Genomic DNA, 115,343 nt, shown 5'->3' on the forward strand with positions numbered 1-115,343 from the left:
GGGCGGGCAGCCCGTCCAGGCCCTGGCCGGCGCGCACCCGCTCACCGCCATAGGTGAGGACGTCCAGCGCGTGGACGTTGTCGGCGGTGGTGCCCCAGGCCACCGAGTGGGAGCCGCAGGAGTTGTTGCCGATCATGCCGCCGAGGGTGCAGCGGCTGTGGGTGGAGGGGTCGGGGCCGAAGGTCAGTCCGTGGGCGGCGGCGGCTCCGCGCAGATCGTCGAGGATCACCCCGGGCTGGACGACGGCGGTCCGCGCCTCCGGATCGAGCGCGCGGATGCCCCGCATATGGCGGGTGAAGTCCAGGACGACGCCGAGCCCGGTCGCCTGTCCGGCGATCGACGTGCCGGCGCCACGGGCCACCACCGGCACTCCCCGCTCCCGGCAGACGGCCAGCACCGCCGCCACGTCCTCCGCGTCCCGGGGCGCGACCACCCCGGCCGGTACGCGCCGGTAGTTCGACGCGTCCATGGTCATCAGTGCCCGGCTCGCCGTGTCGAACGAGACCTCCCCGTTGACGGCTCGCCGCAAAGCACGCTCCAGTTCGCCCGCCTCGTGATCAGCCATGCCCCCCATGGTCCATGCCGAGGGCCCCGAAGAGAATGTCCGATGGCGATCAGATGCGGGTTCCGACGCATGCGTCAGCGGGGCGTCAACAGCGGGTGGACCATGACGTCAACAGGATGTGGACAGGTCGTCTCATCCGCTGGACGGCAGGCGGGAGCGAGGCGCCCGACGGACTAGGCTGCGCTCGTGGCTGAGATCCGGATTCCCGCTGACATCAAGCCCGCCGACGGTCGCTTCGGCTCGGGCCCCTCCAAGGTGCGCACCGAGGCGGTCAGCGCCCTGGCCGCCACCGGCACCTCACTCCTGGGCACCTCCCACCGCCAGCCCCCGGTCAAGAACCTGGTCGGCACGGTGCGCGACGGGGTGCGCGAGCTGTTCCGGCTCCCCGAGGGGTACGAGGTCGTCCTCGGCAACGGCGGCTCCACCGCGTTCTGGGACATCGCGACCCACGGTCTGATCGACTCGCGGTCCCAGCACCTGTCCTTCGGCGAGTTCTCCTCGAAGTTCGCCAAGGCCGCGAAGCTGGCGCCGTGGCTGGGCGAGCCCACCGTGATCTCCTCCGACCCCGGCACCCACCCGGAGGCCGAGGCCGAGGCCGGGGTGGATGTCTACGCCCTCACCCACAACGAGACCTCGACCGGTGTGGCCATGCCGATCCGGCGGGTGGCCGGAGCCGACGAGGGCTCGCTGGTGCTGGTCGACGCGACCTCGGGCGCGGGTGGTCTCCCGGTCGACATCGCCGAGACCGACGTCTACTACTTCGCCCCGCAGAAGTCCTTCGCCGCCGACGGCGGGCTGTGGATCGCGATCTTCTCGCCCGCCGCGCTGGAGCGCGCCGCCCGGATCCACGGGTCCGGCCGCCATGTGCCGGAGTTCTTCTCGCTGCCGACCGCGATCGACAACTCGCTGAAGAACCAGACGTACAACACCCCCGCACTGGCCACGCTCTTCCTGCTCAACGACCAGCTGGCGTGGATGAACGGCCAGGGCGGCCTGGACTGGGCGGTGCGGCGCACCGCGACCTCCTCACGCGCGCTGTACGGCTGGGCCGAGGAGTCCAAGTTCGCCACCCCGTTCGTGACCGACCCGGCCAAGCGCTCGCAGGTCGTCGGCACGATCGACTTCAACGAGGACATCGACGCCGGAGCGGTCGCCAAGGCGCTGCGGGCCAACGGCATCGTGGACACCGAGCCGTACCGCAAGCTGGGCCGCAACCAGCTGCGGGTGGCGATGTTCCCGGCGGTGGACCCGGCCGATGTCGAGGCGCTGACCGCCTGTGTGGACTACGTCATCGAGCAGCTCTGAGCCAGAGCGGGAAGGGGCCCGTGACCGCTGCGGCGGTCACGGGCCCCTTTTCGCGTGACGCGCCCCTCAGCGGCGGCGGCGGAACAGCCTGCGCGCGCCGAGGAACAGCACCAGCGCCCCGCCGAAGGTCAGCGCGGCCTTCATCAGCGTCCGGTTCCTGTCGTCCTCGTCCCGCTCGCCATGGCTGCCGCCCTTGGCCCCGCCGTTCCTCTCCTGCTCCTTGGCGGTCGCGTCGGGCAGCAGCTCCCCGTCCAGGGCCTCGGCGCTCACCCGGGAGTACTGGCCCTCGGTGCCGTACATCAGGGTGCCGCCGTCGGTGCTGAAGGTGACGGACTCGCCCTGCCGCTGGAGCGGCAGCCCGGGCTCCTCCTCCAGCTCCTTGGGCTTGCCGTTCCGCCAGCGGTACTCGGCGGCCGAGAAGTAACCGCGCAGCACCAGCCTGCTGCCGTCGGGCGCGAAGGCCCCGTCGGTGACCTCCATGTCGATGGGCGCGATCCGGCGGAAGACGTTCACCCCGGAGGGCGAGAGGGTGTCCGGTCCCTCGTAGAGACCGCCGTCCTCGTCGCTCTTGCTGGCGATGTAGACCTTGCCGGTCTTCGGATGGACCATCATCGCCTCGGCGTTGCGCGGTCCGCCCTGGTATTTGACGGTGAACTGGGTGGCCTTGACGGTCATGTTCCGCAGCTTCTCGGGCTCGGGGAAGCGGTAGATCCACACATGGGACCACTGGCCGCCGAGGTTGTCGCCGATATCGCCGACGTAGACACTGCCGTCCGGGCCGACCGAGATCGCCTCGACATCCCGGGGCTTGCCGACCCCGCGCATCGCGACCCTCGCGACCGTCTTCCCCGTCCTGCTGTCGACCGCGTAGACATACGGCCCGTCCGAGCTGTCGTTGTGGGTCCAGTAGACGCCGGGGTGGGCGCGGCTCGCGGCGAGCCCGCTGGACTCGGCGATCCGGGGGTCCTTGATCTGGAACGACGACGGGGACGAGTCATCCGCCGCGGCGGGGGCGGCGGTGGGCAGGGCCAGCAGCACGGCGGCACCGAGGACGAACGGAAGCGGACGCATGGGCTCAAGCCTGCCATCCCGCCGGAGTGCGCAGGGCACGGATCCGGCACGGCGGACGGGGACGCGGCCCGCACCGGTCGGCGGCGGGGAACCCGGCGCTTAACGCCGCCCGTTCCGGGAAGACAACGGACGTCCAATTCTCGTGGAAATCCAAAGGCATTCCTGAACCGCAGATAATTTGATCTGATCCGGGGATCATTTCGCAGAAAATTTATCGGTCATTGACGGCATAGCGGGCGGTGGCATTGCATTCAAGAATGCGCCCGCTCTACGGTCTCTGCTCATGAGCGATTACAGCCAGTCCTCCTATGCGCAAACCGCGCAGCCCGGCTATCCGGGCACTCCGCAGCACGGCGGCGGCGCCCAGGCCGCACCGTCGAAGAAGTTCGCGATCCTCGGGATCGTGGGTTCCCTCATCGCCCTGGTCGGCTCACTGGTGAACTGGATCGTCTCCGGCAAGGACACGGCGGACGGCGGTGTCAAGGGGATGGACGGCGACGGCGTCATCACGCTGATCATCGCCCTGGTCGCGACCGTGCTCTTCCTCATCACCCTGGCCCGCCGGAAGGGCCCGCTCTACCTCGGCGGCGGGCTGCTGGGCGTGGCCGCCGCGATCGTCGCCGGCATCAACATGGCCGACCCGGCGCGGCTGCTCGCCCAGAAGATGGAGGACGAGGGCGCGCCCGCCGACGCGGCCGAGAAGGCCGCCGGGCAGATGGTGGACCAGCTGGACATCACCGCCGGTCCGGGAATCTACATGGTTCTGATCGGCGGTCTGCTGGCCCTCGCCATGGGCGTCCTCGGATTCATGAAGTCCCGTAACAGCAACTGATTCACATTTCTCTCACACTTCCGTCGCGCCAGTGGGATCCGACGGAAACCGCAGGCCCGCATTTTGACCGCACGGGGGGTCAAAACGCGGGCCCTTCGGATTTTCCGTACCAGAATTCGCGGCGCTTTCCGCGGAGTCCTTCGGTACCGCGGGCACGTCCCCCCGCTCCCCGGCACTGCCCCCTTGATTGGAGCGCACTCCAAGGGCTTGGCTGAGTCCATGAAGTACACGCAGCTCGGACGCACAGGTCTCAAGGTCAGCCGACTGGTGCTCGGCACCATGAACTTCGGCCCGCAGACCGACGAGGCGAACAGCCACGCGATCATGGATGCCGCGCATGACGCGGGGATCAACTTCTTCGACACCGCCAACGTCTACGGCTGGGGTGAGAACAAGGGCCGCACCGAGGAGATCATCGGCAGCTGGTTCGCCCAGGGCGGCGGCCGGCGCGAGAAGACCGTCCTCGCCACCAAGGGCTACGCGCATATGGGCACCGGCGACGTCTGGCCCAACGAGGACAAGCTCTCGGCCGTCAACATCCGCCGGGCCGTGGACGCCAGCCTCAAGCGGCTGCGCACCGACCATATCGACCTGTACCAGTTCCACCACGTCGACCGCTCCACCCCGTGGGACGAGATCTGGCAGGCGATGGACGTCCTGGTCCAGCAGGGCAAGATCCTTTACGTGGGCTCCTCCAACCACGCGGGCTGGCATATCGCCAAGGCCAACGAGACGGCCCGGCGCCGCGGTTCCCTCGGTCTGGTCAGCGAGCAGTGCCTGTACAACCTGGCCGAGCGCCGCGCCGAGATGGAGGTCATCCCGGCCGCGCGGGACTACGGCCTCGGGGTGATCCCCTGGTCGCCGCTGCACGGCGGGCTGCTCGGCGGCGCGATCCGCAAGGAGCGGGAGGGCGGCGGCGGCCGGACCGCCTCCGGGCGCAGCGCCGACGCGCTGAGCAACACCGCGGTACGCGATCAGGTGCAGGCGTACGAGGACCTGCTGGACAAGCACGGTCTGGAGCCCGGTGAGGCGGCGCTGGCCTGGCTGCTCGCCCGGCCCGGGGTGACCGGCCCGATCGTCGGCCCGCGCACCGCCGAGCAGTTGGCGTCGGCGGTCCGGGCGACCGAGCTGACGCTGAGCGAGGAGCTGTTGCGCTCGCTGGACGAGATCTTCCCCGGTCCCGGCCCCTCCCCCGAGGCGTTCGCCTGGTAGCCGCCCCGGCGGGCGGATGCGCGGCCGCGCGCGGTGGGGTCAGCCCCCGAGCGCGGCCGCCACGGCTACGACAAGGAGCACCAGCACCAGCGCACCGCTCATGATCATGTTTCTGGTCTTCGGGTCCACCCCCTGAGACTAGCCGGGCCGCTCAGCGGCCCAGCGGCCAGGCCGCCACCACCTCGTAGCGGGGCTGCCGACCGGCGACCCCGGGGGTCGGCGGATGGCTGCGGACCAGGCTCAGTTCCCGTACCGGCCACACCCGGCCCGTGAAGTCGGCCAGCCCGGCGACATAGGGCGCGAGGCTGGTGTCGCCGCGGTTGCGGGCGATCGTCAGATGCGGGTGGTACGGCCGGTGCCGGTCCATCGGCACCCCGGCCCGCCGGGCCCCGGCCTCGGCCGAGTCGGCGAGCCCCTTCAGGGCCGCGCCGTCACCGTCCACCCCGACCCACACCACCCGGTCCGAGAACCGGCCGCCGCCCGCGAGCCGCAGCCGATGGGGTTCATGGCGGTGGGCGGCGCGGGCCAGCCGGGTGTGCAGCTCGGGCAGCACACCCTCGTCCACCTCGCCGAAGAAGGCGAGGGTGAAGTGCCAGCCCGCCCGCTCGGTCCAGCGCAGCGCGTCGGCACCCGGCAGCGCGTGCAGCGTGTCCACCCGGTCGGCCAGCTCGGCGACGGCCTCCTCGGGCGGCAGCACGGCGGCGAAGAGTCTCACCCGCCCAGTCTCCCGCAGCCACCCCCGACCCGATGCCGGTTCGCGCCCCCGGCGCCACCCCGGCGGCGTAGCCGCACCCGGCACCCACGGAAGCGGCCCGTCGCGCACCCCACTCGCCGTCGCGGGCGGAAGGGTCCCGTCCGGCACGGACAGGAACGGTTCGCCGGGCGCATGGCGGCGCCGGGATGCCCGCCGAGTGCCCACGTCGACCAGGACCACGGAGGCGCCTCCGCCTTCGCCGGCCGAACCGGCCGCCGCGGCGGCCGGTCGTCGCACACGCCCCTCGTCGTCGCGCGGGCCGCATGGCCCCTCGCTACGCCGCGGGGGCCAGGCGTTCGCCTTCGGTTCGGGGGACGAAGACCACACGGGGGTGGCCCCGGCGCAGATCCAGCTTCATGCGCAGGTTTCCGGCCCGGACCAGGATCAGGCCCACCACGGCCGCCGCCGCGGCCGAGACCAGGCCGCCCGCGGCGAAGCCCACCCGGGCGCCGAAGGCGTCGGTCAGCCAGCCGACCAGCGGGCCGCCGAAGGGGGTGCCGCCGACGAAGACCATCATGAACAGGCTCATCACCCGCCCCCGCATCGCGGGATCCGTCGCCAGCTGGACGCTGGAGTTCGCCGTGACGTTGAAGGTCAGGCTGAAGATGCCGATCGGCACCATGAGCGCGGCGAAGAGCCAGAAGACCGGGGTCACCGCCGCGGCCACCTCCAGCACACCGAACAGCAGCGCCGCCATGATCAGCAGCCGCCGCCGGGCCACCACCCGGCGGGCCGCCAGCAGCGCACCGGTGACCGAGCCGATCGCGATCAGCGTGTTGAGGAGACCGTAGGTGCCGGGACCGGCGTGGAAGACATCGTCGGCGAAGGCGCTCAGCCAGATCGGGAAGTTGAAGCCGAAGGTGCCGATGAAGCCGACGAGCACGATCGGCCAGATCAGATCGGGCCGTCCGGCCACATAGCGCAGCCCCTCGCGCAGCTGGCCCTTGCCGCGCGGGGCGCGCTCGACGGTGTGCAGCTCACCGGTGCGCATCATCAGCAGACCGATCAGCGGGGCGCCGAAGGACAGACCGTTGATCAGGAACGCCCAGCCGCTGCCCACGGCGGTGATCAGCACACCGGCGATGGCCGGGCCGACCAGCCGGGCGGACTGGAAGTTCGCGGAGTTGAGGCTGACCGCGTTGCGCAGGTCGTGCGGGCCGACCATCTCGTTGACGAAGACCTGCCGGGTCGGGTTGTCGACCACGGTGACCATGCCGAGCAGGAACGCGATCAGATAGACGTGCCAGACCTGCACATGGCCGCTCAGGGTGAGCACCGCGAGGGCAAGACCGCACAGCCCCAGCGCGGTCTGGGTGAACAGCAGCAGCCGACGGCGCGGGTAGCGGTCCGCGATCACTCCGCCGTACAGACCGAAGAGCAGCATCGGCAGGAACTGGAGCGCGGTGGTGATACCGACCGCGGTGGAGGAGCCGGTGAGGCTCAGCACCAGCCAGTCCTGGGCGATCCGGGACATCCAGGTACCGGTGTTGGATATGACGGCGCCGGTGGCGAAGAGGCGGTAGTTGCGGATGCGCAGCGAACGGAAGGTGCCGCCCTTGGCGCGCCCTGCCGCGGCCGCGCCGGTGGTACGTGAGTCGGAGTGGGGTTGCGGTGCGGGTGCGGAGTCTGCTCCGGGTCCCGTACTCAAGTGGCGTCGCCTCCTGATGGCTCGGGTTCTTACAAGTGCGCGAGCTTCTCCAGCACGGGCGCGGCGGCGCGCAGCGCGTCCCACTCCTCTTCGGACAGCTTTCCGACCAGCTCGGCCAGCCAGGCATTGCGCTTGCGCCGGCTCTCCTCGAGCATGGCCTCCGCCCGCTCGGTCTGCGAGACGACCTTCTGCCGCCGGTCCTCCGGATGCGGCTCCAGCCTGACCAGTCCCTTGGCCTCCAGCAGCGCCACGATGCGGGTCATCGACGGTGGCTGGACATGCTCCTTGCGGGCCAGCTCACCGGGGGTGGCGCTACCGCACTGGGCGAGGGTGCCCAGGACCGACATCTCGGTGGGACTGAGCGACTCGTCCACCCGCTGGTGCTTGAGCCGCCGGGACAGACGCATCACTCCGGAGCGCAGCGCGTTCACGGCGGTCGCGTCGTCTGGCGGTGTCTCCGCCGAGGTCTGGAGACGGGACGGATCCGGCATGGTCTTTAGCATAACTCATTACCTCCCCTAAGGAAACCCGCGGAACCTCTCCCCTATCGTGTCACCCAAAAGAGTGAGACGACTCCGAAAAGTGACGCACGGGAGCCCGCGGGGCGGCGACTCTTGGCCGCATGGGATCGAAGGTGCTCAGCCTGCGGATGGACGGTGAGCTGCTGGACCGGATCCGGCAGCACGCCGCGAAACGCGGAATGAGCGTCCAGGACTACGTCATCCGGACGCTCATTCGCGAGGACTTCGACGAGCGTTTCAAGACGTCCGTCGACGAGACGGAGCGCTTCTACGGCCAGGTCGGCTGACCCGGCCGGGCCCCGGCGGAAGCCGGGGCACGCACTCCGGACGGGGTGGATCAGGTCACCCCGAGCGCCTGCTCGATCGGGTGGAGCAGGAAGTAGACGAGGAAGCACAGCCCCACCACGCCCAGCAGCCACGGGATCTCCCGGGTGCGGCGGGTGGCGAACCGCAGCAGCAGGAAGGCCAGCACACCGATGCCGATCCCATTGGTGATGCTGTAGGTGAACGGCATCGAGATCATGGTCAGGAATGCCGGGATCGCGATGGTGAAGTCGCTCCAGTCGATCTCCTTGACGTTCGCCGCCATGATCAGGAAGCCGACGACCACCAGCGCGGGCGTCGCCGCCTGCGACGGCACCACCTGGGCCAGCGGGGTGAAGACCAGCGCGAGCAGGAAGAGCCCGCCGGTCACGATATTGGCGAGCCCGGTCCGCGCACCCTCCCCGACCCCCGCCGTGGACTCCACGAAACAGGTGTTGGCCGACGCCGAGCCGAAGCCGCCGCCCGCGACCGCGATACCGTCCACCATCAGGATCCGGCCCATGCCCGGCAGCTGACCGCGCTCATCGGTGAGCTCGGCCTCCTCGCCGACGCCGATGATCGTGCCCATCGCGTCGAAGAAGCCGGACAGCAGCACGGTGAAGACGAAGAGACAGCCGGTGAGGATCCCGACCTCATGGAAGCCGCCGAACAGGCTGACATCACCGATCAGCCCGAAGTCCGGGGTGCCCACCACCTTCTCCGGGACGTTGGGGACGGTCAGCCCCCATGCCGCGTCGGGGATGTCGACCAGCGCGTTGGCCGCGACCGCGGCCACGGTCATCGTCACGATGCCGATCAGGATCGCCCCGCGCGTCTTGCGGACGACCAGCACGAAGGTGAGCGCCAGCCCCACCACGAAGATCAGCACCGGCCAGCCCTGGAGCTTGCCCTCGATCCCGAGCCCCATCGGCACGGTGGTGTGGGCCGCGTCCGGGTTGCGGGTCACAAAACCCGCGTCGACCAGGCCGATCAGGGCGATGAACAGCCCGATACCGATCGCGATGGCCCGCCGCAGTCCACCGGGGATCGCGTCCATCACCCGCTGTCGCAGCCCGGAGGCCACCAGGATCATCAGCACCAGGCCCGCCAGGACCACCATGCCCATCGCGTCCGGCCAGCTCATCTTGGGGGCGAGCTGGAGCGAGACCACCGCGTTGATACCGAGGCCCGCGGCGAGCGCGATGGGGACATTGCCGATGACCCCCATGAGCAGCGTGGTCAGCCCCGCCATCAGCGCGGTGGCGGTGACCAGTTGGCCATGGTCGAGGTGCTGATGGAACTTGTCCTCACCGGCCTGGAGGATGATCGGGTTCAGCACGACGATGTACGCCATCGCGAAGAACGTGGCCAGACCGCCGCGGAGCTCCCGGGAGAGCGACGAGCCGCGTTCGCTGATCTTGAAGAACGTGTCGATGCCCTTGGTGGGCGGAGCCGGGGTCTGCCGCTTGGCGTCGGCCGGCGCGGGGGCCGAGGGAGACATAAGGACCTCAGTGGTGCGTGAACATCAACAGTGGGTCCTTTGGATGATCGAACAAGAGATGCCGACTCAGACCCGGAACGGTTCAGTATGAATATATAAATGGCCGAACGCCAAACGTCTGCCCTGAGCTGCCCGGATACCGCGGTCCCGGTGCCGGACCGGCCCGGTGGCCACCCCCGGACCGGCGCCGCGCCCGGCCCGTAAGCTGTGCTCATGACGAAGTGGACCCCCAAGCACGAGGCGCCGCCGCCCCTGGAGGGCAACGTCGTGGCGACCATCACCGGCGGCACGCTCGTGTGGTTCGTCCTCTTCCTCGTCCAGCTCCCCTTCTACGGCTGGTACGCCGACCACGGCCATCTGTGGTGGCTGTGGACCTGCCTGGCCGGTGCCGGCCTCGGGCTGATCGGCATCTGGTACGTCCGGGCCCGTGAGGCCGCGATCCGCCGCTCCGGGGACGGTCTGACGAGCGGCTCCGGGAACGGCTGACAAGCGGGCCGTCGCGCGCTCCAGGACAGGTGAGCGGCCCGCCGCGCACGTACCGTCGAAGGCATGCCGGACCGGGCTGCCCCGGGACTGACCGCCGCCGAGGTCGCTGAGCGCGTCGCACGCGGTGAGGTCAACGACGTCCCGGTGCGCTCCTCGCGCTCGGTCACCGAGATCGTCCGCGCCAATGTCTTCACCCGCTTCAACGCGATCATCGGCGTACTGTTCCTGATCATCCTGGTGGTCGGTCCGATCCAGGACGGACTCTTCGGCTTTGTGATCGTGGCCAACACCCTCATCGGGATCGTCCAGGAGCTACGGGCCAAGAAGACCCTCGACTCGCTCGCCGTCATCGGCGAGGCCCGGCCCACCGTCCGCCGGGACGGCACCGCCACCGAGATCCCCACCGGCCGGATCGTCCTCGGTGACCTCATCGAACTGGGCCCCGGCGACAAGTGCGTCGTGGACGGTGACGTCACCGAGGCCGAGGGGCTGGAGATCGACGAGTCACTGCTCACCGGCGAGGCCGACTCGGTGCTCAAACGGCCCGGCGACACCGTGATGTCCGGCAGCTTCGTGGTCGCGGGCGGCGGCGCCTACACCGCCGCCCGGGTCGGCCGCGAGGCGTACGCCGCCCAGCTCGCCGAGGAGGCGTCCCGCTTCACCCTCGTCGCCTCCGAATTGCGCAGCGGTATCAGCCAGATCCTGAAGTATGTGACCTGGATGATGATCCCGGCCGCGATCGGCCTGGTGATCAGCCAGTTCGTGGTGAAGGGGAACGACTGGCGGGAAGCGGTGCGGCGGATGGTCGCCGGGATCGTGCCCATGGTCCCGGAGGGGCTGGTGCTGCTCACCTCCGTCGCCTTCGCGATCGGGGTGATCCGGCTGGGCCGTCGGCAGTGCCTGGTGCAGGAGCTGCCCGCGATCGAGGGGCTGGCCCGGGTGGACGTGGTCTGCCTGGACAAGACCGGCACCCTCACCGAAGGCGGCATGGACGTCCGCGAGCTGCGGCTGCTCAACGGGCACGACGGCGGACACGAGGGGTACGAGGCGTACGTGGGGCAGGTGCTGGGCGCCCTCGGCGCCACCGACCCCCGCCCCAACGCCAGCCTCCAGGCGATCATCGACGCCTATCCGCGCCCGGACGGAGGCGACGGGGCCGAGGGCGACGGCTGGCGCTCCCGGGACGTGCTGCCGTTCTCCTCGGCCCGCAAGTACAGCGGCGCCACCCTCGACGCCCCCGGCGGCGACCGCGCCACCTGGCTGCTCGGGGCGCCCGAGGTGCTGCTGGCCGAGGGCGATCCGGCCCTGGGCCAGGTGGACGAGTTGAACGCGGGCGGGCTGCGGGTGCTGCTGCTGGCCCGTACCGAAGCTCCCGCGGAGAACGCCACCGACACCTCGGAAGGCCACCCGGACGGCCGCTCGGACGGCCCGTTGGACGGCCCCCGGGCGGTGACCGCGGTCGCCCTTGTCGTCCTGGAGCAGCGGCTGCGGCCGGACGCCGCCGACACCCTGCGCTACTTCGCCGACCAGAAAGTCGCCGCGAAGGTGATCTCCGGTGACAACGCCGTCTCGGTCGGCGCGGTCGCGGCCAAGCTGGGCCTGCCCGGCGCCGCGCAGGCCCTCGACGCACGGCGGCTGCCCGCCGAGCGGACCGGGATGGCCACGGCCCTGGAGGACGGCACGGTCTTCGGACGGGTCAGCCCGCGCCAGAAGCGGGACATGGTGGGCGCGCTCCAGACTCGCGGCCACAACGTGGCCATGACCGGCGACGGCGTCAACGACGTACTGGCGCTGAAGGACGCGGATATCGGCGTCTCGATGGGCTCGGGCAGCGAGGCGACCCGCGCGGTCGCCCAGATCGTGCTGCTCGACAACAGCTTCGCCACTCTGCCGTCGGTGGTCGCGGAGGGCCGCCGGGTGATCGGCAACATCGAGCGGGTGGCCCGGCTCTTCCTGGTCAAGACCGTCTACTCGGTGCTGCTCGCGGTGCTGGTGGTGTGCGTCCGGGTGGAGTACCCGTTCCTGCCCCGCCATCTGACGCTGCTGTCCACGCTCACCATCGGCATCCCCGCGTTCTTCCTGGCGCTGGCGCCCAACAAGGAGCGTGCCCGGCCGCGCTTCGTGCGCAGGGTGATGCGGTACGCGATCCCCGCCGGGGTGATCGCGGGGGCCGCCACCTTCACCGCGTATCTGCTGGCCCGTCACCACTACACGGGCCGGGGCGCGCTCCAGGCCGAGACCAGCGCGGCCACCCTGACGCTGTTCCTCATCGCGCTGTGGGTGCTGGCCATCGTGGCCCGGCCGTACACCTGGTGGCGGATCGGGCTGGTGCTGGCGATGGCACTGGGCTTCCTGATCGTGCTGGCCACCCCGTGGCTCCAGCACTTCTTCGCACTGCGCCTGGTGGGGACGGCGATGCCGTGGGCGGCGGTGGGCATCGCCGCCGTGGCCTCGGCGGTGCTGGAGTGGGTATGGCGCCGGATCGCCGCGGGCGGCGGCGATCCGGCGTCCTGAAGCAGCGCGGCCCGACTACTGGACGTCCACGAAGTCGGCGGTGGACTTGACCGGCGGAGTGGTGCCGTTGCCCGCGAAGTTCCAGCGGAAGTAGCCGTCCTCGGCGGCGGTGACGGTCGTCTTGAGCGCACCGCCGCCGCCCGACTTCACCGTCTTCACCGCGGTGTAGCCGGTGCCGCTCTTCTTGCGGAACTCCAGCGTCACGGGCTGGACGGTGTAGCCCGCGTAGGCGGCCGTCTCCCAGTTGGCGCGGGTGAGCGCGCCGGTGACGGTGATCGTCCGGCCCTTGCGCACCGGCTCGGGCGCGGCGTTGACGGTCAGCTTCGAGGCGCGCCGCACGGTGAAGGACGCGGCCTTCTCCGTGGTGACGTAGTCGTCGTCGTTGGCGTCGACCCACACATTGGCGTACCAGGTGCCCGCGGGGGCGTTGTCGATGAAGTCGACCCGCGGGTCCACGGTGAAGGACGCCGTACAGGTGGAGGTGTGGGCGTCGGTGGCCGAGGCGACGCACTTCACCGGTCCGGTCGGGCTCAGATAGCCGTAGGACGGGCCGTCCAGGTAGATCTCCGCGCTCTTGATCCCGGAGTCGTCCGAGGCGGTGACGGCGACCTGGAAGGTCTTGGCCTTCGTGGTCCCCACCACGAGGTCCCCGCCGCTCACCGTCACCTCGCCGAGCGCCGTATCACCGGAGCCGTCCGCCTGCGCGGCGGGCGCGACCAGGGCACCGATCCCCGCGGCGGCGGTCGCGAGCACGACGAAGGCCATGCGCTTACGCATTGATTCCCCCACAAAATACCGAGGGCTCCGCCCGCGAATGCCGCGGTCGGAGCCGGAACGGGCACAACTGTACGATCTTCACGGGCCGTTCACAATGTTGGGGAACTTCCACGATGTGGCCCCCTCTTCGCAACCCGCCCACGGCGGCCCTCAACTCGCCAGTAATGTGGGGGATATGACGGGGCACCGCTTTCGCGCAGACGAGATCGACACCAGCAAGCCGCATTCGGCGCGCATGTACGACTACTTCCTGGGCGGCAAGACCCACTACGCGGTCGACACCCAGGCCGCCGAGCAGGTCCAGGCCGTCTGGCCGGACGTCAAGCCGTGGACCCGCGCCAACCGGTCCTTCATGCACCGCGCCACCCGCTGGCTCGCCGCCGAAGCCGGTATCCGGCAGTTCCTGGACATCGGCACCGGCATCCCGACCGAGCCCAATCTCCACCAGGTGGCCCAGGGCGTGGCGGCGGAGTCCCGGGTCGTCTACGCGGACAACGACCCCATCGTGCTGGCCTACGCCCAAGCCCTGCTGCTCTCCACGCCCGAGGGCCGCACCGCGTATCTGCACGCCGACCTCACCGCGCCCGAGGCGATCCTCACCTCGGCGGAGCTGCACTCCACGCTCGACCTGACCCGGCCGGTCGCCCTGTCGCTCAACGCGGTGCTGCACTTCATCGCCGATGAACAGCAGCCGTACGACATCGTGCGGCGACTGGTCGAACCGCTGGCTCCGGGCAGCTACCTCGTACTGTCACACGGCGCGCTCGACGCCCGCCCCGGGGTCTCGGCCGCGGTCACCAACCTCTACCGCAGCAGCGGCATCCATGTGCAGGGCCGCACCCATGAGGAGATCGTGCCGTTCTTCGACGGCCTCGAACTGGTCGAACCGGGTGTGGTGATGCCGCACCGCTGGAAGCCGGAGAGCGAGCGGGCCAGGGCCGAGGCGGAGGCCCTGGACCTCTGGATCTACGCGGGCGTGGCCCGCAAACCCTGAGCCCCGCCCGCCGCACGGTCCCTCGGGCGGACTAGTCGAACCAGCGGGCGCGGGCCAGTTCTTCGGTGCGGGTCAGATCCTCGAGCAGGGCCGCGACCTCGAAGCGGCGGGACCAGTGGCCCGCGGCCCAGGCCAGTCCGGCCGCGACGCCCTCGACCGTCGAGGCGTGCAACGTGCCGTCCACGTAACGCCAGTCGAGCTCGACCCCGCCGTCGCCCTCGCCCTCGCCCTCACTCCCGACGAGCAGTTCCTCGTGCTCCACGTAGGACAGCGGGGCGTCCGGGAGGAGTTCACGGACCGCCTCCGGGACCTCGTGCGGATCGCCCTGGGAGACCACCGGTGCCGGATACGCCTCGGTCAGCCGCCGCACCTGGAGCAGCTCCGCCAGCTCCGCCGCCCGCGCGGGGCCCACCGGCAGCAGCGCCCGGTCGTCCGCCTCGGCCAGCGGCATCAGGTCCGGCGCGTCCGCGACCAGGGCCGCGCCCGCGTCCACCACCCGGGGCCGTCCGTCCACCACGGCCCGCAGCTCGTCCGGCAGCGTCACCTGCTCGGGGTCCAGGTCGGCCAGCTGTCCGTAGAGGGCGCGGAGCTGGGCCGGGGTCACCTCGCGCTCGGGGTCGGCCAGCCGGGCCAGCAGCTCGGCCGCGCCGCCCGGCTCGTCCAGCAGCGCCGCCACCGAGGTCCGCACCCCGAGTGCCCGCAGCACCTGCTCGTCCTCGAACCCGGCCGCGTCCACCGCCTCGTAGAGCCCGGCCAGCAGCGGATCGCCGCCCGCCGCGCGGAGTCCGGCGGGGCGGCGGCCGTCCAGCACCGGATGGCCGCGCAGCCACCACGCGGTGTACGAACGCACCGTCTCCGTGGTGCCGTCCGGCAGCAGCACCCGCACCGGCGCGGTCAGCGCGTCACGCAGCGGCGGCTGGGCGAGCATCGCCAGCGCGCGCGGCCACGCGTCGTCGTCCACCAGATCCAGGTCCCGTACGGCCACGATCTCGGTGGCCACCGGCGGTACCGGGGTCTCCGGCAGCCGGTCGAGCGCGTCCTCGCACCACACGTCGACCGCGTCCAGCACACCCACGTCGTCCGGTTCGGTGAAGTCGCCCTCGCGCGGCTCCAGCTCATCGGGGTCCAGCACCACATCGGTGGCCCGGACCAGGGTGAAGCCCGCCAGCACCCCGACGGCCGCCAGCGGCTGTTCGCCCCAGCGCTCGGCCAGCTCCGCGTCGCACGCGGCGAGCTCGCCCTCCCGCATCACCCGCTCGAAGGCGCTTCCGGGCAGGACCAGTTCACCGGCGGGCGCCAGCTCGCCGTCCTCGTCCGGCAGCGCCAGCGCGGCCAGCCACGGTTCGTCGCCGGGGGCCAGCCGGGCCTGCTGGACCAGGCCGAGGACGGTGTCGGCCAGGGTGTCGGCGTCCAGCGCCGCGCCCAGCCCGTCACCGTCCTCCGCGAACGGGTCGTAGTCGTCCTCCGCCTCCAGCGAATGCGCCACGGCGGCCCGCACCTGGGGGGTGGTCAGCACCGCGCGCGGGGTGGCCGGGGTCGCGCCCAGCTTCTCCAGCAGCGGATGCGCGGCTTCCGGATGGGCGACCTTCAGGCCCAGCCGGGCCAGTGTGCGATGGGTCTCGCTCGCACCGCCCCCGGTCTCGGCGCCCCCCGTCTCGACGCCTTCGGCCGCGCCGACTTCGGTCTCTCCCGGCAGCGGGAGCAGCACCTGCCGGGGCCCGATCGTCGTCCGGCCGTCGGCCAGCGGCACCGGCAGCCCGCTGAGCCGGTCCGGGTCGGTTCCGGCCAGCGCGTCGTACAGCCGCCGCCACCACGCCGGGTCGCGCTCCACCCCCGCCAGCCGGTCGATCACCTCGCCCAGCGGCACCCGCGCCACCCCGAGCGCCCGCAGCTCCGACCGCCGCTCGAGCCCGGCGGGCAGCAGTGTCGGGAACAGCTCGGCCAGCACCTCCACGGTCTCCGCGCCCGCGCCCTCCACGATCTCGGCGTCGCGGGGGCGCAGCGCGTACGGCTCGCCCGCCAGCGCACCGGGCGCGAGCACGTCGTCGTCCCAGCCGCCGAGGTCGGGAACGGCCCGTTCCGGCCCCCCGGTGGCGGCCCCCACCGCGGGTCCGCCCTCCGCCGCGTCCGGGCCGAGCGCGTCCGGCGAGCCCAGCCAGCCCGCCACCGGCTCACGGCCGCCCTCGCCCGCCACCGGTGCCGCCGCACTGGGCAGGAACGGCACCCTCGGCAGCCGCTCCAGCACCCGCTGGCGCAGCTCACCGTCCAGCTCGCCCTTGCCCAGCTGGCCCGGGACCAGGCCGATGGTGCCGACCCCCACCGGATGCCAGTCGCGCAGCAGCACCGCGTACGCCTCGGCCGCGCGGTCCAGCAGGAAGTCCGTGAGCGGACCGGGCGCGGTGTGACGGCGGGTGGGCTCCAGCGGGAAGGAGGCGATCAGCAGCGCGGGCAGCCCCTGCGGCTCGTCCGTGGGCGTCGGCGCGTGGACGACCGGGGCCGTACCGGGCCGCACCGGCGCGCCCTCGGCGTCCACCGGCACCGCCCAGGTCACCGACCACACCGGACGCAGCCGCTCCTCCACCGGACGGTCGGCGAGCAGCGCCGCTTCCAGCCGCCCGCCCGCGCTCTCGGTGCGCCAGCGCGTCGTACCGCGCGCCCCGCTGTCCTCGACGACCGTGTACGGACCCTCGGCGCGGCGCCGCAGCGTCCGTACGCCCTCGGGTGTCTCGACCACGACCTCCGCGAGGCCGGGCAGGGTCAGCAGCAGCGCGTCGTCGACCCCGGCGAGCAGCCGCTCGGCCACGTCCAGGGCGGCGCCGTCGCGCAGCGGCAGCACCACGACGGTGTCGTAGCCCTCCGGCGCGATGCCCTCGGCGGGCAGCGGCAGCCGCAGCAGCGGGACGTGGCCGTCCCGGCGGCGCAGCTCGTCCGCCAGGCCGGGCGCGGCCTCGGCGGTGCGCAGGGCCAGCTCCCGCGACTCGGCCAGCGACCAGCGGATCCCGCCGCTCCGGCCGACCACCGCGGGCTCGTCGCTCACCGCGAGCACCGCCGCGAACCCGACGCCGAACCGGCCCACGGCGCTCTCCGGCTCATCCCGCTTGGCGGAGGCGCGCAGCGTGGACAGCGACTCGGCCCCGGCGGCGTCCAGCGGGGCGCCGGTGTTGGCGGCGGCCAGTACGGCCGGTTCACCGTCGGTGGCCGGGTGCAGGGTGAGCCGCAACCGCCCGGGGACCCCGGCGCGGGCGGCCGCGTCCGCCGCGTTCTGGGCCAGCTCGACGACCAGCCGGTCGCGGTGGCCGCCGAGCGCGAGGTCCTCCTCGGCGTTGGCGTCCTCCCGGAAGCGGGCGGGCGAGGCGGCCCAGGCGTCCAGCACGCCGCGCCGCAGCCGCGCGGTCCCGAACGGGTCCGCGTCCTCGGTCGCGCCTCGCACCATCGCCGTGCTGCTCACGTCTCGCCTCCGGAGTTCTGGTCCTGCGGTACGGGTGCCCACTGCCGGGTTCCCCACGAGACGCGATTCTGCACCGCCCTCGCCGGACCCCCCGCGCGCCGCCCCTACGAGGGCGTCCCTCTCCGAACGCCCCTGGTGAAGAGGGACCCTAGCGGACCCCTCCCGCGATCCGGTCCCCCACCGACCCGCCACCGCCGACGAACCGACGAGAGCCGGTCGCTCACCCCGCGAACGGACCGCCGTGACGTCCGCCGCTCCGCCACCCCGGCCACCGTCGCCGCCAACCGACCGGCCCGGCGGGCCCGCGACGGCAGGCGGCGAAGCCGCGGGAGCTGACCCTGCGCACCGCCGAGACCGCGCCCGACCTCGCGGACGAACCGCGCCGCCGCGACGGCCACGTCCCGCCGACTGCGACTGCCGCCGCCCGCCGAGGGCATCGCCCCGGAGTGCCGCCGCGCGACGGCGCCGCCCTGGACGTGGCCGAGCGACCGCCCAGGAACGGGCCCCGGGCCCGGCGGTGCGGGCGCGAGGCAGCGGCCGACAGGACGCCGACGATGCGCACCAGCCCGCGCCGAAAGGCGCCACCACAGCACCCCGGGCGTCTCGGCCCGGCCCGACGCCCGGGCGCGTCACCCCGGCCCGGGGCCGCGTCGGCGGAACGGCGGGGCGCGGGCCGGGATCGCCGCCCGCGGAGGGCGGAGGGCTAGGAGTGGCCCAGTTCCTCCGCCGGGGCGTCCGGCTCGACCGAGCCGCCCGTGCGGTCGGGGTGGAGGGCGAGGGGTTCGACGACCGTCTCGTCGAGCACGGGCTCGGCCGGACGCGGCGGCTTCGGCATCACGGCCGCCTCCGAATGGGCACCGCAGCCGTACGACAGGGAGACCACACGGCCGTCCGCCGGGCTGAACTCATTGGCGCAGACACCGAACGCCTGCCGCAGCGAGCCCGCGACCGGCATCAGGAAGCCGCAGGTCGCGCAGGTGCCGGGCGCCGCCTGCGCCATGGGGGTCTTGGCGCCGAACGCGTCGTCCCAGCGGTCGGCGGCACCGTGCAGCCCGTAGCGGGAGAGCACCCGGGCGCGGCGCATGCCCAGTTCCTCGGCGAGGGCCGCGATGGAGCCGGTCGCGGGCGGCAGCCCCTGGGCGGCGGGCGCCCCGGGCGCCACATCGGCCTCCTCCATCGCGGCGAGCTGCTGCATCTCCTCGGAGACCACGGAGTTGGGCGGCGGGGCGTCCTCGCCCGTGAACCCCGGCTCCAGCCTCAGGTCCTCGGCCTCGGTGGGGAGCAGATCCCCCGGCCCCATGTCACCGGGGCGCAGCCGCTCGCTCCACGGCACCCATTCGGGCGCCAGCAGCGCGTCCGGGCCGGGCACCAGCACCGTCTCGTCCAGGGTGACGACCTTCGCCCGCGAGGCGCGGGTGACGGTGACCGCCCAGCGCCAGCCGCGGTAGCCGGGCTCGCGGCATTCGAAGAGGTGGGTGACGACGCGGTCTCCCTCCGCGACCGCGTCCACATGCTCACCGACCGTCCCGGGCGCGGCCGCTTCCTCGGCCGCCTCGCGGGCGAGTTCGACCGCCTCGGCGCACAGGCGGTCAGGGGTACGGCTTCGCATCGCAGCACTCACAGGATCGATTCTCTCTTCCACGCCGTCGCAGCCGTCTGACGAGTGCGCCAGCCGACGGCCGGACGGCGGGACTGCGGACGGAGCGGACCAGGGGACCGCGTCGACGTCCGCGCCCGATCCGGCCGCGGGCGCACCTTGTACGTTCCATTCTGCGGGATGGCAACTCGGTACATGGCCAGGAACGACCGTCGGTGGCGCGCTACGCACGCTACCTTGTCCGGCCGGGCCGCCCCCACCCCCGTCCCTCCCCGATCCTCCGTCATCCGCCCCATCCGAACCGCGTTTGCGCAGGACAGAGGCGGGTTACCGGGGAGTGGGGACGTCATGGGACCCAACCGAACCGATCCGGAAAGCCGCCGAAGGTCTCACGTACCGGCCGTGTTGGCTGCACCATGGTCAGGTGGCAGGCATGCGGTTCCACGGTGACGGTCCGATCCAACGGTCGGGCCGTTGGGTCGCTCGCGCACTGCATCTGCCCTTCACCGCGACCGGCCGCGGCATCCGCCGGGCCACCCATGCGCACGGCGCCGGGGAGTCCGGGCTCGGCAAGTTGATCGAGCTGCACGCGGTGAATTCGGCGGGCGACATGATGATCACCGTCGCACTCGCCTCCACGATCTTCTTCTCGGTCCCGACCGATGAGGCGCGCGGCCGGGTGGCGCTGTATCTGGCCATCACCCTGGCCCCGTTCGCCCTGCTGGCCCCCGTCATCGGTCCACTGCTGGACCGCGTTCCGCACGGCCGCCGGGCGGCGATGGCGGGCGCGATGCTCACCCGGGCGCTGCTGGCGCTGACGATGGCGGGCGCGGTGGTGGGTGGCGGTCTGGAGCTGTATCCGGCGGCGCTGGGCGTGCTGGTGGCGTCCAAGGCGTACGGCGTGGTGCGGTCCGCGATCGTGCCACGGCTGCTGCCCCCACGGTTCTCGCTGGTCAAGGCCAACTCCCGGGTGACGCTCGCCGGACTGCTCGCGACGGGCGTCGCGGCGCCGCTGGGGGCCGGGCTGCACCAGCTCGGGCCGAGCTGGCCGCTCTACGGGGCCTTCGTGATCTTCATGGCGGGCGCGTTCCTTTCCTTCACGCTGCCGCACAAGGTGGACTCGTCCCTGGGCGAGGCGCGGGCGCGGCTCACCTCCGGCGAGCACCAGCTGCATCTGCCCACGGCGGTGCACCGGCCCCGCCCCCGGCCACGGCCGACGGCGGCCTCGGGCACGCGGTCGGGCGCCCGGTCCGGCGGCCGGTCCGGCGGGAAGCCGGGCGGCGGGCCCGGCGGAGGGTTCAGTGGACGGTTCGGCGACGCGTTCCGCGGGCTCTTCACCCGACGCTCCGCCGATCGGCTCGGCGGCCGGGAGCGACGGCCCGGCCTGCGCACCGTCGGCCCGTCCGTCCTGCACGCCCTCCAGGCGTGCGCCGCGCTGAAGGCGCTCTCCGGCTTCCTCACCCTCTTCCTCGCCTTCCTGCTGCGCGATCAGCCGGTGGGCGGGCTCAGCCCCGAACTGTCCCTGGGGCTGGTCGCCGTCGCCGCGGGCGGCGGCAACGCCCTGGGCACGGCGATCGGCGCCTGGCTGCGGGCCCGCGGTCCGGAGCGGATCATCGCGGTGGTGCTGACCTCGGCCCTCGGGGTGATCGTCGTATCGGCCGCGCTGTACGGCGCGGTGACGGTCGCCGCCGTCGCCGCCGCCGCGGGCATCTCCCAGGCGCTGGGCAAGCTCTCGCTGGACGCGCTCATCCAGCGCGACGTACCGGAGGAGGTCCGCACCTCCGCGTTCTCCCGCTCGGAGACCACGCTCCAGATCGCCTGGGTGGTCGGCGGAGCCATCGGTATCGCCCTGCCGCTCAACGGGGTGCTGGGGATGGCGGTCGCCGCGGGGTTGGTGGCCCTGGGCGTCGCCGCGAGCGTACGGGGGCTGCTGACCGCCGGCCGGCGCGGCGCACCGCGCCCCCGGGTGGCCTGACGGGCCCTGCCGGGCGGCGCGCTCGTACGGGCGCGTACGGCGCGCGTACGGGGCTCTCGCAGCCCTTCACGGGCTCTCGCGGAGGCGGAAACGGCGGGCGCGACGGAAGGCACAACGGCGGCCGGAGACGGTGGCACAACACAGCGGGACGAACCCGCGCGCGGCATGATCGGAACGGACCGATAGCCTGCCCGCATGACCGCTGCGCTGTTTTCCAGGGGCAAGGGCCGCCGCGCCGCCACCGCCGCCTGTGCCGTGTCCCTCGGGCTCATCGCCCTGTCCGCCTGCGACAAACCGACTCCGCTCGCGACGGTGACGGTCGGCTCGACCACCGTGACGGCGGAGGCCGTCGACGGCTGCTACAGCGAGGGCAAGCAGCTCAGCAAGGAGAAGTTCAAGGAGTGCCTGGGCGCCGCGCCGGAGAAGACGATCAAGGTGACCACCGGCGAGAAGGTGCGCGTCGGTGTCGACCCGAAGGTCGCCGAGTCCAGCTGGGGCCTGATCGCCGACAGCCCGGTCATGAAGCAGCCGAGCACGGAGACCTACCGCAGCTTCGACAGCGAGACCCTGCTGTCGCAGACGAACCCGCAGAACGGGCAGTCCATTCCGCTGGACAAGGTCACCCTGACCGTCGCCGAACTGGACAAGGACAGCCAGAGCGTCAAGGGCATCTGGCGCTTCAAGCTCGAGCGGGACTCCTGACGGACGAGCGGCGCCGATGCGTGCGCTGATCGTCACGGCCGTCGCCGCGGAACGGGATGCCGTGGTGCGGGGTCTCGGCCGGTCCATGTCCGGGGCCGACGCACCGGGCGGGCCCGCGGAGCCCGCCGTACGCGCCGAGGACACCGCGCCGGGGGCACCCGTGCCCGCCGAAGTCGCCCTGCCCGGCGGCGTGCTGCACCGTCTGGAGTGGTCCGGCGCACCGGACCTCACCGTCGACGTACTGGCCGCCGGGGTCGGCCCGGCGGCCGCCGCGGCGGGCACCGCCACCGCCCTGACCGCCGCCGCGCTCGCGGGTGCCCGTTACGACCTGGCCGTATCGGCCGGCATCGGCGGCGGCTTCACCGGCGTCAACCCCGCTGGCACCAACCCCGCCGGTACCGAGGGCGCCCCCCGCGCACCCCTCGGCTCGGTCGTGGTCGCGGAGGCGATCGTCGCCGCCGACCTCGGCGCCGAGACCCCCGACGGCTTCGCCCCCGTCACCGATCTCGGCTTCGGAACCGTCGAGCATCTGCCGCCCGCCGACCTCGTCACCGCCGCCGCCGAGGCCACGCACGCGGTCCGCGGCACCGTGCTCACCGTGTCGACCGTGACCGGCGGCGCCGCACGCGCCGCGGAGCTGCTGCGGCGTCATCCGCGGGCCGCCGCCGAGGCGATGGAGGGATTCGGGGTGGCCGAGGCGGCCGCCGCGCAGTCCGTTCCCGTGCTGGAAGTACGGGCGGTCTCCAACGCCGTCGGCCCACGCGACCGGGCCGCCTGGCGGATCGGCGAGGCGCTGGAGGCCCTGGCGGACGCCTCCGGACACCTCGTACCCGTCCTCAGAACCTGGACCCGGGCCCCGGCCCGGACCTCGACCGGGAAGGAACCGGGCAGTGACTGAGCCCCTGAAGATCGCGTACTCCCCGTGCCCGAACGACACCTTCGTCTTCGACGCCTGGGCACACGGCCGCGTTCCCGGGGCCCCGCCGCTGGACGTCACCTTCGCCGATATCGACATCACCAACGGGATGGCCGAGCGCGGGGAGTTCGACGTACTGAAGGTGTCGTACGCCGTCCTGCCGTGGGTGCTGGAGCAGTACGCGCTGCTGCCGTGCGGCGGGGCGCTGGGCCGTGGCTGCGGTCCGCTGGTGCTGACCCGGGAGCCGGGCCGGACGGCCGACCTGGCGGGCAGGACGGTCGCGGTGCCGAGCGAGCGCTCGACGGCGTATCTGCTGTTCCGGCTGTGGGCCGCGGCCGAAGTGCCGGACGGTGTGGGGCAGATCCAGGTGCTGCCGTTCCACGAGATCATGCCCGCGGTGCGGGACGGCAAGGTGGACGCCGGACTTGTCATCCACGAAGCCCGGTTCACCTATCAGAATTACGGTCTGCACCGCCTCGCCGACATGGGCGAGCACTGGGAGTTGACCACCGGGCTGCCGATTCCGCTCGGCGCGATCATCGCCAAGCGCTCGCTGGGCGCGGAGCGGTTGGCCGCGCTCGCGGACGCCGCCCGCACCTCGGTGCGGATGGCCTGGGACGACCCGGAGGCGTCCCGACCGTACGTGCTGGAGCACGCCCAGGAGATGGACCCGGCCGTCGCCGACCAGCACATCGGGCTGTATGTGAACGAGTTCACCGCCGAGCTGGGCGAGGACGGCTATGCCGCGGTGCGGGGGCTGCTGACCCGTGCGGCGGCCGAGGGGCTGGTACCGCCCCTCGGCCCCGACGCGCTGAAATTCGTCTGAAGACTGACGTCTGACAACTGACGGCTGGCAGTAACTCTCTGCCCGGCAACTCTTTGTCTGGATCTCGTCGCTGAGCGTGTCCGATTCGCTACGGCTTCGGGCGGCCCGTCAGACGTCGAGCTGATCGGCCACCGCGCGCAGCATGCCCGCGATCTTGTGGCCGTGCGCCTTCTCGGGGTAGCGGCCGCGCTCCAACTGCTGCGTCACGTTCTCCAGCAGAGTGGTCAGGTCCTGCACGATGGACGCCAACTCATCCGGCTTGCGCCGCTGGGCCGCCGCCACCGACGGGGTCGGGTCGAGGATCGTCACCGAAAGTGCCTGATCACCGCGGTTTCCCGCCACCACGCCGAATTCCACACGCTGCCCCGGCTTCAGGGCGTCCACGCCGTCCGGAAGCACTGACGAGTGCACGAAGACGTCACCGCCGTCATCGCGGGAGAGAAAGCCAAAGCCCTTCTCACTGTTGAACCACTTGACCTTGCCGGTAGGCACGTCTGTCCTCGTCCTCGTCGCTCGTCGGAAAACACGGAAAAACAGCTCTGGATAGCACTAGAGCGGGTCGCAAGACCCGCCACCACCAAGGCTAATGGTCCCGAGCCTGGTGACAAGACGTACCCGGGTGGTTCCGGGTGGTTGGTATGGGCGCTCAGGCACCGATCTACCCTGGTGCGGTGAGCAATGAAACCCCGCACCGTGGAACCCCGTCCGGCCGCCCCGGAGACGGCCCCGGCGACCGGCTGGTACGCATCGGCGTGATCGTCTTCGCCGTCGGCGCGATCGCCACCCTCGCCACCGTCGCACCCATGCTCCTGGGCGCGGACCCGCTGCCGACGGCCGCGTATCTGATCTCCATGCTGATGGGCGTCGGCTTCGCGCTCGCCGCGGCCGGAGTGCTGCGGTCGATCACGGCGCAGCGGCGGGAGGCCACCCGGACAATGGACGGCCGCGAGGCGTGACGGCGGGGGCGTACGCCGGGGTCAGCCCCCGGCCGCCCGCCCGTCGAGGTGGCCCTCCAGCCACGCCGGGAACGCCGTCAGGTCCGTGAGCACCACATCGGCCCCGGCCTCGCGCAGCTCCGCCGCATCGCACGGCCCGGTGGGCACCGCCACCGACAGCGCGTCCGCGAGGCGCGCGCCCCGTACGTCGCCGATGTGGTCGCCGACGTAGACCGTCGCCCCGTACTCGCGCAGCGCCTCCGCCTTGGCCTCGGCCCACAGCCAGCCGACGACCGCGTCCGGCGCGATGCCCAGATGGCTCAGGTGCAGCTTGGCGTTGGGCTCGTGTTTGGCGGTGACCACGACGCTGCGGCCCCCGGCCCGCCGCACCGCCTCGATCGCCTCACGGGCACCGGGCATGGCGGGCGTGGGCGCGACCGCGTACGCCGGGTAGAGCTCGCGGTAGAGATCGCAGATCTCCGCTATCCGCTCATCGGGGAACCAATGTGCGATCTCCTGCTCGAGCGGCGGCCCCAGCCGGGTGATGGCCAGCTCGGCGTCGACGAAGGTGCCGGTGCGGGCGGACAGCTCCTCGTACGCCGCCTTGATACCGGGCCGGGAGTCGATGAGCGTCATATCGAGGTCGAAGCCGACCGTCACCGTATGCGAAGCCATGCCTTTTATTGTGCCGTTCGCACGGCAGGCCGTTTCCGCCAGGTTGACGCCGTACCGTGACGCGGTGCGTTGACGCCGTACCGCGGTGCGTTGACGTCGTACGGCGGGGACGCGCTCAGCCCCGGCGGCGCGCCCGCCACACCAGGAAGAGCACCGTGGCGACGGCCGCGGTCCGGACGACCACCGGCCAGGTGTCCGCGAGCGCGTCCTTCAACCCGTCCTTCGGGATCGGCTCGCCCCACTTGCCGTTGCTGCGCCCCCACAGCCAGACCATCCCCCCGGTCGCGACCAGCCCCGGCATGACCAGCACGGCCCACTTCGCCTCGGCCCGGGAGTGCCTGCCGGTGGTGTACGCCAGCACCCAGCCGAAGCCCAGCAGCAGGACGTTGCCCAGCACGGCGCCCGCGATGAGCAGTGCGATCGAGAGCAGCAGCAGCGGGCCGAGCCCCGCCAGCCAGCCGCCCGCCGCCCCGGCCCCCTCCTCCTCCGCGGCCTTGCCCGGTCCGAACAGGGCGCGGCGCAGCATCCCGCGGCGCGGCGCCGCTCCCTCCTCCGCTTCGGCTTCCGCTTCCTCCTCCGCCGCCTCCCGTTCGGCGGCGTCCTTCTCGAACCGCTCCCGCCGTTCCCGTCGCTCCTGTTCGGCCGAGGTGCCACCGAGCAGTTCGGGGATCTCGATGCCGCCGACGAACCCCTCCACGGCGCCGTACTGCGCGTCATGCTGGTCGGGCTGGCCGAACGGGCCCGGCTCCACATGCCACCAGTCGGGGTTGGACTCGCGCGGGCCGAGCTCGTCCTCGCCCGCGAGGTGCGGCGGTGACGCGGCGGCCGAGCGCGGGCGCGGGACGGCGGGCCCGTCGGGGGTGACCGGGGTGTGCTTGATCAGGGAGGTGCCGTCGCCCGTCCCGCCGTCCGGCCCGGCGCCGTTCCCCTTGCGCGGTGTGGGCACCTTGCCGCCGGACAGCCCGGTGCGCTCGGCGAGTCCGGCCAGTTTGTCGCGGGCCGCCCGGGCCGCGCCCGCCGCTCCGCGCGGCGGCTCGGTGGCGCCGGCGCCCGACACGCCCGGGCCGGAGACATCCGGTGCGGATGTTCCGGAGGAGGCGCCGCCCGGCGCTCCGGTCGATGTCCCGGCGGCCGTCCCGGGGTCGGGCGCCCGGCCACCCGCGGCGGCGACCACCTCGGCGGGCGAGCCCAGCTTGGCGAGGATCCGCTTCACTCCGGCCGCGCTGTCCGTACCGCCGGTGGCCCGCCGGTGGTCGATATCGGCGCGGAGCCCGGAGACCAGCCGCATCCGGTCGCCCGACGGCAACCCCTGCTGCTGGGCCAGGTCCCCGACGCGGCTCAGATAGTCGTAGACGAGCTTTTCGCTCTCGATCCCCACCAAGACCCCTGAGAATGCGCACGGTCGGCGTACCAAGACGGCTTCGACCGTACCGTGTGGGAGCGGTTTCCCGCCGCATCACCGGCGTCCGCCGCCCCCGGGTACTGTGGATCGAATGACCAGCTCGCGGAATCGGGAGGCGCCCGTGGCGGCAGAGACCGGCCCGGCGGACGGGGTGCGCGGCGCGCCGCGCACCCTCGCCGAGGAGCTGCGCACCCGCCCCGACGGCGCCCTCACCGTCCTGCTGCGCGCCCGGCCCGATCTGCTGTCCCCCGTCCCGAACGACCTCACCCAGCTCGCCACCCGGGCCGGGACCCGCGCCTCGGTCGTACGGGCGGTGGAGCGTCTGGACCGGTTCGCGCTCCAGACCGCCGAGGCGCTGGCGGTGGCGCCGGACCCGTGTCCGTACGAGACGCTGCGCGATCTGATGACGGGCACGGCGGAGGAGCCGGGGGGCGAGCCGGGCCCGTCGGCCGAGGCACCCCTGCCCGCCGAGTCGCGCGCGCACATCGCCGACGCACTGCCGCGCGCCGTGGCCACCCTGCGCGACCAGGCCCTGGTCTGGGGCGGAGACGACCGGCTGCGGCTGGTCCGCACCGCCCGTGAGCTGCTGTCCCCCTCCCCCGGCACCCCGTCCCCGACCGGTCTCGGCCCCACCGTCCACGAGGCCGCGTCCGGGATGTCGCCCGGCCGTCTCCAGGAGCTGCTGGCCGCGGCCGGACTGCCGCCCACCCACGACCCGGTGACGGCCGTGGCCGCCCTGGCCGAGCTGTTCGGCGACCGGGCGCGGATGGCCCTGCTGCTGGCCGGGGCGCCCGAGGGGGCCCATGCCGTACTGGCCAAGCTGGTCTGGGGACCGGCGTACGGCGAGGTGTCCGTGGCCTCGCCGACCCCGCCCGTCGCCTGGCTGCTGGAGCGCGGACTGCTGCTGCCGTCCGGACCACGCAATGTGGTGCTGCCCCGCGAGGTGGCCCTCCGTCTGCGGGCCGGCCGGGCGCACCGCGCCCCCGAACCGCTGCCCCCGCCGCTGACGCCCGCCGCCGAACACCGTCCACAGGCTGTGGACAGCACCGCCGCGGGGCAGGCGTTCACCGCGCTGGCCACCGTCGAGGAGCTGATGGGGCAGTGGGAGAGCGCCCCGCCGCAGGTGCTGCGCGCGGGCGGGCTGAGCGTGCGCGACCTCAAGCGGACGGCCGCCGCGCTCGATGTGACCGAGCGGATCGCCGCCTTCTGGATCGAGCTGGCCTACGCGGCCGGGCTGCTGGCCTCCGACGGCGAGACCGACGAGCGCTACGCCCCCACCCCCGGCTACGACGACTGGCTGCGGCTGGCCCCCGAGGAGCGGTGGGCCGGGCTCGTCTCCGCCTGGCTCGCCGCGACGCGTACGGCGGGTCTGGTCGGCGCCCGTGACGCCAAGGGCCGTACGCTCGCCGCGCTCGGCCCGGAGCTGGACCGTTCCCCGGCTCCGGAGGTGCGCCGCCGTCTGCTCACACTGCTCGCGACGCTCCCGGCAGGGGTTTCGGCCGGGGCCGATGGGCTGCTGACGCGGCTGCGCTGGGAGCGGCCGCCGCACCGGGGAGCCGGACCGGCGGTCCCGGCACCGGCGTCACCCACCGGTGCCGTTTCAGCCGCCGTCTCCGCTTCCGCCGCCGGTTCCGTTTCCGCTTCCGCCGCCGGTTCCGGATCGGTGCCCGGCTCCGGTGAGGATCTGCGGTCGCGGCTTGCCCGCTGGGCCCTCGCCGAGGCCGAACTCCTCGGCATCACCGGCCGCGCCGCCCTCTCCTCCCACGGCCGCGTCCTCCTCGGTCTGCCCCCGGACGGCCCGGCGCCCTCGAGCGGGCCGGAGGCCACGGCCGGGCGGCCGACCACCCCCGCCGAGGCGTCCATCGCGACGGCGAACGCCGCCCGGCTGCTCGCCCCGCTGCTGCCCGAGCCGCTGGACCACGTCCTCCTCCAGGCCGATCTGACCGCCGTCGCACCCGGCCCCTTGCAGCGCCCGCTCGCCGAGACGCTGGGCGTGCTGGCCGAGGTCGAGTCCAAGGGCGGCGCCACGGTCTACCGCTTCACCCCCGCCTCCGTACGCCGTGCGCTCGACGCCGGACGGTCCGCCGACGATCTGCACACCTTCCTCACCGCGCACTCCCGCACCCCGGTGCCGCAGCCGCTGGCATACCTGATCGACGACGTGGCCCGTAAACACGGCCATCTGCGGATCGGCGCCGCCTCCGCGTATCTGCGCTGCGACGACGACGCGCTGCTCGCCGAGATCCTCGCCGACCGCCGCTCCGCCGCGCTGCGGCTGCGCCGTCTCGCCCCCACCGTGCTGGCCTCCCAGACCCCGCCGGACGCGCTGCTCGACGGGTTGCGCGCCATGGGCTACGCCCCGGCGGCCGAATCCGCCGAGGGCGATGTGCTGATCACCCGCGCCGAGGCCCGGCGCACCCTGCCCCGTACCGCGCCCACTCCGGTGCCGGACGGTCCGCCGCGCCCCGACGACACCCTCCTCGGCGCCGCCGTACGCGCCATCCGCGCCGGGGACCTCGCCGCCACCACGCCCCACAAGCCGGTACCGGCCGCGGCGGGCGCGGACACCGGCGGCGCGGCGGCCGCCACCGGCCCGTCCGGCCGACTGCCGCGCACCACCTCCGCCGACACCCTCGCCACCATGCAGGCCGCGGCCCTGACCGGCTCCGCCGTCTGGATCGGCTACGTCAACGCGGACGGGGCGGCCAGCCAGCGCGTGATCGCCCCGGTCCGGGTCGAGGGCGGTTTCGTCACCGCGTACGACCACACCGCCGACGAGGTCCGCACCTATCCGCTGCACCGCATCACCGGCGTCGCCGAACTGGCCGACGAGGCCGGATAGCGGGAACAGCCAGCGGACCAGTCCGCCCGGTCAGACGGCGGACGACGACGAGGGCTTGGTCCAGCGGTGCCACCAGTGCTGCCGCCGGGGGTGCAGGGCACGGCCGAGCAGCCGTCCGATCAGGACATAGCCCAGCAGGGCACCGCTCGTATTGAGGATCACGTCGTCGACGTCGAAGGCACGCCCCTCGACGATCAGCCCCTGAGCCGTCTCGACCATCACCATCACCAGCCCGGTCACCAGCACCACCCGTACCGCGCCCCGCGCCCTGGGCATCAGCATCGGCAGCAGCACCCCGAAGGGCGCGCCGAGCAGCACATTGCCGCCGACCTGCTTGACCGTGTCCTGGAAGGCGGGTTGATCGAGGTACGCGCGCAGCGAGGCACCCGGACGCATATTGGTGTGGACGAGGTCGGACGAACCCGGCGACGGCACCAGCGTCGCCCTCGCGAGCGCCACCGCGAACCCGACCATGCAGACGAAGGCGAGGAGCAGCACGAGCACCCGGGCGGCCTGCGACCGCAACGAGTCGCGCTGGAGCGGTGGCCGCCGCTGCGGAATCAGCCTGGACTTGGGCCTCGGCCCGGGCGTCGGCTCGGGCTTCGCGGACGGCGCGTCCGTGTTCCTCGTCACCGCCGTCCTCTTGGCCGGTGGCTTCTTCGTCGTCGCCTTCTTGGCGGCCGTCTTCTTGGCGGCCGTCTTCTTGGCGACCGTTTGCTCGGCAGCCGTCTTCTCGGCGGCCGTCTTCTTCGCCGTGCCCGTCGTCTTCTTCGGGGCGTTCTTCGGAGCGTTCTTCGGGACGCTCTTCGGGGTCTTCTTCGCGCCGGTCGTCTTCACCGCGCCGCTCTTCCGGATCTCCCACCCGGCGATCGTGACCACAGGGACCAACCTCCCACCGCTGTCTCTGTCCCCGCTTGCCCCTAGCCGTGGGGAGTATCCCTGTGGCTCTGTGCGACCCCTTCGTCACATCTCCCCGCCGTATCCGCCCGATGGGGGACACTGGTTCTTTGGCCACCCGGCCGAGCCCCCGTGACACCGGAAGGATCCAGGCGCGTGAATGGACCCCTCATCGTCCAGAGCGACAAGACCCTCCTGCTCGAGGTGGACCACGAGCAGGCGGACGCCTGCCGCCGCGCCATCGCGCCCTTCGCCGAGCTGGAGCGTGCGCCCGAGCACATCCACACCTACCGGGTCACCCCGCTCGGACTGTGGAACGCCCGGGCCGCCGGGCACGACGCCGAGCAGGTCGTCGACGCCCTCGTCGAGTACTCCCGCTACCCCGTACCGCACGCGCTCCTCGTCGACGTGGCCGAGACGATGGCCCGCTACGGGCGGCTGCGGCTGCTGAAGCACCCCACCCACGGTCTGGTCCTGGAGACCACCGACCGCCCGGTGCTGGAGGAGATCCTGCGGTCCAAGCGGGTCCAGCCGCTGGTCGGCGCGCGGATCGACCCGGACACGGTGGTGGTCCATCCCTCCGAGCGCGGCCAGATCAAGCAGACGCTGCTCAAGCTGGGCTGGCCCGCCGAGGACCTGGCCGGTTACGTCGACGGCGAGGCCCACGCCATCGAGCTGCACGAGGACGGCTGGGCGCTGCGGCCGTACCAGAAGCAGGCCGTCGAGGGGTTCTGGCACGGCGGCTCCGGTGTGGTCGTCCTCCCCTGTGGCGCCGGAAAGACACTGGTCGGGGCGGGTGCCATGGCCACCGCCAAGTCGACCACGCTGATCCTCGTCACCAACACCGTCTCGGCCCGGCAGTGGAAGCACGAGCTGGTGCGCCGCACCTCGCTCACCGAGGACGAGATCGGTGAGTACAGCGGTACGCGGAAGGAGATCCGCCCGGTCACCATCGCCACGTACCAGGTGCTGACCACCAAGCGGAAGGGCGTCTACCAGCACCTGGAGCTGTTCGACTCCCGGGACTGGGGCCTGATCGTCTATGACGAGGTGCATCTGCTGCCCGCCCCGGTCTTCAAGTTCACCGCCGATCTCCAGGCCCGGCGGCGGCTCGGGCTGACCGCCACCCTCGTCCGCGAGGACGGCCGCGAGTCCGATGTCTTCTCGCTCATCGGGCCCAAGCGCTTCGACGCGCCCTGGAAGGAGATCGAGGCGCAGGGCTATATCGCGCCCGCCGACTGCGTCGAGGTCCGCGTCAACCTGACGGAGACCGAGCGGCTGGCGTACGCCACGGCCGAGACCGAGGAGAAGTACCGGTACTGCGCCACGACCGGCTCCAAGCGCCGGATCACCGAGGCGCTGGTGGCCCGCCACCAGGGGCAGCAGACGCTGGTGATCGGTCAGTACATCGACCAGCTCGACGAGTTGGGCGAGCACCTGGACGCGCCGGTCATCAAGGGCGAGACCTCCAACGCCCAGCGCGAGAAGCTCTTCGACGCCTTCCGGCAGGGTGAGCTTTCGGTGCTGGTCGTCTCGAAGGTCGCCAACTTCTCCATCGACCTTCCCGAGGCCACGGTCGCCATCCAGGTGTCCGGCACCTTCGGCTCCCGGCAGGAGGAGGCCCAGCGGCTGGGGCGGGTGCTGCGGCCGAAGGCCGACGGCCATCGTGCGGTGTTCTACTCGGTCGTCGCACGGGACACCATCGACCAGGACTTCGCCGCGCACCGGCAGCGGTTCCTGGCCGAGCAGGGGTACGCGTACCGGATCGTGGACGCGAAGGAGCTGCTGGCGGACGAGGACGTGTGACGGGACGGATCCCTCGGCCCTATCCCTCGACCCTTCGGGCACGGATCCCTTGGGGCGGTGCTCAGCGTCTGCGCATCGTCACGCCGCGCGCGTCCTCCCCGTACGAGCCGAGCACGGCGACGCTGAACGCCGTACCCGCGAAGACCCGTACCGCGCGGAGGGCCTGGCCCACCAGATGACGGGGGTGGGCGACGGCGGCCGGGGCGGCGGCGTCCTGGACGGTGCTCGCGGTGGTGCTGATGGCTGCGGTGGTCATGGTCCCAGCATGCTGCGCGGGTCCCGCCCCGGCATCGACCTGCCGGGCTAATCGGCGCGGTACCGGAGTACGACCCCAGGCCCATGCCACCCCCTACGGGGGGAGGGTCCCGCCCCTGAGGCGGACCCCGCCATCTGGGGGGGGACCGGCCGAGGAAGCCGAGTGGACGGTCGGTGGAAAACCGTTCGCGACCGCGATCGGCCCTGACTACAATCGCGCGTCTGCCGCCTCCCGTACCGGGAGAGCCACCGCCCGGTCGGAAACCGGTCGGCATCTCGCGTTGATCAGTCTTCCTCACTCGTTTCGCTGGATCCCGCCGGAGGCTACGCCGTGCCCTCGCACGCCCCTGACCTGTCAGACCCGTCAGGCCCGTCCGACCCGCTCGCCCGGGAACGCTCCCACCTCACCGCGTCCCGCGCCGCCCTGCGGGCCATGCGCGCCGACGTCGAGGCCCTCGACCTCCGCGACGTCACCGCCAACTGGGTCAACGCCGAGGTGCTGCAACGCCAGGTCGAGGAGCGCATCAAGGCGCTCGCCGACCTCGCCGACACCCCGCTCTTCTTCGGCCGTCTGAACTACCTCCACGCCCCGGGCGCGGAGGCGGCGGAAGGCGCCGAGGGCGAGCAGTTCTATATCGGGCGGCGCCATGTGCACGACGCCGACGGCGATCCGATGGTCATCGACTGGCGCGCCCCGGTCTCCCAGCGCTTCTACCAGGCGTCGAAGAAAGAGCCGATGGATATCGCGCTGCGCCGCCGCTTCGGCTACACCGGCGGCGAGCTGACCGCGTACGAGGACGAACACCTCAGCGACCCGGCCGAGGCCGAACACTCCAGCAAACTGCTCCAGGCCGAGATCGAGCGTCCGCGCGTCGGCCCGATGCGGGACATCGTCGCGACGATCCAGCCCGAGCAGGACGAGATCGTCCGCGCCGGGATCGGCGGCACCGTCTGTGTCCAGGGAGCGCCGGGCACCGGGAAGACGGCGGTGGGCCTGCACCGCGTGGCGTATCTGCTCTACGCGTACCGCGAGCGGCTGGCCCGCTCCGGCACCCTGGTCATCGGCCCGAACCGCTCCTTCCTCCACTACATCGAGCAAGTCCTCCCCGCGCTGGGCGAGTTGCAGGTCGCCCAGGCGACCGTGGAGGACCTGGTGGCGACGCATGTGGAGGTGCGCGGCACCGACACCGCCCGGGCGGCCGGGATCAAGGGCGACGCCCGGATGGCAGAGGTGCTGCGCCGGGCCCTGCTGTCGCATGTGACCGCCCCCACCGAGCCCTGTGTGGTGGTGCGCGGTTCGCGCCGCTGGCGGGTGCCCGGGTACGAACTGGAGGAGATCACCCAGGAGTTGCTGGCCCGCGACATCCGCTACGGCGCGGCCCGTGACGCCCTCCCGCAGCGGATCGCCCATGCGGTGCTGGTCCGTATGGAACAGGCGGGCGAGGCGCCCGACGACCGGGTCCAGGACGCGGTGGCCCGCAACCCGGCGGTCAAGGCGGCGGTGAAGGCGATCTGGCCCGCCGTCGAACCGGCGAAGCTGGTGCTGCGGCTGCTCTCCGACGCCGACTTCCTGGCCGAGCACGCGGACGGGATCCTCGACGCCGATGAGCAGAAGGCCGTGCTGTGGGCCAAGCCCGCCCGGGGTGTGAAGTCCGCGAAGTGGTCGGCGGCGGACGCCGTCCTGATTGACGAGGCGGCCGACCTCATCGAGCGCACCCACTCCCTCGGCCATGTGGTCCTGGACGAGGCGCAGGACCTGTCCCCCATGCAGTACCGCGCGGTCGGCCGCCGCTGCACCACCGGCTCGGCCACGGTGCTCGGCGATATCGCGCAGGGCACCACCCCCTGGGCGACGGCCAGTTGGGCGGAGGCCCTGACCCACCTGGGCAAGGCGGGGGCCGCGGTGGAGGAGCTGACGCAGGGCTTCCGGGTGCCGCGCGAGGTGATCGCCTACGCGTCGCGGCTGCTGCCCGACATCGCCCCCGGCCTGACCGAGGCCACCTCCATCCGCGAGGCGGCGGGCGACTTCGCGGTACGCGCGGTGGACCCGGCGGACCTCGACGACGCGGTCGTCGCCGCGTGCCGGGAGGCGTTGGCGCACGAGGGCTCGATCGGCCTGATCGCCGCCGACGCCCGGATCCCGGCGCTGGCGGAGCGGCTTGCGGCGGCGGGGCTGACGTATCTCGCCCCGGGCGAGGAGACCGGCGCGGACGCCCGGCTCACCCTCGTCCCGGCCACGCTGGCGAAGGGCCTGGAGTACGACTACGTGGTACTGGACGAACCGGCGGCCGTGGTGGACGGCGAACCGGACGAACGGACCGGGCTGCGGCGGCTGTATGTGGCGCTGACCCGGGCGGTGTCGGGGCTGACGGTGGTGCACGGGGCGGGGCTGCCGGAGCGGTTGCGGTAGGGCGGGGCGCGGGGGGTCGTTCCCGGGTGCGGGGGCGTCGTTCCCAGGTGCGGGGCCGGGGCCTCCGGGGCGGGGTCCTGGACCGGATATTTACGGCGCCGGTACCCGGAGACGTGAGGTGGGCCGGGAATTGGCGCCACAAATATCCGAAAGTGTCCACGACCCCGCCCCTGCGACCCCGGCCCCTCCCGTCTCGTCGGCGGCTCTCCGTCAGCCCACCGGGACGGGCACGTCCAGCGCCGTGCGCCATTGACGGACGGCGGCCGTGTCCACGGGGCCGTCCCATCCGGCGGGACGGGCGGCACTGCCGATGTGGAAGGCGTCGATCCCCACCGCGCGGAGGGCGGAAAGATGGCCGAGGCGCAGTCCGCCACCGGCCATGATCCTCGGCTCATAGCCGGGCAGCCCGGTGCGGGCGGCTTCGATCAGGAGGGTCGGCAGCCCGTCGTCCACGCCCTGTGCCGATCCGGCGGTGAGGTAGGTGTCGAGACCGGGGAGGTCAGCGAGTCGCCTGCGGAGGGTGTCGCGGTCGGCGGCCCGGTCGATGGCGCGGTGGAAGGTCCAGCGGCTCTCGTCCATACCGGGCCCGGCCCCGATAACCTCGATCAACTCGGCGATCGAGGCGAGGTCCACGTCACCGCCCCTGGTGAGGAACCCCAGCACGAACTCATCGGCCCCCTCGGCATGCAGCGCGGCGGCCCGCTCGCAGAGGGCGTCGAGGGCGGCGGCGTCCCCGGCCGCGAAGCCGTCGGAGCCCCGGAGCATCACCCGCACCGGGATGTCGACGGCCGACCGTACGGCGGCGAAGGTCTCGCGGGACGGGGTGAGCCCGTCGGCGGCCATATCGGTGACCAGCTCGAGGCGGTCCGCCCCACCGGCCTGTGCGGCGATCGCGTCCGCCGCGTGGAGCGCGATCACCTCGAGAACTGGTCTAGACATGCTTCTCAGCTTGCCACACCCCACCCGGGGCCAAACCGGTACCCCACAATTGGCTCATGTCCGCCCCCGCACACCACCCCGCCCATGACGCCCTGCTCGCCCGCTGGACAACCCTGCTGACCAGCGCCCGCGAGGTCACCGCCCCTGATGCGGCCCCGTACGGCGAAGACCTCCTCGCCCGCTGGGCCGAGCCGCAGCGCCGGTACCACACGACGGACCATCTGATCGCGGTACTGGACCGGATCGACGAGCTGCTGCCCCACATCCCGGCCCCCGACCCCGCCGCGATCCGCCTCGCCGCCTGGTTCCACGACGCCGTCTACCTGCCCGACCGCTCCACCAACGAGGACCGCAGCGCCCGCCTCGCCGAACGCGCCCTCCCGGAAGCGGGCGTCCCGGAGCCCCGTACGGTCGAGGTGGCCCGCCTCGTCCGCCTCACCACCGACCACGACCCGGCCCCCGGCGACCTCAACGCCGAGGTCCTGTGCGACGCCGACCTCGCCGTACTGGCAGGCTCCCCCGAGAACTACGCCTCCTACGCGGCGGCCGTGCGCGAGGAGTACGGCTTCGTCCCCGACGACGTCTTCCACGAGGGCCGCGCCAATGTGCTGCGCCAACTCCTCGGCCTGGAAAGGCTGTTCCGCACCCCGCCCGGCCAGGACCGCTGGGAGGCGGCGGCCCGCCGGAACATGGCCACGGAGCTGGAGCTGCTGGGCGCGTGATCGCGGCGGGGAGGAATGCCAAGGGGCCGGGCGATGTTGTGGGGGGCATGCCGTCTCGTACCAGCACTCGTACCGCCATGCCCGTCGCCGTGTACGTCCTCGGCCTTTCCGTCTTCGCGCTCGGGACGTCCGAGTTCATGTTGTCCGGGCTGTTGCAACCCGTGGCGCGGGATATGGATGTGTCGATTCCGACGGCCGGGCTGCTGGTGTCCGCGTTCGCGATCGGGATGGTGGTCGGGGCGCCGGTGCTGGCGGCGGCCACGTTGCGGTTGCCCCGGCGGACGACGCTGATCGCGCTGCTGGCCGCCTTCGGGCTGGGGCAGGTGGCGGGGGCGGTGGCGCCGTCGTACGGGGTGTTGTTCGCGTCGCGGGTGGTGAGCGCGCTCGCATGTGCCGGGTTCTGGGCGGTGGGCGCGGCGGTGGCGGTGTCGCTGGTGCCGGTGAACGCACGGGCGCGGGCCATGGCCGTGATGGTCGGCGGGCTCAGCATCGCGAACATCGCGGGGGTTCCGGCCGGTGCGTTCCTGGGGCAGCACGCGGGGTGGCGGGCGGCCTTCTGGGCGGTGGCCGGGCTGTCGGTGCTCGGGCTGATCGGGGTGATCGCGCTCGTACCGGGTACGGAGGTGCCGACCGGTGAGGACCGGCCACGGCTGCGGAACGAGCTGGCGATCTACCGCGACCGGCAGGTCTGGCTGGCGCTGCTGACCACCGCGCTCAACGGCGGCGCGGTCTTCTGCCTGTTCTCGTACCTCGCGCCGCTGCTGACGGACGTGGCGGGGCTCGCGGAGAGCTGGGTGCCGACCGTGCTGGCGCTGTTCGGGGTCGGGGCGCTGATCGGTACGGTGGTCGGCGGGCGGATCGCGGACGCCCATCTGTTCGGCACGATGTACGTCGGCATAGCGGCCTCGGCCGTTGTCCTGGCCGTACTGGCGCTCACCGCGCACTACCCCGCCGCGGCCGTCACCCTGGCGCTGCTGCTGGGGGTCACCGCCTTCTTCACGGCGCCCGCGCTCAACGCCCGGATGTTCAACGTGGCCAACGCCGCTCCGACGCTCGCCGGGGCGACCACGACCGCCGCCTTCAACATCGGCAACACGGTCGGCCCGTGGCTGGGCGGACTCGTCATCAGCGCGGGCTGGGGCTATCCGGCGGTGGCCTGGACCGGTGCGGCCATGGCCACGCTCGCCATCGGGACGACCGCGCTCGCCTCCCGGATCCACCGGGCGGAGAGCGGTTCGCGAGTGATCGCGGGGTCGGCGGCCACGGCCCAGGCCCCGGACTCCGCACGCGCCACCCGCGCCACGCGCTGATGCGCGGGGGCGTTTGATCGCGGCGAGGGTGCCCCCTCGGGGTCCTCACCGAGCGTCCGCCCGCCCCCGACGCCTCCCGTCTTCCCGGGCCCGCGGCGGGGGCGTCCCTTACGTCCCCGGCGTCCGCGCTCGCTTCGGGCGGCGCAGGCCCGCCGCCGTCAGGCGGCGCAGCAGTTCCTTGCTGCCGACCTCCTCGGCCCCGGCCCGGACCGCCGTCTCGTAGAGCTCGCTCGGGATGTCGTAGTGGTCCCGGTCGAAACCGCGGCGCGGCGCGCCGATGCGGGACGCGAACGCGTGCAGTTCGTCGTACGAGACATCGCTCACCAGGTGGGACCACATCCGGCCATGGCCCGGCCAGGCGGCGGGATCGATCAGTACGGCCATCAGAGGGTGGTTCCCAGGGAGCCCACGCGCGCCACCGCGACCGACGTCTTACCGCACACCCAGTGCGGATCCACGCCCAACTCCGGCTCCACGTCGAGCGCGTGGAGATCGCCGCCCTGCGTGCAGACAGGGCACAGCGGCCAGCGCCCGTAGCGCTCCAGCAGGGCGTCCTGGACGTCCTGGGCGACCAGTCCGGCCACATACGCCGCGCCCTCGGGCCACTGCTCGACCCACCACCGCCGGTGCGTGATCGCGTCCTCGACCAGCGAGACGATATCCGCCTGGGCGACGTCTCCCGCCGCGAGATCGGCAAGGACGAGCGCACGCGCCGCGTGCAGTGCGTGTTCGAGCTTCATGGGTCCCATTGTCACCTTTGCTTCGGCGTGGCGCCTGCTCTCGCCCTCCGTCCGCATCCCCGGTGACATACCGCGGTGCGCCCAGGGTTGACGGTCGCCATGGCCGGAAATAGTTTTCAGATGTGAGCAGTAGGCTGAAGGAAACTTTCACCCCGTCCGACGCACCCGCTCCCGCACCGGCCGCCCTCGCGGCGAAGGTCCGTACGCTGGCTCCCTCCATGACCCGCTCCATGCAGCGCGTCGCCGAGACCGTGGCCGGTGATCCGGCCGGTTGCGCCGCGCTCACCGTCACCGGGCTCGCCGAGCGCACGGGTACGAGTGAAGCCACCGTCGTACGCACCTCCCGACTGCTCGGCTACCCCGGATATCGCGATCTGCGCCTCGCGCTGGCCGCGCTGGCGGCACAGCAGGCGGCGGGCCGGGCCCCGGCGGTCACGGCGGATATCGCGGTCGACGACCCGATCTCCGACGTGGTCACCAAGCTGGCCCAGGAGGAGCAGCAGTGTCTGGCGGACACCGCCGCCGGACTGGACACCGGCCAGCTGGAGGCGGCCGTCTCGGCGCTCGCCACCGCCCGCCGTATCGATGTCTACGGAGTGGGCGCCTCCAGCCTCGTCGGCCAGGACCTCGTCCAGAAGCTCCTGCGCATCGGGCTGATAGCCCATGCCCACGCCGATCCGCATCTCGCGGTCACCAACGCCGTGCAGCTCCACTCGGGCGACGTGGCCATCGCGATCACCCACTCGGGCCGCACCACGGACGTCATCGAACCGCTGCGGGTCGCCTTCGAGCGCGGGGCGGCCACCGTCGCGATCACCGGACGGCCGGACGGCGAGGTGGCGCAGTACGCGGACTTCGTCCTCACCACCTCCACCGCCCGCGAGAGCGAGCTGCGCCCGGCGGCCATGGCCAGCCGTACCAGTCAGCTGCTGGTGGTGGACTGCCTGTTCATCGGGGTCGCACAGCGTACGTACGAGTCCGCCGCGCCCGCGCTGTCCGCCTCGTACGAGGCGCTCGCCCACCGGCACGACCCCCGCCCCCGCCACCGCTGAACCACCACCACGGAGATTCCCGAACCACCCCCGAGTCATCCGCACCTCCCCCCACCCCCGCCACGCTGACTATGGGAAAGAGCCGTTTCGCATGACTTCCGCAGCCGACCAGGGTCAGGGCCAGGGCCCGGCACAGCTCCGGGCCCAGCTGGAGACCCTCACCACCGAGGCTTTCCGCCCCGAACTCGCCGAGATCGACCAGCTCGAGACGGTGGAGATCGCCCGGATCATGAATGAGGAGGACACGGCGGTCCCCACCGCCGTCGCCGCCCAGCTCCCCCGGATCGCCGCCGCCATCGACGACATCGCCGCCCGGATGGCCCGCGGTGGTCGGCTGGTCTACGCGGGCGCGGGCACCGCGGGGCGGCTCGGGGTGCTCGACGCGAGCGAGTGCCCGCCCACCTTCAACACCCGGCCGGGGCAGGTCCTCGGGATGCTCGCGGGCGGGCCGGAGGCCATGGTGAACTCCATCGAGGGGGCGGAGGACAGCAAGGAGCTGGCCGCCGCGGACCTCGACCGGCTCGGAGTGGGCGAGGACGACGCGGTCGTCGGCGTCTCGGCCTCCGGCCGCACCCCGTACGCCGTCGGCGCGGTCGAGCACGCCCGGTCCCGGGGCGCGCTGACCGTCGGGCTGTCCTGCAACGCGGGCTCGGCGCTGGCCGCGGCGGCCGACCACGGCATCGAGATCGTGGTGGGGCCGGAGCTGGTCACCGGCTCGACCCGGCTGAAGTCGGGCACCGCCCAGAAGCTGGTGCTCAACATGATCTCGACCATCACCATGATCCGGCTGGGCAAGACCTTCGGGAATCTGATGGTCGATGTGCGCGCCTCCAACGAGAAGCTGCGCGCACGCTCCCGCCGGATCGTCTCGCTGGCCACCGGCGCCCCGGACGAACGGATCGAGAGCGCGCTCACGGCCACGGACGGCGAGACCAAGAACGCCATCCTCACCATCCTGGGCGAGGTGGACGCACCGACCGCCGAGAAGCTGCTCGCCGAGGCGGGCGGCCGGCTGCGCGCGGCCCTGGAGGCCGCGCGGGCGCGCTGAGCGCTCGGCGGTAGTCGGCCAACGGGCCGGGAGGAAGCCGGGAGGAAGCCGGAAGGAAAACGCCGTCGGGGCGGCACCCCTGGGAGAGGGTGCCGCCCCGACGTTCAGGACGGTTCGACCGACGGGATCGTCGATCAGAAGTCCATGTCACCGCCCGGCATACCGCCCGGAGCGCCCGCCGCGGCGGCCTTCTCCGGCTTGTCGGCGATGACGGCCTCGGTGGTCAGGAACAGCGCGGCGATCGACGCGGCGTTCTGGAGCGCGGAGCGCGTGACCTTGGCCGGGTCGATGATGCCCTCGGCGATCAGGTCGACGTACTCGCCGGTGGCCGCGTTGAGACCGTGGCCCGGGGTCAGGTTGCGCACCTTCTCCACCACGACGCCGCCCTCGAGGCCGGCGTTGACCGCGATCTGCTTCAGCGGGGCCTCGAGCGCCAGGCGGACCGCCTGGGCACCGGTGGCCTCGTCACCCTCGAGCTCCAGCTTCTCGAAGACCGAGACGGTCTGGAGCAGGGCCACGCCACCACCGGCGACGATGCCCTCCTCGACGGCGGCCTTGGCGTTGCGCACCGCGTCCTCGATGCGGTGCTTGCGCTCCTTGAGCTCGACCTCGGTCGCGGCACCGGCCTTGATGACGGCCACGCCGCCGGCCAGCTTCGCCAGGCGCTCCTGGAGCTTCTCGCGGTCGTAGTCCGAGTCCGAGGACTCGATCTCGGCGCGGATCTGGTTGACGCGGCCCTGCACCTGCTCGGTGTCGCCGGCGCCGTCCACGATGGTGGTCTCGTCCTTGGTGACCGTGATCTTGCGAGCACGGCCGAGCAGGTCGAGTCCGGCGTTCTCCAGCTTGAGGCCGACCTCCTCGGAGATGACGGTGCCACCGGTGAGGATGGCGATGTCACCGAGCATGGCCTTACGGCGGTCACCGAAGCCCGGAGCCTTGACGGCGACGGACTTGAAGGTGCCACGGATCTTGTTGACGACCAGGGTCGCCAGGGCCTCGCCCTCGATGTCCTCGGCGATGATCAGCAGCGGCTTACCGGACTGCATGACCTTCTCGAGCAGCGGGAGGAGGTCCTTCACGCTGCTGATCTTCGAGTTGACGATCAGGATGTACGGGTCGTCGAGCGACGACTCCATACGCTCCATGTCCGTCGCGAAGTACGGGGAGATGTAGCCCTTGTCGAAGCGCATGCCCTCGGTGAGCTCGAGCTCGAGCCCGAAGGTCTGCGACTCCTCGACGGTGATGACGCCTTCCTTGCCGACCTTGTCCATCGCCTCGGCGATGAGCTCGCCGATCTGGGTGTCGGCGGCGGAGATGGAGGCGGTGGAAGCGATCTGCTCCTTGGTCTCCACGTCCTTGGCCTGCTCGAGCAGCTGGGCGGAGACGGCCTCGACGGCCTTCTCGATGCCGCGCTTGAGGGCCATCGGGTTGGCGCCCGCGGCGACGTTCCGGAGGCCCTCCTTGACCAGCGCCTGGGCCAGGACGGTCGCGGTCGTCGTACCGTCACCGGCGACGTCGTCCGTCTTCTTCGCGACCTCCTTGACCAGCTCGGCACCGATCTTCTCGTACGCGTCCTCGAGCTCGATCTCCTTGGCGATGGAAACACCATCGTTGGTGATCGTGGGGGCGCCCCACTTCTTCTCGAGGACGACGTTACGGCCCTTGGGGCCGAGAGTGACCTTGACGGCGTCGGCGAGCTGGTTCATCCCGCGCTCGAGGCCGCGCCGTGCCTCCTCGTCGAACGCGATGATCTTGGCCATGTGAAGTGGTCCTCCCAAGACTTAGGGGGTACCTCCCAGGCCGTTAGGCCGTGGGGGCGGATTGCTCCGGACCGCGCTGGCGCCCGCGACGGACGGCCTGCCTGCCGTACGGTTCCTTGCCCCGTATGGCACTGGCGGGCCTCACCGACCCGGTCCTTCTGTCACTCTCACTGTCAGAGTGCTAACGCCAATGATTAGCACTCGACCCCCGAGAGTGCAAGCGCCGAGCCCTGAAGTACGGGCGCCCGCAGGAGCGGGGCCCGGCGGCAAGCCGAAGGGCCCGTGTCCCCCCGAGGGGGGCACGGGCCCTTCGATGCACTCCAGTCAGCTGCGTCGCGTCGGCGCGTCAGCCAACGGCCACGCGGACCATGTCGGCCTGCGGGCCCTTCTGGCCCTGCGAGATTTCGAACTCCACCCGCTGGCCTTCCTCGAGGGTGCGGTAGCCGTCCATCTGGATCGCGCTGTAGTGGACGAACACGTCCGCACCACCGTCGACCGCGATGAAGCCGTACCCCTTCTCCGCGTTGAACCACTTGACGGTGCCCTGAGCCATTCCTAACTCCCCTATTGCTGGCCCTTTTGCGCAGGACCGCACTCCGCGGACCCGGGTCAGACCTCACCCTCTCCGGTCGGGAGGGTGTGCGCCGGAACGCGTCGACCGCCGCTGAATGTATCCGTCCCAACGCCCTCTGCAACAGGTCAATCGGACGAGAATTCTGGGGGCGGCCGAGGGGCCGAAAGTGAAGGATCCTCACGAATGTGGGACAACTCGGGCCGGACATAGGGAACCAACTCGACAAATCGTGCTCACATCTCGCACACAACTTGACGAGTTCCGTAGGGGGTTCCAGCCTCCGGCCGGTTCGGAATCTGGCCAACTGTATCGCGTTTCCACAGACGGAATCGCCCCGTCCGTTTCTCCGGACGAGGCGATTCCGATGGTGCGGAGGTGATCGGGGGTCAGCAGCCGCCCGCGACCGCCGGGATGATCGAGACCCCGGCACCGTCCGGCGTGGCCGTGGCCAGGCCCTCCGCGAAGCGCACATCGTCGTCGTTGACGTAGACGTTCACGAAGCGGCGCAGCTTTCCGGTGTCGTCCAGGACGCGGGCGGAGATGCCCTGGTGGTTCTTCTCCAGGTCCGCCAGGACCTCGGCGAGGGTCGCGCCCTCGGCGCTGACCTCGGCCTGACCACCGGTGTAGGTGCGGAGGATGGTCGGAATTCGGACATTGACGCTCATACGAGTCCAGCCTCTCGGAACGAGTCAAGGGTGGGGCGGATGGTGGCGGAGGGGCCCGTGGTGGGTGCCACCGCGTCCAGGGTCTTCAGCCCGTCGCCGGTGTTGAGGACGACGGTCGTCAGGGTCGGGTCGAGGAGCCCGTCCTCGATCAGCTTCTTCGTCACGCCCACGGTGACCCCGCCCGCGGTCTCCGCGAAGATCCCCTCGGTGCGGGCCAGCAGCTTGATCGCGTCGACGACCTGCTCGTCGGTGACGTCCTCCACGGCACCGCCGGTGCGGCGCGCGATGTCCAGGACGTACGGACCGTCCGCCGGGTTGCCGATGGCCAGCGACTTGGCGATGGTGTTCGGCTTCTGCGGGCGGACCACGTCATGACCGGCCTTGAAGGCGGCGGAGACCGGGGAGCAGCCCTCGGCCTGGGCGCCGAAGATCTTGTAGGGGCGGTCCTCGACCAGGCCGAGCTGGATCAGCTCCTTCAGCCCCTTGTCGATCTTGGTGAGCTGGGAACCCGAGGCGATCGGAATGACGATCTGGTCCGGCAGCCGCCAGTCGAGCTGCTCGCAGATCTCGTAGGCCAGGGTCTTGGAGCCCTCGCCGTAGTACGGGCGCAGATTGACGTTGACGAAGCCCCAGCCCTCGCCCGCCGGGTCGCCGATCAGCTCGCTACAGAAGCGGTTGACGTCGTCATAGGTGCCCTCGATACCGACCAGGTCACCGCCGTAGACGGCGGCCATGACGACCTTGCCCGCCTCCAGGTCGTGCGGGATGAACACACAGGAGCGGAAGCCCGCGCGGGCGGCCGCGGCGCCGACCGCGCCCGCGAGATTGCCGGTGGAGGAGCAGGACAGGGTGGTGAAGCCGAAAGTGCGGGCGGCCTGGACGGCGATGGCGACGACCCGGTCCTTGAAGGAGTGGGTCGGGTTGCCGGAGTCGTCCTTGATGTGGAGCTCACCGGTGACCCCGAGCTCACGGGCCAGGTTGTCGGCCTTGACCAGCTTGGTGAACCCTGGATTCAGGCTGGGCGTGTCCGCCACGTCCGCCGGGACCGGAAGGAGCGGGGCGTAGCGCCAGATGTTGTTCGGACCGGCCTCGATCCGCCGGCGCAGCCCCTCCGGGTCGCCGGTGGGCAGGTCGTACGCGATTTCCAGCGGGCCGAAACACGACGCACACGCGAAGATCGGGCCGAGGTCGAAGCGCTCACCGCACTCGCGACAGGACAGCGCGACGGCGGGACCGAAGGAGGCCGGAGACGACGCCGGGGCAGCGGCGGAGGACGAAGCGGTGGAGCTTTCGACGGATTGCACAGCCATGGAGGCGAGGCCCTTTCTCCTCATCTTCCTCGTGACGCGTTTCGCCACGAGACGGAATTGGCACCTTCCCGAGCTGGGAGCCTCGCTGTGTGCACGAGACCAGCTGGAGGGTTGCCGGGGCTTCAACGGGCCGTTCCCTCTGCCCCTCTGGATGAGCGGTATGGCACCGGACTCGAGCCGGGCGTTTGTCCGTGCGATGAGCGCCACACGGCCGGGTCGACCCCGACATATGACGGTCACGCGCGCTGTTCAAGACTGTAACCGAAGGCCCGGAGGGTTGAGACAGCCGTCCGAAGCGCGAGATGGATCACAACCGATCACAGTCGATCACATGCCCGCGCGCATCCGCCGATCACATGTGATCACAGCAGCAGGGAGACAGACAGGTGCTGGATGAGGTGGAGCGCTGGCTGGAGCACCGCTCCTGGTCGGCCGACGACCGTCCGCTGGACCGTCTGCTGGCCGCCAAACGCGACACGGGCGACACGGGCGACACCGTGAGCGTCGTACTGCCCGCGCTGAACGAGGAGGCGACGGTCGGGGAGATCGTCACGGTGATCCGCCGTGACCTGATGGACGGGGCGGTGCCGCTCGTCGACGAGCTGGTGGTGCTGGACTCCGGCTCCACCGACCGCACCGCGGAGGTCGCCGCGGCGGCCGGTGCGACCGTGGTCCACCGCGACGCGCCGCTGCCGCGGCTGCCCGCGCTGCCGGGCAAGGGCGAGGTGCTGTGGCGTTCCCTGCTGGCCACCGGCGGGGACATCGTCTGCTTCATCGACGCCGACCTGAGGGAGTTCGACGCGCGCTTCGTCTCCGGGGTCGTCGGTCCGCTGCTGACCGATCCGGAGGTGCGACTGGTCAAGGGCATGTACGACCGTCCGCTCGGCGACGCGGAAGGCCAGGGCGGCCGGGTCACCGAGCTGGTCGCCCGTCCGCTGCTCAATCTGCACTGGCCGCTGCTGGCCGGATTCGTCCAGCCGCTGGGCGGGGAGTACGCGGCCCGGCGCTCGCTGCTGGAGCGGCTGCCGTTCCCCGTGGGGTACGGGGTGGAGCTGGGGCTGCTGGTGGACTCGCTGCACACGGTCGGCCTCGACGCGCTCGCCCAGGTGGACATCGGCGTGCGCAAACACCGCCACCAGGACGGACAGGCGCTCGGCCGGATGGCGGCGGCCATCTACCGCACCGCGCAGCTGCGGCTGGCCCGCGGCCATCTGGTGCGGCCGCGGCTGACCCAGTTCGACCGGGGCGAGAACGGCTTCGAACCGCGTACCTGGGCCGTGGACACCGAGGAGCGGCCGCCGATGATCGAGGTCCCGGAGTACGCGGAGCGGCGGGCGGCCTAGGGGGTGTCCGGCGGGCGCGCCGGGGCGGGCGGGAGCAGGACGTGTACGCCCTACGGTGCCGAGGAACCGTACGCACGTTTGCGCCGCGCGCCCGCTGGCTAGGCTCGCGTCATGGCTGCCCCGCGCACTGCCCAGATCCTCGTCGCCTCCAACCGCGGCCCGGTCTCGTACGCGCTGGGTGAGGAGGGCTCGCTCACCGCCAAGCGCGGGGGTGGCGGGCTGGTCTCCGGCCTCAGCGCGATCGGTCCGGACGCCGGTGCGGTGTGGGTGTGCGCGGCTCTCGGCGACGGCGACCGGCAGGCGGCGCGGCGCGCCGGGACCGGCCATCTGGACACCGCCGACACCGGCGGGCAGCGGGTGCGGATGCTGGACATCGCGCCGGATGTGTTCGCCGCCGCGTACAACGGCGTGGCCAACTCGGTGCTGTGGTTCGTCCACCACCTGCTCTACCAGACGCCGGTGGAGCCGGTCTTCGACGCCGAGTCCGCCGCGCAGTGGGCGGCCTTCGAGACGTACAACACGGCTTTCGCGGACGCGCTCGCCGAGGAGGCGGCCGAGGGCGCGGTGGTCCTGGTGCAGGACTACCACCTGGTGCTGGTGCCCGGGTTGCTGCGGGCCCGCCGCCCCGACCTGCGGATCGGCCACTTCTCGCACACCCCGTGGGCCCCGCCGGACTACTACCGGCTGCTGCCGGACGATATGGCGGAGGCCGTGCTGCGCGGCATCCTCGGCGGTGACCGCGCGGCGTTCCTCACCGAGCGCTGGGCCGCGGCCTTCGCCGACTGCTGTGCGGTGGTGCTGGGCGCCGAGATCGTCCGCGACGGCGGCGAGGGCGGTGACAGCGGCGGCGCGGCCACGGCGGTGCGGTTCGAGGGGCGGGAGACCCGGCTCGGGGTGCACGGTCTGGGCGCGGACGCGGAGTTCCTGCGGGAGCGGTCGCACGCCGCGGACGTGGGCGAACGGCTCACCGCGCTACGGGCGCAGATCGGTCCTGACCGGAAGACGATCGTGCGGGTGGACCGTACGGAACTGTCCAAGAACATCGTGCGGGGGATGCTGGCCTACCGGCGGCTGCTGGAGAGCCACCCCGAGTGGCGCGCGCGCGTGGTCCATGTGGCGTTCGCCTACCCCTCCCGCCAGGACCTCGCCGTCTACCGCGACTACACGGCCCGGGTGCGGGCCGTCGCGGACGAGATCAACGAGGAGTTCGGCACGGCGGACTGGCAGCCGGTCGCCCTCCATGTGAAGGACGACTTCGCCCGCTCGCTCGCCGCCTACCGGCTGGCCGACGTGGCGCTCGTCAACCCGATCCGGGACGGGATGAACCTGGTGGCCAAGGAGGTGCCGGTCGTCTCCGAGCGGGGCTGCGCGCTGGTGCTCTCCCGCGAGGCGGGGGCCTACGCGGAGCTGGGCGAGGACGCGCTGGTGGTGAACCCGTACGACGTGGAGGCCACGGCGGCGGCGCTGGACGAGGCCCTGCGCATGGACGACGCCGAGCGCGCGGACCGCACCCGGCGGCTGGCCGCCGCGGCCACCGCCCTCCCCCCGCGCGACTGGTTCCTGGCCCAGCTCCGGGCTCTGGAGCCGTAGGGCCGCCGCCGCGCCACGGTGTGCCCGCGGCACGGCCCGGTATCGCGTGGCCCCCCTCCGCCGTCGGCGGGAGGACCGGGCACTCGGTGGTGCGGGTGCCGCGCGGCCAGGGAGAGCGCGGCTGGGCGGGGCGGGCTCCGCGGGGTGTCGCTGCGGGCGGGCCCGGTTCCGGTGGGCTGGCTGGTGACAGGTCGTGCACTCGGTGGTGCGGCCGCCGGGCCCGTCCGGGCTGGTGTCGGGGCCATCGGCGGCGGCTAGGGGCGGGTGGCGGCTGTGGCCAGGGCGTTGAGGAGGGCGACCACGCCTGCCGGGCCGTCGACCACCAGGTCGGCGCGGGCGGCGAGTTCGGTGACCTCCGTACTGCCGCTGCACACCAGGACGCCCCGGACGCCCTCGTCCCGTAGCCGTTCCACGGCGGCGAAGGCGGCCAGGTCGCCGAGGTCGTCACCCGCGTAGAGGACGGTGTCGGCGCCGGTGGCGCGAATGTGGTCGGTGAGGGCGACGCCCTTGTCCATGCCGGGCGGGCGCAGCTCCAGCACCAGACGGCCCGGTTCGACGATCAGCCCGTGGCGTTCGGCGAGCGCGTACAGCGGGGCGCGGAGCCGTTCGAAGGCGGCCCGGGGGTCCTCGGCACGGCGAGTGTGGACGGCGACGGCGCGGCCCTTGTCCTCGGTCCACAGGCCCCGCTCACCGCCGTGGGCCTCGAGCACATCGGGGAGTTCGGCCTTGACGGCGGCGACGCCCGGCGGGGGCTCGGGGGAGGTGAGTGCGCCGTCGGCCGCCTCCCAGCGCTCGGCCCCGTAGGCGCCGAGCACCACCAGACCGGCCAGCTCCCCGACCCCGGCGAAGCCGCCGTACTCCACCGCGACCCGGGCCGGGCGGCCGGTGATCACGGCGACGGAGCGCAGCATCGGGGCGAGGCGGGAGAGCGCGGGGACCGCGCCGGGGTGGGCACGGGCCCGGTCGGGGTCGGGGACGATCTCGGCGAGGGTGCCGTCGAAGTCGAGGCCGACGACGGCACTGGCGGGCCGCTCCAGGAGGGCGGTGAGGCCCTCGCGTCCGGCGACTGTGGTCGGTTCGGGAAGGGGGTGACTGCCCATACCGGTGACCCTACCCAGCCGGGCGTACGGTCAGCGGCGCATCCGCCGCTCCTGCCGGACGCGGCGGAGGCGGTTGACGGTGACGGGGTCGTGCTCCAGGGCGCGGGGGTCGTCCAGCAGCGCGTTCAGGAGCTGGAAGTAACGGGTCGGGGAGATGCCGAGCCGCTCGCGTATCGCACGCTCCTTGGCGCCCGGGCCCGGCCAGCCGCGCCGCTCCAGGGCGAGCACGTCCCGATCCCGATCCGACAGCCCCCCCGCCTCGGCCCCCGAACCATCCCGAACCCCGGACTCGGGCTCGGGCTCATGCCCCGCCTCCGGCTCCGGCTCGCGCTCCGGTTCGGCCGCCCCCGTCATATCCGTCACGTCCCCGCGTTCTCCATCGCGTCGGCCGCGCGCTGGATCTCGCCCAGTACGCTCGCCGGGTCGCCGCCCTTGACCACCGTCGAGCCGATCTTCTCCTTGACCAGTTTGCTGACGGCCGCCCAGGAGGTCTTGTCCGACGGGTAGAACTCGGCGCTCTCCAGCTCGTCCAGGAAGCGCCACAGCGGCTTGTACTCGCGGTCGTCGAGCATGGTCTCCCGGACGGTGGTGGTCACGGGGAGCAGATCGTACTGGGTGGCGAAGTCGAGCACGTTCTCGTCGCTGTAGACGAAGTCGAGGAAGTCGCCGATCTGTTGGCGGTTGCCATGGGTGTTGAAGGCCATCAGCCAGTCGGCGACGCCCATCGTGGAGCGGGACTTGCCCTTGCGGCCGGGCAGCGCCGCGGTGCCGTAGCTGATGCCGTGGCCGGACGCCTGCTGCATCAGGGTGGGGTGGCCGTTGAGCATGCCGACCTCACCTCGGGTGAAGCCGTCGAAGACGTCCTGCCGGTTGGTGCGGGCCGGGGAGCCGGGGCCGGTGAGGCCCTCGCCGACCAGCTCGTCCCGCAGCCATTCGAAGGTCTCGATGTTCTCGGTCGAGTCGATGGTGTAGCTGCCGTTGGGGTCGGTGTAGCCGCCCCCGCCGCTGAGCATCCACATCATGGTCTCCGCCTGGGTCTCCTCGGGACCGAGGGGCAGCCCGTACGGGGTGCGCACCCCGATCCCCTTCAGGGCCTTGGCGGCGGACTTGAGTTCGGCCCAGGTGGTGGGCGCGTCGGATATCCCGGCCTGGTCGAAGAGCTTCTTGTTGTAGAAGAGCAGCCGGGCGCTGGAGACGAAGGGGAGTCCGTACTGCACCCGGTTGACCTCGCCCGCGTGGGCGATGGAGGTGATGAAACCGGCCTGGGTGGGGATGGAGAGCATCTGGTCGGCGCGGTAGAGCTTGCCGTCGGCCGCGTAGTCGGCGTACGCGCCGATCTGCGCGATGTCCGGGGCGTCACCGCTCTTGACCATCTCGGCGACACGCTTGTCGACCTCGGTCCAGCTGTAGACCTTGACGTCGATCTTGACGTTGCCGTGCTTGGTCTCATAGGCGCGGGCCATCTTCTCCCACTCCTTCTGGGAGCTGTTGGCGGCGCTGTCGCCGTAGTCGGCCGCGACCACCTTGAGGGTGGCCTCACCCCCCGAGCCGCTGCCGCCGCCGCAGCCCGTCAGCACCGGCGCCGTGGCCGCCGCAGCGACTCCAGCCGTCGTCAGACCCAAGAACCGTCGCCGCTGCACCGCTGCTTCCCACCCTGTTGGCTTGATTCATCCCCCAGGGTTGGTCCCCGGAGTTTCCCCGAGGTGCGCCCCCGAGGTCGAGCGAGTCTGCCTTGCAAACCTCCACAAGGTCTACACCATGGCCATATCACTTCGGTATCGGGGCCTCGCCTTCCCAGTTCAGGCCCGGTATACACGTATAAGTGGAATGTGTCACGCCGCCACAACTCCCTTGCGGGGCACGGAAACAGAGGGAACGCGCCACCGGCGGTACCTCCGGAACGGGGTCCCTCTTCCGGGGAGAAGCGGCGAGTGGACTAGACCTCTCACGGTGGATCGCGGGAGACTGTTTCCCGTGGAACACATCATCGCCCTGGATGTGGGCGGCACCGGCATGAAGGCCGCCCTCGTCGGGGCGGACAGCACCCTGCTGTACGAGGCCAGGCGGCCCACCGGACGGGAGCGCGGCCCCGAGGCCGTCGTCACCGCGATCCTGGACTTCGCCGCCGACCTGCGCGCGGCGGGCGAGGAGCGCTTCGGCGGACCGCCCGCGGCGGCGGGCGTCGGCGTACCGGGCGTCCTCGACGAGCCCGGCGGGGTGGCGGTCTTCGCCGCCAACCTCGGCTGGCGGGACGTCCCGCTGCGCGCGCTGCTCTCGGAGCGGCTGGGCGGGATCCCGGTCGCGCTGGGCCATGACGTCCGGATGGGCGGGCTGGCCGAGGGGCGGATAGGAGCGGGCGAGGGCGCCGACCGGTTCCTCTTCGTATCGGTCGGCACCGGGATCGCGGGCGCCATCGGCATCGAGGGCCGGATCGACCCGGGGGCGCACGGCTCCTCGGGGGAGATCGGCCATGTGGTCGTACGGCCGGGCGGCCCGCGGTGCGGCTGCGGTCAGCGGGGCTGTCTGGAGACGCTCGCCTCGGCGGCCGCGGTCGGCCGCGCCTGGGCGGCCGCCAGCGGCGACCCCGACGCCGACGCCGCGGCCTGCGCCAAGGCCGTGGCAGCCGGCGATCCGCGGGCGGAGGCGGTGTGGGGCGAGATGACGGCGGCGCTCGCCGACGGCCTGGTGATCGCCCACACCCTGCTCGACCCCCGGGTGGTGATCGTCGGCGGCGGGCTCGCCGAGGCCGGGGAGACCCTGTTCGGCCCGCTGCGCACGGCGGTCGAGGAACGGATCACCTTCCAGCAGCTTCCCCATATCGTCCCGGCGGGCCTCGGGGACACCGCCGGATGCCTGGGCGCGGGCCTGCTCGCCTGGGACCTACTCGCCACGGAGGTTTCCGCCTGATGGTGCAGCGAACGGTTCTCACGGGCGCCCGGGTCGTACTGCCGTCGGGGGTGGTGGAAAACGGACGGGTGACAGTCGAAGGCACCCGAATCACCGCCACGGACCCAGCCGATGGACGGGGCACAGGTGAGGGGCCGGACACGGTGCTCGACCTCAGCGGCTGCTGGATCGTGCCCGGGTTCGTCGACATCCATGTGCACGGCGGCGGAGGCGCGTCCTTCTCCGCGGGCACCGCCGAGGAGGCCCTCACCGTCATCCGCACCCACCGGGCCCACGGCACCACGACCCTGCTGGCCTCCACCGTCACCGGTGATCTGGACGACCTCGCCCGGCAGGCGTCGGCCCTCTCCGAACTGGCCGAAGAGGGCGAGCTCGCGGGCGTCCACTTCGAGGGTCCGTTCATCTCCCCGCACCGCTGCGGCGCCCATCAGCCCTCCCTGCTGCGCTCCCCCGACCCGGCGGACGTCCGCAAGCTGGTCGACGCGGCCCGCGGCACCGCGCGGATGATGACGCTGGCGCCCGAACTGCCCGGCGGGCTCGAGTCCGTACGGCTGCTCGCCGACAGCGGGGTCATCGCGGCCGTCGGCCACACCGACTCCGGCTACGACGCGACCCGCGAGGCCGTCGAGGCGGGCGCCACCGTGGCCACCCACCTGTTCAACGCGATGCCGCCGCTGCTGCACCGCGAACCCGGCCCGGTCGCCGCGCTGCTGGAGGACGAGCGGGTCACCATCGAGCTGATCAACGACGGCACCCATCTCCACCCGGCCGTGCTCCAGCTCGCCTTCGGCCGCGCGGGCGCCGACCGCGTCGCGTTCATCACCGACGCCATGGGCGCCGCCGGGATGAGCGACGGGCGCTATCCGCTCGGCCCGATGGAGGTCGAGGTCAAGGACGGGGTGGCGCGGATCAGCGACGGGCCGACGGCCGGGTCGATCGCGGGCTCGACCCTCACCCTCGACCATGCCTTCCGGCGGGCGGTGACCGTCGACGGCCTGAGCGTCGGCGAGGCGGTGCGAGCCCTGTCCGCCACCCCCGCGAAGCTGCTGGGCCTGGACGGCCGGGTCGGTTCGCTGGAGCCCGGCAAGGACGCGGATCTGGTCGTCCTCGGCCCGGACTTCCATCTCCGGGGCGTGATGCGCCGCGGTGTCTGGGTGGTCGATCCCGAAGTGAACTGATATACCCCGGTGTTGAACCCCGCGGCCACCGCCGAGGTCTGGGCCACGCGCCATGGCTTTGGCATGATCGCCTGACGACGAGCGCCGCTCGTCGCACAGCCGTACGTTTCAGCGCAGCGATCTCCGTCCGGCGGGGGGACGGAAGAGGGGATGCCAGGGTGATCCTGACGGTCACGCTCAACGCCGCCCTCGACATCACCTACCGGGTGCCGCAGTTGCGCCCGCACACCACCCACCGCGTCACCGACGTCGCCGAACGGCCCGGCGGCAAGGGGCTCAACGTGGCCCGGGTGCTGGCCGCGCTCGGCCACGACACCGTCGTCACGGGCTTCGCCGGAGGGGTCACCGGCACGGTGCTCCGCGAAGGCCTCGCCGCACTCACCGGGGGCGGGACCGGGACCGGGCCGCGCCGCGCCCGGATCATCGACGCCCTCGTCCCCATCGCCGGTACCACCCGGCGCACCATCGGCGTCGTCGACGGCTCGACGGGTGACACCACCCAGCTCAACGAGCCCGGGCCGCTGGTGACCACCCCCGAGTGGACCGACTTCCTCGCCGGTTACGCCCGGCTGCTGCGCGAGGCGGCGGCCGTCGCGCTGTGCGGCAGTCTGCCGCCCGGTGTCCCCGTCGGCACCTACGCCCAGCTCATCCGGGAGGCCCACGCGGCAGGGGTGCCCACCCTGCTGGACACCAGCGGGGAGCCGCTGCGCCGCGGGATCGCCGCCCGCCCGCATATGGTCAAGCCCAACGCTGCGGAGCTGGCGGCCCTCACCGGCGCCACCGATCCGCTGCGCGCCGCCCGGGACGCCCGGCGGCGCGGGGCACGGGCGGTGGCCGCCTCCCTCGGCGGGGACGGCATGCTCGCGGTCACCTCACAGGGCACCTGGCGGGCCCGCCCGCCGCTGCGGCTGTCGGGGAATCCGACCGGGGCCGGGGACTCGGCGGTGGCCGGGCTGCTGTCCGGCCTGGTGGAGGAGGTGCCCTGGCCGGACCGGCTGGCCCGCGCGGTGGCCCTGTCGGCGGCGGCCGTACGGGCTCCGGTGGCGGGCGAGTTCGACCGCGCGGACTACGACGAGCTGCTGGGGCGGGTCGAGGTGACGGAGCACCCGGCGGCGGTGTGACCGGCCGGGTGCCCGGTGCGGGCGTCAGTCACCCGGCTTCTTGGGGGTCAGCCACATCTGGTCGAGGTTGGCGTCGCATTTGTCGCCCGCCTCACAGGACACCGTGACCGTGTTGGTGCCCGCGTTCAGCTCGACCAGGGACCAGCTGTTCGTCCAGCCCTTCTCCCAGTCGCCCTTCGGCCCCCTGGCGAAGTTGTCCATGTTGAGCGGACGGGTCTGCTTCTTGCCGTTGATCGTCAGCGTCATGCTCTGCTTCTCGCCGGGCACGCCGTAGCCCACGTACAGCCGGTACGTCTTGCCCTTCTTGACGTCCATGTTCCAGGTCGCGGAGGCGCCGGGGGTGTTGAGACCGGCGACGTACTGGCCGCCGGCGGCCTGGGCGCCCTTGATGTCGCTCGCGGCCGCCGCACCGCCCGCGAGCTGCATCTTCACCGCGTCCTCGATGGGCAGCTCGACCGGCTTCCCGCCGGGGCGGGGGGTCTGGCGGGGCTTGTCGCTCTGCCCGGCGGTCGGCTCGTTGGTCGGGTCGGTCTGGTCGCTCTTGTCGTTGTCGCCACCGTTGGTGATCATCGCGATGCCGATACCGACGATGACCACGGCGACCACCGCGATCGCGCCGATCAGCAGGCCGCGGTTGTTGGGACCGCGGCCGCCGCCACGACCGCCGCCCTGGGCGTCGCCCGGCTGCTGCCGGGGCGCGCCGCCGGGCAGCGTCTCGGGGGCGGCGTAGTGGGCGTTCTGACGGCCTGGGCCGCCCTGCTGCCCGTAGCCCTGCTGGCCGTAGCCGCCCTGCTGGCCATAGCCCTGCTGCTGGCCCGGGGCCTGCTGGCCGTAGTTGCGCTCGCCCACCGCGCGGACCTGGTTGTACGAGGTCCTCGGGACGCCGGGCTGGGCCGGACCGGGATAGCCGTAGCCACCGGCACGGGCACCCGGCTGGGCCGACTGGCCGGACTGCTCGCCCTCGGAGCGGTACAGATAGGCGAACGGGTCGTCGTTCTCCGGTGTGTCCGAGCCGTTGTTGCCGGCCGTCATCCCTCGTCACTCCCCTGTGCATTGGCCATTGGCGTCACGATGCGTTTGCGCCACGACTGCTCATACCAGGGCCGACAGGGCCTCGGCAGGTGGTGCGCTGTCCGGATGGCCAATATTCATGATCGGTTCACTGTCGGCGGCAAGGCCGCATCGGCGCAGCCTACCGTGACAGGGACGTGCTGAGCCCCCGGCCGGGTTCCACCGGAATGGGACCGGTGACACACCCTGGGTCTATCCGGCCCGTCTGCGCTCCTTGGAACGGGACCGCTTCTCCACATACATCCGCTGGTCAGCGGAGTGCAGCACTTCCTCGGCGGACATTCCGCAGCCCGCCCAGCCGATGCCGAAGCTGGCTCCGACCCGGACCGCCCGGCCGTCCACCCGGATCGGCGGGATGATCGCGTTCCGCAGGCGGACGGCGAGGTCCTGGGCGTCGGCGCGGCCGAGCCCGTCGGCGAGGACCACGAACTCGTCACCGCCGAGCCGGGCGACCGTATCGCCGTCCCGGACGCCGTTGGTCAGCCTGCGGGCGACCTCGATCAGCACGGCGTCGCCCGCGTGGTGCCCGAACCGGTCGTTGATGGACTTGAAGCCGTCGAGATCGCAGAAGAGCACCGCGAGCCCCTTGTGGCCGTCGTCGATATCGCTCTCTTCGTTGGGCGGGATGGTGTGCACATGGCTGTCGAACGGGACGCCGCCCGGGGCGGGCGGGCTGCCGAAGCTCTCGAACTCGTCGAAGCCGTAGAGATGGCCGCCGGGATCGGCCTGGGCGCTGACCGCGACGGGCTCCGCCTCGGCCCCGCCCGGCAGCGGCGGAGTGCCGCACAGTCTGCTGCCGAGGCGGGCGCGCAGCTCAGCGCTGTTGGGCAGACCGGTCAGCGAGTCATGGCTGGCGCGGTGGGCGAGCTGGAGCTCATGGCGCTTGCGCTCCTCGATGTCCTCGACATGGGTGAGCAGGAAGCGCGGGCCGTCGGCGGCGTCGGCCACCACCGAGTTACGCAGCGAGACCCAGACGTAGGAGCCGTCCCGGCGGGCGAGGCGCAGCTCGGAGCGGCCGCCCTCGGCGGAGGTGCGCAGCAGCGTGCCGATGTCCTCGGGGTGGACGAGGTCGGAGAAGGAGTAGCGGCGCATCGCGGAGGCGGGGCGGCCCAGCAGCCGGCACAGGGCGTCGTTGGTGCGCAGCAGCCGGCCGTGCTGGTCACCGCCCATCTCGGCGATGGCCATACCGCTGGGCGCGTACTCGAAGGCCTGCCGGAAGCTCTCCTCGCTGGCGCGCAGGGCCTGCTGCTCACGCTCGAGGCGGAGCAGGGCGCGCTGCATATTGGCGCGCAGCCGGGCGTTTCCGATCGCGATGGCGGCGTGGAAGGCGTACATCTGGAGCGCTTCACGGCCCCAGGCACCGGGGCGGCGGCCGTTGCGCGGGCGGTCGACGGAGATCACGCCGATGAGCTCGCCGCCGGAGGCGCCCGCCGCGTACAGCGGGGCGAACAGCCGGTCCATCGGATGCCATTCATCGGCGAAGCGGGGCGCGGGGCCGGGGGTGTGCCACTGGGGGACGTCGTCGTCGTCGAGCACCCAGCCCTCGGTGTACGGGATGAAGCGCAGATCGCCCCAGCGGTCGCCCATCGAGAGCCTGCGGTCCCAGGAGGTGCGGGAGCCCACCCGCCCGGCCATCAGCGCCTCGGCCCCGGCACTGCCGCCGACGGCGGCGACCACGAGATCGCCGTCCGGCTGGACCAGATTGACGGCCGAGAGCTCGTAGCCGAGCCCGGCTATGACGCCGTCCGCGACGGTCTGAAGGGTGTCGGCGAGGCTGCGCGCGGTATTCAGGTCGGCGACCACCTGGTGCAGCTGCCGCAGGGTCGCAAGGCGGATATAGGGCTCCGACTCGGTCTCCATCGCTCGCACTCCCCCGAGACCTCGACAGCAACTCCTGGCTTCTTGTCGTCCGATTGCCACGGCCACTGAATCACAGCGAGCTGCCCACTCGGTACACAGGGTCAACAATTACTAGCTGCTGTGACTCATGTCACAGACCGTGTTCGACCCTTGGCGAAAGGGCTTGGGAGCGCTCCCAACTTCCGGTACGCAAATTCCGGAATGACAATGCCTGGTCATCCCTTGCGTTCCCTGGTAACCGGGGCGACGTTCGATCTAGAACCGAAGACCTAAGCCCACTTTGGGTCCCGGGTCCGATGCGCGGAAGAAGTGCGCGGCGTTAGCGTGCGGGACGTGTTTCCGACGACGCCCTCCGCTCCCGCCGCCACCCCCGACGAGCCCTCCGTCCCCCATGCTGGTGGGGTGAGTGAGGACGATTTCCGCGCCGCGCTGTCGCGTCTCGCCGCGGGCGTGGTGCTGGTTTCCGCGCACGACCCGGACGAGGGTCCGCACGGCGAGGACGTCGGCATGACGGCCACCGCGTTCATGTCGGTGTCGCTCGACCCGCCGCTGGCGATGGTGAGCGTGCGCAACGGCTCCCGGATGGACGACCTGCTGGAGCGGCAGCCGCTGTGGGCGGTGTCGGTACTGGCGGAGAGTCAGCGGCATATCGCCGGACGATTCGCGATGAAGGGTCGCATCAGCGACAGACTGCTCTTCGCTGACATGCCGGTCGTACGCGGCACGGAGAGCGGCGCCCCGCTGGCCGCGGGCGCGCTGGCCACGCTGGAGTGCCGCACCGAGCAGCGGATGACGGTCGGGGACCACACCCTGGTGGTCGGCCGGGTGCTGTCGGCGGCGACGCCGACGGGGGCGGAGGGCGGCCCCCTGATGTACTTCCGAGGCCGCTACCGCACGATGGACTGAACCGCCCGCCCCCGGCGCCGGCGCCGGGCGGGCCCCGCAGCCGGACGCGGTCCGGGCGCGGTCCGAACTCGGCCCCCCGACCCGGGTGGGACCCAGCCCGGGCGGGGTTCCGGACCGGTCCAAGGCTCTGCGGACCCAGGGGCCGCTGCCGGACGCGGTGCCGGACTCGGTCCGGGCGCACTGCCCGAACCCGGCATGGGAGCCGGTCCGGGCGGGGTTCCGCCCCGGTCCGGACCGGGGCGGGCAGGTGCCGGGAGCGGCGGCTCAGTGACAGTCGCGGCCCGGGCAAGGTGCCGGGCAGGGTTCCGGGTGCGGCCCGGGCCTGCCGCCGGACGTGGTCCGGGTAGGCGCCGCGTTCGGCCCCGGCTCAGTGCCAGTCGCGGCCGGAGCGGCCGCGTTTGGTGTCGCCGCGCTGCTTCTTCTGGCGCAGACGGCGCTCGTTGATCCCGCGTGGGATCCGGGTGGGACGGCGCGGCTTCGGCGGCGGCGCGGTGGCCTCGGCGAGCAGCGACGCCAGCCGGACGGCGGCGGTCTCGCGGTTGCGCCACTGCGAGCGGTGCTCGGACGCCCGTACCGTCACCACCCCGTCGACCAGCCGCCCCGCCAGCCGCTCCAGTGCGCGCGCCTTCCACACCGGCGGCAACGCGGTGCTGCGGGCGAGGTCGAAGCGCAGCTCGACCTGGCTGTCGCTGGTGTTGACGTGCTGTCCGCCGGGTCCGGAGGACCGCGAGAAACGCCACATCAGCTCGGCCTCCGGCAGGGAGACCGAACCACGGATGACATAGGGCGCGGACATGCCACCTATGATCCCGTGTCCACCGCCGCCCCGTCACCCCGTTTTGCGGGCCGCTCCTCATGCGAGGTTCCGCCCCGGCACCGGCTCGGCACCGCCCCGGCATCAGGATTTGGCAAAGAAAGTAAAAGGAGCTGGAACCCGAGACCGCCCTGATGGCGTTGTGGAGGGTGACGGTAGCTTCGTCCGGTACGAAGCCCGACGCTCGGATACACGAGACCACGAAAGGGACTCCCCATGGCTGTAAGCCTGTCCAAGGGCGGCAACGTCTCGCTCACCAAGGAGGCACCGGGCCTGACCGCCGTCACGGTCGGCCTCGGCTGGGATGTCCGCACCACCACGGGCACCGACTTCGACCTGGACGCCAGCGCCATCGCGGTGAACTCGAACGGCAAGGTCTACTCCGACCAGCACTTCGTGTTCTTCAACAACAAGGCCACCCCGGACCAGACCATCGTCCACACCGGTGACAACGTCACCGGCCAGGGCGAGGGCGACGACGAGCAGATCAACGTCAACCTGGCGGGTCTGCCGGCCGACATCGAGAAGATCGTCTTCCCGGTCTCGATCTACGACGCCGAGTCCCGCAGCCAGAACTTCGGCCAGGTGCGCAACGCGTTCATCCGCATCGTCAACCAGGCGGGCGGCACCGAGATCGCGCGCTACGACCTGAGCGAGGACGCCGCCACCGAGACCGCCATGGTCTTCGGCGAGCTCTACCGCAACGGGGCGGAGTGGAAGTTCCGCGCCGTCGGCCAGGGCTACGCCGCCGGCCTGGTCGGCATCGCCCAGGACTTCGGCGTCAGCGTCTGACGTTCCGCCGGAACCACGGGTAAATGACACCGAGGGCCGGATCCCGCGTATGCGGGGTCCGGCCCTCGGTGGTACGGACGACGACGGAGGTGGCGGCCGCGGAGCGCCCTTTCGGGCAGCTCCCCGCGAGGAGCACCCCCGTGTCTCCTTGCGGCCCTTGTCAGGTGAGCGGCGGCCGCCGGTGTCCAGCATTCCGCAACCGCGCCCGGACGTCGTTGGCACAGCGTCCACAGTTATTGGCGCTGGGTGGACAACGGGAGCGGAACCGGGTGACGGAGGGCGTGCTGTCGGTAGTCCCTGGGCGGCAGGCCGTACGCGGCGCGGAAGGCACGGGTGAAGTCGGTGGCGCGGGTGAAGCCCCAGCGGGCGGCGATGCTGTGGATGGTGGCGGAGCTCAGCGCCGGGTCGGCGAGATCACGGCGGGCGCGCTCCAGGCGCTGACTGCGGATCCAGGCCGCGACGGTCTCGTGCTCACCCTGGAACAGGCGGTGCAGATAGCTGATCGAGATGTGGTGCGCGGCGGCGATCGTGGTCGGGGTCAACCCCGGATCGTGCAGATTCCGTTGGACGTACTCCCGGATCCGCAGCACCAGACACCGGCTGCGGGTCTCCGGCGGAAGGGCGCGGTCCGCGTCCAGCGTGTGGGCGAACAGCGCGGACAGCAGGTCGACCACGATCGTGCCCAGACGTGGTCCGTCGGACGGCAGATAACTGCTGGTGTCCGAGATCAGTTGGGTGAGGAACTGCACGAGCAGGGCCCCGAACCCTTCCCGTCCGGACATGCCCCGGGCGAACAGCAGGTCCATCTTTTCCTGCGGCACGTGCAGCAGCGCCTTGGGAATTTCGATCCCGACCCCGGAGAACAGCTCGTCCCCCTCGGCGGCGGAATAGACCTGGAAAGCCCGTGAGCTGTCGAAGACCTGTATCTCGTAGGAACCGCATACGGCCCGCACATCACCCGAGGAGATGTGATTGGTACCGCGCAGCGGAATCCCGATGTGGAACTGCTCGGGGTCGGACTGGCGGATGAGCTTCGGCGTCCGGCGGAAGCGGAGCGCCTGGTGGGTGGTGGGCCACACATGCACCGCGCCGAGGCCCAGCACCCGCTGCCGCGCCTGGTAGTCCGCCGCGTGGGGGCTGTACAGATCCAGCGGCGCATGCGTCCGGCCGATGCGCTCGCACCAGAAATCGAACCGGTCCGCCCCGTCCAGATCCTCCGTCCGGAACACGGTCTCGTTCAGCATCCGCTGTCTCCTGCCTTTCATGACCCGCCCCGTTGCCTGGCTCGGACAACGGGGCGGGCTTGCGCCCATCTGTACCAACTCCAGCCGAGTCCATCACAGGGCGGGGACATGACACCGACGCGGGCCGACGTGGGCCACTCGCCGGCCAGCGGGAACCCGGTGCGTTGAGGTGATGCTCCGCCGACCGACGAGGCGTTCCTACGCTCCGAGGTAAGCGGGCCCGACCGTCCGAGCGCGCTCGTGCAGCTCCCGCGCGGCTCGATTCCTCAGGTGCGGACGGATGAGTCCCACCATCGCCTGCATGCGCTCGTCCGCCCTGCCGGACTGGACCAGGGGGTAGTCGTCCAGGGCCTGGTGCCAGGTCGCGCAGGCCGCCTCCAGATGGCCCACCTTCAGCTGACGCTCGGCGAGCATCGCCCGGTGGCGGACACCAGTACGGCGATAGACGCTGTATCGCAACTGGTCCGACTGCTGCATGGCCGCAATGGACCCGTGGGTATCGCCCAGCTCATAGCGCACCTGGCTGATGTGGTAATTCATCGATGCCGGGTCGTAGGAACCGAACGCCTTCTCCCTGGACTCCGCCTTGTCCATGGCCGATTCCGCCTCACGTAGACGCAGCAGAGCCATACCACGGTCACCGATCTGCGCCGCCGAGTGAGCCTGTTGACCCGCCAGAAAGGCCCGCATCCGAGGACCGGCCTTGGGTGACGCCGATGCGGCGGCGTCCGCCAGGCGCATGGCCTCGCGGCCGTGGCCGAGGTCGACCGCCTGGACGCTCATCCCGCGTAACGTCGTGCAGTAGGTCAGGTGGTCTTCGGAAGCCCCGGCCAGCTCCAACGCCTTGATGTAATACCGCTGCGCCAAGCCGTGCAGGCCCTCGTCGACGGCCATGTACCCCGTCAGATAGCAGAGATCAGAGGCTGCCGACATCATCGCCTTGCGCACGGTCTCGGGAGCGTCCGCCTTCAGATACGGCACGACGGTGTTCACCAGGAATGCGGCGGCCATGGGGCGGGCGTGGCGGCCGCCGAATTGGTCGTCCACTTCGGAAATGCGCTCGGTCATGGCCGCGACCATCTCCACGTCGGCCAGTCCGGCTCGCTGGATCCGCCCCTTCCCGGCCGCTTCCATCCGTCCCACGACATCGGGCCAATGCGGCACGGTCAACGCGACGGAGAAAAGACTCGCGCCAAGGACGCTGCGGCGTGAGGGGTTCATGTCCTGCCTCCCCAAGTCGACCAACGCCTCCACGGTACTCGGGCGGGCGTTCGACTCATCGGCAGTCACCGGGAATCCCACTTCGGCGTGCGTGACCGGGCGGCCCAACTTCCGCGCGAACGCTTCCAGGATCAGCGGCCGGGTGGCCTCTCTGGGCGTATGCCCGCGAAGCCACTGATGAGCGGAGGGCTCCCGGTACTTCTGTGGCGTGCCACGTTCGGTGCCGATGCGGTTGATCTCCTGGACCCACTGCCGCAACGTCCACCCGGTCTCCCGGAACAGCCGCTCCAGGCCCCGGTTGGCCTCCCGCTGACTCACCCGCGCTCAACTCCTCAACGAAGCCAGGGCGTTTAAAGCTCTTAAAAGCTGCCGCGCACCTCACCGTACCGCGGGGTGTAGCGGTCCGGTTGCATAGAGCGAGAAAGCACCCCCGCAGCCGTGGCACCGGCCCGGGGGCATGGTCAACGCTGAACAGGAGCGTCAACATGCGTGAGCGTATCGCCCGGTTCATGGTGCGGTGGCGAGGAACATCACGGCCCGCCCTCAGCCGTCATCGAGGCCATGTTGAGCCCGGACCCTGCCGACCGGCCGACCAGTGCCGAGGTGTGCGCGGAGTTGGGCGGCGCGGATACCGCCACCGGGTCCCCCGGCGGAACCCCGTCAACCGAATAAACTACGGGGTCAAACGAATGCGCCATCCCGTGATCCATGGAGCGGGTTCGCGGGTTCACCCGGGGTGGCGTGCCGGGCGGGCGGCCGGATGCCGTCGGTCGGGGCCGAGGTTGTGTGGTCGATAAGGCGATAAGCACCCATACTCCGGGCGCCGTTGAGCATCAGAAGCTGACCGAATTCACCTACATACCAACAAGCGCAAGTCAAATCCTTGTTACGGACCTGTCAGAAACGGTCATTCGGTGACAGTCTCTGCTCGACCTCGCCACGCGCATCGGCTGAAGCGTCGGCCAGGCCGTACCTCACGTACCACTCCTGCTGTACCGGGCGGTCCACCCACGGCCGTTCGAACCCCCTACGCAGGGCCGCGACCCGGCGGCCCCCAAGCAAGGAGACCGAGTGAGACCCAACGCTTCCTCCCCCCACAGACGGACCGTCCGCGCGGCGGCGTTCATCGCCTCCGCCGCCATGGTGGTCATCGGTGTCCAGACCGGCCAGGCCAGCGCCCAGCCGGACCGCGGCAGTGAGGCGGGCGCGTCCGCGCTGCCGCTGAGCGCGGCGCAGCGGACCACCGCGATCAAGGCGGCACAGGCCGACGCCTCCGCGCAAGGCCGGTCCCTCGGGCTCGGGGCCAAGGAGAAGCTCCTCGTCCGCGATGTCATCAAGGACGCGAACGGGACCGTCCACACCCGCTACGAGCGCACCTACGCGGGGCTGCCCGTGCTCGGCGGAGACCTGGTGGTCCACGAGAAGAAGAGCGGCACACAGTCGGTCACCAAGGCGACCGGCGCCCGGATCGCGGTGCCCAGCACCACGGCGGGGATACCGGCCGCCGACGCCGAGAAGGCCGCGCTGAAGGCCGCGAAGACCCTGGCCAAGGGCGATTCGGGCGACCCGCGGCACACCCGCTCCCCGCGCAAGGTGGTCTGGGCGGCCACCGGCGAGCCCGTGCTGGCCTGGGAGACCGTCGTCACCGGCACCCAGCACGACGGCACCCCCAGCGAGCTGCACATCATCACCGACGCGAGCACCGGCAAGCGGCTGTTCCAGGACGAGGCCGTGGAGACCGGCACCGGAACCAGCCAGTACAGCGGCACGGTGCAGCTGGGCACCACCCGCAGCGGCTCCAGCTACACCATGACCGACGGCACCCGCGGCAACCACAAGACGTACGACCTGAACCAGGGCACCTCGGGCACCGGCACCCTGTACACCGACGCCGATGACCGCTGGGGCGGCGGACGGCAGACCGCGGGCGTGGACGCCCACTACGGCGCCGGGCAGACCTGGGACTTCTACAAGAACGTGCTGGGCCGCAACGGCATCCGCAACGACGGCGTCGGCTCGTACTCCCGCGTCCACTACGGCAACAACTACGTCAACGCCTTCTGGCAGGACTCCTGCTTCTGCATGACCTACGGCGACGGTTCGGGCAACGCCAGCCCGCTCACCGCGCTGGACGTGGCCGGTCACGAGATGACCCACGGCGTCACCGCGGCCACCGCCAAGCTCAACTACAGCGGCGAGTCCGGCGGTCTCAACGAGGCCACCTCCGACATCTTCGCCACCGCCGTCGAGTTCTACTCGGCCAACTCCGCCGACCCCGGTGACTACCTCATCGGCGAGAAGATCGACATCAACGGCGACGGCACCCCGCTGCGCTACCAGGACAAGCCCAGCAAGGACGGCCGCTCCAAGGACTACTGGTCCTCCTCGCTCGGCGGGATCGACGTCCACTACTCCTCCGGGCCCGCCAACCACTTCTTCTACCTGCTGTCCGAGGGCAGCGGCGCGAAGGTGATCAACGGCGTGAGCTACAACAGCCCGACGTACGACGGCTCCAGGGTCACCGGCATCGGCCGGGACAAGGCGGTGAAGATCTGGTACCGGGCGCTGACCACGTACCTGACCTCCACCTCGAAGTACGCCCAGGCCCGCACCGCCACCCTCAGCGCGGCGCGTGACCTCTACGGCTCCACCTCCACCGAGTACAAGACGGTCGCGGCGGCCTGGACCGCGATCAACGTCCGGTAAGGCGGGACAAAGCTCCACAGAGCCGGACAGCGGACCGCACCGGAAATCCGGTGCGGTCCGTTCCTGTTGTCGCCGCTGATCGGCACTTACGCTGCTCCCATGACTCAACAGGTACGCGGCGTGGTGGCCCCCGGAAAAGGCGAGAAGGTCAGGATCGAGACGATCGTCATCCCCGACCCCGGCCCCGGCGAGGCGGTGGTGCGGGTCCAGGCGTGCGGCGTCTGCCACACCGATCTGCACTACCGGGAGGGCGGGATCAATGACGACTTCCCCTTCCTGCTCGGCCATGAGGCGGCCGGGATCGTGGAGTCCGTCGGCGACGGCGTCACCGAGGTGGCGCCCGGCGACTTCGTGATCCTCAACTGGCGTGCGGTATGCGGCCAGTGCCGCGCCTGCCGCCGCGGCCGCCCCTGGTACTGCTTCGACACCCACAACGCGTCCCGGCCCATGACGCTCACCGACGGCACCGCGCTGACGCCCGCGCTCGGCATCGGCGCGTTCGCCGAGAAGACGCTGGTGGCCGCCGGACAGTGCACCAAGGTGGACCCCGAGGCGTCCGCGGCCGCGGCCGGGCTGCTCGGCTGCGGGGTGATGGCCGGTATCGGCGCCGCCCTCAACACCGGCGCGGTCGGGCGCGGCGACTCGGTCGCCGTGATCGGCTGCGGCGGGGTGGGCGCCGCGGCGGTCGCCGGGGCCCGGCTGGCCGCCGCCGAGAAGATCATCGCGGTGGATGTGGACGACCGGAAGCTGGAGTGGGCACGCGGGCTGGGCGCCACCCACACGCTCAACGCCACCCAGGGCGACATCGTGGAGCGGATCCGCGAGCTCACCGACGGCAACGGCGCCGATGTGGTGATCGAGGCGGTCGGCCGCCCCGAGACCTACCGGCAGGCGTTCTACGCCCGTGACCTGGCCGGGACCGTGGTGCTGGTCGGCGTCCCCACCCCGGAGATGAAGCTCGAGCTGCCGCTGCTGGACGTCTTCGGGCGCGGCGGCGCGCTCAAGTCCTCCTGGTACGGCGACTGTCTGCCGTCCCGGGACTTCCCGCTGCTGATCGACCTCTACCGGCAGGGCCGACTCGACCTGGACGCGTTCGTCAGCGAGACCATCGGCCTGGACGACATCGAGGAGGCGTTCGCCAAGATGCACCGCGGTGATGTGCTCCGTTCGGTGGTGATGCTCTGATGACCCCGCCGCCCGTACGCATCGACCACCTCGTGACCTCCGGCACCTTCTCGCTGGACGGCGGCACCTGGGAGGTGGACAACAACGTCTGGCTCATCGGTGACGACCACGAGGTCTATGTCATCGACGCCGCGCATGACGCGGACGCCATCGTCGAGGCCATCGGCGGCCGCAGGCTGCTCGGCATCATCTGCACCCACGGCCACGACGACCACATCGACGCCGCCCCGGCCGTCGCCGACCGCACCGGTGCGCCGATCCTGCTGCACCCGGAGGACGAGCTGCTGTGGCGGATGCGCCATCCGGACCGGACGCCGGACAAGCCGCTGGCCGACGGCGATGTGCTCACCGTCGGCGGCACCCAGCTGCGGGTGCTGCACACCCCCGGCCACTCCCCCGGCGCGGTCTGTCTGCACGCGCCCGCACTGGCCACGGTCTTCTCCGGGGACACGCTCTTCCAGGGCGGGCCCGGGGCGACCGGGCGCTCGTACTCGTCCTTCCCGACGATCATCGAGTCGATCCGGGAACGGCTGTTGGCGCTGCCGCCGCAGACGGTGGTCCGCACCGGGCACGGTGACCCGACGACGATCGGCGACGAGGCCCCGCAGCTGGACGAGTGGATCGCCCGCGGGCACTGAGCCGACGGTGAGCGGGGCGCCGGGGCCCGACCCCGGCGCCCCGCGGCCGGTGGTCCGCCGGCCCGTGACACCATCGACCGGGTGATCGACCTGGGCTACTCCCTCTCCCGCCGCTTCCCGGACCCGCCGCAGACGGACTACCGCGGCGCGGATCAGCGTGCGCTGCGGCACGATCTCTTCTGCGGTGATGTCCATCTCGCCGACACCCGCGCGGACCGTGAGCTCTCCACCGCCTGGGGCTGGGTTCCGGTGCTCGACTTCGCCTGGGCGCTGTGCGACATCGTGGAGCGGCTCGACCGGGATCCCCGGGGCAGCCGCTCCGCCACCCCCGTCCACGCGGAGCTGGACTTCACCGAGTCCACCGACCGGCTGCTCTTCGAGCGGCGCTTCGGCTGGGTGGACGTCACCGCCGACTGGGTCCCGGCCGGGGAGCCGCCGCTGACCTTCGACCACGCGGCGCTGCGCCGCGAGGCACGGGACTTCCTGCACGATCTGATCGCCGATCTCGTCGATATGCACGAGGGCCTGGACGACAATCCGGTGGTGTGGGACCTCCAGTCCCGCTTCCCCCGCGTCTGAATCCCTTCCCGGTCCGCGGGCCCCGCCCCGGGAAAGGCAATTACCGACCGGCTTTTCGGGCCGAGTTGCCGCCTGGCGGGGGTCCAGGCGGCGGGTCAGAAGCTAGCAGCGCACGGAATCACCCCGCGATCGCAGTGCAAAGAATTCGATCTCGGCCGCCGCTCCGGCCGCACCCGGCGCCACCCCGGCACCGGTGTCCACCACGGACCACGCGCACCGCTCCGGCCTGCGCCTCGACCGCCATGGACGGATCTATCAAACGTCTATAGCCCGGCCCGGACCGGAGAATAGGGCGGTGATGGGCGCGTATTCCATGCTGGTCCCACGGCACCGCTGTCGGCGTGCGCAGGAAAACCGGGGAGGAACATTGGAAACGAACACGACGGAGATCCTCGCCAGAATGGAACGCGACTTCACGGCCTGGCTGGAGCAGGGCGGGCTCAGTCGAATGGTGAATCTGGACGGCCGTGATCTGACCGACCCGGCCGTGTTCGCCGAGGTGATCAGCGAACTCGCCCTGGAACCGCACCGGGCGGAGTACACCGGGTCGGCCGTGGGCCAGTCGCTGATGAGCGACGCCAGCGCCCGCTGGGCCAATCTGGTGGCGATCTTCATCAACGCCGTGCACAACGACACCCTCGACGCGCTGCGCGCCGAGACCTCCGTGATGGCGGCGAGCCTCGACGGAGGCCATGCGGGCGGCTGCGGCTAACCGTCGCGGGGACCGTACGGGCAGCGGTCGGCGGCCACCACGCGGTGGCCGCCGACCGGGGCTCAGGCCACCAGCGCCGGACCGGGGAAACCGGTCAGCTCCGGCTCGGCCGCGTCCTGCTCCCGGGCGAACTGCCGCACCAGGGACGGGAACCGGTACTCCAGCCGGTCGCCCTCGGCCGAGAGCTCCAGCAGCCGCGCGGTGGTGAGGGAGTCGAGCGCGTCCTCGGCGCTCGCCTCGGACCAGCGCAGCTCCGCCGCCGCGTCCCGGGCGGTGAAGGCCGCCGCGTACCGGTGGGCCAGCGCCCGGAAGGCGTGCCGGGCGTCCGCCGCCAGCCGGACATGGCTGCGGCGCAGCGCGGCGCGCACATCGAGGCTGCCGAGGGAGAGTTCGCCCAGCAGCCGGTCCACCGGGACCAGCCGGTTGGCCAGATGGGCCAGCCGCCACTGCGGCTGGGCGGCCAGCCGGGCCGCGCAGATCCGCAGCGCCAGCGGCAGTCCGTCGCAGCGCTCCACGATCCGTCCGGCCGCCTCCGGCTCCGCCGCGACCCGTTCGGTCCCGGCGACCGCGGCCAGCAGTCCGCGCGCCTCCGCCGCGTCCAGCGGGCCGAGCCGGACCAGCCGTACGCCCTCCACCGAGGTGAGCGGGGAGTGGCTGGTGACCAGGGTGCGACAGCCGTCCCCGACCGTGAGCAGCGGACGGACCTGGCGGTCCTCGACCGCGTTGTCCAGGACGACCAGGGCGCGGCGGCCCGCCAGGCGGCTGCGGTAGAGCTGGGCCCGCTCGTCCAGGGCGGCGGGCAGATCGTGGGGGCCGGTGCCGAGGGCGCGCAGAAACCAGCCGAGTACGTCCGAGGGGTCCTTGGGGGTGCCGTCCTCGGCGCGCAGATCGGCGTAGAGCTGGCCGTGCGGAAAGGCGGCGCGGCAGCGGTGGGCGGCGTGCACGGCCAGTGCCGAGGTGCCGGTGCCGGGGGCGCCGGTGAGCACGATGCCGCCGGTGCCGTGCGGATCGGCCAGCGCGGTGCCGAGCTCGGCCAGCGGCTGGGCGCGGCCGGTGAAGTCGGCGATATCGGGCGGCAGCATGGCGGGGACGAGACCCGCCCAGATGTCCGCCGGGGGCGGTCCGGCCGCGGTCGCCCGCCCGGGTCCCGGTCCGGCCGCCGCCCCGCCGCCCGCTCCGCGGCCGAGAGTGACGGCCTTGGGCGCGGCGGCCGGGCCGGTCAACTCCCCGGTGAGCAGCTCCCGGTGGACCCGGCGGAGGGCGGCCCCGGGGTCCACGCCCAGCTCGTCGCGGAGCGCCCGGCGCCCCCGCTCGTACACGGCGAGCGCGTCGGCCTGCCGGTCGCAGCGGTACAGGGCGGTCATCAGCTGACAGCGCAGGGTTTCGCGGAGCGGGTGTTCGGCGACCAGCCGGGTCAGCTCGGGAACGGACTGGGCGTGGCGGCCGAGGGCGAGTTCGGCCTCGATCCGGTTCTGTACGGCGGCGATCCGGGCCTCTTCCAGACGCGGCAGTTCGGCCTCGGCGAGACGGCCGGTGACATCGGAGAGCGCGGGGCCGTGCCACAGGGCGAGCGCGGCGGTCAGCCGGTCGGCGGCGGTGGCGTAGTGGCCTGAGGTCAGCGCGGTACGGCCCTGTTCGGACAGCCGCCGGAACTCGTCCCAGTCGTAGCGGGCACCGCCCACGTCCATCGCGTAGCCGTTGCCCCGGCGTTCGGTGCGCAGCCAGGGGCCGCAGCGCTTCCGCAGCCGGGAGACATAGGTGTAGAGCTGCGCGGTGCGGGTCGGCGGCGGGGTGGGGCCCCACAGCAGCTCGCTGAGCCGGTCGTCGGAGAGGACCCGGCCGCCGGAGAGCAGCAGGGCGGCGAGGACGGTGCGCTGTTTGGCCCCGTCGACCGGTACCGCCGTGCCGCCGACCCGGACCCGCACCGGACCGAGGATCCGGAACTCCACGTGCGGCGGGCGCTCTTGACCATCACATTCCAGCCGCAAAGCTGCACTCCTCCAGGCTTGAGCCTGTCAGCATCCTGACAGCTCGCTGAGTCTGACGGCCGCGTCGATCGTGTCGCATCCGTGCTCCTGCCCGGGGTGCCGGGTGAGCCTGCTGACCGGCCCGGAGAGCGACACCGCGGCGATCACCCGGCCGCCGGGGCCGCGGACGGGTGCGGAGACGGTGGCCATGGCGGGCTCCCAGCCGCCGAAGCTCTGGGCCCAGCCGCGGCGGCGGACCCCGCAGAGCATGCCCGCGCCGAACCGGGCGCCGCGCAGCCCCTCGTACAGCAGCTCGGGCTCCTCCCAGGCCAGCAGCACCTGGGCGACCGCCCCGGACTTCAGCGGAAAGGCGCTGCCGACCGGCACGGTGTCGGCCCCGGTGCCGTGCGCCTCGGCGGCGGCCACGCAGACCCGCAGCTCGCCGCGGCGGCGGTAGAGCCGGGCGCTGGCGCCGGTACGGTCGCGCAGGGCGGTGAGTACGGGTTCGGCGGCGAGCAACAGCCGGTCGTGGCGTGCCTCGACGACCATGTCGCCCAGGCGCGGGCCGAGCGCGAACCGCCCGTCGGGGTCCCGGGCGACCAGCCGCAGCCGCTCCAGGGCGAGGGCGAGCCGGTGCACGGTGGGCCGTTTGAGGCCGGTGGCGGAGACCAGCGTGGCCAGGGTGGCCGGACCGCTCTCCAACACCCCCAGCAGCAGCGACGCCTTGTCGAGTACGCCGACGCCGCTCTCCAGCCGGGGCGGGCCGGGGTGGGCAGGACCGGCCGCCCGCCGCGCCGCCGGGTCCGCTGTGGTGGTCATCGTCAAGGTGGCCATGGCAGTTGTCCTCAGCCGAGGTGGGCGGTCAGCGCGCGGAGGACGGCCGCCCGCTGCTGTACCAGGTAGAAGTGGTCGCCGGGCAGCACCGTGAGGTCGAACCCGGCGGGTGCCACCGCGGCCCAGGCCCGCAGGTCGGCCACGCTGACGCGGGGGTCGCGGTCGCCGACGAGGCCGGTGACGGGGCAGCCGACCGGGAGCGGAGGGCGCGGTCCGTAGGTGCCGACGGCCTTGAAGTCGGCCCGGAGCGCGGGCAGTACGAGCTCACGCAGCTCGGCGTCGGCCAGCAGCGCGGCCTCGGTGCCGCCGATCCGGTGGACCTCCTCCAGCAGGGCGCGGTCGCCACGGAGGTAGGTGTCCTTGGGGGTGACCTGGTGGGGTGCCTTACGGGCGGAGACCACCAGCGCGGCCGGCCGTACGCCGTACCGGCTCTCCAGCCGCAGCGCCACCTCGTAGCCGACCGAGGAGCCCATGCTGTGGCCGAAGAGGGTCAGCGGGGTGTCGGCGAACGGCTGGAGCGCGGCGCTGATTTCGTCGGCGAGCCGCTCGACGCTGTCGATGGCCGGTTCCTCCAGCCGCTCCTGGCGGCCGGGGTAGCGGGTGGTGAGGAGCTCCACCCCGGCGGGCAGCGCACCGTCGGCGACGGCCCGTCCCCAGCTGTGGAAGAAGCCCGCCGAGCCGCCCGCGTGGGGCAGACAGACCAGCCGACCGCGGACCGCCCCGGCCGGGGCGTACCTGCGGAACCATCTGCTCTCGATACCGACGGCCATCGTCTGCTCGCCTCCCCGCGCGGGAAATCCGTGATTCACCCTACGGACCGGACAGCCCGGATTCCCCTGGTCTTTTCTAGCGGCGTGACTCGGTGTCCGGCAACGCGGCTTCATGAACCTGCCATGGGGTTGCGGGAAATCAAGAATGCCGTTCATCTTCGGCTGCCGGGGGATTGCGAGAGCAAAAGCCCCAGTTCGGCGGCGCGAACTCCGGCCTGAAAACGGGAGGTGGCACCTAAAAGTGCCATTATCTCGGCCACATATCTTCGGTAGGTACGGACCGACATGGACAGTTCACGGGCGGCGACATCGTCGGTGATCCCGGCGCGCAGCCGCTCCAGGATCTGCTGGGCGATCTCGGTGCGGGCCTTGTCGCCGAAGTCGATACGGTCCGAGACCACCACGGCGTTGCGCCAGACTCCGTCGAAGAGGGCGAGCAGCGGCCGGATCACCCCGCCGGAGCGGATGACCGAGGCCCGGCGGCCGACCGCGGAATCGGCGCAGACCAGGGCGTGTTCATCGTCGGCGATCACAGCGGCCAGGGCGGGGATACGGGCGACCCGGGTCTCCACCCGCGGCTCGGCGACATGGCCGGTGACGAATGGCCAGTCGAGGGTGGCCGGGGTGCACAGCAGCCGCACCGCCAGCCCCTCGTGGCCGTCGGCGGCCAGCAGCGCGGTGAGGGCCTGGTGGACGGCGCGGGAATAGCCGGGCTCGGTGGCCAGCACCACATCAACGCGCGTAGTGGCGTCGGCGACCAGTTGTGCCGCGATGTCCACCGCGGTCTCCTGCGCCTCGATGACGGCGACCGTGGCGCCCTGATGCATCCGGTCACGGCGGCGTACGACGGTGGATGCCAGCAGCGCGCTGACTTCCAGGAGTTCCTGCTCGAATTCATCGCCGACATCGACCGAATCCAGACCGATTTCCGATCGACTGGTGCCGGGCGCCCGTTCGGGCATCACCGATGACACACCACTCACCCCCGTGTGAGTTTTCCGTTCAGCGGACGGTGCCGCCGATCCCCTCTGAAGCTCTGTGTCCCCCCGCGCCGGTGCGGCGCCTCAGTCGTTCGACGACAGCAGTCCCAGCTCGACGGCCCGCACCCCGGCCTGGAACCGGGAGCTCGCGCCGAGGCCACGCATGATCTCGGCGACATGACGGCGGTAGGTGCGCAGTGACACCTCGACCTCCCGGGCCGCCACATCGTCGGTGTAGCCCTGGCACAGCCGCTCCAGGATGCGGCGGGCGGAGTCGGTCCGCAGCCGCTCGCTGATCCACTCGTGCTCGGCGGGCTGTACGGCGCCGCCCCAGGCCCCCGCGAACAGCAGGTCCAGCGCCCGGACCAGGGCCGGGTCCTCGATGACCGAGACCACTTCCTCACCGCCGCGCTCCAGCCGGGAGCGCACCATGGCGACCCGGCCGTCCACGATCAGGGTCTCGGCCACGGCCTCGGTGACCCGCAACTGCACATGGGCCCCGCCGCGTTCGGCGACCGACCGTACGGCGGACTCCGTCAGCGATTCGGGGGTGCACAGCAGCCGGGCGGGAATGCGCTTGCGGCCGCTCAGGCTGAGCCGCCCGACGGCGGCGCCGACCGCCTTCGCACGGTCGCCGCCCTCCGGCAGGGCCACGCTGACCCCGTGCCGGGCCTGGCTGATGAGCACCTCGATGGCATTGGCGATCACCGCTTCGTCGCGCTCGAGGGTGACGATGGAGTTCCGGGCAGCCGTGCGACGATGCAGATTCACCGTTGACTCGATCAACTCGCGGGCCTGGAGCAGCGCTTCTTCCACGCTGTCGGCCGTTCTCGAGGAATCGGATGCCTTCGATGGACCTGTCATGCCTACCCCCGAGACGTTTCGACGAACAGCGCTGCCCACGGCATGTCGATCGACCAGGGACCCGGAAGTTGACCCTTAAATGTATTGCTGGTGACCAGGGTCCGACCTAACGGGAATCGCCTGAGCATCCGAGCGGAACTCCGTGAACGGGAAATGCTGCGAAGCACGGAACACTTCACCAAGCGGCTCCCGGCCGAGGTTAGTTTGAGCGGTGTACGGCAGTCAACGCGCCGGTAATGGTCAAGAGTTGGCAAAGTCCACTTCTTATGGGTCACCTCCCGTCCATGCCGACGGCGGCACGTCAACCGTGTCAGCAACTTACGCCACCCAACCGGAAAGTCCTCCCCATTTCGCCCCACGTTGCTCACCCTACGCATAGCTCTCGCAACCTTCGGCTATCATCACGGCTCTCTCTGTCCTCTTGCTGCCACCTCCGGAGCAATAGCGGGATCAACCCCGCGGTAAAGTCCGGCCACCGCGCAATTGCGCTGGTCTTCCCTCGGATGCGGAATACAGGAATCTATACATCCGTCCTCCGAAGTTTTTTATCCTTCGTTGCCCAGCGTCCACCAGCGCGTGGCCCGCACTTCACCGGCGGCCTCCGCCAGCACCTCCGGCCGTACCGGGGCGTCCACGTTCAACGCCACCACCGCGGCACCGCCCGGTGCCGTCCTGGCCAGCCGCATCGCGGCGATGTTCACCCCCGCCGCGCCCAGCGCCGCGGCGAGCGCGCCGAGCGCTCCGGTCCGGTCCGGGCAGCGGACGAACACCGCCTCCCCGGCCAGCGGGAAGTCGATCGGCAGCCCGAAGATCTCCACCAGCCGTGCCCGGCCGCCCGGTTCGGTGAGCGTGCCGGTCACCGACGCCTCCTCGCCGTCGGGGAAGACCGCCCGCACCGTGACCGCCGAGGAGAAGCCCAGCGCGTCCCGGCCGGTGGTGGCGACCGCCTCCAGACCTCGGTCGGCGGCCAGCTCCGGGGCGTTCACATAGGACACCCCGCCCTCCACCGGACCGGTCAACGCGCCCTTGAGCAGGCCCAGTTCCAGCACCCGTACGTCATGGGAGGCGATCTCGCCGCGCGCCACCGCCTCCCAGCGGCCCGGCAGCCGTCCGGTGGCCGCGACCAGCAGCCCGGCCAGCCGCTCGGTCAGCACCAGCCATGGCGCCAGCCCGGGCGCCACCGCCCCGGCCCGGACGTTGACCGCCTCCGGCAGCAGATCACCGGCCAGCGCCCGCCGCACCGAGGCGGCCACCGACACCCCGGCCCGCTCCTGGGCCTCGGCGGTGCCCGCCCCCAGATGCGGGGTGACCACCACCGAGTCCAGCTCGAACAGCGGTGACTCGACGCACGGTTCGGCGGCGAACACATCGATACCCGCGGCGGCCACCCGCCCCTCCTTGAGCGCCGCGTACAGCTCGGCCTCGTCCACGATGCCGCCGCGGGCCGCGTTGACGATCCGCACCCCCGGCCTGACCCGGTGCAGCGCCTCGAACCCCAGCAGTCCGGCGGTCTCCGGGGTGCGGGGCAGATGCACCGAGATCAGCTCGGACCGTTCCAGCAGTTCGTCCAGCGGCACCAGCCGTACCCCTTCCTGGGCCGCGTGGGCGGGCTGGACATACGGGTCGTAGGCGATGACGTCCATGTCGAACGCCCGCATCCGCCGGGCCACCAGCGTGCCGATCCGGCCCAGCCCGAGCAGCCCGAGCGTCTTGCCCGCCAGCTCCACCCCCGAGAAGCGGGAGCGCTGCCACCGGCCGGACTTGAGCGCCGCGTCGGCCTGCGGGATATGCCGGGCCACCGCCACCAGCAGCCCCACCGTCAGCTCCGCGGCGCTCACCACGTTCGAGGTGGGGGCGTTGACCACCATCACCCCGGCCGCGGAGGCCGCCGCCACATCCACATTGTCCAGCCCCACCCCGGCCCGGCCGATCACCCGCAGCCGGTCCGCCGCGGCCAGCGCCTCGGTGTCCATCCGGGTGGCGCTGCGGATCAGCACCGCGTCCGCCCCGGGCAGGGCGGCGAGCAGCGCCGCGCGGTCGGCCCCGGCGCAGTGGCGCACCTCCACCCCGGGGCCGAGCGCGTCCACGGTGGCGGGCGACAGCTCCTCGGCGATCAGTACGACGGGCCGACGGACCATCGGACCCGGACCGGCGGGCTCGTCCATGGCATGCCTCCTCGGACAACTCCTGGAAATCACTGGGACCTTCGGGACCTGGGGCGGGGCAGGCTCAGCCGACGCCCGCGACCAGCCGCCCGGACCGCGGCCGCACCGGCTCCACCCGCGGCTCCGGCGGCGCGCTCTCACCGTCCACGGGGGCGTAGTGCTCGGCCACCCACTCCGGGTCGTACACCGAGTCGAGGTAGCGGTCGCCCTGGTCGGGCGCGATGGCCACCGCGGTGAGCCGTTCACCGCCCGGCCGCGCCGCCAGCCAGCGCCGGGCGCCGCTCACCACCGTGCCGGTCGAGCCGCCGAAGAGGAAACCGCGGCGGGCCATCGTGCGGCAGGTCTCGATCGTCTCCCGCTCCTCCACCAGCACCACGTCGTCGACCAGTTCGGTGTCCAGCAGCGGCGGCCGCACCCCGGCGCCGAGCCCCGGGATCAGCCGCCGCGCGGGCGGTCCGCCGAAGGTCACCGAGCCGACCGAGTCCACCGCGACCACCGTGACCGAGCGGCGGTGCTCCCAGAACCAGCGGGCGCAGCCCATCAGGGTGCCGGTGGTGCCCGCGCCGACGAACACCACGTCCAGCTCGGGGAACTGGGCGGCGATGGCCGGGGCGGTGCTGCGGTAGTGGGCCGACCAGTTGTGCGGATTGGTGTACTGGTTGAGCCACACATAGCGGGGGTCATAGGCGACCAGCCGCCGCACGTAGTCCATCCGGGCGCCGAGCAGTCCACGGGTCTTGTCCGGTCGGCTGATGGTGAGCACCTGTGCGCCGAAGGACTGCATCTGGCGGCGGCTCGCGGGGTTGCAGCGCGAGTCCGTGACACACAGGAAGCCATAGCCCCGGCTGGCCGCGATCATGCTGAGCGCGATGCCGAGGTTGCCGGAGGAGGACTCGACGAGGACCGAACCCGGGGTCAGCACCCCGTCGCGTTCGGCGGCGAGCACCATCTCCCGGGCGGCCTTCAGCTTCACCGATCCCGCGAAGTTGAAGCTCTCGCACTTGAGGAAGACAGGGATGTCGCACACCGCGGCGAGATCCACATAGAGGTCCTCCATGTTGATCTCGTGCGGGGCTTGGATTACGGGCACTTCATCACCGCGATTCGTTGGGTACGCCGCTGTCCGGCGCTTACGAGCCGGCCCGCCCGTAGCGGCTGAGCTCGTGGAAGAAACCGTCCACGACCGAGAGTTCGCCCGCGCGGGCCAGCCGGTCGTGGACGAAGCGGCCGAGCGCGATGTCGAGCACGCCCAGGCCGAACGGGGAGAACACCAGCGGACGGTCGGCGGGCAGCTCCACCCGGCCCTCCAGCACGTCGTACAGGGTCCCGGCGATGAAGTCCCGGTTGCCGGTGAGCTGTTCCACCAGATGCGGGGAGGTGTCCGCCTTCAGGCAGTGGTCCACATCGTCGACCACATTGGTGGCGCCGAGCAGGATCTCGGGGGCCAGGTCGCGCAGCGACACATGGAGCACCAGCGGGTTGTGCGCGAACCAGGCCGGGTCGTGGATATGCGGGGCGCCCGCCACCGTCGCGAACACCACCAGGTCGCTGGCCTCGATCAGCTCGCGCGCGGAGCCGTGCACCACCGACGGGGCGGCGCCGGGGCCCGAGCCGAGGTATCCGGCGAAGCCCTGGGCGTGCTGGTCGGACAGGTCGAAGACGCCGACCTCGTCGAAGCTCCAGCCGGTCGCCACCAGATAGGTGTGGATGTAGCGGGCGATCAGCCCGGTGCCGATGAAGCCGATCCGCCGGGGACGGTCACCCCGGGTGAGCTTGTCGGCGGCCAGCGCCGCCGAGGCCGCGGTGCGCGCCGCGGAGATGATCGAGGACTCCAGACAGGCGAACGGATAGCCGGTGTCGTGGTCGTTGAGGATCAGCACGGCCGAGGCGCGCGGAATGCCCGCCGCCACGTTCTCCGGGAAGCTGGAGATCCACTTCAGTCCGTCGGTGGGCCGCTCACCGCCGACCGAGGCGGGCAGCGCGATGATCCGCGAGCTGGGCCGGTCGGGGAAGCGCAGGAAGTACGACGGCGGGTTGACGGTCCGCTGCTCGCCGTGCAGCCGGTAGACCTCCTCGACCAGGTTCAGGACCTGCTTCTCGTGGCCCGAGAGCACGTGGTCCACCTGGGCTCCGGAGATGACGGCGAAGGGCGGCACGCCGGACTGCGGGGACATGTGGGGCTCCATCCATGACGTCGGTGGTGGTGGCGGGGGTGGCCGGTGGTGCGGGCCGGGCTCAGACCGGGTCGGGGAGGAGCACCGGATCGCCGAGCACCACGGCGATCTCGCGCTCCCCCTCGAAGGGTTCGCGGCTGTGCGCCATCCGCAGGTTGTCCACGACCATCAGATCCCCGGCCTGCCAGGGCTCCCGGCGGGTGTGCTTCTCGTAGACGGCGTTGATGGCCAGCACGGTGTCCTCGGCGATGGCGCCGCCGTCCCCGTAACGGCTGTTGAACGGCAGCCCGTCGGCGCCGAACTCGAAGGTCAGGTACTCGCGGATGACCGGGTCCAGCGTCCATTCGTTGAGGAACGCGATCTGGTTGAACCAGCCGCGGCGGCCGTCGGCGGGATGGCGCAGTACGGCGGCCGAGCGCTGACGGGTGCGCAGATCGCCGCCCGGCCGCCACTCGGTCTCGATACCGCGGTCGGCGCAGTACGCGTCGATGGCCTCGCGGGACGCGGCGCCGAAGGACTCCTCCCGGCCCACGCCCACGGTGTCGGTGTAACTGCGGTCCAGCCGCCAGCCGGTCCGCTCGAACCGCTCGACCAGCGCCGGGTCCAGCGCCGCCAGCACCGTCCGGGAGTCGGCCACCCCGGTGATCCCGCCGGAGGCGGGGGGCCGCAGACAGCCGAAGAGCAGGGTGGCGGGCACCTCGCGGCGGTAGCTCAGCTCGTGGTGCATACACATCGGCTGGTCCGGCGGCCACTCCGAGGAGGAGTACACCCCGTCGGCGAGGCGCCGCCGGGTGGCGAACCCCTCCCGCTCGGCCATCACCTGGTCCAGCAGTTCCTCACCGACCCTGCCCACCGCGGCCGCGTCGGCGAGGCCGAGCCCGCGCACCAGCACCGCACCGTGTTCGGCCACGGCGGCGCGCAGGGCGGTGCGGTGGGCGGCGGCCCAGGCGGCGGGGTCGGCGGGCGGCGGACCGTCGAGCCGGAGGACGGCGGGGCGGTCGGCCAGGACCTCCGCCGGGGGAAGCCCCGCCGAGGGAAGCCCGGTCGGGGAAGGGTGCACAGCCATCGTCGGGATGTCCTCACGTCTCGGGGGCGGCGTCGATCAGGGCGGCCAGCTCGGCCAGTACGGGGACGCGGTGGATCTCCTTGAGCGTGAACCGGCGCTCCATGAGGACGATCAGCCGCACCGCGGAGAGCGAGGTACCGCCCCGGTCGAAGAAGTTCTCGGCGCGCCCGATCTCCTCGGCGGGCACCTTCAGCACCTCGGCCCAGGCCCGTGCCAGCAGCCGTTCGGTGGCGGTGCGCGGGGGCTCGTGGCCGGTGCCGGTGGCGCCGCCGCTGTCCTCGAGTTCGGCGGCCAGCGCGCGCAGCGCCTTCTTGTCGATCTTGCCGTTGCCGGTGAGCGGCAGCGGCTCCAGCCGTTCGATCCGGCGCGGCACCATATAGCCGGGCAGCACCTGCTCCAGCTGTTTGCGCAGGACGTCGGCGGGTTCGGCGGAGCCGGACTGGAAGGCCACCAGCTGCTTTCCGGCGTCCGGGGTCTCGATGACCACCACCGCCCCGTCCCGTACCCCGGGGAGCCTCAGCAGCTGGTTCTCGATCTCGCCGATCTCGATCCGGAAGCCCCGGATCTTGACCTGGGCGTCCCGGCGGCCGAGGAACTCCAGCTTGCCGTCGGGCAGCCAGCGGCCGAAGTCACCGGAGCGGTAGAGCCGCCGGTCCGGCCGGTGGGGATCGGTGGTGAACGCCTGGGCGGTGCGCTCGGGGTCGTTGACATAGCCGCGGCCCACACAGATCCCGGAGAACACGATCTCGCCGGGGGCGCCGAGCGGCACCGGCCGGAGCTGTTCGTCCACCACGTACACGGTGACGTTGCCGACCGGCGGGCCCAGCGGTACGGAGTCCCGTTCGGGCACCTCCGTCATCACCTCGTGGTTGGTGTCGTCGCTGGTCTCCGTCAGCCCGTAGGCGTTCATCAGGGCGATCCGCGGGAAGCGGGCGAACCAGCGGACGGCCAGTTCCTTCTTCAGCGCCTCACCGGTCACGGAGACACAGCGCAGCGCGGGAAGTTCACGCGGTCTGCTCTCCAGCCGGGACAGCACCACCTCGAGATAGGAGGGCACCGCCTGGACCACCGCGACCTCGCCGCGCTCGAGGGTGTCGAGATAGCGGTCGACGTCGAGGACGGCGTCCTGTTCGACGATGAGCGTGCGCCCGCCCACCACCAGCGCCGCCACCAGCTGCCACAGCGAGATGTCGAAGGACTGCGGGGCGGTCTGCGCCACCACCTGTCCCTCGGTGATCGACTGGTCGTCGATCTTGGCGTAGAGGTGGTTGACGAAGCCGCCGTGTTCACACATCGCGCCCTTGGGCTCACCGGTGGAGCCCGAGGTGAAGTAGAGATAGGCCAGCCGGTCGGGGCCGATGTCCAGCCCCGGGTCGGTGTCCGGGTGCCCCTCGGCGCAGGCGTCCCGCACCGTCAGCAGCTCCACGCCTTCGGGCGCGGCCCGCCGGAGATGGCCGGGGCCGCCGGGCTCGGTGAGCACCAGCCGGCATCCGGCGCGGACCAGGGTGCGGTGCATCCGGTCGGCGGGCGCGGCCGGTTCGACGGGCAGATACCCGGCCCCGGCCTTGAACACCCCGATGACCGCGGCCATCCAGTCGAGGTTCCGCTCGGTGACCACGGCGACCACGGCCTCCTCGCCGAGGCCGCGGGCGAGCACCGCGTGGGCGATCCGGTTGGCGCGCGCGTTGAGTTCGGCGTAGGTCAGGCTCGCTCCGGCGTGCACGGCGGCGATGTCCCCGGGGCGGAGGGCCACCTGCTCCTCGAACAGCTCGTGGAACCGCCGGTCGGGCAGGGCGCGTTCGGGCCCGGACATCCCGGTGAGCTGGTGGCGCAGCTCCTCCACGGAGAGCAGGGTGCGGGCCCGGCAGGGTGCGTCGGGCTCGGTGGCCAGCCGCTCCAGCGCGGTCAGGTAGTAGCCCGCGATCCGTTCGGCGGCGGCGGTGTCCAGCACCCCGGCGCGGTGGCGCAGCCGCAGCTCGGCGCCGCCGGGTGCGAGGTGGAGGGAGACGGTGAGCACCACCGGGGACCCCTCGGCGGGGGTGAACCGGCCGCCGCTGAGGTCGAGCACCGTCTCGTACGGCGCCTCGTCCGGCCGGGGCGCGGCGGAGTTCCGCAGGAGCTGGCGCCAGCTCTCGTCACCGGCGGCGACCCGCACCCCGATCGGGGCGGTCTCGCCCAGTGCCACCCAGCCGGTGGTGAGCTCCTGTTCGCCGCTGAGCGCGCCGAGCACCGCGGTGTGCGCGGCCAGGGCCGCGGCCTGCCAGCCGCAGCCGGTGCGCCGGGCCCGCAGCCGTACGGCGGCCAAGAGCCGCGCCGGGAGCGGCCGGGAGGTCTCGGCGGTGCGTACGGCGGCCGGGCCGGTCTCCAGCGACCAGCGGGGGACGGTCCGCCCGGGTTCGGCGCTCATGACGGGGTCCTCTCCAGCCGGTCGTCGGCGGCGGCGGCCCGGGCGGTGGCGAAGGGGGCGTCCGAGACGCCGTCCCACGCGGTGCCGCGCACCGCCGCCACGAACGCCGAGACCCGCTCGGCGCCCCAGAACCCCTCCCGCCCGTGCACGAAGTACGGCACCCCGAAGGCGTCGTCCTGGTACGCGGCGGCCAGGCAGGCCACGCCCTTGGCGCGCAGCCGTTCATCGTCCACGGCGTCGGCGATGCCCGGGTCCAGGCCCAGTTCACCGGCGATGAGGGTGATGGTGGCCCGGTCCGCCAGATCCAGCCCGCGGTTCCAGCGGGCCCGGTAGGCGGCGGCCACGAACTCCCTGCCGCGGCCCGCCTCCTCGGCCGCCAGATAGGCCAGATGCGACACCTCCCAGTGCGGCGCCCGGTCCACCGGCCAGGTCACCTGCCAGCCGCGGGCGTGGGCCCAGCGGCGGGCGTCGCGCAGGATGTAGAAGTTCTTGGCCCGCGACATGGGGACCACGGGCAGGGTGATGCCCTCGTCGGCGAGCAGCTTCTCGGACGCGGCGTCGGGCTCCCAGTACGGGATCCACCGGATGGTGTCCAGGACGTCCGGGTAGCGCTCGCTCAGATCCCGGTAGGCGAACCACGAGTACGGGCTGCGCAGCGAGAAGTACCAGCGGGGCTGTTTGTCACGGCGGCTCACAGCACGATCCCCCCGTCGATGTGGACCACGGATCCGGTGATGTATCCGGCGCGCTCCCCGGCCAGGAAGGCCACCAGGTCGGCGACCTCCTCCGGGGCGCCCATCCGGCCGAGCGTCACGCCCGCGAGCGCCTTGTCGCGCGCGGTGCCGTCGACGGCCGCCACCATGTCGGTGTCGATGAAGCCGGGCGCCACGACGTTGACGCGTACGCCGTAGCGGCCGATCTCCTTGGCCAGCGAACGGGAGAAGCCGATGATCCCGGCCTTGGATGCGGCGTAGTTGGTCTGGCTGGCGTTGCCGTGCACCCCGGCCACCGAGGAGATGTTGACCAGGGCGCCGGAGCGCCGCTTCATCATGGAGAAGGCGACCGAGCGGCAGACGTGGAACACCCCGTCGAGATTGGTGCCGACCACCGAGCGCCAGTCGTCGTCGCTCATCATCACCATCGCCTTGTCGCGGGTGATCCCGGCGGAGGTGACACCGACCTGGACCGGGCCCAACTCCCGTTCGGCGCGCGCCACCCAGGCCCGTACGGCGTCCGGGTCGCAGACGTCCACCCGCTCGGCCAGCACCCGGGCGCCCAGCGCCTCGGCCTCCTTGGCGAGGAGTTCGGCGGCCTCGGGCCGGGAGTGGTAGCAGAAGGCGACGTCATAGCCGTCCTCGGCCAGCCGCAGCACCGTGGCCCGCCCGATACCGCGTGACCCGCCGCTGATCAGCGCCACCGGCCGGTCCCCGGCCGGGTCTTGTACGTCCTGTGTCATGAAGTCGCCTCCTTCAGCGCGCCGGCCGGCCGGAAGGCCATCACCATGCGCGCCACGGACATCACCGGGCGGGCGCCGCAGCGGCTCTCACCCTCGAAGATCACCGAGTCGCCGAGCGAACGGGCCACGGTGACGCGGTGCTCGATCAGCTCGCCGGGGTGGACCGGACTGTGGAACTCCGCGTCGGCGACCGAGCCGAACAGCATCACCTGGCCGCGGGTCCCGGCGTCGTCGGCCGAGGCCAGCAGCCCGGCGGTCTGCCCCCAGGACTCGATCACCAGCGAGGACGGATAGGCCAGGCCGGTGCCGGGGGTGAGCCCCGCGTACCAGGGCTCGTTGAGGGTCACGGCCTTGACCGCCGTCACCCGCTGCCCGGGCACCAGCTCCAGCACCCGGTCCACCAGCAGCATCGGATAGCGGTGCGGCAGCAGCCCGGCCACCGCGGGCCCGTCGGGGGCGGTCTCGGCGCCGTCCGCGGGCCGGTAGCGCAGCCGTACGGAGGCGGCGTCACCGCGTGGGGTCACGGCGGTGGCCGCACAGCGCCAGCCGTCGTCGCGGCGGCGCCAGGTCAGCTCGAGGTCGAGCAGATCGCCCGGGTAGACCGCACCGCCGAACCGGGCCGAGTCCACGGCCGCCAGGGCGACCGGTTCGGGGGCGGTGGCGAGCGCCGCGCGGTGGGCGCACTCCACCACACAGACACCGGGGAAGATCGGGAAGTCGGGGTAGTGGCCCGCGAACACCGGCTCGGCGGCGTCGATACGGACCTGTGCCGCCGCCTTTCCGCCGTCCGGAGGCGCCACGACCCGTACCCCGGCGGCCACCGGGCTCACGCCGTGCATACCACTCATGCCGCGCACGCCGTTCACACCGCTCATGCCGTTCACACCGCTCGTGCCGCTCATGCCGCTCATGCCGCCACCAGCCGCAGCACGGCACAGGCCAGCGAACCGTCCCGGTCCGCGGAGGTCACCACCGCGAGCCGCCCGGCAGCCTCGTCCGACAGCGCCGCGGTGGCCAGCAGGAAGGCGATCTGGAAGGTGGCGGAGGCGGCCGAGACATCGCCGAGCCGCCCCACCGACGGCACCCGCGCGACCGCCTCGGCACCGAACAGCGCGGTCAGCGCGTCGCGTTCATCCCGGCCGAGCCGCCCATGGGCGTCACCGGGACTCGCGGCCCAGACGTCCCGGGGCCGGGCGCCCGCCGCCTCCAGCGCGGAGGCCACACACGCCTCCAGCACCGGCCGCACCCGGTCGCCGGTGGCCACCCGGGTGCGTACGGAGAGGATCTCGGCGAGCGGCGGACGGCCGGGGCTGACCGCGTCCGGCCGCTGCACCAGCAGCACCGCCGCGCCCTCGCCCAGCGCCACGTCCGGCTCCCCGCGGCTGTGCCGCTCCAGCCAGTAGCGGGCCCGGGAGTACTCCTCGGCCGCCGCGCACAGCACCGATCCGGCCCGGCCCGACGCCAGCAGCCGGGCCGAGTAGTGGAGGGCGGCGAGCCCGGCCGTACGGCCCCCGGCGAGCGTGGTGTTGGGGCCCCTGATCCCGTACCAGATGGAGCACTGCCCGGCCGCGCAGTTCATCACCGCGTTGGGCATCACGGCGGGGTCCACGTCGAACGGCGCGTCGCCCTCCAGGGAGGTGCGGGTGAAGTCCATCATCGACTCCGCGCTTCCGGTCGTGGTGCCGAGCACCAGACCGGCCCGCTCCCCGGTCTCCCGCTCCCGGTCCGCCGCCGGCTGGTCCAGCAGCCCGCCGACCGCGCTGACCGCGAGAGCGGTCACCCGGTCCATGGAGCGGGTGCCCTTCTTGCCGAGCACCTGGCGGGTCTCGAAACCGGGCACCAGATGGGCCGTTCCGGCGGGCACCCGCCAGCGCCCGGTGTCCACCGGCGCACCGGTCGGGCGGCCCGAGCGGACCCCGTCCAGCAGCGCGGACGCGCCCAGCCCGTACGGGGAGACCGCCGACCACGCGGAGATCACCGGCGGCGCGGCCACCGGGACGGGGGCGCTCATGCCGCCGCTCGCTTCGGGCTGCCGAGGGCCGCCACGGTGGCCTCGTCGAGGGTGGCCATCGCCCACTGGTTGGGGGCGTGTTCGCGGAGATAGCCATGGGTGATGGTGCCGGTGGCGGTGTGCACGAGCTCCCCGCCCCGGATGACGTAGCAGTCCATCCGGGCCGTGTAGAGCAGGCTCTTGAAGACGTCCTCGACGGTGTAGACGGTGTAGAGCTCCTCCTCCATCACCGTCTCGTCCAGCAGCCGGATCCGGGACTGGGTGACGACCGGGATCCAGCCGCGCGAGTCCAGCACATGTTTGATGGGCAGCCCCCGGTCGGCGAGGAACAGGTCCTCGGCCTCCTCCATCACCCGCAGGAAGCCGGACATCTGCACCCGCTCGTTGAAGTGGCAGTAGAAGTACGGCATCCGCCAGCGCCAGCCGAACGCGTTCTCCTCGCCGATCAGCTGGGCCAGTACGGGATCGGTGGTGCCGGTGGTGCCCCGGCCCTCGGCGAAACCGCCGTACGGCCGCGGGACGGCGGCCAGTTCACGGCGGTCACCGGTGCCCAGGCGCGGTACGGCGAACCGGTCGAGCCCGGCGGGGTACGCGGCGGTCGGGGCGATATGGCCGTCGACGCGCAGCGCCACCCGCACCGTGGAGCTCGCGCACTTCACCCGCTTGCCGTCGCGCTGGACGAACTGACCCACGGTGAAGGTGAATTCGGACGCGCCGTCCTTGGTGGCGGGCACCACCTCCGCTTCCACCTCGTCGTCCACGGCGAGCAGCGCACCGAGCCGGGAGCGCAGCTCCACCACCTCGAAGCCGAGGCCGTAGCGCCGGTACAGCTCGCCCACCGGGAGCCCGGCCGTGCGGAAGTGGTGCAGTACGGCCGCCTCGGCGACGTAGTTGATGTGCTTGAAGCCGATGGCGTAGCTGATGTTGTTGCCTTCGAACACCGGCCGCAGCCGTACGGTGGTCGGGGCGTCCAGCAGGGCCGACACGGCCGGATCTGACACCGGGCCCATCGCAGTCTCCTTCGGTTCCAGGGGTCGTTTCCGGATTCAGGTGCCGACGGGGTGCGCGCCGCTGTCGCTCCGGGCGGGCTGGGCGAGTCCGTCGAGGAAGTCATGGACGGCGCCGGTGAACCACCCGGGGCCCTCCAGCATCGGGAAGTGGCCGCCGCCGGGCCGGATCCGCGCCCGGCCGCGCGGCAGCGCGGCGGCGAGCGTCCGGGCCTCGGCGACATCGGCGGTGGCGTCCTGGTCACCGCCGATGACCAGGCACGGGGTGCCGATGGCGGGCACCGGGATCAGCGGTGTGCCCAGATAGGCGTCCAGGAAGCGCAGCCAGCCGTACGGGCCGACGAACTCGCAGAGCCGCTGGGCGATATCGGCCCGCAGACTCCGCTCGATCGGCCGGTCGCCGGACTGGAGCCGGACGCCTTCGGCCATGGTGGCGGGGAAGGACGCCAGCAGCGGCGCGATCATGGACCAGGGGAAGTCGTCCGCCGACGGCCGGTAGAACGGGTTCACCAGCACCGCACCGGCCATCCCCGGCGGCTCCCCGGCCGCCGCGCGGCGGCCGAGCAGCTCCAGCAGCGGTATCGAGGCGAAGGAGTGGGCGACCACCAGATCGGCGCCGCCGGGCACCGCCGCGAGCGCGTCGGCCAGCAGCGCGGCCACATCCCGCTCATGCCGCCAGCGGAGGATCCCCGCGCCGCTCCAGGGGAGTTCGGGAGCGTGGATCTCCACATCGGGGCGCCAGTGGGCGGCGGTGGCGGACCAGATGGCACCGGTGTTGCCCAGTCCGTGCAGCAGGACGACTCGTTTCACGCCGGGCCCTCCAGGGGGAGGGTGACGGCCGGGGGGACGGCGGCGGCCACGGGGTGGGCGGCGGCCAGGGGTTGGGCTGCCGACGCGGGCCGGGCGGCGGCCACGGACCGGCCTACGGGTCCCACCGGGAGAAAGACCGTGCCGGTCGCCTCCGTACCGGCCCCGCCCAGCAGCGCGTACACCGGTCCGGTCCGGCCGGAGTCGGCCCAGCCGACGGCGGCCGCGCACTGGAGCAGCCCCAGCGCACCGGAGCACTCGCCCCAGCCGGTCAGTTCGGCCGTCGCGGCGCCGGACGGGACGAGCGCCGGATCGGGACACAGCCACAGCGCGTCACCCCCGTCCGTCACGGCCCCGGTCAACCGGGCCGCGGCGTCGGGGAGTTTCCCGGTACGCACGGTGGGGCCGAGCTTCAGCCGGGGCGCCGCGGCGCCCACCGCGTCCGTACGGCTGACCACCACGGCCGCGCCGCCGTCCACCACCGGACCGCCCATGAGCCGCCGGGTGACCTCGTTGTCCGGCTCCACCCCGATCACCACCATGTGATCGGCGCGCCCGGAGCGCAGCGTCAGCCCCGCCCAGCGCAGCGCGTCCAGACCGGAGGTGATGCCGTTGCACACCGTCAGGTTGGGGCCGCGCAGTCCGAAGCGGATCGCGGTCTCGGAGGCGATGATGTTGCTGGAGGCGTTGGGGGTGTCCATCGGGCTCAGCCCGCCGGTGGTCTCCCGGGCGATGGTCTCCACCGCCCGGCAGACGGTGTCGGCGTTGCCCAGGTTGGAGCTGACCACCACACCCACCCGGTCGCCGGGGACCCGGAGGCCGTCGGGGCCCAGCGGTCCGTCCGGGCCGAGCAGTCCGGCGTCGGTGAGCGCGGCGGTGGCCGCGCACAGTCCGAGCTGGGTGGCCCGGTCCGCGAAGCGCAGCCCCTTCTTGCCGATGAGGTCGGCGGGGCGCACCGGTGCGGCACCGGCCACCGCGCCGCGCGACAGTCCGGCCGGGTCGCTCACGCCGGGCAGCAGCACACCCGTACCCGTGATCGCCGTGCCCGTCATGCCGCACCCGCCACGATCGCGACGGCGTTGACGCCGCCGAAGCCGAACCCGTTGACCTGCGCGACCCGCACCGGGGTGGTGAGCGGGACATCGCGGACCAGCCGCAGCCCCGCGCCCTCCGGCAGCGGATCGGTGAGATGGGCGATCGGCGGCACCCGGCCGCTCGCCACCGAGGCCAGCGCCACGATCAGGCTCATCAGCCCGGCGGAGCCGGAGGTGTGGCCGGTCAGCGACTTGATACCGGTGAGGGCGGGGCGGGCGCCGCCGAACACCTCGGCCATCACCTCGGCCTCGGTCCGGTCGTTCAGCGGTGTTCCGGTGCCGTGCAGCACGACGAGGTCGATGTCCTCGGGACGGCTGCCCGCCGCCCGCTGCGCCCGCTCCACGGAGGCCCGGACCCCGTCCGCGTCCGGCGCGGTCTGGTGGTGGGCATCGCAGTTGACCGCCACCGAGCGCAGCCAGCCGCGCACCGGACGGTCCGCCACCGGCTCCCGGCGCAGCACCACGGCCGCGGCGCCCTCGCCGAGGATGGTGCCGCGGCGGGCGCGGTCGAAGGGGCGGACGACATCGGGCGGATCGAACTGCACCCGGTCGGCGAGGCCGAACATCGACTCCGTCACCGTGTCGCAGCCCGCCACGATCACCGTGTCGCTCTCCCCCTGCTCCAGCAGGTCCCAGCCGAGTGCGAGCGCGTAGAGCGAGGCCGAACAGGCGCCCGCGAAGGTGTGGGTGTCATACGCGCCGAAGCGGCGGCGCAGCGCCGGGCCGAAGTCGAGGTCCCCGGCGTCGAACGGCACGCCGTCGCGCCACCACAGCTCCAGCGAGCGCAGTTCCCGCAGTCCGGTGCCGACCAGCACCGGGACGTCACCGAGGTCGTCGGGGAGCCCGGCGTCGGCGGCGGCCTGGCGGACGGCCTCCAGCAGAAAGCGGGTGGCGCGGCCTGCTTCATCGCCGCCGTCCGCGCCGGAGCGGTCGTCGATCTCGAAGAGCTGCTGGGCGGTGAAGCGCGCGCGGTCGAAGCCGCGCAACGGGCCGAGTCCGCTACGGCCCTCGCACAGCGCGCCGAAGATCTGGCCGGGGTCGTCCCCGATGCTGGCGACCGCGCCGACGCCGGTGATCGGATAGCTCATGACCCGCCCCCGGCGCCGTCCGCACCCTCCGCGCCGCCCGCACCGTGGTCGTACTTCCCCAGGATCACGATGGCGTTGTTGCCGCCGAAGGCCAGCCCGTTGTTCTGCACCACCCGAAGATCGGCGTCCACGGCCCGGTTGGGCACACAGTCGATCTCACAGGCCGGATCGGTGGTGGTGTGGTTGATGGTCGGCGGGATGAAGCCATGGGTGATGGCGAGCCCGCAGGCGATGGCGCCCAGCGCGCTGGCCGCGCCCATGGTGTGGCCGAGCATCGACTTCAGCGAGATGGTGCGCGGGGTGGCGTCCCCGAACACCTCGCGGATGGCCCGGGACTCGGTGATGTCATTGGCCTTGGTACCGGTGCCATGGGCGGAGATCAGATCCACCTCGTCCGGTTTGACCCCGGCGTTCTCCAGCGCGATCCCCATACAGGCGGCGACGCTCGACCCCTTCGGCGCGACCTGGTGGTACGCGTCGCAGTTGAGCCCGTAGCCCAGCACCTCGGCGTAGATCCGGGCACCGCGCGCCAGCGCCGACTCCAGGCTCTCCAGCACCAGCACCCCGGAACCCTCGCCGGTGAGGATGCCCTTGCGGTCGGCGTCGAAGGGCTGGCAGCACTCGGGGGCGATGGTGCCAAGACGGTAGAAACCGGTGAAGGTCTTGCGGCACATGGCGTCCGCGCCCCCGCACAGCGCGAACTCCACCTCGCCGGAGCTCACCGCGTCGAAGCCGTAGCCGATCGCGTAGTTGCCCGCGGAGCAGGCGGTCGCGATGGTCAGCGCCTCGACGTCGGTGAGCTGGAGCTCCTGCGCGATGGCGGTGGACAGCCGGGCGGCCGGGACCCGGCGCACGGTCTGCCGGTCCATCCGCTCCGGTCCTTCGGCGAGTTCGGTCGCCACCAGCTGGTCGAGCTCGAAGGACTCACCGTCGGTGGTGCCCACGGAGATCAGACCGCGCCGGTCGGCGAGCCATTCGGGATCGAGTCCCGCGTCCGACACGGCCATCCGGGCCGCCGCGACGGCGAACCGGCTGGCCCGTCCCAGCTCCTGGACCGGGGTACGGGTGATCCACTCCTGTGGGTCGAACCCCCTGACCTCGCATCCATTGACGTGCGCGAAACCCTCGACGTCGAAGACGGAGATGGGGCTGACTCCGCTGCGCCCCTCCCGAAGGCTCCGGGTGAACTCGGCGGCGCCGATACCGATACTGGAAATGACGCCGAAACCGGTGAGCACCACACGGCGTTTCACCGCCGCGGCACCGGGACGTGAATCGGACATGGTGACTTCCCTTTTGACTCGGCGGCCACGGGCCGGTTACCGGCTGGGGGCCTCCGACACGACCTGGTAGACCTTCTCCAGATTCACCATCTCGCTCAGTTCGGACTGATCGATGGTGATCTTGAACTCCTTCTCCAGGGAGGCGAGGATCTCGATCGCCCGGAGGGAGTCGGCACCGTGGTCGTCGATGAAGAGGCTGGTGTCGGTGACCTCGTTCTCTTCCAGTTCGAGAATGTCGCAGACGATCTCCTTGATCGTTGCCTGGCGCTCCGCGGTGATGGTGGCCATACCGGTTTTCTCCTCGTGAAGATGCGGGGGTGGTGCGGGTGGAATCGGTGGTGCGGGCCGTTCAGGACGCGTTGGCGGCCATGGCCTCGGCGAGGCTGCGCGGACGCATATCGGTCCAGTTCTCGTTGATGTAGTCGAGGCATTCCTGCCGGGCCGCCTGTCCGTGGACGGACTTCCAGCCGGCCGGGATCTCGGCGAAGGCGGGCCACAGAGAATGCTGGCCCTCGTCGTTCACCAGCACGTAGTAGGAGGCCTCGTCGTCCTCGAATGGATTAGCCATCTGCTTCCCCTTCCAGGGGCTCGCCCATTTCGGCTCGACCATAGGCAGCCGTGATTAGCGGCCACAAGCGTCTTCGGGAACGAGCGGAGCGAAGGGCGTCAGAGATTCCAATGAGAAGAATTCGATAGAGCGTTGCCAACATGGCGGCCGCCGGTTTCGGCCGGTGCGGGCACATGGGAAAAGGGGTGTTCGCCGACGCACGGCCCCGGACGGCCCGTCCGGAGGTCACCCAGCTCACCCGAGCCGACACACAGGGTCACCCCGGGCCATCAAGAAATTCTCGGCCCCGGGCCGCCGGCGATGCCCCGCGCGGTACCGTGACCGCGCCAACCGCCGTCCACCGCCCGGGAGTCCACCGATGTCGCGGTCGCTGCTCCGCCCGCTCCCCCGCCCCGGCGCGACCCGGACCCTGCTGTGCCTGAGCTTCTGCGGCGGCGGTACGGCCTCCTTCCGACCCTGGGCCGAGGCCCTGCCGCCGGATGTGGAGCTGGTGCTCTACTGCTACCCCGGACGCGAGGGCCGATACACGGTCCCCTTCGCGGCCGGCTGGCACGCGCTCCTCACGGACGCGCTGGACGCCGTCCGTACCGTCGCCGCCGAACGCCCCTACCTCCTGCTGGGCCACAGCATGGGCGCCTGGGTCGCGTTCGACCTCACCTGCCGGCTCGAGGCGGGCGCGGGCACCCCGCCGCGCGCGCTGATCGCCTCCGGCGCCGACTCCCCCGTCCGCTGGGCCGAAAAGCGCCGGGAGACCCCCACCGCGCACCAGACCGACGAGGAACTCCTCACCTGGATGAGCACGGTGGGCCAGCTGTCCGACGCGGTGCTCGCCGAACCCGAGCTGCGCGCGATGGCCCTCGAGGTGTTCCGCGCCGACCTGCGCGCCTCCGACGGCTACCGCTACCGCGAGGGCGTCACGGTGCGCACCCCGCTCCAGGTGCTGTACGGCGCGGACGACGACCTCGATGCCCCGGCGGCCCGGTGGCGGCCGCTGGCCGCCGGGGAGTTCCGCGCCGACGAGCTGCCGGGCGGCCACTTCTACACCCCACCGGTCTGGGCCCGGCTGCCCGAGTCCATCGCGGCCCTGCACCCGGCGCGGGCGGGCGACCGCGGGTAGGTCCGGTCGGGGGCGGCGGGCCGGTTAGTCGGACGTTAGCGCGGCGGAAGTCTCGCGGATCCGGGGGTTAGTGGAGCGGCAGTCTCCCGATAGTGGCCCCGGCCAGAGTGGATGTCGTACCGAGGAAACGACGACACCGACTCACCGACTGTCCCGGGGGGAACCGAAATGAGCTCCAACACCACTGCCCGCACCGCCCGTCGCCGCACCCTGCGCGTCGCCACCGCGGCCCTGATCGCCGCCGCCGGTCTGTCCCTGACCGCCTGCAACAACAACGACGCCAACGCCTCCAAGCCCGCCGGTCGGACGGACACGGCCACCGCCGAGTCCGGCAGCTCGGGCTCCTCCGGCGGGGCGCAGGGCTCCGACAGCCAGCCGGGCTCCGGGACCAAGTCCGGTGGCAAGACCGGCACATCCGTCCAGCGCTGCCACACCTCCGGTCTGACGGCGGCGTTCGCCACGGGCGAGGACGCGACCCCGGACCCGGCCGCGGGTGGTTCGACGACCACCAGCATCGTGCTGACCAACAAGAGCGGCCGCACCTGCAAGATCGGTGGCTTCCCGGGGGTGGACCTCAAGACCGAGCACGGCGGCGAGAGCTGGTCGTTGCAGCGCTCCTCGGCCAAGTACAGCTCGATCACCCTGGGCCCCGGTGACAGCACCGACTTCACCCTCAACGTCGCGCTGGCCGAGGAGGACGCGGAGGACGGCTTCTGGGCGCCCGCCTTCGTGACGGTCACCCCGCCGAACGAGACCACCTCGCTGACCATCGACTGGCCCTGGGGCGCACTCGTCGACCAGCGCGGCGCCACCCACCCGGCCACCTTCGTCAACCCCATCGGCTGACCACGCCCGTCACCGCGACGAAGGTCCGCTGCCCCGGTGGTACGCACCGGGGCAGCGGACCTTTGACGTCACGGACCTTTGACGTCACGGACCTTCCGCGCCACGGAACCTCCGCGTCACGGACGTTCCGCGCCACCGCTGAGTGCGCGACGGCGGATCGCCCGCAGCATCGAGGTCCGCGTGAGCCCGCTCCCGGCCCGGATGGCCAGCCAGTACGGCCGGAACCGGCGCCGGGTGCGGTCGTCGGTGGCGTACACCCGGGTCTCGGTGCTGAGCACCCCACCCCCGTAGCGCACGTTCATCACCACCTTCAGCAGCCCCGGTTCGGCGCACCCCCGGACCACGTCCACCGCGCTCCCCTCGGGCCGCGCCCTGCCGTCCTCCAGCGTGTCCACACCGACGAACAGCACCTCGCGCTCTCCGGCGCGCACCATCTCGCCCATCCCGCCGAGGAAGTCCGCGACGATCCGCCGCTCCCTCCCCACATCGGCCCGCGTCAGCGCCACCAGCGCCCGCGCCACCGGCGCCTCCGCCCAGGTGGTCTCCCACACCGCCCGCATCACCGCTTCGGCGGACGCCGCCACACACACCCGATGTACTTCCCGGAAGTGCCACCGCGGCAACAGCCGGTCCAATTCCGCCCGCCCGTCCAGGCCCTGCGCATCCATCGGCATCTCCCGGGAACAGCGATACGGCTTTCCGGCAGTCCTCCCACAGGACCCACGATCCCGTCCACGCCATATCGAATTCCGCGATGTCAGGGCCTTGAGGAGACGGCCGGTGAAACCGTCACGGACGAGTGACACGTAGGCGGCACGAACCTCCTCCGGAACGTCCTGCTCGATGAGACATCAGCTCGCTGTCTGGGCCACTTCGAAACCGGCGCATGATCGGCAAGCAGCTCAACATCGCCGAGGCCCGCCACCGCCTGGCCCGGCGGATCTTCTTCGGCCAGCGAGGCGTAGCGGAGCGTTGCCCAGGGCAGAGCGGTTCATGTTCCGTAGCGGCCATGGTGTGCGCGTGAGAGGGCGGCGGCGCCCTGGCAGGCGAGGGTGGCGGCATCGTCCGCGTACTGGGGGATGTCGTCGGGCCATTTCGAGGTCGGCTGGAGGATCAGCAGCGAGACGGCACCGTGCAGGCACGCGCAGATGGCCCGGGTCAGCGCCGTCTCATCGCCGTGGAGCACGCCGGCGTCGGCGCATCGCTGCACCGTTTCCCGTAGGAATCGGAAGCAGGCGTCGGCGACCTGCTCAGTGGCGGCTGTCGCGGGTCCGGTCGCGACCAGGCGGTAGCGCAGGGGATGGTCGAGCCCGAACCTGATGTAGGCGACGCTGCGCTGGTGGAGTTCGGCGAACGGGTCGGTGGTCTGGGCGCTGATGCTCAGCATCCGTCGGCCGAGCTCGTCCCAGACCCCGAGGCACACGGTGTGCAGCAGTTCCAGTCGGTTGTCGAAGTGCAGATACACCGAGGGGGTGCTGACCCCGACAGCCTGTGCCACCGCGCGGATGGTCACGCCGTCCTCGCCGGCGTCGTCGAGCAGCGTGCCGGCCGCTTCGATGAGCTCGTCCCTCAGTCGGCCGCCGTGGCCTCGCTTGGCGCGACTGCGCCGACGGCCTTCGGTTGTGCTGGCGCGGCCGTCGGCCGTGGTCCGGCCGGGTCCCTCAGTCATGGCGCCTCCGGAGGGCGACGAGTTGAGTGACGCGGGCGCAGAGCCGGTCCTTGTCATCCTTGATGTCGATTTCCACGGCGACCGTTGACTTGCCGACGTGCAGCGGGCGGGAGGTCGCGAAGGCGCCGGTGCCGTGTACGGGCCGCAGGAAGTGGGTGGTGGATTCCATGGTCGCGGGGACGGTGTCGGCGGTCCCGTTCAGCGTGGCGCACACGGCGCCGGCTACATCGGCCAGCCCCATCAGTGCCCCGCCGTGCATCGCGGCGCCGACAGTGGACTGCTCGGGCGTGTAGGCGAGTTGCGCGGTGACAGCGTCAGCCTTGAGGGCTCCGAAGCATATCCCGAGCGTCCTGGCGAACGGCGCCAAGGTGTAGACGTCTTGCTCGGTGATGGTCATCGCGGCCCCTCAGGTTGTCGCCGTTAAGTTAACGGTGACATGTTATGTGGACGTCACGGTTCGTGTCCACGCCTGTGGCGCGGGGCTGCAAGGGCTGTGCAGTCTTCCGGTGCCGGTCGGAGGGGTGCTGAGAGACACCGAGCCGTCACTCGGATGAGACAACTGCAAATGTCCGGAGAACGACCGGGATCGAGGTGTCGGTCGGTGCCATCCACAGGTCGTCGTCCACAGCGAAACCGGCTGCGACGACGCGCTCCTGGGCCCGCGTCAGCGCTTCGGGGTCGCGCCGCTCCGAATCCGGAGCCTGCGGGACGTGGTGGACGAACCTGCCCACACGCTTACACAGCTCGCGGTACAGCCGGGTGTGGAGGATAAGCACGTGCCAGCCCTCGTCTACGACCCGGGACGGGGCGAGCGGCTGGGAGGATTCGGCCGCTGCGGCGGCGAACTTCACCGCCTCGTCCACGATCCGGCCCGCCAGGTCCTCGGTCAGCTCGGGGTTGTCGCGCAGGACGGTCCCGACGACCGCGGTCCGCGCTGGCCGGTCCAGTAACGCAGCAACGTCACGCGTGTCTGCCTCTCTCCGTTGGGTGGTGCACGGTCTCCGTCCCGGTCGCTGGCCGTCCAAACGCGCGGCCGGGGCGGGGGTCCGGAGGGTGGACCGCTGGGGCCGTCACTCCGGTACTCGGGACCGGATCAGACTCAGCAGCCCACCCGGTCTATGGGGTGGCCGGATCTCCGGCGATGCACAGGGCGACGGCGGCGGCCAGGACGCCGAGCATCGCGGCCAGGATCAGCCCGGCGCGGGCGACCCGGAACGCGTACAGCCCGGCGCGCACGGCAGTCGTATGGCGGCGGTGCCTCACCAGTCATCTCCTGACCGGGCCTGCCGCACGGCCTCGGCGTACACGGCGAGAAGGGCCTCACCCCGCTCGCACACGGCGCCAGAGGTCCGGCAGGTGAGGCAGCCCGCGGCGTGAAGGATGGCCGCGCACCACGCCTCCTCGGCGCAGAGTGCGGTGGGCTGGGTGGCCGTCATGTCCCGGCCCCCTTGCGGCCGCGGCGCAGCGCGAGCATCAGCGCCACCGCGTCGGTCCGCTGGTACTCCGGGGCGTGCCGGGGACAGGCGTAGACGGTGCCGCCGCCGAGGCTGCCACCGTGCTCCTCGCCCACGAGGACCGGTTCTTCGGTGGGCAGTTGGCAGCTGTGGCAGAGCCGTCGGCCGTCGATACGCGGGCCGAACTCGGCGTGGTCGGCGGCGGCCAGGGCCTCCCACAGGAGGCGGGTATCGGTGAGGTAGCGGTCGGGGCCGAGGGGCACGCGCCAGTGGATCCGGGGGCCTTCGCGCCAGTCGACCGGGGGGACGCCGAGGTAGGTCATCTCATCGACGAGTTCGCACAGGACGCGGGTTCCGCGAAGGTGCCAGCTGGCGGCGGAGCCGATGGAGATGAGCCAGTAGAGGGTGCCGTAGCTGTCCTGGATGACAGCGCCGGTGTCGTCGCCGAGCAGGCCCAGGGCACGTTCCCCGACGCCCGGCGAGACGCGTACGGCGTCCCACCACCTCCCTACGGGTAAGGGCTCGACGTCCGTGGCGGGCGGCGGCGTCCACGGCGGGACTTGGGCGTTCGTCGGCACAGTGGCCCCCGGCGGTATCGGTGATCAGGTAGTAACTGACCGTAGATGCGTTGGGGGCGGAGAAGGGGCAGAGATTCTGCCCCTCGAACACTTAGGCGGCCAACACCCCGATCTTCACCGCCAGTTCCGCCGCGCGCCGCCGATGAGACGGAGACCTCGACTCCACCTCCTCCAAGATGATGCGGCGCGCGTAGCCGTTGTAGCGGATCGTCTCCGGCGCAGCCTCGTACGCCTTGTCCAGCGTCGCCAGTGCCGTCTCCGGCTGCCTGTCGAGCTGATACCCCCGTGCCTCCTCAATCCGATGCCGGGCCCGGCGCGGTCGGGAAGGGATCGTCGCAGCGTCCGCTGCTGCGGCTTGCCGAACGGACTCCCCGCCCGCGTGCAATTCGACCGCCACTGTGACCGCGTGCGCGCCCATGATGGCCCGGGAGAACGAGGTGACGGGGTGGTAGTAGTCAGCGGGCAGCTTCTTGGCCATCCTTCGGGCCGTATCCCAGTAGCCCCACGCGGTGCCGGTGTCTCCTCGCCGGGCAGCGGTGTATCCGGCCTCGAACTGCAAGGCACCCGCGATCGCGCGCACATCGTCCGACGCGTCCGGCATCAGCGGGTTGAGATAGCGCAGCGTCTCCAGGGTGACCGCGTCCGCTGCGTCGAAGTGCGCCGGGCCCGAGTCGCGGTGAGCCTGAGCGGTCAGCCACGCCGCGACCCCGATAGCGTGCGGGTCCTCGCTCTCCTGCGCGGCGACCATGCCGCGCTCCGCCACCCGCCACAGGAGAGCCGAGTCGGGCTGATACGCGATGAAGAACTGGCTGAGGCTGTAGACCTCGGAGAGCACGGCCTGTGCCGCCCGCCGGTCTGCGGCACGGTCGGCCTGACCCGCGGCCAACTGGGCGTCTCGGATGAGGTGTGGGAGGAGCCCGCCGACCACCTCGCGATGGTTCGGCGCCGAGTGTCTGGCGGCCCAGGCACGTTCGAGGCGGGCGGTCAGATGGGAAGCGGACGGCGCCTCGTGGTCCGCGATCAGGGGGAAGGAATCGATCGCGGCGCGCACGGCAGGCAGCTTGGCGTGGCCGGGGCCGATGAAGAGCTCGATGGGCATGCTCTGGTCACCGGTGAGGTCGGATAGGTCACGGACGCGGAGCACCTCGGCGATGCGGAGAATCATGGGGAGAGCCGGGGTGTGGAGGGTGCCGTTCTCGACCTGTTTGACCCAGCTCGGGGATTTGTCGACGAGTCCGGCGAGGACGGTGCGGCTCATGCCTCGGCGTATGCGGAGGACTTGCATGCGCTGGCCGAAGACCAGCGGGTGGTCAAGTGGTTCCGGGGTAGCATCAGATGGCATGGCCTTGCCCCTCTCTGTCCAGCTCGTCACTGCCAGGGTATGAGGCAAGGCCCTTTTCATGTGAGCCGGTTCACCTCCAGGCCTGACGAAAGGACCCCTTCAGCCCGTGGGCCAGAGGGGGCGATCGATCATTCAGAGGCGGCGTCGGTCCGGCGCCAGCGCGGCCGGAGGCGTCAACGCCGTGCCGGGCCTCGGCGCCCGACGCGGAGCGGCGGATCGACGGCGTCCTCAGATTGCCCGTGTAGTCGGTTCTCGTGTCGGTATAGGGATCGGTCCCCGGAGCGAGAGGCGACAGGCGTGGAGTGGAACAACCTCGGCAAGCGCACCGTGTACGAGAACCGGTGGGTGCGCGTGAACATGGCCGACGTCGAGCTTCCGCACGGACGCCACCGGCTGCTGCTGTCCGTCGATCCTCAACCGGGAATCTCGACGTCGCACCATCGGGTCTACTGGTCCGACAGCGCCGAGCTGGTGTGCACGCCCTCAGCGAAGCCGTGGGCAAAGCCGAAACCGCCCTCGGCGGACTTCTGTAACCCGCCCAGCAGACAGCCGCCTGGTGCCATGGACCTGGCACCACTGTGACCCACTAACCTGCCGACACACCTTCCTGAGCCGCCTCCTGACGGAACGTCCGGTCGCGTCCGGGGGACCTCACGGGGAGAGCGATGGCAGCCATGGGCAGGAACAGCGGACGCGGGCACCGGTACGGGTCGTGGCGCGTCGCCGTGCGGGCCATGTGTGGGGGTGGGGCGGGGCTGGCCGTGGTCTCCGGGGTGGCCGTCGGGGGCGCGGCCGGGTGGGTGGCGGCGTTATCCATGGTGGTGGCGGTCGGGACCGCGCTGGTGACCGTCGGCTGGTGGCCGCGGACCCGGGCGCGGCTCGGTGTGGTGGCGGCGGTGGTGGCCGTGGTCTCCGGGGTGGCGACCGTGCTCACCGGGGGCGCCGGGGAGGACTCACCGGTCGGGGTGCTGATGCTGGTGGAGTTCGCGGCGGTCACGGCGCTGGTGTTCGTGGTGGCCCGGTTCGCGCCCGCCCCGCAGGGGGTGCCGCTGGTGCTGCTGCTGTCGGTCGCCGGGTCCACGGTGATCCTGCGGGTGGGGGCGTACGAGTCGTTCCTCGAGGCGTTCGGGCAGTGCGCGTTCATGGGGCTCGGGGCCATCGGCGCGACCCTGGTCGGGGGGTACTTACGGGCGCTGGACGCGCGGCGGCTGAACTCGGTGCGGGCGGCGCGCCGCAGTCAGCGGCTGGAACTGGCGAGGGATCTGCATGACTTCGTCGCCCATGACGTCTCCGGCATCGTGGTGCTCGCGCAGGCCGCGCAGTTGGTGGGGGCCCAGCAGCCGGAGCGGCTGATGCCGCTGCTGCGGCAGATCGAGGAGGCCGGGCAGCAGGCGCTGCGGTCGATGGACCGTACGGTGCACATGCTCGGCGACGGCGACGCCGGGGGCGGTGAGGCGGAGGACCGGCCGCGGACCTACGGGCTGGAGGACATCACCGACGTGGTGGAGCGGTTCCGCTCCTCGGGCCGGGCCGAGGTACGGCTGGAGCTGGAGCTGACCGCCGAGGCGATCGCCCGGGTGCCGCGCGAGGTGGCGAGCACCGCGCACCGGATGGTGGTCGAGGCGCTGACCAACGTCCGCCGGCACGCCCGCACGGCGGCTTCCGTACGGGTACGGGTGGCGCTGGAGCGCCCCGGGAACGCGCTGGCCGTCAGCGTGGTCAACGGCGCCGAGGCGCTCAGCTCGGGTTCCGGCGGCCATGTGGACGAGGACGGCCGCCGCGGCGGCACCGGGCTGCTGGGGCTGACCGAGCGGATCGAGGCGCTGGGCGGCACGCTCAGCGCGGGCCCGGACGCGCGGGGCGGCTGGCGGACGGCCGCCGTTCTGCCGCTCGCCGACGTTGGTAGTACGCCACGGTGACGACGCCCAGCAGCGGGCCCCAGGCCAGCAGGGGCGCGTAACAGGCGGTCTGGAGCCAGTAGAACGGGCCGTACGGATCGGTGATCTCGGCCAGGTTCTCCGGCGCGTTCCAGGTGAACGCGCCGACGATGGTGATGCAGGTGACCGCGAGCGCGCCGAGGGCAGCCGGAACCACCGCGCACAGCACGGGAATCCGCCTGCCGCCCAGGAACGGGATCCAGCGCGGCACCACTTCGCCCCACGGCTGGACCAGCCCCAGCGTGAGCAGTCCCAGCGCCTCGGCGAACACGCTGAGGGCGATGACGTACAGCGTCATCCAGCCCGGGAAGTGGCTCTCGTGCAGATCCGAGGTGGTGGCGAAGCCCAGCGGTACGCCGAATCCCATCGCGCACCGCCACAGCCCGGTGGGCAGCAGGGTGAACGGCACGATGTGCGCGGCCCGGCGGGCCAGCCGCGAGGGGCGGGGCGACAACCCGCCCGTGGCGTCTTTCGCGTCGGCGCGGGGCGGCGGGGACGTCAGGTCCCGTTCGGCGCTCATCGTCATGGTGTCCTCCGTCGGTCCGCCGGTCCGCTGTCAGCGTGACGGAACGGGACGGGTCGGCACATCCACCGTTCGGCAGGTCATCACGGGCCGTGACCGGGTACGGAATGTGCCGATCGGCAGAGCCCGGACCGGCCCCCGGAACCGGGTCACGACGCCATTTTCCGGGGCCTTTCCCGGGACGATTGCCGGGTGATTTCCTGGCCGTCGCCCGGCCGGATAACACGGCTTTCACCGACCGGCAATTCCACTTCGACGTTGCTGATAGCCCGGCCGCGCGGGGCGCATTGCCACCTACCGTATATCCGGTGGACACGATGATGATCGACGTCTCGCATATCTCGAAGCGATTCGGGACGATGACCGCGCTCGACGACGTGAGCCTCACGGTGCCGCGGGGCTCGGTCCTGGGTCTGCTCGGCCATAACGGCGCCGGGAAGACCACCCTGGTCAACATTCTGAGCACGCTGACCCGCCCCTCCTCCGGACATGCCCGGGTCGCCGGGCTCGACGTCACCACCGAGGCCGAGGAGGTACGCCGCCTCATCGGGCTCACCGGCCAGTACGCGGCCGTGGACGAGACCCTTCCGGGGCGCGCCAATCTGATCCTGCTCGCCCGGCTGCTGGGCGCCACGCGCGCGGAGGCCGCCGAGCGGGCGGATGAATTGCTGGAGCTGTTCGACCTCACCGGCGCCGCGCGCCGCAACGCCAAGAACTACTCCGGCGGAATGCGGCGGCGTCTCGATCTGGCGGCCAGTCTGGTCGGCCGCCCCGAGGTGATCTTCCTCGATGAGCCGACCACCGGCCTGGACCCGGTGGCGCGGCGCGGTCTCTGGGAGATCGTGGAGCGGCTGGTGAAGGACGGCACCACGGTGCTGCTGACCACGCAGTACCTGGAGGAGGCCGACACCCTGGCCGATTCCATCACGGTGCTCGCCGCGGGCCGGGTCATCGCCTCGGGCACCGCCGCCGAGCTGAAGGAGCGGGTGGGGCGGCGCAGTGTCTCCGTCACCCTGCGCCGGGCCGAGGACCGTGCCCGTACGGTCGAGGCGCTGCGCCGGGCGGCGCTGGCCCCGGCCCATGACGAGGAGGGGCTCGTCCTCACCGTGCCGGTGGCCGACTCCACGGATATCGCGGTGGTGGTACGGGCCGTCGACGAGGCCGGTACGGACATGGCGGGGCTCGCGTTCTCCGAACCGACCCTCGACGACGTGTACATGGCCCTGAACCACCCCACGGCGGCGCACCACACCGCCGCCACCACCGGGAATCCGACCGAGGCAGGGACGTCCTCATGAGCATCACCGCCGACCGCCCGCACTCCTCCGCCGACGCCGGGACGACGGGCCCGCCCGCCCAGCCGCGCTTCCGCGGTTCGAGCGCGCTGCGGCAGATCCAGGTGCTCTCCGGGCGTTCGCTGCGGGCGCTGCGCGAACCGGCCCTGGTGCTGCCGGGCATCCTGGAGCCGGTCCTGATGCTGACCGTCTTCAGCCAGGTCTTCAAAAGCGTCTCGCAGACGCAGTCGTTCCCGGCGGGCGTCAGCTATATCGACTATCTGCTGCCCGCGTTCCTCATCACCAGCGCGGTCAGCGCGGGGCTGAAGTCGGGAGTGGCGCTGACCACGGAGCTCAACAACGGGATCGTCTCCCGCTTCAAGTCGATGCCGATCCACACCGGCACCATCCTCATCGGCCGCAGCGTCGCCGACACCGTCCTCAACGCGGTGAACATGGTGGTGATGCTGGTGGCCGGTGCCCTGATCTTCGGTTACGGCCCGGAGGGCGGGGTGCTCGGCTCCCTCGGGGCGCTGCTGGTGGCCGTGGTGCTCGGCTGGTCGCTGGGCTGGGTGTTCATGGCGCTGTCGGCGTGGCTGCGCAAACCGGAGGCGATGCAGCCGGTGGGCGGCATGGTCAACATGGTGCTGCTGTTCGCCTCCAACGCGTTCGTACCGACCGAGGGACTGCCGTCCTGGCTGCGGGCGTTCGCCGAGGTGAACCCGATGTCCCACGCCATCACCGCGGCGCGGGACCTGGCGCTGGGCGACCCGGAGGCCGGGACGGTGCTGGCCACGCTCGGCATCTGCGCGGTGGTCGTGACCGTCATCGCCCCCCTGGCCATCCGCAACTTCCGACGCGCGAGCTGACCGATCGGGCCGCGCGTCGGCCGGGACTATCCGCGGCCGCAGCGCTTGCAGCGGCCGCGGCGGCGGAGGTGGTAGGCGAGGGTGGCGGCGGCCAGCGCGGCCCCCCACAGCGGCCAGAACATCTCCGGCACCGTGGTGCCCCAGTCCTCGCTCTGGTTGTCGAACTTGCCCTGGATCTCCAGCCGGATGTACATCACCCCGGCGATCGTGATCAGCAGCGCCACCAGTGAGGCCGGCACGATGGCCAGCAGCGGTGGCACCCGCTTGCCCCGCAGCCCCACCATCCAGCGCGGGAAGACCTCGCCCCAGCGCCGCACCAGGCCGAGGGTGAGCAGCGCGCCGAGGGCGCCGAGGGTGGCGAGACCGGCTCCCCAGTACCAGAGGTGGTCCTCCTTGCCCTCCTCCCACAGCTTGTCGGAGATGCCCAGCGGAATGCCCAGCGCCCAGGCCCAGCGGGTGCTGGCGTAGACGAACGGGACGATCACCGCGATCCGTACGGCCTTGCGGCCCCACCGGGCCGCCGCCTCCGGGGCGGTCCAGTCCGGCTCACCGTCGGTGCGGCCGCAGGAGCCGCAGGCGTCCCGCAGCCGCCGCTGGTACGCAAGCGCCGTGACCGCCATCAGCCCCACGCCCAGCACCAGGAAGAACTGGTTGAGGACCGTCCAGTTGATGGCGCCGAAGCGGAGCAGCAGCGCATAGGCGAGATTGCCCAGCAGCCGGAAGTCGGCGAACGCGGCGAGCGTCACGGCGACGAAGCACCAGGTGTAGCCCAGCAGCACATTGCGCGGCACCCGGCGGCGGCCCGGGAGCGCCATCATCAGCGCCACGGCCGCACTGGGCAGCAGCAGGGCGGCCAGCACCGGGGCCAGGGTGGACGCCGGGGTGTGCTCGAAGGCCGAGTACTCCGGGTTGGCGTCCTCCGCGCCGAACGGGAAGCCGCCGCCGCCCAACGCCCAGTAGACGTTGGCCGCGCCGTAGAGGAAGAGCACGGCCGCGGCCGCGTAGCCGACCCGCTCAGGCCAGCGGAAGCGGGAGCGGGAGGTCGGCGAGACCTCCGGCAGCCCCCGTCCCCTGTTCGCCAACTGGGTCATGCGCATTCCTTTCCGTTCCTTTCCACGGCCCCCGTCACCGGATACCGGGCCAGGATCGCCGTCCGGTGAACCGCTCCACATCTGCCGATCGGGAGATTCCGGGGCACGAACACCTCACACGGGCACGCCGGGCACCCCGGACGCCCCGGTGCTCCCGAGCGCGAGGGCTCAGGAGCACCGGGGTGCGGACGGGCCGCGGACGGGGCGGAGGGGTTCAGCTGTCGCCGTCGGGGCGGTACAGCAGCTCCCGGACCACCCGCGCGACCTCGGCCAGTGGCTCCGGCTGGAGCAGCTGCCGGTGCTCGCAGCCGACCTCGTACGTGGCCATCCGTCCGCCGACGTACGGGGCGAGCCGGTGGGTCCAGCTCGCCACCTTGCCCGCGGGGTCATCGGGGAAGTCCTCGGACTCGGTGGCCACGAACAGGGTCACATCGCCGTCGTAGACGGCGGGCACATGGCCGAGCGTCAGCTCCCAGTTGTTGTTGTTGACCCGGCCGATGCGGAGGATGTCCCGCTCCTCGAAGGTGGCCAGCGCGCTGCCCTCGGCCCGCAGCACCGCCATCACCTCCGCGTACTCGAGCGGACCGGCCCCGAACGCCCCCGGGTCGTGCCCGGCGAAGTCCAGCAGTACCGCCAGCACCTTCTGTTCGTCCGCCGCCACGAACGCGTCGCCGAACTCCTCGGCGGGCATGGGCGGTTGGTCGAGGTTGGCCAGCAGTCCGACCTCCTCGCCCGCCCGCCGCAGCTGGACCGCCATCTCATGGGCCACCAGCGCCCCCATCGACCAGCCCAGCAGGTGGTACGGGCCATGCGGGCGGACCGCGCGGATCCGCTCGACGTAGTCCGCCGCCATCTCGGGGATGGAGCCGGGCAGCGGCTCCTCACGGGCGATCCCGCGCGCCTGGACGCCGTAGACCGGCTGGTCGGCGGGGAGGTGCCGGAGCAGCCCCGCGTACATCCAGCCGACGCCGCCGACGGGGTGCACACAGAACAGCGGTGGCCGGTCCCCGGCGGTGCGCAGTGGCAGCACGACCTCGAAGCCGCTGTCCGCGCCGTCCGCGTCGCCCTGTCCCATCAGCTCGATCAGCTCGGCGACGGTGGGCGCCTGGAAGACCGCCCGGTTGGAGACCTCCGCGCCGAACACCGAACGGATCCGGCTGACCAGCTGGATGGAGACGATGCTGTCCCCGCCCAGCTCGAAGAAGTTGTCGTCGATGCCGACCCTCGGCAGCCGCAGCAGTTCGGCGAAGAGCGCGCACAGCAGCTCCTCGCGCGGGGTGCGCGGACCGCGGCCGCCACCGGCGGACTCCCCGAAGCCGGGTACGGGCAGCGCCGCGCGGTCCACCTTGCCGTTGGGCGTCAGCGGCAGCGCGGCGAGGGTGACGAACGCGTCCGGCACCATGTATTCCGGCAGCACGGCCGCCACCCGGCCGCGCACCGCCCGGACGTCCAACTCCCCGTGTCCGGCGGCGGGGACGACATAGGCGACCAGCTTCTTGCTGCCCGGCCGGTCCTCCTGGACCACCACGGTCACCTGGGCGACCTCCGGACCGGCGGCCACCGCGGACTCGATCTCGCCGAGCTCGATCCGCAGTCCGCGGATCTTCACCTGGTGATCGGCCCGGCCGACGAACTCCACGCACCCCTCGGCGTCCCACCGCACCAGGTCTCCGGTGCGGTACATCCGCGCCCCGGGCGGACCGTACGGATCGGCGGTGAACCGCTCGGCCGTGAGCCCCGGCAGCTCCGCGTAGCCACGGGCCACTCCGGCGCCCGCCACATACAGCTCGCCGACCACCCCCGGCAGGGCGAGCCCCAGCCGGTCGTCCAGGACGTAGCTCCGCATCCGGTCCATGGCCCGGCCGATCGGCACGGTCGCCCCCACCCGGTGGGGGCTGCGCATCGGATGGCAGGTGGCGAACGTCGTGGTCTCGGTGGGCCCGTAGACATGCACCAGACCGGTGTCCGGGCAGGCGTCCAGCACGCGCTGGAAGGCAGCGGGCGACACCTGCTCACCGCCGGTCCACACCTGCGCCAGACCGGCGAAACAGCCCGGGTCCTCCTCGGCCATCAGGTTGAAGAGCGCGGTGGTGAGGAACACCGCCGTCAGCCCGTCCCGTTCGACATGACCGCGCAGCCGGGCCGCGTCGAGCTGCCCCGGCGCGGCCAGCACGGCGGCGCCACCGCCGAGCAGCGGAGCCCATATCTCGTACGTGGAGGCGTCGAAGGCGTGCGGCGAGTGCGTCAGCACCCGGTCGTGCGCCCCGCCGCGCCACCGGCCGTCGGCGGCCAGCGCCACCACGTCCGCGTGGGTGACGGCGATGCCCTTGGGCCTGCCGGTGGAACCGGAGGTGTACATCAGATACGCCAACTGGCCAGCGAGCAGGGGCACTTCGGGGTTGCTCGCGCCACCGTCCGCCGAAGCCTCCGGCCGCTCCTCGTCCACCACCAGCACCCGGGCGGTATGGGTGAACTCCACCGTCGCCATGGCCCGGTCGGTCAGCAGGGTGCCCGCGCGCGTCTCCGCGACGATCGCCTCCAGCCGCGCCCTCGGCGCCCGGGAGTCCAGCGGAACGTACGCGGCACCCGCCTTGAGCACGGCGAGGGTGGCGACCACCAGCTCCACCGAGCGCTCCTGGAGGATCGCCACCCGGTCGTCGGGCTCGACCCCCAGCGCGATGAGGCGGTGCGCGAGGGCGTTGGCGCGGACGTTGAGCTCCGCGTAGGTGAGTGGCACCCCGTCGGCGACCACGGCCGTGGCCCCGGGAGTGTCCACCACACGCGCCTCGAACAGTGAGACCACCGTGCCCGCCGGAACCGTGTCCTCGGTGGCACCGGGCAGCAGCCGTGTCCGCTCCTCCGCCGACAGCAACTCCAGCCGTGCCAGCGGGCGTTCGGGATCGGCGACGGCCGCCGTCAGCAGCCGCACCAGCCGCGCGGCCATCGTCTCGACCGTCGTCCGGTCGAAGAGCGCGCCGTTGAACTCGATACCCGCGCCCAGCTCCGGAGCCGAGCCGCCCTCCCCCGGCTCCTCACCGAAGCCGAAGGTCAGATCGAACTTGGCGGCTCCCGAGTCCATCGGGTGGGGCACCGCCGTCAGCCCCGGCAGCTCCAGATCCGCCCGCTCGTTGTTCTGAAAGCTGATCGCCACCTGGAACAGCGGGTTGCGGGACAGCGCACGGACCGGGCTCAGCTCCTCCACCAGCCGCTCGAACGGCACGTCCTGGTGGGCGAAGGCCGCGAGGTCCGCCGCCTTCACCCGCTCCACCAGCTCCCGGAAACCGGGGTCGCCGGAGGTGTCCGTGCGCAGCACCAGCGTATTGACGAAGAAACCGACCAGATCCTCCAGCGCCTCGTCGCCGCGGCCCGCCACCACCGTGCCCAGCGGGATGTCCGTGCCCCCGCCGAGCCGGGTCAGCAGCGCGGCGACGGCCGCCTGGAACACCATGAACAGACTCGCCCCGGTGCGCCGCGCCAGCTCCGTGAGCCCGGCGGCCAGCCCGTCGGGCAGGACGACCGGTACGGTGCCGCCGCTCACCCCGGCCTCGGCGGTGCGCTGCCGGTCCAGGGGCAGGCTCAGCTCCTCCGGCAGCCCGTCCAGCGTGCGCCGCCAGTGGTCGAGCTGGCGGCCGACGGCGCTGTCCGGGTCGTCCTCGCCGCCCAGGGTCCGCCGCTGCCACAGGGCGTAGTCGGCGTATTGGACGGGCAGCGGCCCGAACTCCGGCGCCCGCCCCTCGCACCGCGCCCGGTAGCCGGTGCCGAGATCGCGGACGAGCGGGGCCAGCGAACCGCCGTCCCCCGCGATGTGGTGCAGCACCAGCAGCAGTACATGCTCGTCGGGCGCCAGCCGCAGCAGCCGGGCCCGCAGCGGGATGTCGGCCGCCAGGTCGAAGTCCCGGCCCGCCTCGGCCGCCAGGGCCTCGTCGAGCTCCGCCGGGTCGGTGTCCACCGCCTCCAGGGCGAGGGCCACCTCCCCGGGCGCCAGGACGTGCTGGGACGGTACGCCGTCGGACACCGGGAAGACGGTCCGCAGGCTCTCGTGCCGGGCCACCACATCGGCGAGCGCACCGCGCAGCGCGGCGGTGTCCAGCTCGCCCCGCAGCCGCACCGCGAGCGGGATGTTGTACGTGCCGCCGCCCTCGACCTGGTTGATGAACCACAGCCTGCGCTGGGCGTACGACAGCGGGACCACCGGTGGGCGGTCCACCGGACGCAGTCCCTCGCGTGCTCCGGCCGCCCCGGTGAGCCGCCCGGCCAGCGCGGCCACGGTCGGCGCCTCGAAGACGGCCCGCACCGGGAGTTCGGCGCCCAGTTCGGTGCGGATCCGGTTGATGAGCCGGGTGGCCAGCAGCGAATGACCGCCGAGGTCGAAGAAGCCGTCGTCGATACCGGGCGCCTCGATCCCCAGCACCTCGGCGAAGAGCCCGCACAGGGTCTCCTCGCGGGGATCGCGGGGCGCCCGCCGCTCACCGGCGGCACCGTACTCCGGCACCGGCAGGGCCTTGCGGTCCAGCTTGCCGTTGGACGTCAGCGGCAGGGCGTCCAGGACCACCACGGCCGCGGGGACCATATAGCCCGGCAGCTCGCCCGCGAGATGGCCGCGCAGCTCGGCGGGGGTGATGACGGTCGGATCGGCCACCGCGTAGCCGACGAGCCTGCGGTCACCGGGGCGGTCCTCGCGGACCACCACGGCGGCCTGGCCGACGGCCGGATGCCCGGCGAGCCGACTCTCGATCTCGCCGAGTTCGATCCGGAAGCCACGGATCTTGACCTGGTCATCGGCCCGGCCCACGAACTCCAGCTGACCGTCCGCACGCCAGCGCGCCACATCCCCGGTGCGATACATCCGAGAACCCGCCGGACCGAACGGATCGGCCGTGAACCGCTCCGCCGTCAACGCCGCCCGCCGCAGATAACCACGCGCCAACCCCGGACCCGCCACATACAACTCACCCGCCACCCCGGGCGGAGCCAACCGCAACGAACCATCCAGCACATACCCACGGGTACCGGGAACCGGGCTGCCGATCGGGGGCGCACCGGCCCCGACGGTCAACGGCTCACTCATCGACACGGCCACGGTGGACTCGGTCGGGCCATACGCGTTCACCATCCGACGACCCGGCGCCCAGCGCTCCACCAGCTCGGCCGGGCAGGCGTCACCGCCGACGATCAGACAGTGGAAGTCCGGCAGTTCGGCGGCGGGGACGCTCGCCAGCGCGGCGGGCGGGATCAGGGCATGGGTCACCCGTCGGCCGGAGATCACCTCGGCGAGCGGTTCACCCGCGAGCGGTCCGGGCGCCGGAACCACCAGCGTGGCGCCCGCCGTCAGCGTCATACACAGCTCCAGCACCGAAGCGTCGAAGCTCGGCGACGAGAACTGCAACACCCGGCTCCCCACCGACACCGCGAACCGCTCCCGCTCAGCCGCCGCGAAAGCCGCGATCCCACGGTGCGACACCACCACACCCTTGGGCACACCCGTCGAACCCGAGGTGTAGATGACATACGCGGGGCTGTCGAGCGGAACAGCGACGTCGGGCGCGTCCGACGAGGTGTCGTCGTCTCCCTCCAGGAGCAGCACCCTCCGGCCCCCGGGCACCACCTCGGCGTACGCCTCCGTGGTCAGCACCACCACCGGACGGGCGTCATCCAGCATGAACGCCACCCGCTCCACCGGATACTCCGGATCCACCGGCAGATACGCCGCCCCCACCCGCATCACCGCAAGCGAAGCCACCACCGACTCCACCGAACGCCCCAACACCAGGGCCACCACATCCTCCGACCCCACACCCACCCGGGAAAGCCGACCCGCCAACGCATCCGCCCGCGCCGCCAACTCCCCATACGACAACGCCACATCCGCCGACTCCACCGCCACCGCACCCGGCGCCCGCGCCACGTGCGCCGCGAACAACTCCGGGAACGTCGCCGGTTCCACCGCACGGCCCGTGTCGTTCCACCGCGCCAGCCGCTTCCGCTCCTCCGCCGACAGCGGATCGACGGCGGCCACCGGTCGAGCCGGATCGTCGGCGAACGCCTCCAGCAGGCGTACCAGCCGCTCCCCGAGGGCCCGTGCCGCGCCCTCGTCGAAGAGGTCGGGGCGGTAGTCCAGCGTGAGGGTGAGCGCGCGGGCGGTGTCGGAGACGGCGAGCTGGAGCGGATAGTGGGTACCGTCCTGGATCTCGGCGTCCACGACCCCGAGCCCCTGCGCGGCCTCCTCCAGTCCGCCGGAGTCCACCGGGAAGTTCTCGAAGGCGGTGGAGGTGTCGAACAGCGCCCCGCCCCCGTCCACCAGCCGCTGGATGTCGGTCAGCCCCAGGTACTTGTGCGGCATCAGGTCAAGCTGCCGGCCCTGGAGCCGGGTCGCCACGTCCAGCAGGGTGTCCCCGCGTTCGACGGTCACCCGCACCGGGAGGGTGTTGATGAAGAGGCCCACCATGGTCTCGACACCGGGGAGTTCGGCGGGACGTCCGTTCACGGTCTCGCCGAACAGCACGTCGTCCCGGCCGGTGGTGGCGCACAGCAGCAGCCCCCACGCGGCCTGCACCACGGTGTTCTTCGTCAGACCGTGGCGGCGGGCGCGGGCGGTGAGCGCCGCGACGGCGTCCCCCGACAGCTCGCCCCGCCAGGTCTCGGACCGCACCGGACGGCGGGCCGGGTCGGCGGGGGCGACGAGGGTCGGCTCGTCCACCCCGGCCAGCGCGGTGCGCCAGGCGTCCTCGGATGTCTGCCGGTCCTGCCCGGCCAGCCAGGCCAGATGGTCGCGGTACGGGGTCACCTCCGGCAGCCCCGAGGTGTCGCCACGCCGTCCGTAGAGCTCGAACAGCTCGGCCATCACCAGCGGGCCGGACCAGCCGTCGAGCAGGATGTGGTGGTTGGTGAAGAGCAGCCGGTGCGCGTCCTCGGCGAGCCGGATGAGGGTGAACCGCAGCAGCGGGGGCCGCCGCAGGTCGAAGCGGGCGGCCAGGTCGTCGGCGAGCAGCCGGTCCAGCCGGGCCCGCCGCGCGTCCTCCGCGAGGCCGCTCAGGTCCACCTCGGCCCAGGGCAGCTCCACTTCGCGCGGCACGGTCTGGAGGGACTGGCCGCGGGCGCCGGTCCGGAAGGCGGCCCGCAGGTTGTCATGGCGGCGCAGCACCGTGCGGGCGGCGTCGCGCAGCAGGGCCGGGTCCAGTGCGCCGCGCAGGTCCAGCGCCATCTGGACGTTGTAGACATCGGCTCCGCGCTCGTCGTAGCGGGCATGGAAGAGCAGCCCCTCCTGGAGCGGGGAGAGCGGCAGGACATCGGCGAGACCGCCCGGATGCGCGGCCTCCAGCCGGTCGATCTCCCCTTGGTCGAGGTCGACAAGCGGCAGATCGGACGGGGTGAGCCCGCCGCCCTCCGGGCGTTCGGCGTGCGCCACCAGGGCGCGCAGCGCGCGGAACCAGGCGCGGCCGAGATCCCGTACGTCGGCCTCGTCCAGCAGCCGGGTGGGATAGACCCAGTTGGCCACCAGGCGCGGGCCGTCGGGGTGGGTGACGGCGGTGGCGGTGAGGTCGAGGGTGTGCGGCAGCGGCATCGCGGCGTCGGCGACGGACGACAGATCGCCCGCGGCCTCCGGCTCCTCGGGGACCTCCGCGTCCGGTGCCTCGCCCAGCCGCCCCAGGTAGTTGAAGCCGATCTGGGGTTCGGCGGAGCGGGCCAGGGCACGGGCGGTCTGCGGGTTGAGATGGCGCAGCAGCCCGTAGCCGATGCCGTTGTCGGGAATGGTCCGCAGGAGTTCCTTGACCCGCTTCAGGGCGGCGCCGACGGCCGGGCCCGCGGCCGCCAGCTCCTGGTCGCCCAGTTCGCCCGCGTCCAGCCGTACGGGGTAGAGGCTGGTGAACCAGCCGACCGTACGGGACAGATCGGCGCCCGGCACGATCTCCTCGCGGCCGTGGCCCTCGAGGTCGATCAGCACCTCCGGACCGGTACCGCGCCCGATGCCGCGCCGCCATCCGGCGACGGCGAGGGCGAGCGCGGTGAGCAGCACATCGTTGACCCCGGCGCGGAACGCGGCGGGCACCCGGCCCAGCAGCGGACCGGTGATATCGGCGGGCAGGGTGAAGCGCAGCATGGCCGCGGTGCCCATGGTGTCGCGGGCGGGGTCCAGGGGCTCCTCGGTCAGCAGCGGGTTGGGGCCGGTGAGCATCCGGCGCCACAACGCCAGTTCGCGCATTCGCTCGGGCTCCCCGGCGGCCTCGGTGAGCTGCCGGGACCAGCGGCGGAAGGAGGTGCCGACCGGGTCGAGGACGACCGGGCGGCCCGCGCGCACGGCGTCGACGGCCGCTTGGAGGTCGGGCAGCAGGATCCGCCAGGACACCCCGTCGACCACCAGGTGGTGGGCGATGACGGCGAGCTGGCCGGGGGCGCCGGGTCCGGCGTCGAACCATACGGCCCGCACCATCCGCCCCTGATCGGGGGCGAGTTGTCCTTGCGCGGCGGCGATCTCCTCGGCGGCCCGCGCGTCGAGCCGGTCCTCGGCGAGCCCGGCGGCGACCAGCGCGGCCGCGTCCACGCGGCGCAGACAGTCCTCGGCCCGTACGGCGCCGGGCGGCGCGGTCTCCAGGGACCAGCCGATGTCCTCGGCGATCCGGGTGAGGGTCATCCGCAGCGCGTCATGGTGGTCCAGGACGGCCTGGAGCGCGGTGCGCAGGGTGTCCATGTCGGTGCCGGGCGGGACGGGCATCGACATGGTCTGGTTGAACTGGTCGATGGTGCCGCCGCGTTCGCGCAGCCAGTGGACGATCGGGGTGAGCGGGATCTCGCCGACGCCGTCGGAGACGGGCGGCTCTTCGGCGGGGTGGGCCGTCCCGTCCGGTGTGGCGACGGCCGCGGCCAGGGCGGCCACCGTACGGTGCGCGAACACATCGCGCGGGCTGAACCGCAGCCCCTCCGCACGGGCCCTGCTGACCAGCTGGATGGAGATGATGCTGTCGCCGCCCAGCTCGAAGAAGCTGTCGTCGACACCGACCGCCGTGGCTCCCAGCACCTCGGCGAAGAGGGCGCACAGCGTCTCCTCGGCGGAGGTGCGCGGCGCCCGGCCGCCCTCGCCCGCGTCTCCGCCACCGAACGACGGGACGGGCAGCGCCCGGTGGTCCAGCTTGCCGTTGACGGTCAGCGGCAGCGCGTCAAGGGTGACGAACGCGGCGGGGACCATATGGTCCGGCAGCGCGGCGGCCGCGTGGGCGCGCAAACCGCCCTCGTCCGCCGTACGGCCCGTCGCGGGCACCACATAGGCGGCCAGCAGCCGATGGCCCGGCCGGTCCTCACGGACCCGCACCGCCACCTGCCCGACCGCCGGATGCCCGGCGAGCACGGCCTCGATCTCGCCCGGTTCGATCCGGAAGCCGCGGATCTTCACCTGGTCGTCGGCGCGCCCCAGGTACTCAAGACGTCCGTCCGGGCCCCGGCGGGCCAGGTCGCCCGAGCGGTACATCCGGCTGCCGGGCGGGCCGAAGGGGTCGGCCACGAAACGGCTCGCGGTGAGCGCGGAGCGGCCGAGGTAGCCGCGGGCCAGCCCCGCCCCCGAGATGTACATCTCGCCGGGGGCGCCCGGCAGTACCGGCCGCAGCGCCGTGTCCAGGACCCGCACCCGCAGATCGGGGATGGCCTCGCCGATGACGCTGCCGGTCGCGGCGGCGGCGCCCGCACGGTCCAGGGCGGCGTGGCTGACGTGCACGGTGGTCTCGGTGATCCCGTACATGTTGACCAGCCGCGGCGCGGTGTCGTCGTGCCGCTCGTACCACTCCTCCAGCCGCCACAGGTCCAGCGCCTCGCCGCCGAAGACGACGGTCCGCAGGGCGAGTTGGCGGCCGAGCGCCGGGTTCTCCCGGTCCGCGGCCATCAGCTGGTAGAAGGCGGACGGGGTCTGGCTGAGCACCGTGACCCGCTCGCGGACCAGCAGTTCGAGGAAGCCCTCGGGGGAACGGCTGACGCCGTGGTCGACCACCACCAGCCGTCCGCCGTGCAGCAGCGGGCCCCAGATCTCCCACACGGAGAAGTCGAAGGCGTAGGAGTGGAACATGGTCCACACCTCGTCCGGGCCGAAGCCGAACCAGGGCGCGGTGGCGGTGAACAGCCGTACGGCGTTGCGGTGCGGGACCACGACGCCCTTGGGACGGCCGGTCGAGCCCGAGGTGTAGATGACATACGCCGGGGCGTCGGGGGTGAGGGCGGCGGTCCGGTCGGTGTCGGTGGGATCGGTCGTGGGCCGTCCGGCCAGCTCCGCCCGAACCGCCGGGTCATCCAGTGCCAGCACCGGGACCCCGGCGGGCACCGGGTCCGGCGCGGTGGCGGCGGTGGTGAGCAGCAGCGCGGGGGCCGCGTCACCGAGCATGTACGCGAGCCGGTCGGCCGGATAGTCCGGGTCCAGTGGCAGATAGGCGGCGCCCGCCTTGACCACGGCCAGCAGGGCGACGACGGTCTCGGCCGAGCGCGGCAGCGCCAGCGCCACCAGCCGCTCGGGTCCCGCGCCCCGGTCGATCAGCTGGTGGGCCAGCCGGTTGGCGCGCGCGTTGAGTTCGGCGTAGCTGAGCGCGGTGTCCCCGTACACCACGGCGGTGGCGTCGGGGGTGGCCGCGGCGGTGGCCTGGAACACCTCGGTGAGGGTGCGCGGCACCTCTTCCACGACGGCCGGGGCCGTCTCGGCCGCCCGCTCGTCCCCGGTGGTCAGCTCGATCCGGCCCACGGGTGTGGTGGGGTCGGCGGCGAACGTCCGAAGCACCCGCAGACAGCGCGCGGCCAGGGTCCGTACCGCGTCCGCGTCCAGCAGATCGGGGCGGTGGGACCAGGTCAGCGACAGCTCCTCACCGCGCTGGGCGGCCAGCAGCCCCAGCGGATAGTGCACCGCGTCGCGCACCTCGGCGTCGACGACCCCGAGGTCACGGGCGGTGGACTCCAGGGCCTCCGCGTCCACCGGGTAGTTCTCGAACACCACGAGGGTGTCGAAGAGTTCGCCGGTGCCGGTGAGCTTCTGGAGGTCGGCCAGGCCCAGGTACTGGTGGGCCAGCAGCCCCGACTGCCGCCTCTGGAGCCGGGTGGCCGTCTCGGCCAGGCTCTCGCCGGACCGGATGTCCACCCGCACCGGCAGGGTGTTGATGAACAGCCCGACCATGGACTCCACACCCGGCAGCTCCGGCGGCCGTCCGGAGACCGTGGAGCCGAACACCACGTCCTCGCGGCCGGTGAGCGCGCCGAGCACCACGCCCCACGCGGTCTGCACCAGGGTGTTGACGGTCAGCCCGTGTTCCCGGGCGGCGGTCAGCAGCCCGGCGCTCAGCTCCGCGGGCAGCTCCTGCGTCCAGCGCTCGGGCGCGGCGGGGGCACGGTCCGCGGGGGCGCCGGTCACCAGCAGGGTCGGTTCGGTGACCCCGTCCAGCGCGGTCCGCCAGGCGTCCTCGGAGGCGCGGCGGTCCTGCGCGGCCAGCCAGGCCAGGTAGTCGCGGTAGGGGACGGCCGGGGGCAGCCCGGTGTCGTCGCCGCCCCGGCCGTACAGCTCGAACAGCTCCCCGATGAGCAGCGGCATCGACCAGCCGTCCACCGCGATGTGGTGCACGGTGAGCACGAAGCGGTGCCGGTCGGGGCCGAGCCGGACCAGGGTGCAGCGCAGCAGCGGCGGCACGCTCAGATCGAACCGCTCGGCGCGGTCGGCGGCCAGCAGCCGGTCGAGATCCGCCCGCCGTGCCTCCTCGTCCGGTCCGCTGAAGTCGGCCTCGGCCCAGGCGACTTCGGCCTCGCGCGGGACGACCTGGAGGGAGCGCCCGGACGCGGAGGTGACGAAGGAGGCGCGCAGATTGGCGTGGCGGCGCAGCAGGGTCCCAACG

The 115,343-nt window shown here is 72.3% G+C and carries 98 protein-coding genes and 1 riboswitch (2 of these 99 running past the window's edge); of the genes, 37 read left to right on the top strand and 61 right to left on the bottom strand.

All coding sequences use genetic code 11. The annotated features are described in order from the left end of the window. A protein-coding gene (locus tag AB0C66_RS11570) for an FAD-binding and (Fe-S)-binding domain-containing protein (protein WP_362436011.1) crosses the window boundary here: on the bottom strand, positions 1-565 show its beginning. It extends 2,351 nt beyond the left edge of the window; only the first 565 of its 2,916 coding nucleotides appear in the window; its start codon is at positions 563-565; its stop codon lies beyond the left edge, outside the window. Between the two features lie 186 nt (positions 566-751). Here AB0C66_RS11570 and serC point away from each other — a divergent pair, with 186 nt between their 5' ends. Continuing rightward, positions 752-1,870, top strand: coding sequence for a phosphoserine transaminase (gene serC, locus AB0C66_RS11575; RefSeq protein ID WP_362436013.1), 1,119 nt, complete (start codon positions 752-754; stop codon positions 1,868-1,870). Positions 1,871-1,936: 66 nt separating this feature from the next. Here the strand turns inward: serC and AB0C66_RS11580 are convergent, their stop codons facing one another. Beyond that, positions 1,937-2,941 carry a hypothetical protein gene (locus AB0C66_RS11580; protein ID WP_362436015.1) on the bottom strand — a complete coding sequence of 335 codons (1,005 nt, stop codon included), beginning with the start codon at positions 2,939-2,941 and terminating at the stop codon, positions 1,937-1,939. 283 nt (positions 2,942-3,224) lie between these two features. Here AB0C66_RS11580 and AB0C66_RS11585 point away from each other — a divergent pair, with 283 nt between their 5' ends. Then, the gene (locus AB0C66_RS11585; RefSeq protein ID WP_362436017.1) at positions 3,225-3,773 is read left to right on the top strand and encodes a hypothetical protein; all 549 of its coding nucleotides are present in this window, start codon (positions 3,225-3,227) and stop codon (positions 3,771-3,773) included. A 219-nt stretch (positions 3,774-3,992) separates the two neighbouring features. After that, entirely contained in the window at positions 3,993-4,985 is a 993-nt protein-coding gene (locus AB0C66_RS11590) for an aldo/keto reductase (RefSeq protein WP_362436019.1), read from the top strand. A gap of 151 nt (positions 4,986-5,136) precedes the next feature. Here AB0C66_RS11590 and thpR read toward each other — a convergent pair whose 3' ends face one another. The 3 genes from thpR to AB0C66_RS11605 all read right to left on the bottom strand — a co-directional run bounded on the left by thpR (position 5,137) and on the right by AB0C66_RS11605 (position 7,878). Further along, complete coding sequence (gene thpR, locus AB0C66_RS11595; protein ID WP_362436021.1) at positions 5,137-5,700, bottom strand: RNA 2',3'-cyclic phosphodiesterase; 564 nt, start codon at positions 5,698-5,700, stop codon at positions 5,137-5,139. Positions 5,701-6,013: 313 nt separating this feature from the next. Continuing rightward, positions 6,014-7,387, bottom strand: a complete 1,374-nt coding sequence (locus tag AB0C66_RS11600) for an MFS transporter (RefSeq protein ID WP_362436023.1) — start codon at positions 7,385-7,387, stop codon at positions 6,014-6,016. Positions 7,388-7,416: 29 nt separating this feature from the next. After that, positions 7,417-7,878 carry a MarR family transcriptional regulator gene (locus AB0C66_RS11605; RefSeq protein ID WP_362436025.1) on the bottom strand — a complete coding sequence of 154 codons (462 nt, stop codon included), beginning with the start codon at positions 7,876-7,878 and terminating at the stop codon, positions 7,417-7,419. Between the two features lie 131 nt (positions 7,879-8,009). On the opposite strand from AB0C66_RS11605, the gene AB0C66_RS11610 reads away from it, so the two are divergent. Then, positions 8,010-8,195, top strand: coding sequence for a BrnA antitoxin family protein (locus tag AB0C66_RS11610; RefSeq protein WP_254752147.1), 186 nt, complete (start codon positions 8,010-8,012; stop codon positions 8,193-8,195). 50 nt (positions 8,196-8,245) lie between these two features. Here the strand turns inward: AB0C66_RS11610 and AB0C66_RS11615 are convergent, their stop codons facing one another. Then, complete coding sequence (locus AB0C66_RS11615) at positions 8,246-9,712, bottom strand: NCS2 family permease (protein WP_362436027.1); 1,467 nt, start codon at positions 9,710-9,712, stop codon at positions 8,246-8,248. Positions 9,713-9,925: 213 nt separating this feature from the next. Between AB0C66_RS11615 and AB0C66_RS11620 the strand changes: the two genes are divergently transcribed. Both AB0C66_RS11620 and AB0C66_RS11625 read left to right on the top strand, forming a co-directional pair. Next, positions 9,926-10,198 (top strand): DUF2530 domain-containing protein, encoded by a 273-nt coding sequence (locus AB0C66_RS11620; protein WP_362436029.1) that lies wholly within the window; start codon positions 9,926-9,928, stop codon positions 10,196-10,198. Positions 10,199-10,261: 63 nt separating this feature from the next. Continuing rightward, on the top strand, positions 10,262-12,712 hold the full coding sequence (locus AB0C66_RS11625) for a cation-translocating P-type ATPase (protein ID WP_362436031.1): 2,451 nt from the start codon (positions 10,262-10,264) through the stop codon (positions 12,710-12,712). Between the two features lie 15 nt (positions 12,713-12,727). Here AB0C66_RS11625 and AB0C66_RS11630 read toward each other — a convergent pair whose 3' ends face one another. After that, on the bottom strand, positions 12,728-13,489 hold the full coding sequence (locus AB0C66_RS11630) for a calcium-binding protein (RefSeq protein WP_362436033.1): 762 nt from the start codon (positions 13,487-13,489) through the stop codon (positions 12,728-12,730). Positions 13,490-13,664: 175 nt separating this feature from the next. On the opposite strand from AB0C66_RS11630, the gene AB0C66_RS11635 reads away from it, so the two are divergent. Further along, positions 13,665-14,483 carry an SAM-dependent methyltransferase gene (locus AB0C66_RS11635; protein ID WP_362436035.1) on the top strand — a complete coding sequence of 273 codons (819 nt, stop codon included), beginning with the start codon at positions 13,665-13,667 and terminating at the stop codon, positions 14,481-14,483. Between the two features lie 31 nt (positions 14,484-14,514). Here AB0C66_RS11635 and AB0C66_RS11640 read toward each other — a convergent pair whose 3' ends face one another. Then, positions 14,515-17,916, bottom strand: coding sequence for a molecular chaperone Hsp90 (locus AB0C66_RS11640; RefSeq protein WP_362436653.1), 3,402 nt, complete (start codon positions 17,914-17,916; stop codon positions 14,515-14,517). A gap of 718 nt (positions 17,917-18,634) precedes the next feature. Next, positions 18,635-19,540, bottom strand: coding sequence for a DUF3027 domain-containing protein (locus AB0C66_RS11645; protein WP_362436654.1), 906 nt, complete (start codon positions 19,538-19,540; stop codon positions 18,635-18,637). Between the two features lie 421 nt (positions 19,541-19,961). Between AB0C66_RS11645 and AB0C66_RS11650 the strand changes: the two genes are divergently transcribed. The 4 genes from AB0C66_RS11650 to AB0C66_RS11665 all read left to right on the top strand — a co-directional run bounded on the left by AB0C66_RS11650 (position 19,962) and on the right by AB0C66_RS11665 (position 23,947). Beyond that, on the top strand, positions 19,962-21,503 hold the full coding sequence (locus AB0C66_RS11650; protein WP_362436656.1) for an MFS transporter: 1,542 nt from the start codon (positions 19,962-19,964) through the stop codon (positions 21,501-21,503). Positions 21,504-21,698: 195 nt separating this feature from the next. After that, a complete protein-coding gene (locus tag AB0C66_RS11655; RefSeq protein WP_362436037.1) occupies positions 21,699-22,205 on the top strand; it encodes a hypothetical protein in 507 nt (168 codons plus the stop codon). Between the two features lie 16 nt (positions 22,206-22,221). Continuing rightward, positions 22,222-23,103 (top strand): futalosine hydrolase, encoded by an 882-nt coding sequence (locus tag AB0C66_RS11660; RefSeq protein WP_362436039.1) that lies wholly within the window; start codon positions 22,222-22,224, stop codon positions 23,101-23,103. Further along, on the top strand, positions 23,096-23,947 hold the full coding sequence (locus AB0C66_RS11665; RefSeq protein WP_362436041.1) for a 1,4-dihydroxy-6-naphthoate synthase: 852 nt from the start codon (positions 23,096-23,098) through the stop codon (positions 23,945-23,947). Before AB0C66_RS11660 ends, AB0C66_RS11665 begins: the two co-directional genes overlap by 8 nt. 108 nt (positions 23,948-24,055) lie before the next feature. On the opposite strand, the gene AB0C66_RS11670 is transcribed toward AB0C66_RS11665, so the two are convergent. Beyond that, positions 24,056-24,439 (bottom strand): cold-shock protein, encoded by a 384-nt coding sequence (locus AB0C66_RS11670; RefSeq protein WP_362436043.1) that lies wholly within the window; start codon positions 24,437-24,439, stop codon positions 24,056-24,058. 146 nt (positions 24,440-24,585) lie between these two features. Between AB0C66_RS11670 and AB0C66_RS11675 the strand changes: the two genes are divergently transcribed. Continuing rightward, the gene (locus tag AB0C66_RS11675) at positions 24,586-24,903 is read left to right on the top strand and encodes a hypothetical protein (RefSeq protein WP_362436045.1); all 318 of its coding nucleotides are present in this window, start codon (positions 24,586-24,588) and stop codon (positions 24,901-24,903) included. A 21-nt stretch (positions 24,904-24,924) separates the two neighbouring features. Here the strand turns inward: AB0C66_RS11675 and AB0C66_RS11680 are convergent, their stop codons facing one another. Continuing rightward, complete coding sequence (locus tag AB0C66_RS11680; protein WP_362436047.1) at positions 24,925-25,557, bottom strand: HAD family hydrolase; 633 nt, start codon at positions 25,555-25,557, stop codon at positions 24,925-24,927. A gap of 115 nt (positions 25,558-25,672) precedes the next feature. Next, positions 25,673-26,935 (bottom strand): hypothetical protein, encoded by a 1,263-nt coding sequence (locus AB0C66_RS11685; RefSeq protein WP_362436049.1) that lies wholly within the window; start codon positions 26,933-26,935, stop codon positions 25,673-25,675. A gap of 115 nt (positions 26,936-27,050) precedes the next feature. Between AB0C66_RS11685 and AB0C66_RS11690 the strand changes: the two genes are divergently transcribed. Then, positions 27,051-29,801: a helicase C-terminal domain-containing protein gene (locus AB0C66_RS11690; protein ID WP_362436051.1), complete on the top strand. Its 2,751-nt coding sequence runs from the start codon at positions 27,051-27,053 to the stop codon at positions 29,799-29,801. A 30-nt stretch (positions 29,802-29,831) separates the two neighbouring features. Here the strand turns inward: AB0C66_RS11690 and AB0C66_RS11695 are convergent, their stop codons facing one another. After that, positions 29,832-30,365: a VanZ family protein gene (locus AB0C66_RS11695; RefSeq protein ID WP_362436658.1), complete on the bottom strand. Its 534-nt coding sequence runs from the start codon at positions 30,363-30,365 to the stop codon at positions 29,832-29,834. A 489-nt stretch (positions 30,366-30,854) separates the two neighbouring features. Between AB0C66_RS11695 and AB0C66_RS11700 the strand changes: the two genes are divergently transcribed. Further along, on the top strand, positions 30,855-32,504 hold the full coding sequence (locus tag AB0C66_RS11700) for a DNA repair helicase XPB (protein WP_362436053.1): 1,650 nt from the start codon (positions 30,855-30,857) through the stop codon (positions 32,502-32,504). A gap of 61 nt (positions 32,505-32,565) precedes the next feature. Here the strand turns inward: AB0C66_RS11700 and AB0C66_RS11705 are convergent, their stop codons facing one another. Beyond that, positions 32,566-32,760 (bottom strand): hypothetical protein, encoded by a 195-nt coding sequence (locus AB0C66_RS11705; RefSeq protein ID WP_362436055.1) that lies wholly within the window; start codon positions 32,758-32,760, stop codon positions 32,566-32,568. A gap of 330 nt (positions 32,761-33,090) precedes the next feature. On the opposite strand from AB0C66_RS11705, the gene AB0C66_RS11710 reads away from it, so the two are divergent. Then, positions 33,091-35,169, top strand: a complete 2,079-nt coding sequence (locus tag AB0C66_RS11710; protein WP_362436057.1) for an ATP-binding domain-containing protein — start codon at positions 33,091-33,093, stop codon at positions 35,167-35,169. Between the two features lie 210 nt (positions 35,170-35,379). Here the strand turns inward: AB0C66_RS11710 and AB0C66_RS11715 are convergent, their stop codons facing one another. Then, positions 35,380-36,108: a copper homeostasis protein CutC gene (locus tag AB0C66_RS11715; protein WP_362436059.1), complete on the bottom strand. Its 729-nt coding sequence runs from the start codon at positions 36,106-36,108 to the stop codon at positions 35,380-35,382. A 56-nt stretch (positions 36,109-36,164) separates the two neighbouring features. Between AB0C66_RS11715 and AB0C66_RS11720 the strand changes: the two genes are divergently transcribed. Both AB0C66_RS11720 and AB0C66_RS11725 read left to right on the top strand, forming a co-directional pair. Continuing rightward, positions 36,165-36,830, top strand: a complete 666-nt coding sequence (locus AB0C66_RS11720) for a hypothetical protein (protein WP_362436061.1) — start codon at positions 36,165-36,167, stop codon at positions 36,828-36,830. A gap of 77 nt (positions 36,831-36,907) precedes the next feature. Then, positions 36,908-38,140: a Cmx/CmrA family chloramphenicol efflux MFS transporter gene (locus AB0C66_RS11725; protein ID WP_362436063.1), complete on the top strand. Its 1,233-nt coding sequence runs from the start codon at positions 36,908-36,910 to the stop codon at positions 38,138-38,140. A 108-nt stretch (positions 38,141-38,248) separates the two neighbouring features. On the opposite strand, the gene AB0C66_RS11730 is transcribed toward AB0C66_RS11725, so the two are convergent. Both AB0C66_RS11730 and AB0C66_RS11735 read right to left on the bottom strand, forming a co-directional pair. Then, positions 38,249-38,524: a DUF4031 domain-containing protein gene (locus AB0C66_RS11730; protein ID WP_362436065.1), complete on the bottom strand. Its 276-nt coding sequence runs from the start codon at positions 38,522-38,524 to the stop codon at positions 38,249-38,251. Next, entirely contained in the window at positions 38,524-38,880 is a 357-nt protein-coding gene (locus AB0C66_RS11735) for a hypothetical protein (RefSeq protein ID WP_362436067.1), read from the bottom strand. The genes AB0C66_RS11730 and AB0C66_RS11735 overlap by 1 nt, the downstream gene beginning before the upstream one ends. 122 nt (positions 38,881-39,002) lie before the next feature. Between AB0C66_RS11735 and AB0C66_RS11740 the strand changes: the two genes are divergently transcribed. Further along, positions 39,003-39,932, top strand: a complete 930-nt coding sequence (locus AB0C66_RS11740) for a MurR/RpiR family transcriptional regulator (protein ID WP_362436069.1) — start codon at positions 39,003-39,005, stop codon at positions 39,930-39,932. A gap of 91 nt (positions 39,933-40,023) precedes the next feature. Beyond that, entirely contained in the window at positions 40,024-40,980 is a 957-nt protein-coding gene (gene murQ, locus AB0C66_RS11745) for an N-acetylmuramic acid 6-phosphate etherase (RefSeq protein WP_362436071.1), read from the top strand. Between the two features lie 134 nt (positions 40,981-41,114). Here the strand turns inward: murQ and groL are convergent, their stop codons facing one another. The 4 genes from groL to thrC form a co-directional block, all read right to left on the bottom strand. Next, positions 41,115-42,740: a chaperonin GroEL gene (gene groL, locus AB0C66_RS11750; protein WP_362436073.1), complete on the bottom strand. Its 1,626-nt coding sequence runs from the start codon at positions 42,738-42,740 to the stop codon at positions 41,115-41,117. A gap of 346 nt (positions 42,741-43,086) precedes the next feature. Further along, complete coding sequence (locus AB0C66_RS11755; RefSeq protein ID WP_009716982.1) at positions 43,087-43,293, bottom strand: cold-shock protein; 207 nt, start codon at positions 43,291-43,293, stop codon at positions 43,087-43,089. A gap of 407 nt (positions 43,294-43,700) precedes the next feature. Next, positions 43,701-43,979 (bottom strand): MoaD/ThiS family protein, encoded by a 279-nt coding sequence (locus tag AB0C66_RS11760; RefSeq protein WP_254739496.1) that lies wholly within the window; start codon positions 43,977-43,979, stop codon positions 43,701-43,703. Then, a complete protein-coding gene (gene thrC / locus AB0C66_RS11765; protein WP_362436075.1) occupies positions 43,976-45,289 on the bottom strand; it encodes a threonine synthase in 1,314 nt (437 codons plus the stop codon). The genes AB0C66_RS11760 and thrC overlap by 4 nt, the downstream gene beginning before the upstream one ends. A 17-nt stretch (positions 45,290-45,306) precedes the next feature. Next, positions 45,307-45,447, bottom strand: a riboswitch (SAM riboswitch). A gap of 228 nt (positions 45,448-45,675) precedes the next feature. Here thrC and AB0C66_RS11770 point away from each other — a divergent pair. Together AB0C66_RS11770 and AB0C66_RS11775 are read left to right on the top strand one after the other, a co-directional pair. Further along, the gene (locus AB0C66_RS11770; protein ID WP_362436077.1) at positions 45,676-46,632 is read left to right on the top strand and encodes a glucosyl-3-phosphoglycerate synthase; all 957 of its coding nucleotides are present in this window, start codon (positions 45,676-45,678) and stop codon (positions 46,630-46,632) included. A 111-nt stretch (positions 46,633-46,743) separates the two neighbouring features. Then, positions 46,744-48,222 (top strand): trehalose-6-phosphate synthase, encoded by a 1,479-nt coding sequence (locus tag AB0C66_RS11775; protein WP_362436079.1) that lies wholly within the window; start codon positions 46,744-46,746, stop codon positions 48,220-48,222. Between the two features lie 254 nt (positions 48,223-48,476). Here AB0C66_RS11775 and otsB read toward each other — a convergent pair whose 3' ends face one another. From otsB to AB0C66_RS11790, 3 genes are read right to left on the bottom strand one after another with little or no spacing between them, the layout of a single operon-like run. Next, positions 48,477-49,322, bottom strand: coding sequence for a trehalose-phosphatase (gene otsB, locus AB0C66_RS11780; protein ID WP_362436081.1), 846 nt, complete (start codon positions 49,320-49,322; stop codon positions 48,477-48,479). A gap of 30 nt (positions 49,323-49,352) precedes the next feature. After that, positions 49,353-49,676, bottom strand: a complete 324-nt coding sequence (locus AB0C66_RS11785; protein WP_362436660.1) for a DUF3263 domain-containing protein — start codon at positions 49,674-49,676, stop codon at positions 49,353-49,355. Positions 49,677-49,681: 5 nt separating this feature from the next. After that, on the bottom strand, positions 49,682-50,962 hold the full coding sequence (locus tag AB0C66_RS11790; RefSeq protein WP_362436083.1) for an extracellular solute-binding protein: 1,281 nt from the start codon (positions 50,960-50,962) through the stop codon (positions 49,682-49,684). 334 nt (positions 50,963-51,296) lie between these two features. Here AB0C66_RS11790 and AB0C66_RS11795 point away from each other — a divergent pair, with 334 nt between their 5' ends. The 3 genes from AB0C66_RS11795 to AB0C66_RS11805 all read left to right on the top strand — a co-directional run bounded on the left by AB0C66_RS11795 (position 51,297) and on the right by AB0C66_RS11805 (position 54,528). Beyond that, on the top strand, positions 51,297-52,229 hold the full coding sequence (locus AB0C66_RS11795) for an ROK family protein (protein WP_362436085.1): 933 nt from the start codon (positions 51,297-51,299) through the stop codon (positions 52,227-52,229). Next, the gene (gene nagA, locus AB0C66_RS11800) at positions 52,229-53,407 is read left to right on the top strand and encodes an N-acetylglucosamine-6-phosphate deacetylase (protein WP_362436087.1); all 1,179 of its coding nucleotides are present in this window, start codon (positions 52,229-52,231) and stop codon (positions 53,405-53,407) included. The genes AB0C66_RS11795 and nagA overlap by 1 nt, the downstream gene beginning before the upstream one ends. A gap of 158 nt (positions 53,408-53,565) precedes the next feature. Beyond that, a complete protein-coding gene (locus AB0C66_RS11805) occupies positions 53,566-54,528 on the top strand; it encodes a 1-phosphofructokinase family hexose kinase (protein ID WP_362436089.1) in 963 nt (320 codons plus the stop codon). A 24-nt stretch (positions 54,529-54,552) separates the two neighbouring features. Here the strand turns inward: AB0C66_RS11805 and AB0C66_RS11810 are convergent, their stop codons facing one another. Next, complete coding sequence (locus AB0C66_RS11810) at positions 54,553-55,560, bottom strand: carbohydrate-binding protein (RefSeq protein ID WP_362436091.1); 1,008 nt, start codon at positions 55,558-55,560, stop codon at positions 54,553-54,555. Between the two features lie 231 nt (positions 55,561-55,791). Further along, positions 55,792-57,459, bottom strand: a complete 1,668-nt coding sequence (cdgB, locus tag AB0C66_RS11815) for a diguanylate cyclase CdgB (protein ID WP_362436093.1) — start codon at positions 57,457-57,459, stop codon at positions 55,792-55,794. A 402-nt stretch (positions 57,460-57,861) separates the two neighbouring features. On the opposite strand from cdgB, the gene AB0C66_RS11820 reads away from it, so the two are divergent. After that, positions 57,862-58,365, top strand: a complete 504-nt coding sequence (locus tag AB0C66_RS11820) for a flavin reductase family protein (protein ID WP_362436095.1) — start codon at positions 57,862-57,864, stop codon at positions 58,363-58,365. A gap of 367 nt (positions 58,366-58,732) precedes the next feature. Here the strand turns inward: AB0C66_RS11820 and arfB are convergent, their stop codons facing one another. Further along, positions 58,733-59,161, bottom strand: coding sequence for an alternative ribosome rescue aminoacyl-tRNA hydrolase ArfB (gene arfB / locus AB0C66_RS11825; RefSeq protein ID WP_362436097.1), 429 nt, complete (start codon positions 59,159-59,161; stop codon positions 58,733-58,735). Between the two features lie 234 nt (positions 59,162-59,395). On the opposite strand from arfB, the gene AB0C66_RS11830 reads away from it, so the two are divergent. Continuing rightward, complete coding sequence (locus tag AB0C66_RS11830) at positions 59,396-59,971, top strand: TerD family protein (RefSeq protein WP_362436099.1); 576 nt, start codon at positions 59,396-59,398, stop codon at positions 59,969-59,971. A 233-nt stretch (positions 59,972-60,204) separates the two neighbouring features. On the opposite strand, the gene AB0C66_RS11835 is transcribed toward AB0C66_RS11830, so the two are convergent. After that, positions 60,205-61,215, bottom strand: coding sequence for a helix-turn-helix domain-containing protein (locus tag AB0C66_RS11835; protein WP_362436101.1), 1,011 nt, complete (start codon positions 61,213-61,215; stop codon positions 60,205-60,207). Between the two features lie 198 nt (positions 61,216-61,413). Then, positions 61,414-62,754, bottom strand: coding sequence for a tetratricopeptide repeat protein (locus AB0C66_RS11840; RefSeq protein ID WP_362436103.1), 1,341 nt, complete (start codon positions 62,752-62,754; stop codon positions 61,414-61,416). A gap of 753 nt (positions 62,755-63,507) precedes the next feature. Between AB0C66_RS11840 and AB0C66_RS11845 the strand changes: the two genes are divergently transcribed. From AB0C66_RS11845 to AB0C66_RS11865, 5 genes are all read left to right on the top strand, one after another. After that, positions 63,508-65,142 (top strand): M4 family metallopeptidase, encoded by a 1,635-nt coding sequence (locus tag AB0C66_RS11845; RefSeq protein ID WP_362436105.1) that lies wholly within the window; start codon positions 63,508-63,510, stop codon positions 65,140-65,142. A 99-nt stretch (positions 65,143-65,241) separates the two neighbouring features. Next, positions 65,242-66,327: an S-(hydroxymethyl)mycothiol dehydrogenase gene (locus AB0C66_RS11850; protein ID WP_362436107.1), complete on the top strand. Its 1,086-nt coding sequence runs from the start codon at positions 65,242-65,244 to the stop codon at positions 66,325-66,327. Further along, the gene (locus AB0C66_RS11855) at positions 66,327-66,965 is read left to right on the top strand and encodes an MBL fold metallo-hydrolase (protein WP_362436109.1); all 639 of its coding nucleotides are present in this window, start codon (positions 66,327-66,329) and stop codon (positions 66,963-66,965) included. Before AB0C66_RS11850 ends, AB0C66_RS11855 begins: the two co-directional genes overlap by 1 nt. 81 nt (positions 66,966-67,046) lie before the next feature. After that, on the top strand, positions 67,047-67,544 hold the full coding sequence (locus tag AB0C66_RS11860) for a hypothetical protein (protein WP_362436111.1): 498 nt from the start codon (positions 67,047-67,049) through the stop codon (positions 67,542-67,544). Positions 67,545-67,944: 400 nt separating this feature from the next. Continuing rightward, positions 67,945-68,256, top strand: coding sequence for a hypothetical protein (locus AB0C66_RS11865; protein ID WP_362436113.1), 312 nt, complete (start codon positions 67,945-67,947; stop codon positions 68,254-68,256). Between the two features lie 62 nt (positions 68,257-68,318). Here AB0C66_RS11865 and AB0C66_RS11870 read toward each other — a convergent pair whose 3' ends face one another. From AB0C66_RS11870 to AB0C66_RS11970, 21 genes are all read right to left on the bottom strand, one after another. Then, positions 68,319-70,205 carry a BTAD domain-containing putative transcriptional regulator gene (locus AB0C66_RS11870; RefSeq protein WP_362436115.1) on the bottom strand — a complete coding sequence of 629 codons (1,887 nt, stop codon included), beginning with the start codon at positions 70,203-70,205 and terminating at the stop codon, positions 68,319-68,321. Between the two features lie 66 nt (positions 70,206-70,271). Then, positions 70,272-71,057 (bottom strand): IclR family transcriptional regulator C-terminal domain-containing protein, encoded by a 786-nt coding sequence (locus tag AB0C66_RS11875; RefSeq protein ID WP_362436117.1) that lies wholly within the window; start codon positions 71,055-71,057, stop codon positions 70,272-70,274. 11 nt (positions 71,058-71,068) lie between these two features. Next, positions 71,069-71,866, bottom strand: coding sequence for an alpha/beta fold hydrolase (locus tag AB0C66_RS11880; protein ID WP_362436119.1), 798 nt, complete (start codon positions 71,864-71,866; stop codon positions 71,069-71,071). Positions 71,867-71,979: 113 nt separating this feature from the next. After that, positions 71,980-72,801: a LuxR family transcriptional regulator gene (locus AB0C66_RS11885; protein WP_362436121.1), complete on the bottom strand. Its 822-nt coding sequence runs from the start codon at positions 72,799-72,801 to the stop codon at positions 71,980-71,982. Between the two features lie 90 nt (positions 72,802-72,891). Then, entirely contained in the window at positions 72,892-73,623 is a 732-nt protein-coding gene (locus AB0C66_RS11890; RefSeq protein ID WP_362436123.1) for a DNA-binding response regulator, read from the bottom strand. A gap of 593 nt (positions 73,624-74,216) precedes the next feature. Continuing rightward, entirely contained in the window at positions 74,217-75,809 is a 1,593-nt protein-coding gene (serA, locus tag AB0C66_RS11895; protein ID WP_362436662.1) for a phosphoglycerate dehydrogenase, read from the bottom strand. Between the two features lie 91 nt (positions 75,810-75,900). Beyond that, positions 75,901-76,926 (bottom strand): 2,3-diaminopropionate biosynthesis protein SbnA, encoded by a 1,026-nt coding sequence (sbnA, locus tag AB0C66_RS11900; protein ID WP_362436125.1) that lies wholly within the window; start codon positions 76,924-76,926, stop codon positions 75,901-75,903. A gap of 40 nt (positions 76,927-76,966) precedes the next feature. Then, positions 76,967-78,010 (bottom strand): 2,3-diaminopropionate biosynthesis protein SbnB, encoded by a 1,044-nt coding sequence (gene sbnB, locus AB0C66_RS11905; protein WP_362436127.1) that lies wholly within the window; start codon positions 78,008-78,010, stop codon positions 76,967-76,969. Positions 78,011-78,071: 61 nt separating this feature from the next. Then, on the bottom strand, positions 78,072-79,076 hold the full coding sequence (locus AB0C66_RS11910; protein ID WP_362436129.1) for a TauD/TfdA family dioxygenase: 1,005 nt from the start codon (positions 79,074-79,076) through the stop codon (positions 78,072-78,074). Between the two features lie 13 nt (positions 79,077-79,089). Continuing rightward, positions 79,090-81,483 carry an amino acid adenylation domain-containing protein gene (locus tag AB0C66_RS11915; protein ID WP_362436131.1) on the bottom strand — a complete coding sequence of 798 codons (2,394 nt, stop codon included), beginning with the start codon at positions 81,481-81,483 and terminating at the stop codon, positions 79,090-79,092. Continuing rightward, on the bottom strand, positions 81,480-82,178 hold the full coding sequence (locus AB0C66_RS11920) for a DsbA family protein (RefSeq protein ID WP_362436133.1): 699 nt from the start codon (positions 82,176-82,178) through the stop codon (positions 81,480-81,482). The genes AB0C66_RS11915 and AB0C66_RS11920 overlap by 4 nt, the downstream gene beginning before the upstream one ends. Next, on the bottom strand, positions 82,175-82,939 hold the full coding sequence (fabG, locus tag AB0C66_RS11925) for a 3-oxoacyl-ACP reductase FabG (RefSeq protein WP_362436135.1): 765 nt from the start codon (positions 82,937-82,939) through the stop codon (positions 82,175-82,177). The genes AB0C66_RS11920 and fabG overlap by 4 nt, the downstream gene beginning before the upstream one ends. Then, complete coding sequence (locus AB0C66_RS11930; protein WP_362436137.1) at positions 82,936-83,841, bottom strand: hypothetical protein; 906 nt, start codon at positions 83,839-83,841, stop codon at positions 82,936-82,938. Before AB0C66_RS11930 ends, fabG begins: the two co-directional genes overlap by 4 nt. A gap of 5 nt (positions 83,842-83,846) precedes the next feature. Continuing rightward, the gene (locus tag AB0C66_RS11935) at positions 83,847-84,950 is read right to left on the bottom strand and encodes a beta-ketoacyl synthase N-terminal-like domain-containing protein (RefSeq protein WP_362436139.1); all 1,104 of its coding nucleotides are present in this window, start codon (positions 84,948-84,950) and stop codon (positions 83,847-83,849) included. Then, positions 84,947-85,960, bottom strand: coding sequence for a hypothetical protein (locus AB0C66_RS11940; protein ID WP_362436141.1), 1,014 nt, complete (start codon positions 85,958-85,960; stop codon positions 84,947-84,949). Before AB0C66_RS11940 ends, AB0C66_RS11935 begins: the two co-directional genes overlap by 4 nt. Positions 85,961-85,996: 36 nt before the next feature. After that, on the bottom strand, positions 85,997-86,767 hold the full coding sequence (locus AB0C66_RS11945) for an alpha/beta hydrolase (RefSeq protein ID WP_362436143.1): 771 nt from the start codon (positions 86,765-86,767) through the stop codon (positions 85,997-85,999). After that, positions 86,764-87,816: a beta-ketoacyl synthase N-terminal-like domain-containing protein gene (locus AB0C66_RS11950; RefSeq protein ID WP_362436145.1), complete on the bottom strand. Its 1,053-nt coding sequence runs from the start codon at positions 87,814-87,816 to the stop codon at positions 86,764-86,766. Before AB0C66_RS11950 ends, AB0C66_RS11945 begins: the two co-directional genes overlap by 4 nt. Next, the gene (locus AB0C66_RS11955) at positions 87,813-88,946 is read right to left on the bottom strand and encodes a beta-ketoacyl synthase N-terminal-like domain-containing protein (protein WP_362436147.1); all 1,134 of its coding nucleotides are present in this window, start codon (positions 88,944-88,946) and stop codon (positions 87,813-87,815) included. The genes AB0C66_RS11950 and AB0C66_RS11955 overlap by 4 nt, the downstream gene beginning before the upstream one ends. Then, the gene (locus AB0C66_RS11960; protein ID WP_362436149.1) at positions 88,943-90,229 is read right to left on the bottom strand and encodes a beta-ketoacyl-[acyl-carrier-protein] synthase family protein; all 1,287 of its coding nucleotides are present in this window, start codon (positions 90,227-90,229) and stop codon (positions 88,943-88,945) included. Before AB0C66_RS11960 ends, AB0C66_RS11955 begins: the two co-directional genes overlap by 4 nt. A gap of 36 nt (positions 90,230-90,265) precedes the next feature. Next, positions 90,266-90,517 (bottom strand): acyl carrier protein, encoded by a 252-nt coding sequence (locus tag AB0C66_RS11965; protein WP_362436151.1) that lies wholly within the window; start codon positions 90,515-90,517, stop codon positions 90,266-90,268. A gap of 61 nt (positions 90,518-90,578) precedes the next feature. Next, positions 90,579-90,797 carry an MbtH family protein gene (locus tag AB0C66_RS11970; RefSeq protein ID WP_362436153.1) on the bottom strand — a complete coding sequence of 73 codons (219 nt, stop codon included), beginning with the start codon at positions 90,795-90,797 and terminating at the stop codon, positions 90,579-90,581. A gap of 358 nt (positions 90,798-91,155) precedes the next feature. Between AB0C66_RS11970 and AB0C66_RS11975 the strand changes: the two genes are divergently transcribed. Together AB0C66_RS11975 and AB0C66_RS11980 are read left to right on the top strand one after the other, a co-directional pair. Then, entirely contained in the window at positions 91,156-91,914 is a 759-nt protein-coding gene (locus AB0C66_RS11975) for an alpha/beta fold hydrolase (protein ID WP_362436155.1), read from the top strand. Positions 91,915-92,082: 168 nt separating this feature from the next. Continuing rightward, complete coding sequence (locus tag AB0C66_RS11980) at positions 92,083-92,760, top strand: DUF4232 domain-containing protein (RefSeq protein ID WP_362436157.1); 678 nt, start codon at positions 92,083-92,085, stop codon at positions 92,758-92,760. Between the two features lie 116 nt (positions 92,761-92,876). On the opposite strand, the gene AB0C66_RS11985 is transcribed toward AB0C66_RS11980, so the two are convergent. The 8 genes from AB0C66_RS11985 to AB0C66_RS12020 form a co-directional block, all read right to left on the bottom strand. Further along, a complete protein-coding gene (locus tag AB0C66_RS11985) occupies positions 92,877-93,428 on the bottom strand; it encodes a hypothetical protein (RefSeq protein ID WP_362436159.1) in 552 nt (183 codons plus the stop codon). A gap of 323 nt (positions 93,429-93,751) precedes the next feature. Continuing rightward, a complete protein-coding gene (locus AB0C66_RS11990) occupies positions 93,752-94,429 on the bottom strand; it encodes a TetR/AcrR family transcriptional regulator (protein ID WP_362436161.1) in 678 nt (225 codons plus the stop codon). Further along, on the bottom strand, positions 94,422-94,826 hold the full coding sequence (locus AB0C66_RS11995; RefSeq protein ID WP_362436163.1) for a PaaI family thioesterase: 405 nt from the start codon (positions 94,824-94,826) through the stop codon (positions 94,422-94,424). Before AB0C66_RS11995 ends, AB0C66_RS11990 begins: the two co-directional genes overlap by 8 nt. A 145-nt stretch (positions 94,827-94,971) precedes the next feature. Next, positions 94,972-95,292, bottom strand: coding sequence for a hypothetical protein (locus AB0C66_RS12000; RefSeq protein ID WP_362436165.1), 321 nt, complete (start codon positions 95,290-95,292; stop codon positions 94,972-94,974). A gap of 253 nt (positions 95,293-95,545) precedes the next feature. Next, a complete protein-coding gene (locus AB0C66_RS12005) occupies positions 95,546-95,692 on the bottom strand; it encodes a hypothetical protein (RefSeq protein WP_362436167.1) in 147 nt (48 codons plus the stop codon). Next, entirely contained in the window at positions 95,689-95,865 is a 177-nt protein-coding gene (locus tag AB0C66_RS12010; RefSeq protein ID WP_362436169.1) for a hypothetical protein, read from the bottom strand. The genes AB0C66_RS12005 and AB0C66_RS12010 overlap by 4 nt, the downstream gene beginning before the upstream one ends. Next, positions 95,862-96,461, bottom strand: a complete 600-nt coding sequence (locus AB0C66_RS12015) for a hypothetical protein (RefSeq protein WP_362436171.1) — start codon at positions 96,459-96,461, stop codon at positions 95,862-95,864. The genes AB0C66_RS12010 and AB0C66_RS12015 overlap by 4 nt, the downstream gene beginning before the upstream one ends. 91 nt (positions 96,462-96,552) lie before the next feature. Next, positions 96,553-97,803: a helix-turn-helix transcriptional regulator gene (locus AB0C66_RS12020; protein ID WP_362436664.1), complete on the bottom strand. Its 1,251-nt coding sequence runs from the start codon at positions 97,801-97,803 to the stop codon at positions 96,553-96,555. Positions 97,804-98,100: 297 nt separating this feature from the next. Between AB0C66_RS12020 and AB0C66_RS12025 the strand changes: the two genes are divergently transcribed. Next, the gene (locus tag AB0C66_RS12025) at positions 98,101-98,385 is read left to right on the top strand and encodes a hypothetical protein (RefSeq protein ID WP_362436173.1); all 285 of its coding nucleotides are present in this window, start codon (positions 98,101-98,103) and stop codon (positions 98,383-98,385) included. 152 nt (positions 98,386-98,537) lie between these two features. Then, complete coding sequence (locus AB0C66_RS12030) at positions 98,538-99,722, top strand: histidine kinase (protein WP_362436175.1); 1,185 nt, start codon at positions 98,538-98,540, stop codon at positions 99,720-99,722. On the opposite strand, the gene AB0C66_RS12035 is transcribed toward AB0C66_RS12030, so the two are convergent. After that, positions 99,640-100,266 (bottom strand): hypothetical protein, encoded by a 627-nt coding sequence (locus tag AB0C66_RS12035; protein ID WP_362436177.1) that lies wholly within the window; start codon positions 100,264-100,266, stop codon positions 99,640-99,642. The genes AB0C66_RS12030 and AB0C66_RS12035 overlap by 83 nt on opposite strands. Positions 100,267-100,580: 314 nt before the next feature. On the opposite strand from AB0C66_RS12035, the gene AB0C66_RS12040 reads away from it, so the two are divergent. Both AB0C66_RS12040 and AB0C66_RS12045 read left to right on the top strand, forming a co-directional pair. Further along, entirely contained in the window at positions 100,581-101,561 is a 981-nt protein-coding gene (locus AB0C66_RS12040; RefSeq protein ID WP_362436667.1) for an ATP-binding cassette domain-containing protein, read from the top strand. Further along, positions 101,558-102,406 (top strand): ABC transporter permease, encoded by an 849-nt coding sequence (locus AB0C66_RS12045; RefSeq protein ID WP_362436179.1) that lies wholly within the window; start codon positions 101,558-101,560, stop codon positions 102,404-102,406. The genes AB0C66_RS12040 and AB0C66_RS12045 overlap by 4 nt, the downstream gene beginning before the upstream one ends. 26 nt (positions 102,407-102,432) lie before the next feature. On the opposite strand, the gene AB0C66_RS12050 is transcribed toward AB0C66_RS12045, so the two are convergent. After that, a complete protein-coding gene (locus AB0C66_RS12050; RefSeq protein ID WP_362436181.1) occupies positions 102,433-103,497 on the bottom strand; it encodes a hypothetical protein in 1,065 nt (354 codons plus the stop codon). Positions 103,498-103,711: 214 nt separating this feature from the next. Beyond that, positions 103,712-115,343, bottom strand: partial view of an amino acid adenylation domain-containing protein gene (locus tag AB0C66_RS12055; protein ID WP_362436183.1) — the 3' portion only. It continues 3,251 nt past the right edge of the window; 11,632 of the gene's 14,883 nt are visible here — the last part of the coding sequence; the start codon falls outside the window, past its right edge; it ends in the stop codon at positions 103,712-103,714.

Origin of the sequence: Streptomyces sp. NPDC048636, assembly GCF_040650655.1 — a bacterium.
Taxonomy (GTDB): Bacteria; Actinomycetota; Actinomycetes; order Streptomycetales; family Streptomycetaceae; genus Streptomyces.

Bases quoted from the DNA above. Each gene is read 5' to 3' on its own strand.
- AB0C66_RS11855 (WP_362436109.1), top strand. From the start codon at position 66,327: ATGACCCCGCCGCCCGTACGCATCGACCACCTCGTGACCTCCGGCACC.
- AB0C66_RS11610 (WP_254752147.1), top strand. From the start codon at position 8,010: ATGGGATCGAAGGTGCTCAGCCTGCGGATGGACGGTGAGCTGCTGGAC.
- AB0C66_RS11980 (WP_362436157.1), top strand. From the start codon at position 92,083: ATGAGCTCCAACACCACTGCCCGCACCGCCCGTCGCCGCACCCTGCGC.
- AB0C66_RS11755 (WP_009716982.1), bottom strand. From the start codon at position 43,293: ATGGCTCAGGGCACCGTCAAGTGGTTCAACGCGGAGAAGGGGTACGGC.
- AB0C66_RS12050 (WP_362436181.1), bottom strand. From the start codon at position 103,497: ATGACCCAGTTGGCGAACAGGGGACGGGGGCTGCCGGAGGTCTCGCCG.
- AB0C66_RS11725 (WP_362436063.1), top strand. From the start codon at position 36,908: ATGCCCGTCGCCGTGTACGTCCTCGGCCTTTCCGTCTTCGCGCTCGGG.
- AB0C66_RS11580 (WP_362436015.1), bottom strand. From the start codon at position 2,941: ATGCGTCCGCTTCCGTTCGTCCTCGGTGCCGCCGTGCTGCTGGCCCTG.
- AB0C66_RS12020 (WP_362436664.1), bottom strand. From the start codon at position 97,803: ATGCCATCTGATGCTACCCCGGAACCACTTGACCACCCGCTGGTCTTC.
- AB0C66_RS12040 (WP_362436667.1), top strand. From the start codon at position 100,581: ATGATGATCGACGTCTCGCATATCTCGAAGCGATTCGGGACGATGACC.
- AB0C66_RS11660 (WP_362436039.1), top strand. From the start codon at position 22,222: ATGCGTGCGCTGATCGTCACGGCCGTCGCCGCGGAACGGGATGCCGTG.
- AB0C66_RS11705 (WP_362436055.1), bottom strand. From the start codon at position 32,760: ATGACCACCGCAGCCATCAGCACCACCGCGAGCACCGTCCAGGACGCC.
- sbnB (WP_362436127.1), bottom strand. From the start codon at position 78,010: ATGTCCCCGCAGTCCGGCGTGCCGCCCTTCGCCGTCATCTCCGGAGCC.
- AB0C66_RS11775 (WP_362436079.1), top strand. From the start codon at position 46,744: ATGGCTGCCCCGCGCACTGCCCAGATCCTCGTCGCCTCCAACCGCGGC.
- serA (WP_362436662.1), bottom strand. From the start codon at position 75,809: ATGGTCCGTCGGCCCGTCGTACTGATCGCCGAGGAGCTGTCGCCCGCC.
- AB0C66_RS11625 (WP_362436031.1), top strand. From the start codon at position 10,262: ATGCCGGACCGGGCTGCCCCGGGACTGACCGCCGCCGAGGTCGCTGAG.
- AB0C66_RS11915 (WP_362436131.1), bottom strand. From the start codon at position 81,483: ATGAGCGCCGAACCCGGGCGGACCGTCCCCCGCTGGTCGCTGGAGACC.
- AB0C66_RS11940 (WP_362436141.1), bottom strand. From the start codon at position 85,960: ATGGGCCCGGTGTCAGATCCGGCCGTGTCGGCCCTGCTGGACGCCCCG.
- AB0C66_RS11850 (WP_362436107.1), top strand. From the start codon at position 65,242: ATGACTCAACAGGTACGCGGCGTGGTGGCCCCCGGAAAAGGCGAGAAG.
- cdgB (WP_362436093.1), bottom strand. From the start codon at position 57,459: ATGGAGACCGAGTCGGAGCCCTATATCCGCCTTGCGACCCTGCGGCAG.
- AB0C66_RS11930 (WP_362436137.1), bottom strand. From the start codon at position 83,841: ATGAGCGGCACGAGCGGTGTGAACGGCATGAGCGGTGTGAACGGCGTG.
- AB0C66_RS11690 (WP_362436051.1), top strand. From the start codon at position 27,051: ATGACCAGCTCGCGGAATCGGGAGGCGCCCGTGGCGGCAGAGACCGGC.
- AB0C66_RS11830 (WP_362436099.1), top strand. From the start codon at position 59,396: ATGGCTGTAAGCCTGTCCAAGGGCGGCAACGTCTCGCTCACCAAGGAG.
- arfB (WP_362436097.1), bottom strand. From the start codon at position 59,161: ATGTCCGCGCCCTATGTCATCCGTGGTTCGGTCTCCCTGCCGGAGGCC.
- AB0C66_RS11935 (WP_362436139.1), bottom strand. From the start codon at position 84,950: ATGAGCGCCCCCGTCCCGGTGGCCGCGCCGCCGGTGATCTCCGCGTGG.
- AB0C66_RS11955 (WP_362436147.1), bottom strand. From the start codon at position 88,946: ATGAGCTATCCGATCACCGGCGTCGGCGCGGTCGCCAGCATCGGGGAC.
- AB0C66_RS11985 (WP_362436159.1), bottom strand. From the start codon at position 93,428: ATGGATGCGCAGGGCCTGGACGGGCGGGCGGAATTGGACCGGCTGTTG.
- nagA (WP_362436087.1), top strand. From the start codon at position 52,229: ATGGTGCAGCGAACGGTTCTCACGGGCGCCCGGGTCGTACTGCCGTCG.
- AB0C66_RS11730 (WP_362436065.1), bottom strand. From the start codon at position 38,524: ATGGCCGTACTGATCGATCCCGCCGCCTGGCCGGGCCATGGCCGGATG.
- AB0C66_RS11950 (WP_362436145.1), bottom strand. From the start codon at position 87,816: ATGACGGGCACGGCGATCACGGGTACGGGTGTGCTGCTGCCCGGCGTG.
- AB0C66_RS12035 (WP_362436177.1), bottom strand. From the start codon at position 100,266: ATGACGATGAGCGCCGAACGGGACCTGACGTCCCCGCCGCCCCGCGCC.
- AB0C66_RS11785 (WP_362436660.1), bottom strand. From the start codon at position 49,676: ATGACGGGGGCGGCCGAACCGGAGCGCGAGCCGGAGCCGGAGGCGGGG.
- AB0C66_RS11635 (WP_362436035.1), top strand. From the start codon at position 13,665: ATGACGGGGCACCGCTTTCGCGCAGACGAGATCGACACCAGCAAGCCG.
- AB0C66_RS11965 (WP_362436151.1), bottom strand. From the start codon at position 90,517: ATGGCCACCATCACCGCGGAGCGCCAGGCAACGATCAAGGAGATCGTC.
- AB0C66_RS11605 (WP_362436025.1), bottom strand. From the start codon at position 7,878: ATGCCGGATCCGTCCCGTCTCCAGACCTCGGCGGAGACACCGCCAGAC.
- AB0C66_RS11630 (WP_362436033.1), bottom strand. From the start codon at position 13,489: ATGCGTAAGCGCATGGCCTTCGTCGTGCTCGCGACCGCCGCCGCGGGG.
- AB0C66_RS11735 (WP_362436067.1), bottom strand. From the start codon at position 38,880: ATGAAGCTCGAACACGCACTGCACGCGGCGCGTGCGCTCGTCCTTGCC.
- AB0C66_RS12045 (WP_362436179.1), top strand. From the start codon at position 101,558: ATGAGCATCACCGCCGACCGCCCGCACTCCTCCGCCGACGCCGGGACG.
- AB0C66_RS12030 (WP_362436175.1), top strand. From the start codon at position 98,538: ATGTGTGGGGGTGGGGCGGGGCTGGCCGTGGTCTCCGGGGTGGCCGTC.
- AB0C66_RS11680 (WP_362436047.1), bottom strand. From the start codon at position 25,557: ATGGCTTCGCATACGGTGACGGTCGGCTTCGACCTCGATATGACGCTC.
- AB0C66_RS11865 (WP_362436113.1), top strand. From the start codon at position 67,945: ATGGAACGCGACTTCACGGCCTGGCTGGAGCAGGGCGGGCTCAGTCGA.
- AB0C66_RS11585 (WP_362436017.1), top strand. From the start codon at position 3,225: ATGAGCGATTACAGCCAGTCCTCCTATGCGCAAACCGCGCAGCCCGGC.
- AB0C66_RS11615 (WP_362436027.1), bottom strand. From the start codon at position 9,712: ATGTCTCCCTCGGCCCCCGCGCCGGCCGACGCCAAGCGGCAGACCCCG.
- AB0C66_RS11875 (WP_362436117.1), bottom strand. From the start codon at position 71,057: ATGGCCACCTTGACGATGACCACCACAGCGGACCCGGCGGCGCGGCGG.
- AB0C66_RS11990 (WP_362436161.1), bottom strand. From the start codon at position 94,429: ATGACTGAGGGACCCGGCCGGACCACGGCCGACGGCCGCGCCAGCACA.
- AB0C66_RS11995 (WP_362436163.1), bottom strand. From the start codon at position 94,826: ATGACCATCACCGAGCAAGACGTCTACACCTTGGCGCCGTTCGCCAGG.
- AB0C66_RS11590 (WP_362436019.1), top strand. From the start codon at position 3,993: ATGAAGTACACGCAGCTCGGACGCACAGGTCTCAAGGTCAGCCGACTG.
- AB0C66_RS11720 (WP_362436061.1), top strand. From the start codon at position 36,165: ATGTCCGCCCCCGCACACCACCCCGCCCATGACGCCCTGCTCGCCCGC.
- AB0C66_RS12010 (WP_362436169.1), bottom strand. From the start codon at position 95,865: ATGACGGCCACCCAGCCCACCGCACTCTGCGCCGAGGAGGCGTGGTGC.
- groL (WP_362436073.1), bottom strand. From the start codon at position 42,740: ATGGCCAAGATCATCGCGTTCGACGAGGAGGCACGGCGCGGCCTCGAG.
- AB0C66_RS11760 (WP_254739496.1), bottom strand. From the start codon at position 43,979: ATGAGCGTCAATGTCCGAATTCCGACCATCCTCCGCACCTACACCGGT.
- AB0C66_RS11650 (WP_362436656.1), top strand. From the start codon at position 19,962: ATGCGGTTCCACGGTGACGGTCCGATCCAACGGTCGGGCCGTTGGGTC.
- fabG (WP_362436135.1), bottom strand. From the start codon at position 82,939: ATGACACAGGACGTACAAGACCCGGCCGGGGACCGGCCGGTGGCGCTG.
- AB0C66_RS11620 (WP_362436029.1), top strand. From the start codon at position 9,926: ATGACGAAGTGGACCCCCAAGCACGAGGCGCCGCCGCCCCTGGAGGGC.
- murQ (WP_362436071.1), top strand. From the start codon at position 40,024: ATGACTTCCGCAGCCGACCAGGGTCAGGGCCAGGGCCCGGCACAGCTC.
- AB0C66_RS11645 (WP_362436654.1), bottom strand. From the start codon at position 19,540: ATGCGAAGCCGTACCCCTGACCGCCTGTGCGCCGAGGCGGTCGAACTC.
- otsB (WP_362436081.1), bottom strand. From the start codon at position 49,322: ATGGGCAGTCACCCCCTTCCCGAACCGACCACAGTCGCCGGACGCGAG.
- AB0C66_RS11675 (WP_362436045.1), top strand. From the start codon at position 24,586: ATGGGCGCTCAGGCACCGATCTACCCTGGTGCGGTGAGCAATGAAACC.
- AB0C66_RS11975 (WP_362436155.1), top strand. From the start codon at position 91,156: ATGTCGCGGTCGCTGCTCCGCCCGCTCCCCCGCCCCGGCGCGACCCGG.
- AB0C66_RS11910 (WP_362436129.1), bottom strand. From the start codon at position 79,076: ATGGCTGTGCACCCTTCCCCGACCGGGCTTCCCTCGGCGGGGCTTCCC.
- AB0C66_RS11835 (WP_362436101.1), bottom strand. From the start codon at position 61,215: ATGCTGAACGAGACCGTGTTCCGGACGGAGGATCTGGACGGGGCGGAC.
- AB0C66_RS11655 (WP_362436037.1), top strand. From the start codon at position 21,699: ATGACCGCTGCGCTGTTTTCCAGGGGCAAGGGCCGCCGCGCCGCCACC.
- AB0C66_RS11960 (WP_362436149.1), bottom strand. From the start codon at position 90,229: ATGTCCGATTCACGTCCCGGTGCCGCGGCGGTGAAACGCCGTGTGGTG.
- AB0C66_RS11970 (WP_362436153.1), bottom strand. From the start codon at position 90,797: ATGGCTAATCCATTCGAGGACGACGAGGCCTCCTACTACGTGCTGGTG.
- thrC (WP_362436075.1), bottom strand. From the start codon at position 45,289: ATGGCTGTGCAATCCGTCGAAAGCTCCACCGCTTCGTCCTCCGCCGCT.
- AB0C66_RS11810 (WP_362436091.1), bottom strand. From the start codon at position 55,560: ATGACGGCCGGCAACAACGGCTCGGACACACCGGAGAACGACGACCCG.
- AB0C66_RS11715 (WP_362436059.1), bottom strand. From the start codon at position 36,108: ATGTCTAGACCAGTTCTCGAGGTGATCGCGCTCCACGCGGCGGACGCG.
- AB0C66_RS11640 (WP_362436653.1), bottom strand. From the start codon at position 17,916: ATGGTGCGAGGCGCGACCGAGGACGCGGACCCGTTCGGGACCGCGCGG.